This window comes from Dactylosporangium sp. McL0621, assembly GCF_049995355.1.
GTDB lineage: Bacteria > Actinomycetota > Actinomycetes > Mycobacteriales > Micromonosporaceae > Dactylosporangium.
In genome coordinates this window covers 2960371-3073987 of the sequence record NZ_CP188259.1, presented here as the reverse complement: position 1 = coordinate 3073987, position 113617 = coordinate 2960371, and the positions used below count along the sequence as shown (strand labels likewise).

105 protein-coding genes (2 of these 105 running past the window's edge) are annotated in these 113617 nt (G+C 74.6%); 59 read left to right on the top strand and 46 right to left on the bottom strand.

Features of this window, described 5'->3' with window-relative positions; all coding sequences use genetic code 11:
- Nucleotides 1–230 carry the final stretch of a glycine hydroxymethyltransferase gene (locus ACPPVO_RS14360; protein WP_426511697.1) on the top strand. Its footprint begins 1186 nt before the window's first position, so 230 of the gene's 1416 nt are visible here — the last part of the coding sequence; its start codon lies off the left edge, out of view; it ends in the stop codon at nt 228–230.
- 15 nt (nt 231–245) lie between these two features.
- The gene (locus tag ACPPVO_RS14355; RefSeq protein ID WP_426511696.1) at nt 246–1343 is read left to right on the top strand and encodes a hypothetical protein; all 1098 of its coding nucleotides are present in this window, start codon (nt 246–248) and stop codon (nt 1341–1343) included.
- Nucleotides 1344–1410: 67 nt separating this feature from the next.
- Here ACPPVO_RS14355 and ACPPVO_RS14350 read toward each other — a convergent pair whose 3' ends face one another.
- Complete coding sequence (locus ACPPVO_RS14350) at nt 1411–5256, bottom strand: hypothetical protein (protein WP_426511695.1); 3846 nt, start codon at nt 5254–5256, stop codon at nt 1411–1413.
- Nucleotides 5253–5549, bottom strand: a complete 297-nt coding sequence (locus ACPPVO_RS14345; protein WP_426511694.1) for a hypothetical protein — start codon at nt 5547–5549, stop codon at nt 5253–5255. The genes ACPPVO_RS14350 and ACPPVO_RS14345 overlap by 4 nt, the downstream gene beginning before the upstream one ends.
- Nucleotides 5550–5683: 134 nt before the next feature.
- Here ACPPVO_RS14345 and ACPPVO_RS14340 point away from each other — a divergent pair, with 134 nt between their 5' ends.
- Both ACPPVO_RS14340 and ACPPVO_RS14335 read left to right on the top strand, forming a co-directional pair.
- Entirely contained in the window at nt 5684–6598 is a 915-nt protein-coding gene (locus ACPPVO_RS14340) for a hypothetical protein (RefSeq protein WP_426511693.1), read from the top strand.
- A gap of 83 nt (nt 6599–6681) precedes the next feature.
- Nucleotides 6682–8157, top strand: coding sequence for a hypothetical protein (locus ACPPVO_RS14335; protein WP_426511692.1), 1476 nt, complete (start codon nt 6682–6684; stop codon nt 8155–8157).
- Here ACPPVO_RS14335 and ACPPVO_RS14330 read toward each other — a convergent pair.
- Nucleotides 8133–8630, bottom strand: a complete 498-nt coding sequence (locus ACPPVO_RS14330) for a hypothetical protein (protein ID WP_426511690.1) — start codon at nt 8628–8630, stop codon at nt 8133–8135. The genes ACPPVO_RS14335 and ACPPVO_RS14330 overlap by 25 nt on opposite strands.
- 55 nt (nt 8631–8685) lie before the next feature.
- Here ACPPVO_RS14330 and ACPPVO_RS14325 point away from each other — a divergent pair, with 55 nt between their 5' ends.
- A complete protein-coding gene (locus ACPPVO_RS14325; RefSeq protein WP_426511689.1) occupies nt 8686–9480 on the top strand; it encodes a hypothetical protein in 795 nt (264 codons plus the stop codon).
- A 4-nt stretch (nt 9481–9484) separates the two neighbouring features.
- Here ACPPVO_RS14325 and ACPPVO_RS14320 read toward each other — a convergent pair whose 3' ends face one another.
- From ACPPVO_RS14320 to ACPPVO_RS14300, 5 genes are all read right to left on the bottom strand, one after another.
- Complete coding sequence (locus ACPPVO_RS14320) at nt 9485–11407, bottom strand: ABC transporter substrate-binding protein (protein ID WP_426511688.1); 1923 nt, start codon at nt 11405–11407, stop codon at nt 9485–9487.
- 52 nt (nt 11408–11459) lie between these two features.
- Nucleotides 11460–11987 carry an orotate phosphoribosyltransferase gene (gene pyrE, locus ACPPVO_RS14315; protein WP_426511687.1) on the bottom strand — a complete coding sequence of 176 codons (528 nt, stop codon included), beginning with the start codon at nt 11985–11987 and terminating at the stop codon, nt 11460–11462.
- A 45-nt stretch (nt 11988–12032) separates the two neighbouring features.
- The gene (locus ACPPVO_RS14310) at nt 12033–12842 is read right to left on the bottom strand and encodes a response regulator transcription factor (protein ID WP_426511686.1); all 810 of its coding nucleotides are present in this window, start codon (nt 12840–12842) and stop codon (nt 12033–12035) included.
- 247 nt (nt 12843–13089) lie between these two features.
- The gene (locus ACPPVO_RS14305; protein ID WP_426511685.1) at nt 13090–13332 is read right to left on the bottom strand and encodes a nickel-binding protein; all 243 of its coding nucleotides are present in this window, start codon (nt 13330–13332) and stop codon (nt 13090–13092) included.
- Nucleotides 13333–13337: 5 nt separating this feature from the next.
- Nucleotides 13338–13589: a DUF4242 domain-containing protein gene (locus ACPPVO_RS14300; RefSeq protein WP_360376503.1), complete on the bottom strand. Its 252-nt coding sequence runs from the start codon at nt 13587–13589 to the stop codon at nt 13338–13340.
- Nucleotides 13590–13748: 159 nt separating this feature from the next.
- Here ACPPVO_RS14300 and ACPPVO_RS14295 point away from each other — a divergent pair, with 159 nt between their 5' ends.
- Nucleotides 13749–14249 carry a permease-like cell division protein FtsX gene (locus tag ACPPVO_RS14295; protein ID WP_426514628.1) on the top strand — a complete coding sequence of 167 codons (501 nt, stop codon included), beginning with the start codon at nt 13749–13751 and terminating at the stop codon, nt 14247–14249.
- Nucleotides 14250–14255: 6 nt separating this feature from the next.
- On the opposite strand, the gene ACPPVO_RS14290 is transcribed toward ACPPVO_RS14295, so the two are convergent.
- Nucleotides 14256–16775 (bottom strand): LuxR C-terminal-related transcriptional regulator, encoded by a 2520-nt coding sequence (locus ACPPVO_RS14290; RefSeq protein ID WP_426511684.1) that lies wholly within the window; start codon nt 16773–16775, stop codon nt 14256–14258.
- 5 nt (nt 16776–16780) lie between these two features.
- Nucleotides 16781–17059, bottom strand: coding sequence for a DUF2277 domain-containing protein (locus ACPPVO_RS14285; protein WP_360376509.1), 279 nt, complete (start codon nt 17057–17059; stop codon nt 16781–16783).
- Between the two features lie 90 nt (nt 17060–17149).
- Between ACPPVO_RS14285 and ACPPVO_RS14280 the strand changes: the two genes are divergently transcribed.
- Genes ACPPVO_RS14280 through ACPPVO_RS14255 form a run of 6 tightly spaced genes read left to right on the top strand, consistent with a single transcriptional unit; the run spans nt 17150 to nt 29962 of the window.
- Complete coding sequence (locus ACPPVO_RS14280) at nt 17150–18025, top strand: DUF4132 domain-containing protein (RefSeq protein ID WP_426511683.1); 876 nt, start codon at nt 17150–17152, stop codon at nt 18023–18025.
- Entirely contained in the window at nt 18022–22827 is a 4806-nt protein-coding gene (locus ACPPVO_RS14275) for a hypothetical protein (protein ID WP_426511682.1), read from the top strand. Before ACPPVO_RS14280 ends, ACPPVO_RS14275 begins: the two co-directional genes overlap by 4 nt.
- Nucleotides 22824–23981: an ATP-binding protein gene (locus ACPPVO_RS14270; RefSeq protein ID WP_426511681.1), complete on the top strand. Its 1158-nt coding sequence runs from the start codon at nt 22824–22826 to the stop codon at nt 23979–23981. The genes ACPPVO_RS14275 and ACPPVO_RS14270 overlap by 4 nt, the downstream gene beginning before the upstream one ends.
- Entirely contained in the window at nt 23965–27456 is a 3492-nt protein-coding gene (locus tag ACPPVO_RS14265; RefSeq protein WP_426511680.1) for a DUF5682 family protein, read from the top strand. The genes ACPPVO_RS14270 and ACPPVO_RS14265 overlap by 17 nt, the downstream gene beginning before the upstream one ends.
- The gene (locus tag ACPPVO_RS14260) at nt 27453–29348 is read left to right on the top strand and encodes a hypothetical protein (RefSeq protein ID WP_426511679.1); all 1896 of its coding nucleotides are present in this window, start codon (nt 27453–27455) and stop codon (nt 29346–29348) included. The genes ACPPVO_RS14265 and ACPPVO_RS14260 overlap by 4 nt, the downstream gene beginning before the upstream one ends.
- Nucleotides 29349–29398: 50 nt before the next feature.
- Nucleotides 29399–29962, top strand: a complete 564-nt coding sequence (locus ACPPVO_RS14255) for a TetR/AcrR family transcriptional regulator (protein ID WP_426511678.1) — start codon at nt 29399–29401, stop codon at nt 29960–29962.
- Between the two features lie 2 nt (nt 29963–29964).
- Here the strand turns inward: ACPPVO_RS14255 and ACPPVO_RS14250 are convergent, their stop codons facing one another.
- From ACPPVO_RS14250 to ACPPVO_RS14230, 5 genes are read right to left on the bottom strand one after another with little or no spacing between them, the layout of a single operon-like run.
- Nucleotides 29965–30591 carry a DUF6928 family protein gene (locus ACPPVO_RS14250; protein WP_426511677.1) on the bottom strand — a complete coding sequence of 209 codons (627 nt, stop codon included), beginning with the start codon at nt 30589–30591 and terminating at the stop codon, nt 29965–29967.
- Nucleotides 30592–30604: 13 nt separating this feature from the next.
- Complete coding sequence (gene murD / locus ACPPVO_RS14245) at nt 30605–31945, bottom strand: UDP-N-acetylmuramoyl-L-alanine--D-glutamate ligase (protein WP_426511676.1); 1341 nt, start codon at nt 31943–31945, stop codon at nt 30605–30607.
- Nucleotides 31946–31956: 11 nt separating this feature from the next.
- Complete coding sequence (locus ACPPVO_RS14240) at nt 31957–32706, bottom strand: succinate dehydrogenase/fumarate reductase iron-sulfur subunit (RefSeq protein WP_426511675.1); 750 nt, start codon at nt 32704–32706, stop codon at nt 31957–31959.
- Nucleotides 32706–34649, bottom strand: a complete 1944-nt coding sequence (locus ACPPVO_RS14235; RefSeq protein WP_426511674.1) for a fumarate reductase/succinate dehydrogenase flavoprotein subunit — start codon at nt 34647–34649, stop codon at nt 32706–32708. Before ACPPVO_RS14235 ends, ACPPVO_RS14240 begins: the two co-directional genes overlap by 1 nt.
- A gap of 1 nt (nt 34650) precedes the next feature.
- Nucleotides 34651–35283 (bottom strand): succinate dehydrogenase cytochrome b subunit, encoded by a 633-nt coding sequence (locus ACPPVO_RS14230; protein WP_426511673.1) that lies wholly within the window; start codon nt 35281–35283, stop codon nt 34651–34653.
- 150 nt (nt 35284–35433) lie between these two features.
- On the opposite strand from ACPPVO_RS14230, the gene ACPPVO_RS14225 reads away from it, so the two are divergent.
- The 4 genes from ACPPVO_RS14225 to ACPPVO_RS14210 all read left to right on the top strand — a co-directional run bounded on the left by ACPPVO_RS14225 (nt 35434) and on the right by ACPPVO_RS14210 (nt 39572).
- Entirely contained in the window at nt 35434–36342 is a 909-nt protein-coding gene (locus ACPPVO_RS14225; protein WP_426514627.1) for a LysR family transcriptional regulator, read from the top strand.
- A gap of 83 nt (nt 36343–36425) precedes the next feature.
- Nucleotides 36426–37106 (top strand): hypothetical protein, encoded by a 681-nt coding sequence (locus ACPPVO_RS14220; protein ID WP_426511672.1) that lies wholly within the window; start codon nt 36426–36428, stop codon nt 37104–37106.
- A gap of 66 nt (nt 37107–37172) precedes the next feature.
- A complete protein-coding gene (locus ACPPVO_RS14215; RefSeq protein ID WP_426511671.1) occupies nt 37173–38009 on the top strand; it encodes an undecaprenyl-diphosphate phosphatase in 837 nt (278 codons plus the stop codon).
- Nucleotides 38010–38117: 108 nt separating this feature from the next.
- Nucleotides 38118–39572 (top strand): sulfatase family protein, encoded by a 1455-nt coding sequence (locus ACPPVO_RS14210; protein ID WP_426511670.1) that lies wholly within the window; start codon nt 38118–38120, stop codon nt 39570–39572.
- Here the strand turns inward: ACPPVO_RS14210 and ACPPVO_RS14205 are convergent.
- The 5 genes from ACPPVO_RS14205 to ACPPVO_RS14185 form a co-directional block, all read right to left on the bottom strand.
- Complete coding sequence (locus tag ACPPVO_RS14205) at nt 39560–39979, bottom strand: DUF2809 domain-containing protein (RefSeq protein ID WP_426511669.1); 420 nt, start codon at nt 39977–39979, stop codon at nt 39560–39562. The genes ACPPVO_RS14210 and ACPPVO_RS14205 overlap by 13 nt on opposite strands.
- 26 nt (nt 39980–40005) lie before the next feature.
- Entirely contained in the window at nt 40006–41244 is a 1239-nt protein-coding gene (locus ACPPVO_RS14200; protein ID WP_426511668.1) for a hypothetical protein, read from the bottom strand.
- A gap of 156 nt (nt 41245–41400) precedes the next feature.
- Nucleotides 41401–43377 carry an Hsp70 family protein gene (locus tag ACPPVO_RS14195; protein WP_426511667.1) on the bottom strand — a complete coding sequence of 659 codons (1977 nt, stop codon included), beginning with the start codon at nt 43375–43377 and terminating at the stop codon, nt 41401–41403.
- 22 nt (nt 43378–43399) lie between these two features.
- Complete coding sequence (locus tag ACPPVO_RS14190; RefSeq protein ID WP_426511666.1) at nt 43400–43888, bottom strand: hypothetical protein; 489 nt, start codon at nt 43886–43888, stop codon at nt 43400–43402.
- On the bottom strand, nt 43885–44550 hold the full coding sequence (locus tag ACPPVO_RS14185) for an HAD family hydrolase (protein WP_426511665.1): 666 nt from the start codon (nt 44548–44550) through the stop codon (nt 43885–43887). The genes ACPPVO_RS14190 and ACPPVO_RS14185 overlap by 4 nt, the downstream gene beginning before the upstream one ends.
- A gap of 121 nt (nt 44551–44671) precedes the next feature.
- Here ACPPVO_RS14185 and ACPPVO_RS14180 point away from each other — a divergent pair, with 121 nt between their 5' ends.
- Nucleotides 44672–46180 (top strand): hypothetical protein, encoded by a 1509-nt coding sequence (locus ACPPVO_RS14180; RefSeq protein ID WP_426511664.1) that lies wholly within the window; start codon nt 44672–44674, stop codon nt 46178–46180.
- Nucleotides 46181–46185: 5 nt separating this feature from the next.
- Here the strand turns inward: ACPPVO_RS14180 and tsaA are convergent, their stop codons facing one another.
- Nucleotides 46186–46602 carry a tRNA (N6-threonylcarbamoyladenosine(37)-N6)-methyltransferase TrmO gene (tsaA, locus tag ACPPVO_RS14175; RefSeq protein WP_426511663.1) on the bottom strand — a complete coding sequence of 139 codons (417 nt, stop codon included), beginning with the start codon at nt 46600–46602 and terminating at the stop codon, nt 46186–46188.
- A 20-nt stretch (nt 46603–46622) separates the two neighbouring features.
- Nucleotides 46623–47234 carry a disulfide bond formation protein DsbA gene (locus tag ACPPVO_RS14170; RefSeq protein ID WP_426511662.1) on the bottom strand — a complete coding sequence of 204 codons (612 nt, stop codon included), beginning with the start codon at nt 47232–47234 and terminating at the stop codon, nt 46623–46625.
- Nucleotides 47235–47318: 84 nt separating this feature from the next.
- Here ACPPVO_RS14170 and ACPPVO_RS14165 point away from each other — a divergent pair, with 84 nt between their 5' ends.
- Complete coding sequence (locus ACPPVO_RS14165; protein WP_426511661.1) at nt 47319–47861, top strand: hypothetical protein; 543 nt, start codon at nt 47319–47321, stop codon at nt 47859–47861.
- Nucleotide 47862: 1 nt separating this feature from the next.
- On the opposite strand, the gene ACPPVO_RS14160 is transcribed toward ACPPVO_RS14165, so the two are convergent.
- From ACPPVO_RS14160 to ACPPVO_RS14145, 4 genes are all read right to left on the bottom strand, one after another.
- Nucleotides 47863–50178 (bottom strand): Hsp70 family protein, encoded by a 2316-nt coding sequence (locus tag ACPPVO_RS14160; RefSeq protein ID WP_426511660.1) that lies wholly within the window; start codon nt 50176–50178, stop codon nt 47863–47865.
- A 23-nt stretch (nt 50179–50201) separates the two neighbouring features.
- Entirely contained in the window at nt 50202–51320 is a 1119-nt protein-coding gene (locus ACPPVO_RS14155) for a glycoside hydrolase family 26 protein (protein ID WP_426511659.1), read from the bottom strand.
- Nucleotides 51317–53266 (bottom strand): glycosyltransferase family 2 protein, encoded by a 1950-nt coding sequence (locus ACPPVO_RS14150; RefSeq protein ID WP_426511658.1) that lies wholly within the window; start codon nt 53264–53266, stop codon nt 51317–51319. Before ACPPVO_RS14150 ends, ACPPVO_RS14155 begins: the two co-directional genes overlap by 4 nt.
- Before the next feature lie 353 nt (nt 53267–53619).
- Nucleotides 53620–54813, bottom strand: a complete 1194-nt coding sequence (locus ACPPVO_RS14145) for an MFS transporter (protein WP_426511657.1) — start codon at nt 54811–54813, stop codon at nt 53620–53622.
- 51 nt (nt 54814–54864) lie between these two features.
- Between ACPPVO_RS14145 and ACPPVO_RS14140 the strand changes: the two genes are divergently transcribed.
- Complete coding sequence (locus ACPPVO_RS14140) at nt 54865–55611, top strand: alpha/beta hydrolase (RefSeq protein WP_426514626.1); 747 nt, start codon at nt 54865–54867, stop codon at nt 55609–55611.
- Nucleotides 55612–55716: 105 nt separating this feature from the next.
- Here the strand turns inward: ACPPVO_RS14140 and ACPPVO_RS14135 are convergent, their stop codons facing one another.
- Both ACPPVO_RS14135 and ACPPVO_RS14130 read right to left on the bottom strand, forming a co-directional pair.
- Nucleotides 55717–57072, bottom strand: coding sequence for a condensation domain-containing protein (locus ACPPVO_RS14135; RefSeq protein ID WP_426511656.1), 1356 nt, complete (start codon nt 57070–57072; stop codon nt 55717–55719).
- Nucleotides 57073–57167: 95 nt separating this feature from the next.
- Nucleotides 57168–57626: a diguanylate cyclase gene (locus ACPPVO_RS14130; RefSeq protein WP_426511655.1), complete on the bottom strand. Its 459-nt coding sequence runs from the start codon at nt 57624–57626 to the stop codon at nt 57168–57170.
- 478 nt (nt 57627–58104) lie between these two features.
- Between ACPPVO_RS14130 and ACPPVO_RS14125 the strand changes: the two genes are divergently transcribed.
- Both ACPPVO_RS14125 and ACPPVO_RS14120 read left to right on the top strand, forming a co-directional pair.
- Nucleotides 58105–58521, top strand: a complete 417-nt coding sequence (locus ACPPVO_RS14125) for a MarR family winged helix-turn-helix transcriptional regulator (RefSeq protein ID WP_426511654.1) — start codon at nt 58105–58107, stop codon at nt 58519–58521.
- Nucleotides 58518–58943 (top strand): hypothetical protein, encoded by a 426-nt coding sequence (locus tag ACPPVO_RS14120; RefSeq protein ID WP_426511653.1) that lies wholly within the window; start codon nt 58518–58520, stop codon nt 58941–58943. The genes ACPPVO_RS14125 and ACPPVO_RS14120 overlap by 4 nt, the downstream gene beginning before the upstream one ends.
- A 39-nt stretch (nt 58944–58982) precedes the next feature.
- On the opposite strand, the gene ACPPVO_RS14115 is transcribed toward ACPPVO_RS14120, so the two are convergent.
- The gene (locus ACPPVO_RS14115; protein ID WP_426511652.1) at nt 58983–59933 is read right to left on the bottom strand and encodes an Lrp/AsnC family transcriptional regulator; all 951 of its coding nucleotides are present in this window, start codon (nt 59931–59933) and stop codon (nt 58983–58985) included.
- Nucleotides 59934–60017: 84 nt separating this feature from the next.
- On the opposite strand from ACPPVO_RS14115, the gene ACPPVO_RS14110 reads away from it, so the two are divergent.
- Genes ACPPVO_RS14110 through ACPPVO_RS14100 form a run of 3 tightly spaced genes read left to right on the top strand, consistent with a single transcriptional unit; the run spans nt 60018 to nt 62808 of the window.
- Nucleotides 60018–61439: an MFS transporter gene (locus tag ACPPVO_RS14110; RefSeq protein WP_426511651.1), complete on the top strand. Its 1422-nt coding sequence runs from the start codon at nt 60018–60020 to the stop codon at nt 61437–61439.
- Between the two features lie 20 nt (nt 61440–61459).
- Nucleotides 61460–62206 carry an MBL fold metallo-hydrolase gene (locus ACPPVO_RS14105; protein ID WP_426511650.1) on the top strand — a complete coding sequence of 249 codons (747 nt, stop codon included), beginning with the start codon at nt 61460–61462 and terminating at the stop codon, nt 62204–62206.
- Entirely contained in the window at nt 62203–62808 is a 606-nt protein-coding gene (locus tag ACPPVO_RS14100) for a DedA family protein (protein WP_426511648.1), read from the top strand. Before ACPPVO_RS14105 ends, ACPPVO_RS14100 begins: the two co-directional genes overlap by 4 nt.
- Here the strand turns inward: ACPPVO_RS14100 and ACPPVO_RS14095 are convergent.
- Genes ACPPVO_RS14095 through ACPPVO_RS14085 form a run of 3 tightly spaced genes read right to left on the bottom strand, consistent with a single transcriptional unit; the run spans nt 62798 to nt 65849 of the window.
- A complete protein-coding gene (locus tag ACPPVO_RS14095; protein WP_426511647.1) occupies nt 62798–63577 on the bottom strand; it encodes a class I SAM-dependent methyltransferase in 780 nt (259 codons plus the stop codon). The two genes, ACPPVO_RS14100 and ACPPVO_RS14095, sit on opposite strands and share 11 nt — an antisense overlap.
- 8 nt (nt 63578–63585) lie before the next feature.
- Complete coding sequence (locus ACPPVO_RS14090) at nt 63586–65643, bottom strand: alkaline phosphatase family protein (protein WP_426511646.1); 2058 nt, start codon at nt 65641–65643, stop codon at nt 63586–63588.
- A 20-nt stretch (nt 65644–65663) separates the two neighbouring features.
- Complete coding sequence (locus ACPPVO_RS14085) at nt 65664–65849, bottom strand: hypothetical protein (protein ID WP_426511645.1); 186 nt, start codon at nt 65847–65849, stop codon at nt 65664–65666.
- A 60-nt stretch (nt 65850–65909) separates the two neighbouring features.
- Here ACPPVO_RS14085 and ACPPVO_RS14080 point away from each other — a divergent pair, with 60 nt between their 5' ends.
- The 9 genes from ACPPVO_RS14080 to ACPPVO_RS14040 all read left to right on the top strand — a co-directional run bounded on the left by ACPPVO_RS14080 (nt 65910) and on the right by ACPPVO_RS14040 (nt 75179).
- On the top strand, nt 65910–67382 hold the full coding sequence (locus ACPPVO_RS14080; protein WP_426511644.1) for a CHAD domain-containing protein: 1473 nt from the start codon (nt 65910–65912) through the stop codon (nt 67380–67382).
- Nucleotides 67383–67454: 72 nt separating this feature from the next.
- Nucleotides 67455–67811, top strand: a complete 357-nt coding sequence (locus tag ACPPVO_RS14075; RefSeq protein WP_360376613.1) for an effector-associated constant component EACC1 — start codon at nt 67455–67457, stop codon at nt 67809–67811.
- A gap of 13 nt (nt 67812–67824) precedes the next feature.
- Nucleotides 67825–69093, top strand: coding sequence for a YqgE/AlgH family protein (locus ACPPVO_RS14070; protein ID WP_426511643.1), 1269 nt, complete (start codon nt 67825–67827; stop codon nt 69091–69093).
- Nucleotides 69094–69110: 17 nt separating this feature from the next.
- Nucleotides 69111–71117, top strand: a complete 2007-nt coding sequence (locus tag ACPPVO_RS14065) for an SIR2 family protein (protein ID WP_426511642.1) — start codon at nt 69111–69113, stop codon at nt 71115–71117.
- 77 nt (nt 71118–71194) lie between these two features.
- Nucleotides 71195–71536 carry a hypothetical protein gene (locus ACPPVO_RS14060; RefSeq protein ID WP_426511641.1) on the top strand — a complete coding sequence of 114 codons (342 nt, stop codon included), beginning with the start codon at nt 71195–71197 and terminating at the stop codon, nt 71534–71536.
- Between the two features lie 134 nt (nt 71537–71670).
- Nucleotides 71671–72306 carry a hypothetical protein gene (locus ACPPVO_RS14055; RefSeq protein ID WP_426511640.1) on the top strand — a complete coding sequence of 212 codons (636 nt, stop codon included), beginning with the start codon at nt 71671–71673 and terminating at the stop codon, nt 72304–72306.
- A 20-nt stretch (nt 72307–72326) separates the two neighbouring features.
- Nucleotides 72327–72911 carry an HD domain-containing protein gene (locus tag ACPPVO_RS14050; protein ID WP_426511639.1) on the top strand — a complete coding sequence of 195 codons (585 nt, stop codon included), beginning with the start codon at nt 72327–72329 and terminating at the stop codon, nt 72909–72911.
- Between the two features lie 27 nt (nt 72912–72938).
- Nucleotides 72939–73724, top strand: coding sequence for an aldo/keto reductase (locus ACPPVO_RS14045; RefSeq protein WP_426511638.1), 786 nt, complete (start codon nt 72939–72941; stop codon nt 73722–73724).
- 63 nt (nt 73725–73787) lie between these two features.
- On the top strand, nt 73788–75179 hold the full coding sequence (locus tag ACPPVO_RS14040; protein WP_426511637.1) for an FAD-binding oxidoreductase: 1392 nt from the start codon (nt 73788–73790) through the stop codon (nt 75177–75179).
- Here ACPPVO_RS14040 and ACPPVO_RS14035 read toward each other — a convergent pair.
- The gene (locus ACPPVO_RS14035; RefSeq protein WP_426511636.1) at nt 75166–76458 is read right to left on the bottom strand and encodes a condensation domain-containing protein; all 1293 of its coding nucleotides are present in this window, start codon (nt 76456–76458) and stop codon (nt 75166–75168) included. The two genes, ACPPVO_RS14040 and ACPPVO_RS14035, sit on opposite strands and share 14 nt — an antisense overlap.
- Nucleotides 76459–77002: 544 nt before the next feature.
- On the opposite strand from ACPPVO_RS14035, the gene ACPPVO_RS14030 reads away from it, so the two are divergent.
- Entirely contained in the window at nt 77003–78259 is a 1257-nt protein-coding gene (locus ACPPVO_RS14030; protein WP_426511635.1) for a condensation domain-containing protein, read from the top strand.
- Here ACPPVO_RS14030 and ACPPVO_RS14025 read toward each other — a convergent pair.
- Genes ACPPVO_RS14025 through ACPPVO_RS14005 form a run of 5 tightly spaced genes read right to left on the bottom strand, consistent with a single transcriptional unit; the run spans nt 78228 to nt 82318 of the window.
- Nucleotides 78228–79181, bottom strand: a complete 954-nt coding sequence (locus ACPPVO_RS14025) for an ATP-binding cassette domain-containing protein (RefSeq protein ID WP_360376638.1) — start codon at nt 79179–79181, stop codon at nt 78228–78230. The two genes, ACPPVO_RS14030 and ACPPVO_RS14025, sit on opposite strands and share 32 nt — an antisense overlap.
- A 31-nt stretch (nt 79182–79212) precedes the next feature.
- Nucleotides 79213–79968 carry an ABC transporter permease gene (locus tag ACPPVO_RS14020; protein ID WP_360376641.1) on the bottom strand — a complete coding sequence of 252 codons (756 nt, stop codon included), beginning with the start codon at nt 79966–79968 and terminating at the stop codon, nt 79213–79215.
- Nucleotides 79965–81134 (bottom strand): glycosyltransferase, encoded by a 1170-nt coding sequence (locus ACPPVO_RS14015; RefSeq protein ID WP_426511634.1) that lies wholly within the window; start codon nt 81132–81134, stop codon nt 79965–79967. Before ACPPVO_RS14015 ends, ACPPVO_RS14020 begins: the two co-directional genes overlap by 4 nt.
- Nucleotides 81131–81409: a hypothetical protein gene (locus ACPPVO_RS14010; protein ID WP_426511633.1), complete on the bottom strand. Its 279-nt coding sequence runs from the start codon at nt 81407–81409 to the stop codon at nt 81131–81133. The genes ACPPVO_RS14015 and ACPPVO_RS14010 overlap by 4 nt, the downstream gene beginning before the upstream one ends.
- A gap of 3 nt (nt 81410–81412) precedes the next feature.
- Nucleotides 81413–82318 carry a methyltransferase domain-containing protein gene (locus ACPPVO_RS14005; protein ID WP_360376649.1) on the bottom strand — a complete coding sequence of 302 codons (906 nt, stop codon included), beginning with the start codon at nt 82316–82318 and terminating at the stop codon, nt 81413–81415.
- Between the two features lie 708 nt (nt 82319–83026).
- Between ACPPVO_RS14005 and ACPPVO_RS14000 the strand changes: the two genes are divergently transcribed.
- From ACPPVO_RS14000 to ACPPVO_RS13925, 16 genes are all read left to right on the top strand, one after another.
- A complete protein-coding gene (locus tag ACPPVO_RS14000; protein WP_426511632.1) occupies nt 83027–84445 on the top strand; it encodes a class I adenylate-forming enzyme family protein in 1419 nt (472 codons plus the stop codon).
- Complete coding sequence (locus tag ACPPVO_RS13995) at nt 84442–84717, top strand: acyl carrier protein (protein ID WP_360376651.1); 276 nt, start codon at nt 84442–84444, stop codon at nt 84715–84717. The genes ACPPVO_RS14000 and ACPPVO_RS13995 overlap by 4 nt, the downstream gene beginning before the upstream one ends.
- 67 nt (nt 84718–84784) lie before the next feature.
- Nucleotides 84785–84988: a hypothetical protein gene (locus tag ACPPVO_RS13990; RefSeq protein WP_426514625.1), complete on the top strand. Its 204-nt coding sequence runs from the start codon at nt 84785–84787 to the stop codon at nt 84986–84988.
- A 73-nt stretch (nt 84989–85061) separates the two neighbouring features.
- On the top strand, nt 85062–86129 hold the full coding sequence (locus tag ACPPVO_RS13985; RefSeq protein WP_426514624.1) for a beta-ketoacyl-[acyl-carrier-protein] synthase family protein: 1068 nt from the start codon (nt 85062–85064) through the stop codon (nt 86127–86129).
- Nucleotides 86126–86593: a beta-ketoacyl synthase chain length factor gene (locus tag ACPPVO_RS13980; RefSeq protein WP_426511631.1), complete on the top strand. Its 468-nt coding sequence runs from the start codon at nt 86126–86128 to the stop codon at nt 86591–86593. The genes ACPPVO_RS13985 and ACPPVO_RS13980 overlap by 4 nt, the downstream gene beginning before the upstream one ends.
- Nucleotides 86590–87837, top strand: coding sequence for a beta-ketoacyl-[acyl-carrier-protein] synthase family protein (locus ACPPVO_RS13975; RefSeq protein ID WP_426511630.1), 1248 nt, complete (start codon nt 86590–86592; stop codon nt 87835–87837). Before ACPPVO_RS13980 ends, ACPPVO_RS13975 begins: the two co-directional genes overlap by 4 nt.
- A 12-nt stretch (nt 87838–87849) precedes the next feature.
- A complete protein-coding gene (hppD, locus tag ACPPVO_RS13970; RefSeq protein ID WP_426511629.1) occupies nt 87850–88950 on the top strand; it encodes a 4-hydroxyphenylpyruvate dioxygenase in 1101 nt (366 codons plus the stop codon).
- The gene (locus ACPPVO_RS13965; protein WP_426511628.1) at nt 88947–89864 is read left to right on the top strand and encodes a phytanoyl-CoA dioxygenase family protein; all 918 of its coding nucleotides are present in this window, start codon (nt 88947–88949) and stop codon (nt 89862–89864) included. The genes hppD and ACPPVO_RS13965 overlap by 4 nt, the downstream gene beginning before the upstream one ends.
- 17 nt (nt 89865–89881) lie before the next feature.
- Entirely contained in the window at nt 89882–90706 is an 825-nt protein-coding gene (locus ACPPVO_RS13960) for a DUF3050 domain-containing protein (protein ID WP_426511627.1), read from the top strand.
- A gap of 12 nt (nt 90707–90718) precedes the next feature.
- Nucleotides 90719–91684 carry a thiamine pyrophosphate-dependent dehydrogenase E1 component subunit alpha gene (locus ACPPVO_RS13955; RefSeq protein ID WP_426511626.1) on the top strand — a complete coding sequence of 322 codons (966 nt, stop codon included), beginning with the start codon at nt 90719–90721 and terminating at the stop codon, nt 91682–91684.
- Nucleotides 91681–92658 (top strand): alpha-ketoacid dehydrogenase subunit beta, encoded by a 978-nt coding sequence (locus tag ACPPVO_RS13950; protein ID WP_360376666.1) that lies wholly within the window; start codon nt 91681–91683, stop codon nt 92656–92658. The genes ACPPVO_RS13955 and ACPPVO_RS13950 overlap by 4 nt, the downstream gene beginning before the upstream one ends.
- 10 nt (nt 92659–92668) lie before the next feature.
- Nucleotides 92669–94300, top strand: a complete 1632-nt coding sequence (locus ACPPVO_RS13945; protein WP_426511625.1) for a class I adenylate-forming enzyme family protein — start codon at nt 92669–92671, stop codon at nt 94298–94300.
- On the top strand, nt 94293–95603 hold the full coding sequence (locus tag ACPPVO_RS13940) for a condensation domain-containing protein (protein ID WP_426511624.1): 1311 nt from the start codon (nt 94293–94295) through the stop codon (nt 95601–95603). The genes ACPPVO_RS13945 and ACPPVO_RS13940 overlap by 8 nt, the downstream gene beginning before the upstream one ends.
- 85 nt (nt 95604–95688) lie before the next feature.
- The gene (locus ACPPVO_RS13935) at nt 95689–96612 is read left to right on the top strand and encodes a 3-oxoacyl-[acyl-carrier-protein] synthase III C-terminal domain-containing protein (RefSeq protein ID WP_426511623.1); all 924 of its coding nucleotides are present in this window, start codon (nt 95689–95691) and stop codon (nt 96610–96612) included.
- A gap of 19 nt (nt 96613–96631) precedes the next feature.
- Nucleotides 96632–96919 carry an acyl carrier protein gene (locus tag ACPPVO_RS13930; protein ID WP_360376677.1) on the top strand — a complete coding sequence of 96 codons (288 nt, stop codon included), beginning with the start codon at nt 96632–96634 and terminating at the stop codon, nt 96917–96919.
- A gap of 3 nt (nt 96920–96922) precedes the next feature.
- On the top strand, nt 96923–97663 hold the full coding sequence (locus tag ACPPVO_RS13925) for a 2-hydroxy-acid oxidase (protein WP_426511622.1): 741 nt from the start codon (nt 96923–96925) through the stop codon (nt 97661–97663).
- Here the strand turns inward: ACPPVO_RS13925 and ACPPVO_RS13920 are convergent.
- The 3 genes from ACPPVO_RS13920 to ACPPVO_RS13910 are packed head-to-tail and all read right to left on the bottom strand — an operon-like array spanning nt 97644 to nt 100569.
- Nucleotides 97644–98243: a 4'-phosphopantetheinyl transferase family protein gene (locus ACPPVO_RS13920; RefSeq protein WP_426511621.1), complete on the bottom strand. Its 600-nt coding sequence runs from the start codon at nt 98241–98243 to the stop codon at nt 97644–97646. The two genes, ACPPVO_RS13925 and ACPPVO_RS13920, sit on opposite strands and share 20 nt — an antisense overlap.
- Nucleotides 98240–99475: a PLP-dependent aminotransferase family protein gene (locus tag ACPPVO_RS13915; RefSeq protein ID WP_426511620.1), complete on the bottom strand. Its 1236-nt coding sequence runs from the start codon at nt 99473–99475 to the stop codon at nt 98240–98242. The genes ACPPVO_RS13920 and ACPPVO_RS13915 overlap by 4 nt, the downstream gene beginning before the upstream one ends.
- Nucleotides 99475–100569, bottom strand: coding sequence for an alpha-hydroxy acid oxidase (locus ACPPVO_RS13910; protein ID WP_426511619.1), 1095 nt, complete (start codon nt 100567–100569; stop codon nt 99475–99477). Before ACPPVO_RS13910 ends, ACPPVO_RS13915 begins: the two co-directional genes overlap by 1 nt.
- A gap of 59 nt (nt 100570–100628) precedes the next feature.
- Between ACPPVO_RS13910 and ACPPVO_RS13905 the strand changes: the two genes are divergently transcribed.
- From ACPPVO_RS13905 to ACPPVO_RS13895, 3 genes are read left to right on the top strand one after another with little or no spacing between them, the layout of a single operon-like run.
- The gene (locus ACPPVO_RS13905; RefSeq protein WP_426511618.1) at nt 100629–101300 is read left to right on the top strand and encodes a GDSL-type esterase/lipase family protein; all 672 of its coding nucleotides are present in this window, start codon (nt 100629–100631) and stop codon (nt 101298–101300) included.
- A complete protein-coding gene (locus ACPPVO_RS13900; RefSeq protein WP_426511617.1) occupies nt 101248–102177 on the top strand; it encodes an alpha/beta hydrolase in 930 nt (309 codons plus the stop codon). The genes ACPPVO_RS13905 and ACPPVO_RS13900 overlap by 53 nt, the downstream gene beginning before the upstream one ends.
- Nucleotides 102162–103928 (top strand): ABC transporter ATP-binding protein, encoded by a 1767-nt coding sequence (locus tag ACPPVO_RS13895; RefSeq protein ID WP_426511615.1) that lies wholly within the window; start codon nt 102162–102164, stop codon nt 103926–103928. The genes ACPPVO_RS13900 and ACPPVO_RS13895 overlap by 16 nt, the downstream gene beginning before the upstream one ends.
- On the opposite strand, the gene ACPPVO_RS13890 is transcribed toward ACPPVO_RS13895, so the two are convergent.
- Complete coding sequence (locus ACPPVO_RS13890; protein ID WP_360376699.1) at nt 103923–104159, bottom strand: hypothetical protein; 237 nt, start codon at nt 104157–104159, stop codon at nt 103923–103925. The two genes, ACPPVO_RS13895 and ACPPVO_RS13890, sit on opposite strands and share 6 nt — an antisense overlap.
- A 95-nt stretch (nt 104160–104254) precedes the next feature.
- On the opposite strand from ACPPVO_RS13890, the gene ACPPVO_RS13885 reads away from it, so the two are divergent.
- The 3 genes from ACPPVO_RS13885 (at nt 104255) to ACPPVO_RS13875 (ending at nt 107313) form a co-directional block, all read left to right on the top strand.
- Nucleotides 104255–104641 (top strand): cupin domain-containing protein, encoded by a 387-nt coding sequence (locus tag ACPPVO_RS13885; protein WP_426511614.1) that lies wholly within the window; start codon nt 104255–104257, stop codon nt 104639–104641.
- A gap of 192 nt (nt 104642–104833) precedes the next feature.
- Nucleotides 104834–106690 (top strand): glycosyltransferase, encoded by a 1857-nt coding sequence (locus ACPPVO_RS13880; protein WP_426511613.1) that lies wholly within the window; start codon nt 104834–104836, stop codon nt 106688–106690.
- Complete coding sequence (locus ACPPVO_RS13875) at nt 106687–107313, top strand: class I SAM-dependent methyltransferase (protein ID WP_426511612.1); 627 nt, start codon at nt 106687–106689, stop codon at nt 107311–107313. Before ACPPVO_RS13880 ends, ACPPVO_RS13875 begins: the two co-directional genes overlap by 4 nt.
- Before the next feature lie 172 nt (nt 107314–107485).
- Here ACPPVO_RS13875 and ACPPVO_RS13870 read toward each other — a convergent pair whose 3' ends face one another.
- The 4 genes from ACPPVO_RS13870 to ACPPVO_RS13855 all read right to left on the bottom strand — a co-directional run bounded on the left by ACPPVO_RS13870 (nt 107486) and on the right by ACPPVO_RS13855 (nt 110330).
- Nucleotides 107486–107821, bottom strand: coding sequence for a YciI family protein (locus ACPPVO_RS13870; RefSeq protein ID WP_426511611.1), 336 nt, complete (start codon nt 107819–107821; stop codon nt 107486–107488).
- A gap of 88 nt (nt 107822–107909) precedes the next feature.
- On the bottom strand, nt 107910–108716 hold the full coding sequence (locus ACPPVO_RS13865; RefSeq protein WP_426511610.1) for an AfsR/SARP family transcriptional regulator: 807 nt from the start codon (nt 108714–108716) through the stop codon (nt 107910–107912).
- Complete coding sequence (locus tag ACPPVO_RS13860; RefSeq protein ID WP_426511609.1) at nt 108703–109374, bottom strand: polysaccharide deacetylase family protein; 672 nt, start codon at nt 109372–109374, stop codon at nt 108703–108705. Before ACPPVO_RS13860 ends, ACPPVO_RS13865 begins: the two co-directional genes overlap by 14 nt.
- Nucleotides 109371–110330, bottom strand: coding sequence for a glycosyltransferase family 2 protein (locus tag ACPPVO_RS13855; protein ID WP_426511608.1), 960 nt, complete (start codon nt 110328–110330; stop codon nt 109371–109373). Before ACPPVO_RS13855 ends, ACPPVO_RS13860 begins: the two co-directional genes overlap by 4 nt.
- A gap of 275 nt (nt 110331–110605) precedes the next feature.
- On the opposite strand from ACPPVO_RS13855, the gene ACPPVO_RS13850 reads away from it, so the two are divergent.
- The 3 genes in view from ACPPVO_RS13850 to ACPPVO_RS13840 are tightly spaced (at most 13 nt apart) and all read left to right on the top strand, a layout consistent with a single transcriptional unit that may run on beyond the window.
- On the top strand, nt 110606–111916 hold the full coding sequence (locus ACPPVO_RS13850; protein WP_426514623.1) for an aspartate aminotransferase family protein: 1311 nt from the start codon (nt 110606–110608) through the stop codon (nt 111914–111916).
- On the top strand, nt 111910–112920 hold the full coding sequence (locus tag ACPPVO_RS13845; RefSeq protein ID WP_426511607.1) for an NAD-dependent epimerase/dehydratase family protein: 1011 nt from the start codon (nt 111910–111912) through the stop codon (nt 112918–112920). Before ACPPVO_RS13850 ends, ACPPVO_RS13845 begins: the two co-directional genes overlap by 7 nt.
- A gap of 13 nt (nt 112921–112933) precedes the next feature.
- Nucleotides 112934–113617 carry the 5' portion of a UbiA prenyltransferase family protein gene (locus tag ACPPVO_RS13840; RefSeq protein ID WP_426511606.1) on the top strand. The gene runs 252 nt beyond the window's last position, so 684 of the gene's 936 nt are visible here — the first part of the coding sequence; its start codon is at nt 112934–112936; its stop codon lies off the right edge, out of view.

Sequence of the window (113617 nt, the reverse complement as noted above, 5' to 3'; positions counted from 1 at the left end):
ACACCTCCGGCATCCGCATCGGCACGCCGGCGCTGACCAGCCGCGGGCTGGGCCCGGCCGAGATGGACCAGATCGCCGAGCTCATCCACACGGTGCTGACCGGCACGTCGCCCGCGGAGGGCTCGAAGGCGAAGTACCAGCTCGACCCGGCGCTGGCCGACCGGGTGAGCAAGCAGGCGACGGAGCTGCTGGCGCCGTTCCCGCTGTACCCGTCGGTCGACCTGGGCTGAGCCTAGAATCTGCGGATGGCCCGCCGCGCCGCCGCCGCGCCGGTGCCGACCCTGCTCCGGGACATGAGCGGTCGGCGCCGGCGGCGGGCCGTGGCCGCGGCGGCCGCCCTCGAGGCGCTCTGGGACGAGGACCCGGCGTCGCGGGCGCGGATCTGGCGCGACATCTGGTACCGCGACGACTACGACCCGGCCGCGGCGGCCGGGTTCCTGCTCGGCGGCGAGCCGGCCCGGCTGCTGGCCGGGCTGTCGCTCACCGAGCTGGTGGCGCTGGCCGAACGCCACCCCACCCTGCTGCAGGCGCTGCTGCACAGCGCCGGCCCGGGCCCGGCGGGACCGACCGAGCGGGTGCTGCTGCTCCTGCTCGCGGGCCGCGCGGACCGGTTGGCCGGCGAGGAGCCGTCACCCACCCTCGACACCCTGCTGCGCCCATGGCCACCGGTGCTCCGGGAGGCCTGCGACCGCGCCCTGGCGACGCTCCCGCCCGGCCCGCTGCGCGAGGAGCTCTGCCAGCGCTGCATGGACACCGACGCCGACCCGGCGGCCGTCGACGCGGTCATCCGCGGCGGTTTCCGCCCCGCCGACCCCGACGAGGCCGCGTTCTTCCTGGTGGCGACCCGGCAGTGGAGCCGGTTCACCGAGATCGACCCGCAAGGGCGGCAGTTGTACGCGTACAGCCTCGCGACCGGATTCGCCCGACCGGCCCGGGCCCGGCGCGCCGTCGACACCCTGCTGCGCCTGAACGGCCACGCCCCCGAGGCCGCGCGCACCGCCGCCGCGCGCGCCCTGCACGACGCGAAGGCCCAGGCGCGGGAGTACCTCTGCACCCTCGCCCTGCAGGGTGACCCGGACGCGACCCGGATCGTCGCGGCGGCCGGGCACACCCCGAAGCCCGGCCGCGCCCTGCCCGCGTTCCTCTTCCTGACCGGGCAGTGGGAGCGCTACGACGCCGCCGACCCGGACGGCTCCCGGCTGCGCCGGCACGCCGAAGGGCTCCCCGCCTGGGACCCCGGACGCGACCGCCTGTGCGCCGCCGCCGCGCGCGCCGGCCGCCCTTCCCCCTGCGCGCCGACGGCCCCGTGGCCCGAACCGGCGGAGCGCGTACAGCCGGCCTAGATCGGCCGTGCAACCGAATCACCGGCCGGGGCGCACAACACACCACGCTGACCGGGTGGAACTCGGGTCAGGGCGCCGGCCGTGACCCGAGTTCCCAGAGGATGATCGCGCTGTCGTGGCCGCTGGTGGCCAGGACGTGGGTGTCGTCGGCCTGGGGCACGGGCTCCAGCGCCCACACGAGGCTCGTGTGTCCCGTCAGCACGGCGGCCGCCTTGCCGGTTCCCGGGTTCCACAACCGCACCGTGTGATCGTCACCGGCCGATGCGAGCAGGCAGTCGCCGCCGGGGCGCGGGATGGTCCTCAACGCGAGAACCGCGCCTTCGTGGCCCGTCAGCTTGGCGATCATCCTGGCATCGGCCGGATCCCACAGCCGGACCGAGCCGTCGTCACCGGCCGAGGCCAGCACGTGCGTCCCGTCAGACATCGCAACGACCGCCAGCGCCGAGACGGCACCCTCGTGACCGACCAGCGCCGCGACGAACCGCCCGCTGTCAGGCTCCCACAACCGAACCGTGCGATCGTCACTGGCCGATGCGAGCAGGCAACCGCCTCCGGGTCGCGGAACCGCTGCGAGGGCCCAGACGTCCCTGGTATGACCGCGCAGCTGGGCGATCGACCGGCCCGTCCCGGGCTCCCACAACATCACGATGCGGTCGTTGCCGGCCGATGCCAGGCGATGCGTGCCGTCCGGCATCGGAACGACGGCCAACGCCAGCACCGCACCGGTATGACCGGCCAGCTCGGCGGTGTTCTCACCCGAGCCGGGGTCCCACAGGCGCGCCGTGTGATCGTTCGAGGCGGAGGCCAGACGGTGACTCCCGTCCGCCAGCCGAATCGCGGCCAATGCCCGCACCCAGCCCTTGTGACCCGTCAACTCGGCGACGAGCCGGCCGGTATCGGGATTCCACAACCGAACCGCTGTGTCGTCACCCGCCGAGGCAAGCAGCCAACGGTCGTCGGCGACCGCAACGGCGGTCAGCGAACGAACCCATCCCGTGTGGCCGGTCATCTCGGCGACGAGCCGGCCGCCCTCCGGGTCCCAGAGGCGCACGGCCCGGTCGGCGCCGCCGGAGGCAAGGAGCCTGCTCTTGGAGAGGTGCGGAACCACGGCCAGCGTCGTGACGGCACCGGCGTGGCCGCTCAAACCGGCCGTGAGCTGGCCGGCGTCCGGGCTCCAGAGACGCACGGTACCGTCGTCGCTCGCCGACGCGAGCAGCCGGCTGCCGTCCGGTTGCGCAATCGCGGCCATTGACCACACAGTCCGGCCGTGGCCGACCAGCGTGGCGGTGGAGCCTTCGGCCGTGTCCGGATTCCAGAGCCGGATCGTTCGATCTTCACTCGCCGAGGCGAGCACGGACGTGCCGTCGCGCTGCGGCACGACGGTCAGCGCGCGCACCCCACCGACATGGCCATGCAACTCGGCCACGAGCCCGCCCGAACCCCAGTTCCACAACCGCACCACACCGTCGTCCCCGGCTGAAGCAAGCAACGCGGCACCGTCGCGCCGCGGCACCACGGCCAGCGCGCGCACCCCACCGGCATGGCCGTCCAGCTCGGCCACGAGCCCGCCCGAACCCCAGTTCCACAACCGCACCACACCGTCGTCCCCGGCCGAAGCAAGCAACGCCGCACCGTCGCGCCGGGGCACGACAGCCAGCGCCCACACGCTGCGCGCCCGGCCGACCAGCGCCGTCACCGGCTGTCCCGTGGCGACGTCCCACACCCGGGCGGTGCGATCATCACCGCCCGAGACGAGCAGGTCGTCGCCGTCGTCGCGAGCGATCGGCACCATTGTCGACACGGCCGCGCGGTGCCCGGCCAGCTCGGCGACGAGCCGGAAGCTCTTCGGATCCCACAGTCTCACGACGGCGTCATTGCCGGCCGAGGCGAGCAGACGGGTGCCGTCGGCCCGGGAAACGACGACCAGGGAGCGGATCCAGCCGGCATGCCCCGCCAGCTCCGCAACCGGCCGGGCCGCGCGCGGATCCCACAACCGCACGACGCCGTCGTCGCCGGCTGACGCCAGGAGGTGCGTGCCGTCGTCCCGCGGCAGCACAGCGAGCGAACGGACCCACCCGGCGTGGCCGGCCAGCGCCGCGACGGGCTGCCCCGCCTGCGGATTCCAGAGCCGCACCGTGCCGTCCTCGCCGGCCGAGGCGACCAGGTGCGGTCCGTCCGGCTGGGCAATGCCGGCCAAGGTGAGCACCGTGCCGGTGTGCCCCGCGAGCTCGCGGTGGACGGTACCGGTCCAGAACACCGATCTGATCGTCGCCGACCGAAGGCCGAGCTCTTCGATCGCATCGACGATCGCCTTGCAGTGCATCTTGTGCGCCGAGACGTACAGCCACTCCAGCTCGTCACCGGCCGACCAGGAGTTGGCCGCCAGTTCGAGGGCGCCGAACGCGGTCCGCGCGGCGACGGTGGCCAGCCGGTGCCGGTTCGACAGCAGTTCACCGACCGACACACTGAGCAGAAATCGCGGCTCCAGGGCCAGTTCGTCGAGAACCCCGCCCGCGGCGGCATGTGCGGCGAGATGCAGCCGGGTGTACTCGTCGACGTCGCCGCGCCGATGCATCGTCGAGCCTCTCGGCGGTACGAGCGCCCGGCAGATCCGGTCGTGCGCCTTCCGGGTCAGTTCGGCGAGGTCGTGCATCAGCTCCGCGATGCGCGGCTCATCGGTCCGGGCCGGGAGATCACCCGCACAGAACTGGCGGAAGCTCTGATGACGCAGGCCGTACAGGTGGGGGTCGCCGCCCGGGCGGGTCAGCAGGAACGGGCGCAGAATCCCGCGCAGCCGCGTCCGCACGACGGCCGTCGGCAGGCCCGCCCATTCGGCGATGCGCTGCCCTGACTGCGGTTCGCGGGCCGCGGCGAGCGTTGCCAGCAGCGGCAGGCCTGTCTCGGCCCACTCGGCGGGGGCGGCGGCGCGCCAGCGATCGATGTTGTTGGTGTAATAGGCGGCCAGACCGACCGGGAGGTTCGTGACATCGGTAGCCGGCCGTCCGTCGCGTATCTGGTCCAGCACCATGACCGCATAGATCCAGACTCCGGCCGCCGCCTCCGACAGCCGTGCACAGAACGCCTCAGGAGTCATGTGTGCGCCCTCGACGGCGGACGCGATCTGCCGGTCGCGAGCGGTGATGTGCTGGAGGTACTTCTCCAGGTCTCCACGGTTGAGCTCGTTCTCCACCTCGATCCGCTCGGTCCGGCCGACCTGGACCGGCAACGCCAGACCCGGGCGGGTCGTGGCTATCACCGCGCATCCGGGCGGCAGCTGCAACGGCAGCCCCAGTGGCATCTCGCCCCCGGCGGCCGGCGGGGCCTCGTCGAGCCCGTCGACCAGCAGCACCACCGGCTGGCCGGGTTCGCTGCGGTCCCGTCGCGCGGCGGCATCACACATTCGCTGGTACAGCCACAGCGTCGTGTCGTGATCGGCCGGTAGCACCCCGCCCGGTGCGGCATCTTCGAGCTGCCATCGGGCGATGAGCTGCGCGGCCAGATTGACGCGCGCCGCGGCCGGCGACGCACCGCCCGGGAGCCGGGTGGCATGAGTGGGCCAGAACCTGGTGAAGGCCAGGTACGTGGCCAGGGCGGACTTCCCCATGCCGGCTTCGGCCTCTACGAACAGGTAGCCGCCGGCGCGCTGCCGAACGCAGCCGGCGACGAACGCATCGATCCGGTCGAGCAGCCAGTCCCGCCCTCGGAACAACCCCAGAAGGTCGTCCGGATCGTCCGGATCGATCAGACCGACGTCGGACGGGAGGAGACCCATCGGTATCACGGCATCGCGCAGCGACGCGTAGGGACCGATGAAGTACTGGTGGATCATCGTGCCGTAGTTGACGCCGACGGCCTGGCCACCCGGCGCTTCCACATGATCGACCCGCTGACGGTGCTCCCCGCCGCCGGTCACCGATCGCGCTCCTGCCGCATTTCGCCGTAGTTGACCCCCGCGGCCTGGCCACCGGGGGCCGAGACCTCGCCGATCTGGATCGACGCCGCCGAACCATCGTCGGCGGCGGCGGCGCGACGCTCCGCAACCGCACGAGATCCGACCCAGGCGGCCTCCACCGCCACGGCCACCGCGAACATCGCGCCGATCGGCCACCTCCAGCCGTCGGCAAACGCGTTGCCGAGCAGGCCGGCGGCCGCTCCGAGCACCACCGACACCCCGGCCGGCAGTCCATGGCGCCACAAACGCGTCACAGCGCACCCCCAGCGCGATGGCCCCGCATCCGACATTCACATCACATCACGTTCGGACAACGCCGGGCACCTCCGATCATCGGAGTCGCCGCTCCCCCGCCCCGACCGTCCGGCGTGAAGCGCTAGGGTGGTGTATGTCGATGCTCGAAACCCTGGGCGTCCTCGCGCACCGCGGTGGCCTGATCGCGCGGCACCCCGAGCTGACCGTCGGCGTGGTCGCCGCGTACGCCCGCCCGACCGGCCTGGAGCTCGAGCTCCTCGCCCGCCGCCCGCCGGACCCGCGCGGCGCCGAGCAGCGCCAGGCCGACATCCGGGCCGGGCGCACCGGTCCCCCGCCGGCCGAGCGCCGCCTGCTGCCGCCCTTCGACGAGGGCCTCGACCTGCGCGCCGGCTGGCTCGACGACACCGGGCGCGCGCACTGGGAGTTCGGCTCGCTCGAGTCGAGCGGCGACTACGCCGGGTTCCGCCTGCGCACCCGGCTGCTGTTTCCGCTGCGGTACCCGCACGTGTCCGTCGCCCTCGCGTGGCCGGAGATCGGCTTCCCGGAGACCGTCGTGGACCTCGCGCTCCCGGACCGCGCGACGGTCGAGCGCGGCACCGTGTCCATCTGGGACGCCCCGCATCACGCCTCGGACCCGCCCGCGGGCCTGCGGCACCGCGACGCGCACGAGATCCTCGACGAGCCGCACATCGAGACGGGCCGGATCGTGGCCGCGCCCCGGGTCCTGCACCGCGACCGCGGCGCCGCCGTGGTCCTGACCCGCGTGACCGCCGTCGGGGAGCTGCTGTCCCTGGAGGTCGTGAGCGTGGCAACCCGGGCCGTGCCGAGCGAGTGGGGCGCGTCGATCGCGGTGCTGCACGGCCGGGAGGCGATCGGGCTCGGCCCGAACGCGGCCTCCGCGGCGGGCGGCGCCCAGGCCTTCCGGTCGACGGCCGGGTTCACCGTGCGCAGACCGGACGACGACGTCCTCGGCCTGCTCGTCTCCTGGCCGGCGGCGGGCCTGCCGGAGGCGCTCGCGACGGTCCCGCTCAGCCGCCCGGGTCCGTGATCCGGGCCCAGCAGGTGGACGAACGGCGCCGGACCGGACGCGCTGGGCCGAGCGCGGGAGCGTCCGGGGGTTAGCATGCGGCCGTGACGATTGACGCGGCGATCGCCGAGCCGGACCTCGACGAACCGCCGCGGGCCGCGGCGGGGTCGTCACCCGACCGCCGGGTGCTGGCGGCGCTGCTCGCCGTCTGTGCCGTGCCGATGGTGATCTCGGCCCTGGTGCACCGGTACACCCGGATCCCCGACGGCGACGAGCCGCACTACCTGGTGATCAACGAGTCGCTCAAGCGGTACGGGTCGATCCACGTCAAGCGGGTCTACGACAACTGGGAGTTCAAGGCGTTCCACCCCGGGCCGCTCGACGCGCACCTGGCGGCGGCGCCGCACGGGACGCTGCCCTGGCACGGGATCGGCGGGCCGCTGCTGTGGCACGTGCCGTACCTGCTCGGCGGCCGCCTCGGCGTGCTGCTGTTCATGGTCGCGGTGTCGCTGCTGACCGTCGCGAACGCGTTCTGGCTCGTGCGCGGGCTCGGCCTCGAGCGGCGGTACGCCTTCGTCACCGGCCTCGGCATCGGCCTCGGCTCGACCGCGCTGACCTACTCCGCGAAGGCGTTCGTCGAACCGCTCGCGGCGCTGGCCGTGCTCTACGGCTTCCGGGTGCTCACCAAGCCGGCGCTGCGCATGCATGACCTCGTGCTCGTCTCGGCCGCGCTCGGCACGCTGCCGTGGGTGCACAGCCGGTTCCTGCCGCTGGAGGTGCCGCTGGTACTCCTGCTGGCGTGGCGGCTGTACCGGGAGCGCGCCGGGCGGTGGCGCTGGGCGGCGCTGCTCGGGCCCCTGGCCGTGATCACCGCGGGGCTGTTCACCTACCTGTGGACCGTGTGGCACAGCCTCAACCCGTCGATCAACCAGGCCGGCGACACGTCGCTGCTCTTCGGGGCCGACCCGGCCACGAACCTCGTCGGCGTGCTGCTGGACCAGGAGCACGGCGTGCTGTTCTCGTACCCGATCTTCCTGTTCGTGCTGCCGGGCCTGGTCCTGGCCGTCGCCGGTGAGCACCGCCGGCTGCACCTGCAGCTGCTCGCGGTCGTCGGGCCGTACTGCCTCATCCTGCTGACCTCGCCGGGCTGGTGGGGCGGCTGGGCCCCGCCGGCGCGGCTCTGGGCCGCGGTGCTGCCCGTGTTCGCCTTCCCGATCGGCTACGCCCTGCAGCGCGCGCACCACTGGACGCTCACGGCCTGGGCGGTGGCGTGCGTGGGCGTCAGCGTGGGCCTGGACACGCTGTGCCGCTTCAGCCCGAGCAACGGCTTCTCCGCCGACTTCGGGTACCTCGTGCCGCTGCGCGTGCTGGAGGAGTACACCGCCTGGCACTTCACCGGTTATCTGCCGGCCTGGCAGACCCGCGCCGCCGCGCCCTGGCCGTTCCTGTGGTGGGGCCTGGCCGTCGCCGTCTTCGCCGTGCTCGTGCTGCTCGCGGCCCGCCGCGCCGGCCGCCCGCCGTCGGGCCCCGGGCGCGACGGCGGGCGGGAATCTGCTCAGGCGGCGGTCGGGGCGAGGTAGGTCACGGGCTTGCCGCAGTAGCTGGGCGGCAGGGTGACGACGGGGTTGCGGCAGACCTGCACGACGACGCGGTCGATGCCCTTCTCGGCGGCGGCGCCGCCCAGGACGAACGAGAACGTCAGCGTGCCGTTGTCGGCGGTGCGGCTCTGCCGGGCCACCTCGGTGGTGCCGAGGTAGGCGACGAAGGAGACGGTGCTGGCGTAGCCGTCGTCGCGGCAGATCGGGCCCGGGTCGATCGGCAGCGGCCGGTCCGCCACCTTTCCGGAGACCCCGACGCCGGGCGTCGGGAACGGGGACACGGGACCCTGCGGCCAGCTCAGGGTGCCGCTGCTGGAGCCGTACCGGCAGCTGTCGCCGGAGTCGGCGGCGAACGCCTGGCTGATCACGGCGGCGTGCGCGGCGCTCGGGAAGACGAGTGCCGCGCCGGTGGTGGCGGCGGCCAGGGCCACCGCTCTTAACATCAGCTTGGACATAGCCGGAAGTCTATATCCGTTGCCGCGGCGGCACTGCCCCGTTTACCGTCCCGTCGTGTCGACGACGTTGTGGGAGTTCCGGCAGCTGTACTTCACGGTGCGCGACGACGCCCCGATCGAATGGGGCGGCGAGGTGCTGCGACCGTGGCTCGAGGCGCGCCCGCACGTGCTCGCGGAGCTGCGCGAGCTGGGCCGGCCCGACAGCCGGCGGGCCCGGTTCACGTCCGGCGGGCGGGAGTACACGCCGCTGGAGGGCCTGTACCCGCTGGGCCGGGTCGTCGACCTGCTCATCGCCCCGCACCAGCCGGTCGACTTCGCGGCCGGGGCGCCGCGGTGGGTGGACCCGCTGCCGTCCGCGGCGGCCTGGGCGGAGTTCCGCGCCGCGATCGGCGCGGTCACCGTCGACGAGCGGGCGTTCCACCCGTTCTTCCACGAGATCGTCGAGGTCGTCCCGGCCGAGGACCCCGCGGAGCCGCCGAGCCTCGTGCGGGAGTTCTGGCCGGGCGCGCTCGTCGGCGGGATGCTGCTGGCCCGGGCGGGCGTGGCCGTGCGCGCGGGCGCCCGGCACCTCGATCCCGAGGTCGCCGCCCGGTCCTGCCTGTACTGGGCCTGGTGGCGCCGCAACCGCCCGAGCGCCGACCTGTCCCACGGCTGGGGGCACAACTCCCAGTGGGGCACGGACTTCCGCCGCGACTACGTGGCCGACGGCGCCCTGCACTACAACGTCGACGTGGTCAAGCCGTACCGGCCCGTCGGCGCGGACCTGGTGCGGTACCGCTGCAGCACTTTGACCGATCTGGGCGACCAGGAGTGGCCGTACCACACCGGCCTGACCGAGCCGGCGCCGTGAACCGTCAGGCGATCGCGGCCTTGGCCGCGAAGTAGCCGTCCGAGCCGGACTGGTAGGCCCACACGTGCAGGCCCGGGACCGCCAGGCCGCCGTTCGTGCCGAACTTGATGTGCCGGCCCAGGCCGTCGTGGTCCCAGGCGTCGACGAAGCGCAGCATCGCCGGGCGGGTCGTCTGCCCCGCGCGCACGCCCGCCAGCGCGATCTGGGCCGCGTCGTACGCCTCCGGCGCGTAGTACTCGGGCGTCTCGCCGAAGCGGGCCTTGAACTGGGAGCGGAACGCGTCCAGGCCCTGGGTGACCGGAACGCACGGGCAGGTGGCGTACGTCCCGTGGCCCGCGTCGCCGGCGGTCGTGCGGAAGGTCTCGGTGATGACCTTGTCCCCGGTCACCAGCGGGATCTGGGGCAGCACCGCGCGCAGGCGCTGCACGAACGGCGCCGTGTCGTCGGCCCAGCCGCCGAAGTACACCGCGTCGGCGCCGCTGCGGCGGACCTGGTCCACGACCGGGGACCAGTCGGCGGCGTCCTCGGTGACGGCGGCCTTCCCGGCCACGGCCCCGCCCAGCGACGTGGCCACGCGGGCCGACACGTCCGTGCCGAAGTGGGTGTCGTCGCCGATCACGAAGACGCGCCGGGCCTTCAGGGTGCCGGTGAGGTACCGCGCCGCCGCGTCGGCCTGGTCGTCGTCGCTCGGCAGGGTGCGGTGGAACACCGTCCAGCCCTTCGCCGTCAGGTCCGAGTCGCTCGCGGACGGGCTGATGACGGCGAGCCCGGCCGGTTCGAAGACCGGCACCGCGGACTCCGCCTCGTGCCCGTAGGTGGGCCCGACGACGGCCACGACGGACGGGTCCTCGACGATGAGCTTCGCCGACTCCACCACCTCGCCGGTGATCGCGGTGTCGTACTGCTGCACCCGCACCTGGCACTCGTGCGGGTGCGCGGCGTTGTCCTGCGCCGCCGCCAGCACGACGGCGTCGAACTCCCCGGGCCCGTCCCCGGCGGCGTCGCCGGTCAGCTCGCCCATGAACGCGAGCGTCTGTGCGCACTCGTCCGGCCCCCGAGTGCCGGAGGCCGCGGGGCTGCCGCCGCGCGGGATGAAGTCGGCGGCCAGACAGGTGCCGAGCACGACGACCACGGCGACGGCGACGAGGTCCCACCGGGCGCGGCCGGGCCGGGTCACCACGACCGCGGGGCGCTCCGGCTCCGCGGGCTTCGGCGGGGGCCGGTGCGGTACCGCCGCGGCTTTTCCGGGGGCGGCCGGGTCGAGGACGGCGTCGGACAGGCCGCGCGCCTCGGCCACGCCGGACCGCAGGCCCTCCAGGTCGCCGGTGAGCTCGGAGAGGCGCGCCTCGGTGTCGCCCGCCCCGGCCGTGTCGTGCATGACGATCAGCTCGGCGACGCGAACGCCGAGGCCCTCGAGGTCGAACACCGCCGCCTCGATGCGGGCCAGCAGGGTGCGCCGGGTGGTGTCGAGCCGGTCGGCCACCGCCAGCTGCTCCTCGAGCGCGTGCACCGACCGGTCGAGCTCGGCCTGCAGCGCCGCGTCGGCGGCCTCGGCGCGCCGCCGCCGGCTCGCGTCCAGGTCGCGCCGCAGCCGCTCGACCGCGATGTCGCGCTGGGAGCGCTCGACCGCCCGGGCCTGGTCGGCGAAGCGGCGCAGGTCGGCGAGGATCTCGGCGGCGTGGTCGTCGACGTCGCCGATCTGCTCGCGCAGCACCGGGTCGCGCGGCGCGGCGGTCTGCTCGCGCAGCCGCCCGACGGCGGCCTCGGCCCGCTTCACGAGCCGGTCCGCGGTGACGGCCTCGGTTTCGGGCGCCGCGGGCCGCGCCGTCGCGCGGCGGAAGCGGGCCGTGGCGACGAGGCGCCACAGCGCGTACCCACCGGCGATGACCAGGGCCAGGGCCAGGCCGATCCACCACGGACCGATCATGATCGCTCCAGAGACGTCTGTAGTGAAGGATGACGGTACCGCCACCGCGCCACTACCCGCCGGCGACCGCGGCCTCCAGGTCGCGGCGGGTCAGTGCCGGGCGCAGCTGCAGGCCCTCGGCCGCGAGGTTGGCGCCACCGCCCTGCTCGCGGTCGATCGCGCACACCACCGCCACGATCTCGGCGCCCTCGGCGCGCAGGGCCCGGCACGACGCCAGCAACGCGCCCCCCGTGGTCACCACGTCCTCGACCACCACGAGGCGGCGGCCGGCGACCGCGGCCCCCTCGGCCGCCCGCTGCGTGCCGTACGCCTTGGCCTCCTTGCGCACGAAGACCGTCGGCAGGCCGGTGAGCTGCGACATCACGGTTGCGAGGGGGATGCCGCCGAGCTCCATCCCGGCCAGGGCGTCGCACTCGGGCAGCAGCCCGGTCATCGCCGCGGCGACCTCGCGCAGCAGGGCGGGCTCGGCCTCGAACCGGTACTTGTCGAAGTACTCGTCGCTCACCTGGCCCGAGCGGAGGCGGAAGGAGCCGGTCAGGTGGCAGGTCTCGTACACGCGGCGCGCGAGCGGGCTGGTCATGCCCGCCACCCTCTCATCCGGCGCGGCCGGTCCTCACCGGAATCGTCAGCACAGATTGAGCTCGCGGGCCCAGAGCTGGGCGGCGGTGCGCTGGGGCAGGCTCGACGGGGCCTCCGGGTGCACGAGGTGGTACTTGCGCCGGATCGAGCGCAGGTGCGTGTTCGCGGTGTCGATCGAGACGTACAGGCGCCGGGCCGCGGCCGCCGTCGACAGGTGCTCGCAGCCGATCAGGCGCACCACCTCCAGCTCGCGCGGGGTCAGCCGGTGCTGGCGGCGCCGGGCCACGGCCGCGGCGAAGACGCGCGCCACGGCGGCCCGGGCCTGCTCGGCGGTCAGTCCGCAGCCACGCGCCGCGCGCTCCAGCGGTTCGCCCTGCCCGAGCGCGCGCAGCACCCGCTGGTCGGCCGCGGACAGCTCGGCCCCCGGCGGCAGCGGCCGGCGGCGGACGTCGGCGTGCAGCAGCGCGGCGAGCGCGGCCGACAGGTGCCGCCCGTCGGCGTCGACGACGCGGATCGCGGCGACGAGGCCGGCCGGGTCCTCGGACTTCTCGACGTACCCGCAGGCCCCGGCGGCGATCGCGGCCAGGGCCTGCTCCACGGGCGCGTACCCGGAGATGAGCAGCACCCGCCAGCCGTGCGCGACAAGCGCCGCGACCGCCCCGGCCCCCGACGGGCCCACCCCCGGCATCACGTCGCAGACGGCGATGCCGGGCGGCCCGGACTCCACGGCGGCCGCGACGCTCGCGGCCAGCGGCCGCACGGTGAAGCCGTGCTCGGCCAGCAGCGGCGTGAGCACGGTGACGAGCGGGCCGGCGAGCAGGCGGTGGTCGTCGACGACGACTACGGCCCCGGCCACCGCGGCACCACCCCGGTCCCCCGCCCCGGCGCCGCGCGCGCCCGCCGTGTCCACCCCATCGACGCCTATCGTCCCGCGCCGGGCCGCGGCCGGGCATCGGTGCGTCGGCGGATGCCATTCCGCCTCCGCGTCCGGCCGTGCCTCTCCGGAGCTGCCCGGGGCCGGTCCCGGAGTGGCACGGCCGGCGCGCCCCCGCCCCCTCGGCGTGCCCCCGGTGATGGCACAGGCGGAGATAGGTGCAACGTCGTTATCGCGGCAACTCGTACACCTCGGTCGCCGGATGGCCCGCCCGCTCGTGCACGCGCAGGATCGTCTCCCGGTCCGGCCCGTGGGCCAGGCGGAACATCAGGCCGGAGACGGGGTCGAGCCAGCCGCGGTCGAACCGAACCCCCTCGGCGGCCGCGTGCTCACGATCGGCGGCGAGCGCGGCGGCCAGCTCCTGCGGGGTGACGTCCGCGTAGCCGGCGTGCACGTCCATGAACGTCGCCATCCGACTCAGGAGCCTTCCTGCACCTGGTAGATCTCGTCGGCGACGAGGCCGTGGGCCTCGCGGTGGACGGCCTCGGCGGCCTCGGCCGACGGCGCCTCGGCGAGACAGAAGATCTTCCCGCGCGCCTCGTCGACCCAGTACCGCAGGTAGCTCACGTCGTACTTGGCCTGCGTCTGCAGGTCGGCCATGTGCGCCTTGACGACGTCGTCGACGGCGACGCCGCCGTCGATGCTGTGAATGTCCATGTAGAGCGGCATGTGCCAGCGCCTCCTCGATCCGATGCGGTGTCATGACCGTATGGAATCCGGGGGTACCGGCGGATCGGGAACGACTCCCCAGGTTTGCGCCGCGACTACCCGGTTTGTCACGGGGCACACGGCGGATGGGGAATCGGCTATACGTGATGCGTGACCGAGATGCCCCCGATCGCCGACGTCCCCGCCGAACCGATCGCCGTCGTTGCCCCGGACCCGCCGCGGCGGCGCCGGCCGCTGCTCGTCGCGGCCGCGGCGCTCGTCCTGCTGCTCGTCGCCGGCGCCGGGTTCGCCGGCGGGTTCCTCGCCGGCCGCCCGCCCGCGGAGCGCTACCTGGTCACGGTCTACATGAAGACCGACGCCGGCGACGCCGACAAGGCCGGCGTCCGCAAGGCGCTCGAGGGGCTGCACCCGGACGGCGCCGTCCGGTACGTCACCAAGGAACAGGCGGCCGCCAAGGCGCAGGAGACGTTCAAGGACAACGCCGAGGTCCTCAAGTACATGACCGCGGACAACCTGCCCGAGTCCTTCGAGGCGGACGTGGTGACCCGGACGATCACCTGCGCCGGGATCGCCCCGATCTGGAAGCTGACGGGCGTGGACAAGGTGACCGTCCTGCGCAAGTACCACGGCAAGGTTCCCGGCGCGCAGATCGGCTGCTGACGGGCGTCACCCCGCCTTGCGGGCGGCCTCGGCGCGGGTGGCCACGCCGAGCTTGCCCAGCACCGCCGACACGTGGTGGTCGACGGTCTTCACCGACAGCACCAGCCGCCCGGCGATCTCGGCGTTGGTCAGGCCCTCGGCGACGAGGTCGAGCACCTGCTGCTCGCGGCGGGTCAGCCCGTGCTGGTTCGCGCGGGTCGCGGTGCGCGGGCCGGCCGGGATCGAGCGGGCGCCCGCGTCGCGCAGGCGCTGCCGGGCCACCCGCACCGCCGCGGCCGCGCCGAGGTCGCCGAAGACGGCCAGGGCGTGGCGCAGGCTGTCCTCGTCGCCGGCGCCGAGGCGGGCCAGGGCGGCGTCGTACGGGCAGCCGAGCGCCTCCCAGGCCCGGGCCGCGCCCGCGAAGTCGCCGGCCACCTCCAGCGCGAACGGCTCGGCGAGCACCCCGCGCGCCGGGCGGTCCGAGCCGGTGCGGCCCAGCCAGGTCGCGACCCAGCCGCGCAGCCAGCCGTCGGCCCGCGCACAGGCGTCGTCGGCGAGCTCCGCCTCGGCCCGGGCGTCGGAGACCTTGCCCGCGAGCCAGAACGCCTCGGCCCGGCCCAGCCGCGCCTTGACGATCCACTGGGGCTCGCCGCAGCCGTCGGCCGACGCGGCGGCCTCGTCGAGGGCCTCCCACACGCCGTTCTCGTCGCGCCGGGCGCGGATCGTGGCGTTGACGTACAAGGGATAGATCCGGTTGATCGGGGACGCCTCCTCGACCCGGGTCAGCACCTGCCGGCACAGCACCAGGGCCTCGTCCCACCGGCCCATGCGGGCCAGCGACGCCGCCCGCTCGCCGCGCAGGCAGGTGCCGTAGGTGTCGACGTCGTGCTCGTCGCAGTACGCGATCGCCTCGTGGTAGACGGGCTCGGCCTCGCCGAAGCGGCGCGCCCGGCAGAGCAGGCCGTAGAGGTTGGTGTACGCCCGGCCGGCCTTCTCGTCGTGGCCGTGCGCGATCGCCACGTCCAGCGCCCGGCGCATGAGCGGCAGCCACTCCTCGCCCTGCATGAGCCGGGCCACCGACTCGGTGTTGAGGGTGTCGCTGAGCAGGTCGTGGCGGCCGAGCGGGGCGGCGATCGCCTGCGCGCGGCGGGCCAGGTCGGCCGCCTCGGCGTGGCGGTCGGCGAGCATGCGCTGCTTGGCCAGGTGGGCGTAGGCGCGCGCGAGCTCCTGGCCCGGGCCCAGCGGCTCCAGCACCGCGATGGCCGCCTCCGCGTCGGCCAGCGCCTCCTCGCCGCGGCACAGGCTGACCCACGCCGCCGAGCGCATCCGCAGCGCGTTGCCCTCGCGCCGGCCGTCGCCCGCCGCGTGCCACAGCACCCGGGCCCGCTCGGCCGCCTCCGCCACGCCCGTCCAGGCGTCGATCATCGACAGCTCGAAGGCGAGCGCGTCCAGCAGCCGCGGATCGTTGCCGTCGGCCCGGACCGCGCGGTGGTACTGCGCCGCCGCCTCCCGGTGCGAGCGGAGCCCGGCCGCGGCCTTCGCCGCGCGCACCGCGTGGTGCAGGGCGGCGGCGGTGTCCCCGGCGGCCTCGGCGTGGTGGGCCATGCCCGCGTCGTCGCCGGACCCGAGCCGCTGCAGGGCGGCGAGCACGGCGGCGTGCGCGGCCGCGACACGATGCGGTGGCAGCGCCTGCTCCACCGCCAGCCGCGCCAGCTCGTGGCGGAACCGCAGCCCGGTGGCATCCCCGGTCAGCAGCCCCGACGCTACGAGGGCGTCGAGGGCCTCGGGCGGGGCGCCGGTCGCCGCGGCCAGCAGCCGCGGGTCGACGCGGAGGCCGATCAGGGCGGCGGTGTCGAGCACGGCCCGCGACCGCGGCTCCAGGCGGGCGGCCCGGGCGAGCACGGCGTCGGCGGCGGAGGCGGGGATGCCGGCGGTACCGTCGCGGACGAGCTCCGTCACGAAGTACGGGTTGCCGCCGGTGAGCCGGTACAGCTCGGCCGGGTCGACGCCGCGCTCCTCGGCCAGGGTCCGCACGGCCGGCTCCGACAGCGGGGCGAGGCCGATGCGGCGGGTGCCGCGCTCCGTGCCGAGGTCGCCCAGCGCGACGCGGAGCGGGTCACCCGGGGCCAGGCCGTCGTCGCGGTACGTGAGCACGGCGACGGTCCCGCGCAGCCGCCGGCCCAGGTACCGCACGAGGTCGATCGTCGCCTCGTCGGCCCAGTGCAGGTCCTCGATGACGAGCACGTCGACGTCCTTGAGCGCGCGCAGGGTCGCGGCGAAGAGGTGGTCGCGGCCGACGGTGACGTCGAGGCCGATCTCGTCGGCGATGTCGAACAGCGGGCCGAGCGGGCGCGGCGTGAACAGGCCGTCGCACATGGCCCAGACGACCCGATCCTTCTCCCGGCCCCGGGTGAAGGACTCGACCAGCGCCGTCTTGCCGACGCCGGCCTCGCCGCCGACGAGCACGACGCGGCCCTCGCCGGCGCGCGCCTCGCGGGCGTACTCGGCGAGGGACGCCAGCGCGGAGTCCCGCTCCAGCAGTGTCATGGCGGCTACCGGTCGCGCGGGCCGTACCGCTGCTCGGCGCGCGCCCGGGCCCGGGCCGCCTCGACCTCGCGGTCGCGCGGCGGCGTGCGGGTCACCAGGCCGTCCAGCAGGGTCCGGGTGGCCTCGGTGACGGCCCGCACGGCGGCGTCGAACGCCTCCTGGTTGACCGCGGCGGGGTGGGTCATACCGGCGACCTTCCGCACGTACTGCAGCGCGGCGGCCTCGATCTCGTCCTCGGTCGCGGGTGGCTCGAAGTTGTTCAGCACGCGGATGTTCCTGCACATGACCCCTACGATGCCAGGCTCGCGAAAAAATGTCGCACCCTCTCGCTAGTGTGCCGGTCATCCGATAGACGAGGGAATGGAGCAACCCGCATGGCGTGGCTGGCGGCCGGCGGCGGCTATGAGGTGACCCTGGATGCAGGGCGCATAGCGTGCCGTAACCAGAAGGGCAAGGTGCTCAGGTCGATGCCCTCGTCGCTGCGCGACGACCCGGCGGTCGCCGGGCTGCGGCAGCTCTCGGAGTGGCTCGCCCGGCACGAGGCGGAGGTGCGCGAACAGGTCGACCTGTGGATGATCCGGTCCCTGCCCGTCCCGGCCGGGCTCCTCGCGCGGGTCTGGCCCGACGAGACGTGGCGGGCGGCGCTGACCGACCTCGTGGTCGCGGTCCTCGACGACGACGGCGCCTTCGACCCCGACGAGGCCGGGTTCCTCCGCGACGCCACCGCCGACGGGATCGGCATCGTGAACCTCGACGGCGAGACGGTGCGGCTGCCGGCGCAGCGGATCGCGGTGCCGCACCCGACGCGCCTGCCCGACCTGGAGGACCTGCGCGAGTTCGCCGCCGACCTCGGCGTCGAGCAGTCCGTCGACCAGCTCTTCCGCCAGACCTGGGCCCGCCCCGGCGAGCTGGAGCCGGGCGCGGTGAGCGTGCGCGACTACGCCGGCGGCCGCTTCGCCGAGCTGCGCCACCTGCTCGCGCGGGCCGGCTCGCTGGGCTACCCGGTCCGCGGCGGCTACGCGGTCTGCCGCGTGTTCGAGGACGGCCGCGGCCTGGAGGCCCGCAGCTGGGTCGGGGCCGACGACCCCTACTCGGAGGCGGAGACCGGCGACCTGGTGTTCGTCCACCCCGACGGCAAGTCGATCCCCCTCGCCGAGGTGGGGCCGGTCGCCTGGTCGGAAGGCATGCGCATGGCCGCGGCACTCTACGCGGGCCGGGTCGTCGAGGAGAGCAAGGAGGAGGACGCATGAGCGAGGCCCTGCTGGACGCGGGGGCGGTGCTGCCGCTCGGGTCCGACGTCGAGAAGGACACCATCGACACGCTCACGACCCGGGCCTATGTGCATCCGGTGCTCGGCGACCGCCGGGTCGTCCGGCTCGTGCCGGGCGCGCTCGGCCCGGCCGAGGACCTCACGATGGAGTTCCTGGGCTTCGCCGCGCCGGAGACCGTCGCCGAGGTCGGCGTGGTCCGGCAGCAGGCGCTGGGCTTCCCGGCCTGGGCGCTCGTGCACGACCCCGCCAACGGCCACCACGCGCTGGCCCTGGTCAAGGACATCGAGCGGCTCGTGCGGGTCGCGAAGTCCCGCATCGGCCCCGCCCGCGACGGCTTCAACGAGCTCGGCGAGCGCCTGGCCCGCTCGGTGCCGCACTTCCTGCCGACGTTCTACGAGGAGGCGGCCCGCGCGTTCCTGGCCGCCGACAGCCAGACCTACGCGGCGAGCATGTTCGGCAAGGCCCGCGAGGCCGAGCGCACCTACGCGCTGGCGATCGACGAGGAGCGGCAGCACACCGTCTTCCTCGAGTTCGCCCTGGCCGGCGCGCTGACCGCCAAGGCCCTCGCCCAGCACGCCCGCGACCTGGCCGGGCGGTGCCCGCCCGCGGTCGCCTACGAGCGGTTCCGCCGGCTGTGCCTGGAGCGGACGCTGGGCGGAATGCCGCCCTACGCCCAGATGCACGTCGACCTCGGGCGCCTGGCCAAGGCCGCGAAGCTCGGCCCGGAGGAGGACGAGGCGGTGCTGAGCGAGCTGCTCGCGGCGCCGTCGCTGCTGCGGGCGCCCGGCGGGTTCTGGAAGGCCTACCGGCCGGCCCTGCTGCGCATCGCCCGGCGCGACCCGAAGGTCCGCGGCCAGGTGCTGGGCATGTTCCCGCAGGACTGCCCGTTCGACGTGTGGCTGGAGATCCTGGAGGAGAGCGGGGCCACGGAGGCGCTCACCGGCGCCGCCGACCCGGTCGCCGCGGCGCCGGACGGGCCCGCGGGCTGGCTCGCCCGCGCCGACCGCAGCCGGGGCTGGCGCAAGGAGCGCAGCGCCCGGTTCCTGGCGCTGGCCGAGCGGATGGCGCCGCGGCTCATCGCCGACGGCACGCCGGTCGAGCTGGCGCCCGCGCACGGCCGCGTCGACCTCGACCTCGCCGACCTGATGCTCGGCCTGGGCGTGCCGATGGCCGAGGTCGACGAGCACGCCCGGTGCGACGTCGGCGTCTGGCTCGGCGACGAACGCGAGGGCCGCCGCGACCTGAGCGTCGCGGTCGCCCACGAGCACCTCCGGCCGCTGCTGGCCCAGAGCATCGAGGGTTTCCTCCATACGTGGTACCGGGCGGAGGACGCCAAGGTCGACGCGTCCAAGGTCGCCCAGGTGGTCGCGGTGCCCGGCCTGCGCACCGCGCTGCACTGGTGGCTCGACCGGCTCGCCGGCCGGGTCGAGGCGCAGGGCCTCACCACGGTCGGGGCCGAGCTGGACCGGCTCACCCTCGTCGCCTGCCCCGACGGGATCGCGGTCAACCCGGCCGCGATCGCCCGGATCACCGCGTTCGACCTCGGCCCGGTGCTCGGCCGGACGCTGCGGGCCGGGGTCGTCGACGAGCTCGGCTGGCCCGCGCTGGAGGCCGCGGCCGAGACGCTCGGGGCGCTGGACCGCAGCCGGCTGACCGACAACCTGGTCGTCACCACGCAGTGGCCGGCGCTGGTGCTGCGGCGCAACGACCGGGTGCTGGTCGTCGGCGACGAGGGCGTGGAGCTCGACCACACGCTGCGGGTCCCGGCCGAGGAGCTGCGCTACTCGTGGAACTTCGCGGTCCGCTACGTCGACGGGCAGCTGCTGGTGAGCTGGCACCGCGACGGGGAGCGGGCCGGCTACTGGAGCGGCGCCCCCGACGACGTGTTCACCGCCGCCGACGACGGGCTCACCGGGCACGGCGAGAACTCGCTGGCCCTGGAGGGCGGCGGGCGCACCGCGGGCGGGCGGCCGCTGCGCGCCGGGGACCGCCGGGCCCAGGAGCGCGGCTCGGTCGTCAGCGACGGGCGGCACCACTGGGTGCTGCTGGAGGAGCCGGACGGCTCGATGCGGTGGTACGAGTACGACACCGCGACCGGCGAGCGGGGACGCGCCTCGATGCCGGCCTTCTTCGAGGACGGCGCCGCGGACGGCCAGCAGCTCGAGACCGCGCGCTGCCGCATCCGGCCGGCCTCGCCGCGCATGGCGGGGAGCCCGCTCGGCCACCGCGACGGGCTCGTCGGCTGGCGGGTGCGGCGCACCGACGGCGGCCAGGCCGGCGAGGGCGTCGACGGGCGGGCGTTCGCGATGGCCGACCCGCAGGCGACCCGCTCCGGCAACCCGGGGGTGCTCAGCGGCGCGATCCGCTTCCCCGGCTCCGACACGCTGCACGGCCTCTACGTCGAGCGCGCCTGGCGGGACAGCAGCGTCCGGCTGTACACCACCGAGGGTCTCTGCTTCGCCAAGGTCGGCACCACCGGCGACGCAGGGCCGTTCGCCGAGGCCACCGCGCTGGTGCCGCACGTGGCGTTCTGGCACCAGCTGCGCCCCCGCGACGAGGCCGGCTCGCACGCGCTGCGGGCGATCGGCGACGACGCGGCCGGACGGCTGATGCAGGCCGTGGCCGCGCTGGCCGGCCCCGACGCCGACCGGGCCGAGATCCCCGACGACGCCGTGCGGGAGGCGGTCCGGGCGGCGCTGCCGGAGCTGAGCCACCCGGCGCTGGTCGCCGGCGTCGGCGGGGTCGTGCGGCACGCGGCCCGCGCGGCGCTGCGCCTGGCCCGGCTGACCGGCGTCACCGCCGAGATCCTGGCCGGCGGGGCCGCCGCGGCCGCGTTCGACGACCCCGACGCCCACCTGGCCGGCGACGAGGTGCTCAACGACGCGCTGTCCGGCCTCATCCCGGGCTGCTACAACCACGGCCGGGAGTGGGTGAAGCACTTCACCGACGGCGGCGCCGCGCTCACCGGCGGCGAGCCGCGGGGCCCGCTCGACGCCTGGATCCGCGGCGGCGACCTCGACTGGTGGGACACGCTGGGGGTGCTGCCCTCGGTGCTGCTGCGGGCGGCGTCGCCGGCCACGAGCCCCGAGCACCGCGCCGCGCTGCTCGACGCGCTCGAGGTGCTCGCCGCCTCCGGCCTGCTCGACGGCGACGGCCGCACCCGCCGGCTCACGCTCGAGCCCGACAGCGGGCGCCCGGAGATGGCGCCCGGCGAGCCCTACGCGTCCGGCCCGGGCAGGGTCGTCCTGCCGTTCCAGGTCTCGGCCGAGGGCGGGGTCACCGGCATCGAGCACGCCGCCGACGGCCGGTTCGGGCCCGTGCCCGGCCACGCGATCCGCTTCGAGCGCGGGTTCGACCGCCGCGGCATCGGCCGCGACGCCGTCGCCCGGTTCGTCGCCGCCGCCCGGGAACACGGCGGCTGCACGCTGCTGCTGGCCCCGGGCACCGTCCGGGCGCTGTCGGCCGCGGCCGGGGTCAGCCTCGCCGAGGCGACGATGCTGCTCTCCGGGGCCGTCGACGACCGGCAGTGGTCGGCGAGCAAGGCGGCCGGCTGGGAGCCCGCCGACCCCACGGTCACCGACTACGCGATCGACACGGCGATCGAGCACGTGCGGCGGGACAAGTCGCTGACCCCGAAGGGCGGCGCGCACGCGGCGCTGCTGCCCGCCGACCCGGCACAGCTGTGGAGCACCGGGCCCGACCCGGCCCGGTTCGGCGCCTGGCGGGCCGAGGCGGTCGGCGCCCGCACCCCGGTGAGCGACGAGCTCATCACGGACTGCCGCCGGGCCGGGGTCCCGTCGGACGTGAGCGCCTCCGAGTTCCTGCACGGCGTGGCCAACCCGGGCACCTGCGCGTGGCTGCAGGCCCCGGACCGGGGCGTCGACGGCGACGACCTGCTCGTCACCGTCGCCCGCGGCCTGCCGTGGCTGGTGCGCCGGCTCCCGGCCGGCGACCCGATCCGGGCCGCCCTGCCCGGCGTGCTCGAGTCGGTGCGCCGGATCACCCGCGACCCCGCCTTCGAGCTGTTCGTCGCCGGCGGCGAGGAGGCCGCCGTGGAGAAGGCGCTCGCCCAGCTGGGCCTCGACGTCCAGCGCGGCGAGGAGGAGCTCGACGCCGGGCTGTTCGTGGTCTCCGCCAAGGGCTACTGGCGCCAGGTCCGGGTCCGCCCGGCCCGCATGGACGGCCCCGACGACCCGCGGGTCGACGCGCTCATCGCCGCGCTCAGCGGGGTCCGGACGCCGATCGTGGCCCTGCGCGCGGTCCTCGGCGACGAGATCACGCGCTGGCTCGACGCGCGGGACGTCGAGGCGCCGCACGACCCGTCGCGCTCGGCGCCGCAGCTCGTCGCGCAGGTCGCCGGGCGGCACGGGCTCGGCCCCGACGCCGCCGCGCTCTACCTGCAGCTGCTGGCCCTGCCCGACCCGACGGACCGCAACGTGGCCGCGTGGACCGGGTGGAAGCCGGCCCGGCTCAAGGCGGCCCGGGCCGAGCTGCTCGGCACCGACCTCGTCGTGGAGGCCAAGCGGCCGCGCGCGGGCCGGTCGCTGTTCCTGCCCGGCGGGTGGCTGGCGTGGAAGGCACCGGTGCTGCCGCTGGAGCGGTGGAAGCTGCCGCTGCTCATCGGCGCCGGCGAGGACGGCACGGCGCTGGGCGCGGTCGTCCCGGCCGCCCCCGCCCCCGAGCTGTTCGGCCGGGCCTGGGAACGGATCGTCGCCGGGGACACGCCCCGCTTCGAGGAACTGCAGACCCGAGGCCGAGCCTCGCAGGGAGGACGTCGATGACCGCCACCGTGACCGCACCCCGGCAGGTCGACCCGGCCGAGCACGCGCACGCCACCGAGCTCGCGTTCCTGGCCGCGTTCGACGGCGGGGCGCGCCCGCCCGGCTGGCGGCTCACCCCGCGGGCCGTCGTCACGTTCATCGTCGGCAGCGACGGGGAGCTCGCCCTGCCCAAGGGCAAGCGGCCCGAGGGGGTGCCGGCGAAGCTGGAGATCGCTCGGAAGTTCGTCGGCGACCGGGCCCTGGTCGAGCGGTGCGTCGTCACCCTCGCCGGCGAGCGCGGGCTGCTGCTCGTCGGCGAGCCCGGCACCGCCAAGTCGATGCTGTCCGAGCTGCTCGCGGCGGCCGTGTGCGGCACCAGCGAGCTGGTCGTGCAGGGCACCGCGGGCACGACCGAGGACCAGCTGCGGTACGGCTGGAACTACGCCCTTCTGCTCGCCCACGGCCCCAGCCCGGAGGCCCTCGTGCCCTCGCCGGTGCTGGCCGCGATGCGGGCCGGGCAGGTGGCGCGGATCGAGGAGATCACCCGGTGCCTGCCCGAGGTGCAGGACGCGATGGTGTCGATCCTGTCCGACCGGCGCATCGCGGTGCCGGAGCTGTCGGGCACCGACGGCGCCACGGTCCACGCCGCGCCGGGCTTCACGCTCATCGCCACCGCCAACCTGCGCGACCGCGGGGTGTCGGAGATGTCGGCCGCCCTCAAGCGCCGCTTCAACTTCGAGACTGTCGGCCCGATCCCCGACCTGGCCCAGGAGACGGCGCTGGTCGGCCGGCAGGCGCGCGCGGCGCTGGAGCGGGTGCAGACGCCGTTCGAGGTCGACGAGGCGGTCCTCGAGGCGCTCGTGACCGCGTTCCGCGACCTGCGGGCCGGGCGGTCGGTCGAGGGCTGGGAGGTCGAGCGGCCCTCGACGGTGATGAGCACGGCCGAGGCGGTCGCGGTGGCCGCGTCGCTGGGGCTGGCCGCCGCCTACTTCCCCGGCGACCGCGACGTCCTGTCCCTGCTCCCGGCCCACCTGCAGGGCGTGGTGTGCAAGGACGACCCGGCCGACGGCGCGAAGCTGCTGGGCTACTGGGACGGTGCGGTCCGCCGCCGCGCCGAGGAGGGCGCCCGCCTGTGGCGCCGGCTGTGGGAACTGCGCGATGTCCTCCAGCCCTGAGCCGGTCCGGGCCGGCACCGACCCCGACGCCGCGCTCGCGGCGCTGGCGGGGGCCACGGTGCCGTACCTCATCGGGGTGCGGCACCACTCCCCCGCGCTGTCCGTGGTCATCGGGGAGCTGCTCGACCGGTTCCGGCCCGAGGTGCTGCTGCTGGAGCTGCCGGCGGAGTTCGCGTCGTGGCTGCCGTGGCTGGCCGACCCGGGCACGCGGGCGCCGGTCGCGCTCGCGGGCGTGCAGGGGGCCGACGGCGGCCCCGCGTTCTACCCGTTCGCGGACTTCTCGCCGGAGCTGGTGGCCGTGCGGTGGGCCGCGAAGCACGGCGTGGAGGTCGTCCCGTGCGATCTGCCGCTCGCGTCGCGGGGCTGGGACGAGGCCCGCGCGCCCGGCGCCGCGACCGCGCACGGCTCGTCGTTCGGCGACGCGCTGCGCCAGGCGGCGAGCGGGCGGCCGGACGAGGACATGTGGGACCGCGTGGTCGAGGCCCGCGCGCCCGGATCCGACCCGGAGGCGGTGCGGCGTGCGGCGCTGCTCGTGGGCTGGGCGATGCGCACCGACGCCGCGACCGGCGGCGGGGTGCCCGAGCTGGACCGGCGGCGCGAGGCGTGGATGCGCCGGTGCCTGGCCGCGGCCGGGGACCGGCGGGTGGCGGCCGTCGTCGGGTCGTTCCACGCGGCCGCGCTGCTGGCCGGGGCGCCCGCGCCCGACCCGGGCCCCGGCGGCGACGGGGACGTGGTGACGTCGCTGGTGCCGTACAGCTTCGCGCTGCTGGATGCGCGGTCCGGGTACCCGGCGGGGATCCGGGATCCGCGGTGGCAGCAGGCGGTCGTCGACGCCGCGGGGCGGCCCGAGGGCGTGGAGGCCGCGGCGCTCGCCTCCGTGGTCGAGGTCTGCTCGCGGGTGCGGGCCGGCGGGCACCCGGCCGGGCCGGCCGAGGCGCGCGAGGTCGTGCGGCTCGCGTCCGACCTCGCCCGGCTGCGGGGGCTGCCGGCGCCCGGGCGGGGCGAGATCGTCGAGGCCCTGCAGAGCGTGCTCGCGCACGGGGAGGTGCTCGGGCGCGGCCGGGTCGTGGCGGCCGCGATGGAGGCCGTGCTCGTCGGCGACGAGCGCGGGGCGCTGGCGGCGGGGGCGCCGCGGTCCGGTCTGCGGCCGGCGGTACAAACCCTGCTCGAACACCTGCGGCTGCCCGGGCCCGGGGCGGCCGCGAAGGATCTGCGGCTCGACCCGCTGCGCTCCGACCTCGACCGGCGGCGGGACGTGGCGATGCGGCAGCTCGCTGCGTGCCGCATCCCCTACGCCGAGCTCGCCGGGGTCGAGGGGACCGGGGGCGTCGACGCGCTGTCGACGCGGTGGAACGCGCAGTGGACGCCCGGCACCGAGGCGATGCTCGACGTCGCCGGGGTGCGCGGGGTCACGCTCGCGCAGGCGGCCGAGGGGGCGCTGCGGGAGCGGCGGCGTCGCGAGGAGAGCGCCGAGGGCGCGACCGCGGCCCAGATCATCGGCGGGCTGGCCGCGGCGGCCGAGTGCGGGCTGCCGGGGCTGGCCGCCGAACGCCTCGCCGAGGTCGCCGAGCACATCCCGGCCAGCGCCACGCTCGAGGAGCTGATGGCGGCGCTGGGCCTGCTCGACCGGCTGCGCAACGGGCACGTTCCCGGTCTGCCCGCCGCGGTCGCCGCGGACCTGGCCGACCTCGGGGCGCTGGGGGATGCGCTGGAGGCGGCGGCGGTACGCCAGGTCGACGGCCTCGCCGGCTCCGACGACCTCGCCGACGTCCACGCGCTCGTCGCCCTGGGCCGGCGCGCCGACGCCGCCGGGGTGGGGCTGCGCCTCGCCGACGCCCTGCGCCGCCTGGCCGCGAACGGCACGCCGACGATGGCGGCCGCGGCCGGCGCGGTCGAGGTGCTGCTCGGCCTCGCGGCGCCGGACGGGCTCGGCTCGCGGGTCGCGTCCTGGGTCGACGCGGCGGTCGACGACGACGCGCGCCGGCGGCTGCTGGGCCACCTGCGGGGCCTCCTGGCCGCCGCGGAGCCGCTGCTGCAGTCCGGGCCCGACGCCCTCGACGGGCTGCTCGACCGGGTCGCGACGCTGCCCGACGACGCGTTCCTGGCCCGGCTGCCGGCGCTGCGGGGCGGCTTCCAGGCGGTGAGCCCGGCGGGGCGGGACCGGCTGCTGGCGGTGGTGCGCGACCGTCTCGGCGACACCGATCCCGGCTCCGGCTTCGGGGCGGACCCGGCCTCGCTGCTGCCGCGGCTGCTGGCGGACGGGGCCGGACGGGCGGCGGTGGAGTCGCTGGGCCTGATGCCCGCTCCGCCTGCTTCGTCGTCGCCTTCTGCTTCGCCGCCGTCGGTTTCGGCTCCGGCCGTACCCGCTCCGGGGAACCTCGCCGTGGTCGACCGGTGGCGTCTGCTGCTCGGGCGGCAGGAGCAGCGGATGGATGCGGGCGCCCGGCGGTATGCCACGGCGCTCGACGAGCTGTACGGGAAGGGGCGCGGCGAGGGCTCCGCCGCCGAGGCGGCCGGGCGGGCCGGGCGGGAGGCGCCGTTCCCCACCGTGCGGGAGTGGGCCGAGGAGCTGTCCGCGCTGTTCGGGCCGGGCGTCCGCGAGGAGGTGCTCGCCCGCGCGGCCGAGGGCGGGCGCCGCGACGCCGTCATGCTGCTCGAACCCGACGCCGTCAACCCGTCCGTCGAGCTGCTGCAGACCGTGCTGTCGCTCGCCGGCGGCCTGCCCGAGGCATCGCTGGTCCGGCTGCGGCCGCTCGTGGCCCGGATCGTCGAGGAGCTCACGCGGCGCCTCGCGACCCGGCTGCGCCCGGCGCTGGCCGGTATCAGCACGCCCCGGCCGACGTACCGGCCGGGCGGCCCGCTCGACCTGCCGCGCACGCTGCGGGCGAACCTGGCCACCACCCGCCGCGGCGAGGACGGGCGGGTGCAGATCATCCCGGAGCGGCCGGTGTTCCGGACCCGGGCGCGCCGCGGGGTCGACTGGCGGCTCGTGCTCGTCGTGGACGTGTCCGGCTCGATGGAGGCGTCGATCATCTGGTCGGCGCTGACGGGGGCGATCCTGGCCGGGGTACCGGCGCTGACGACGCACTTCGTGGCCTTCTCGACCGAGATCGTGGACCTGACCGACCGGGTCTCGGACCCGCTCGGCCTGCTGCTCGAGGTGCAGGTCGGCGGGGGCACGCACATCGCGAAGGGTCTGCGGCACGCGCGGAGCCTGGTGACGGTACCGTCGCGGACGCTCGTCGTCGTGGTCAGCGACTTCGAGGAGGGGTACCCGCTGGGCGGGCTGCTCGCCGAGACGCGGGCGCTCGTCGAGTCGGGCGTGACCCTCCTGGGGTGCGCGAGCCTCGACGACGCGGGCCGGGCGCGGTATTCGGTGTCGATCGCGTCGCAGCTGGTCGCGGCCGGGATGCCGGTGGCCGCGCTGAGCCCGCTGGAGCTGGCCCGCTGGGTCGCGGAGAAGGTGAGATCGTGAACGCATCCCTGCCGCCGATCGAGGCGACGGTGCTCGTGGCCGCCGTCGAGGGGCTGCCCGCGCGGCTGCGCAAGAAGCTCGACGACGCCGGTCCCCGCTTCGCCGGGCTGGCGGTGGGGCGGGACGGGGAGCGGTACACCGTGGCGGTCGACGACGCCACGACCGTCACGCTGCTCGCGCCGGGCGGGGTGGTGCGCTCAGCCGGGGACGTGACGTGCACGTGCCTGCTCGCGCCGAACTGCCTGCACCGGGCCGGCATCCTGTCGAACGCGCCGGTGGCTTCCCCGGACGAGCCCGCCCCTGCTGAGGACGCGCCCGCGGCTGCTGAGGACACGCCTGCGGTCTCGGATGGCGCGGCTGTGGCTTCGGATGGCGCGGCGGTGGCTGCGGACGAGGTTCGCTCGTCCACTGTGGACGGTGCGTCGCCGGTCGAGGGGGGCGGCGGCGCGGACGAGCTCGGGGTCGTGCAGCGGGCGGCCGTCGAGCAGGTGTGGCGCGCGGCCGTGGCGGTGCTCGGGGGCGGGGTCGGCGGCTCCGGGACCGTGGCGCGGGCCGCGCTGCTGCGGGCCGCGCACGAGGCGCAGGCGACGAAGGTGTACCGGGCGGCGGCCGCGGCGCGCGTCGTGGCCACGCTGCTGCAGGCGGCCCGCGGCGGCGACGCGCACTACCGGCTGGCCGACCTCACCGAGGCGATGCGGGAGCTGCTGTACGTCGCGCACGCCCTGCGCACCGGGGCGAGCACCGAGCTCGGCACGGCGCGACGGCAGTACCACGTCGAGGGGAGCCTGCGCCTCTACGGCCTGTGCACCACCGCGGTCCTCGCGGGCACCGGGCACGCGGGCGTGGTCACGTACGCGGCCGATCGCCAGGGCCGGCTGTGGATGATCGCTGACGTGATGCCCGGCGACGCCAAGCGCGCGGCCCGCGGCGGCGACGCGACGATCGCCATGGGCGAGACCGCGCTCACGCACCGCGGCCTCACCCGGGCCGGGCTCGTCGTCACCGGCGCGACGGCGGCCGGGAGCCGGCAGCTCGGCGCCGGGCGCTCGGTGCGGGCCGTCACCGCCTCCGGCGCCGCGTGGCACGAGGAGCCGCTGGCCGGGCTGTGGGCGGAGCCGGTCGCGGAGCAGGTGCATCGCGCGTTCGCCGCGCTCGCGGTGCCGGTGACCGACCGCACGGCCGGCGCCGACCTGCTGTTCCTGCGGGTGACGGTTCGCGGTACCGACGGCGACGCGGTCCTCGCCGAGCACGCCGACGGCACCCCGCTGACCCTGCGGGTCGCCGCCGACCACGCCGCGCTGGGCTACCGCGAGAACCTGCGCGTGCTCGGCCGCGCGGAGGGCCTGCGCATGCTGATGGTCGCGCGGCCCGACCCCGGCCGCCCCGGCACCGTGCTGCCGCTGGCCGTGGCCCCGGACGACGGCGAGCCGTGGCGCGTCGAGGGCCACGCCGACCTGGCGTTCGACCGGCTGCACGCCAGCCAGCTGCCGCGGATGGAGCTGCGGGAGGAGGAGCCGGCCCCGGCCGCCGGCCCCGACCCCGAGACCGCCGCGGAGGAGGTGTGGCGCCCGGCGGTCCACGACCCGGCGCTGCAGCTGCTGGCCGCCCAGGTCGAACGCACGGTCAACGGCGGCCGCGTCATGCTGACCTTCCCGACCGGCCGCGCCCCGTCGACCGCGACCCGCCTGCGCCGAGCGCGCCTCGAGACGGGCGCGGCGCTGCTCGACCACCTCGTGGCCGCCGCGAACGACCGCCCGCGCAACGCCTTCGGCCGCTTGGCCGACGACGACGGCACCGCGTTCGCCCAGGCCTGGCTGGCCACGGCCACGTACGCGGACGCCGCGAGCCGCGCCCTGGCCGAGGCGAGCTGGCTCCCGGCCGGCCCGTCCTGACCCGGACGGACGCCCATGACACCAGGTGACGACGGCTATGCTTGGAGGCGATGTCCCGCTGGAAGCCTGACGCCGCCGGTCGCCTCGTCGCGGCGGCCCTCGAGCTGTTCGACGAGCAGGGGTACGACGCCACGACCGTGGCCGAGATCGCCGCGCGCGCCGGGCTGACCAAGCGCACCTTCTTCCGCCACTTCACCGACAAGCGCGAGGCGCTGTTCAAGGGCTCGGAAGAGCTGGAGCAGCTCTGGCTCGACGGCATCGCCGCCGCGCCCGCCGGGGCCGGGCCGCTCGCGACCGTCACGGCCGCGTTCGACCCGGTCGCCGCGATGTTCGCGCAGCGCCACCACTTCGCCCGCCTGCGCGCCGGCGTCATCGTCGCGAACCCGGAGCTCCAGGAGCGCGAGCTGATCAAGCTCCAGCGGCTGGCCGGCTCGATCAAGGCGGCCCTGGTCGAGCGCGGCGTGCCCGAGAACGCCGCGATCCTCGCCGCCCAGTCGGGCGTGACCGTCTTCCACGTGGCGTTCGCGCGCTGGGTGCGCCAGGACGACCCGGCGGCCTTCCGGGCGTTGCTTGACGAGTCGCTCGAGGAGCTGCGCGCGATCAGCCGCGCCTGAGGTCAGGCCGGCGGCACCACCCGGAAACCCTGCACGCGCACGGCCAGGGCGTCCAGATCGCCGTCCAGCTCCTGCACGCCGAAGCCGAACAGCATTCGCATCGCCCCGTCGCCCAGCTCGATCGGGTGGAAGGGCAGCGGGTAGTCGCCCTCGTCCGGGTCGGGCGGGACCGGGTGCTCGCCCGCCCAGAACGGCCCCTCGAAGTCGTATCGCTCGCCGATGTCCTCCAGGACCCCGTCGTCCGGCGAGAGGCTCAGGGCGCGCACGAGTACCCCGTCGTCCCAGACGGCGAAGCCCAGCCAGTCCACGACCGAGTGCAGGCCGAACAGGATCGTCCGCCGGCCGGCGCCGAGCTCCAGCAGGTGAGGGTCGAGCTGGGTCGGGTAGTCGAACGCCAGGCGGCGGTCCAGCAGCACCGAGGCCGCGGGCCGGACGGTCGCGTAGGTGACGTCCACCGGCGGGTACGTGTCGAGCAGGGAGCTGTCCTCGGTGGGGTCGCGCCGCACGTCGTACCCCGGGAACGCCCTCCGGACGAGCTCCTCCACCGGCGCGTCCGGCCCGGGATCGGCCCGCAGCGCCTCGGTCAGGTTGCCGTCGGAGAACGCGAGTATCGCCACCTTCGATCCCATGCGGCCATGTATATCAAGCGCCGCCCAGGGCCGAGGCCTCGATGGCCGCGACGAAGGCCTTCGCGCGGGCCTCGTAGTTGTCGTACCGGCCGTAGCTGGGCGCGGCCGGGGACAGCAGGACCACGCCGCCCGGCGGGATCAGCTCGCGGGCCCGGACCACGGCGGCGGGCAGGTCCTCGGCGACCTCGCGGCGGACCGCGGGCAGGTCGCCGACGACGTCGAGGATGTGCTCGCCGCTGTCCGGGATGGCGATGAGGGTGAGGGGCACCGCCTTGTCGCGCAGGTAGTCGCGCAGCGGGGTGTAGTCGATGCCGCGGTCCTGGCCGCCGACGAGGACGGCCAGGGGGCGGCCCGCGTACGCCTCGATGGCGTGGATCGTCGTCTGCGGCGCGGTCGAGAGCGAGTCGTCGACGAACTCGACGCCCGAGGGGTCGGCGATCGGCGTCAGGCGGTGCGGGAGCGGGGCGTAGGAGCGCAGCCCCGCCTCCAGCGCCGAACGCTCCGCGACCACGTCGACGCCGGCCGCCTCGAGGGCGGCGAGGGCCACGCAGAGATTGCCGGTGTTGTGCGTACCGCGCAGAGGGAAGGCATCGCGCGGGAAGAGCCGCTCGCCGTGGCGGACGATCCAGCCGTCCTCGTCCCAGTTGCGCACCGGAACCAGGGGCAGTCCCGGGCGCGCGGCCAGTTCGGCCGACAGGGTCGGGTCGGCCGCGTTGTAGACCACTGCCTCCGGGCCGTGCATGGCGATGTTGAGCTTGTGCGCGTAGTACTGCGACGGCAGCCCGTCGCGCGTCCAGTCGAGGTGCTCCTCGAACAGCGACGTGATCACCGAGACCCGCGGCGAGTCCTCGAGGTCGGCGCACTGGTACATCGAAAGCTCCAGCACGTACCGCTCGGCCGGCGGCAGCGACAGCACCGCGATGCCGATGTTGCCGCCCAGCTCGTTCGGGCGGCCGGTCGCGGTGAGCAGGTGCGAGATGAGGGTCGTCGTGGTGCTCTTGCCCTTGCTGCCGGTCACGCCGATCGTCTGCCGGGCGTGGTCGGCCATCCACAGGGCGGTACCCCCGGTGATGGAAACGCCCCGGCGCCGCAGCTCCTGGATCCACGGGTTCGACTCGCCCACCCCCGGCGAGCGCACGAGTACCTCGACGCCCTCCAGCGCCGGGCCCATCGCCTCGCCCTCGAAGAGCGGGACGGCCCCGTCCCAGGCGCGGGCGGCCAGGAACGTGGCCTTGTCCTGCACGGCGACGAGGGACGCGGGCCCGGCCGGGGCGATCGCCGCGAGCGCGGCCATGCCCTCCCGGCCGGTACCCCAGACCGCGACCCGCCGCCCGGCGAGCTCAGACAACTGCATGAGTCGGTACTTTATCCGCGCCGGCCGGTCGCCGCCTTGCGGTAGTCGCTGTTGAGCCGGCCGATCAGGGTGAGCGGGATGCCCTTGGGGCAGACCGTGGTGCACTCCCCCGCGTTGGTGCAGCCGCCGAAGCCGGCCTCGTCGTGCGCGGCGACCATGCCCAGCACGCGCGAGTCGCGCTCCGGCTGGCCCTGCGGCAGCAGGCCGAGGTGGCCGACCTTGGCCGCGGTGAACAGCATCGCGGAGCCGTTCGGGCACGCGGCCACGCAGGCGCCGCAGCCGATGCACGTGGCCGCCTCGAACGCGGCGTCGGCGTCGGCCTTGGGCACCGGCGTGGCGTGCGCGTCGGGGGCGGCGCCGGTCGGCGCGGTGATGTACCCGCCGGCCTGGATGATCGAGTCGAACGCGCCGCGGTCGACCACGAGGTCGCGCACGACCGGGAAGGCCGCGGAGCGCCAGGGCTCCACGTCGATCGTGTCGCCGTCGCGGAAGTGCCGCATGTGCAGCTGGCACGTCGTGGTCGCCTTCAGCGGGCCGTGGGCGACGCCGTTGATCATCATGCCGCACATGCCGCAGATGCCCTCGCGGCAGTCGTGGTCGAAGGCGATCGGCTCCTCGCCGTCGACGATGAGCCGCTCGTTGAGCACGTCGAGCATCTCCAGGAAGGAGGCGTCCGGCGAGATGTCCGTGACCCGGTACTCCTGCATCTTCCCGCGGGCCGAGGGTCCGGCCTGGCGCCACACGCGCAGCTTGATGTCCATTACTTGTAGCTCCGCTGGGTCGGGTGGACGTACTCGAACTCGAGCGCCTCCTTGTGCAGCACGGGCGGTTCACCGGTGCCGGCGAACTCCCAGGCGGCAACGTAGGAGAACTCCTCGTCGTGGCGCAGCGCCTCCCCGTCCGGGGTCTGGCTCTCGGCGCGGAAGTGCCCGCCGCACGACTCGGCGCGGTGCAGGGCGTCGATGCACATGAGCTCGGCGAGCTCGAAGAAGTCCGCGACCCGCCCGGCACGCTCGAGGTTCTGGTTGAGCTGCTCGCCGGTGCCGGGCACCTTGACCCGGGTCCAGAACTCCTCGCGCAGGGCCCGGATCAGCGACACCGCCTTGGTGAGGCCCGCCTCGGTGCGCTCCATGCCGCAGTACTCCCACATGATGTGGCCGAGCTCGCGGTGGAACGAGTCCACGGTGCGGTCCCCGTCCACGGCGAGGAGCTTCGCGATGCGCTCCTCGACGGCGGCGCGGGCGGCCCGCACCGGCGGGCTGTCGGGCGAGACCTTGGGGAAGGGCCCGGCGGCGAGGTAGTCGTTGATGGTGTTGGGCAGCACGAAGTACCCGTCGGCCAGCCCTTGCATCAGCGCGGACGCGCCGAGCCGGTTGGCGCCGTGGTCGGAGAAGTTGGCCTCGCCGACGACGAACAGGCCGGGGACGTTGGACTGCAGGTCGTAGTCGACCCAGAGCCCGCCCATCGTGTAGTGCACGGCCGGGTAGATGCGCATGGGGGTGACATAGGGGTCGTCGCCGGTGATGCGCTCGTACATCTCGAAGAGGTTGCCGTACTTGGCCTCGACCGCGGGCCGGCCCAGCCGGGCGATGGCGTCGGCGAAGTCGAGGTACACCCCGAGCCCGCCGGGACCGACGCCTCTTCCCTCGTCGCAGACGTTCTTGGCGGCCCGGGAGGCGATGTCCCGGGGCACCAGGTTGCCGAACGACGGGTAGATGCGCTCGAGGTAGTAGTCGCGCTCGTCCTCGGGGATGTCGGCCGGGGCGCGGTGGTCGCCGGCCCGGACCGGCACCCAGACGCGGCCGTCGTTGCGCAGCGACTCGCTCATCAGCGTGAGCTTGCTCTGGTGCGTGCCGGACTCGGGGATGCACGTCGGGTGGATCTGCGTGTAGCAGGGGTTGGCGAACAGCGCGCCCTGCCGGTGCGCGCGCCACGACGCGGTGACGTTGCAGCCCTTGGCGTTCGTGGAGAGGAAGAAGACGTTGCCGTACCCGCCCGAGGCGAGCACCACCGCGTCGGCGAGCTCGGTGGTGATCTCGCCGGTGACGAGGTCGCGCACGACGATGCCGCGGGCCCGGCCGTCGGCCACGACGAGCTCGAGCATCTCGTGGCGGGCGTGCATCTCCACGTTGCCGGCCGCGATCTGGCGCTCCAGGGCCTGGTACGCGCCGAGCAGCAGCTGCTGGCCGGTCTGGCCGCGGGCGTAGAAGGTGCGCGAGACCTGGGTGCCGCCGAACGAGCGGTTGTCGAGCAGGCCGCCGTACTCGCGGGCGAAGGGCACGCCCTGGGCCACGCACTGGTCGATGATGTTCACCGAGACCTGGGCGAGGCGGTACACGTTGGACTCCCGCGCCCGGAAGTCGCCGCCCTTGACCGTGTCGTAGAAGAGCCGGTACACGGAGTCGCCGTCGTTGCGGTAGTTCTTGGCCGCGTTGATCCCGCCCTGGGCCGCGATCGAGTGCGCGCGGCGGGGGCTGTCCTGGTAGCAGTACGACCGGACCTTGTACCCGGCCTCGGCCAGGGTCGCCGCCGCGGAGCCGCCGGCCAGCCCGGTGCCGACCACGATCACGGTGAGCTTGCGCTTGTTGGCCGGGTTGACGAGCCTGGCGCCGAACTGCCGCCGTTCCCAGCGGGTCTCGACGGGCCCGTCCGGCGCGGCCGTGTCGGCGATCGGGTCGCCCTCACTCCAATATGGAAGGTTCATGTCAGGACACCAGCCCGGTCAGAACGGCGAACGGTACGGAGAGGTAGCCCACGACCAGCACCAGCGACAGCACCAGGGCGACGGCCCGGGCGGTGCGCTCCCCGCGCGGGGACTGCTGGCCGAGGGTGCGCAGCGCGGAGAAGATCCCGTGGCGCAGGTGGAAGCCGATCGCGACGATGGCGAGCGCGTAGAACAGCGTCACGTACCAGCGGCCCGGCGCGAAGTCGGCGACGACGTTGGCGTACGGGTGCTGCCTGTCCCCGACCGGGTTCACCGTGCCGGTGGTCAGGTCGAGGATGTGGAACACGACGAACAGCAGGATGATCACGCCGCCCCAGCGCATCGTGCGGGCCGCGTAGCTGCCCTGCACCCTGGGCCGGTGGGCGTAGCGGACGGGCCGCGCGGCGCGGGCCCGGCGGGCCAACACGACGGCGGCGAAGATGTGCGCGAGCACGGCGGCGGTGAGCCCGCCGCGCTGGAGCCACAGGTACCAGGTGTGCGGCAGCAGCGGGGTGCCGAGGTCGCGCAGCCAGTGCGCGTAGTGGTCGAACGCCTCGGCCCCGACGAAGATCTTGAGGTTGCCGGCCATGTGGGCGAACAGGAACAACACCAGCAGGATGCCCGTACCCGCCATGAGGATCTTCAGGGCAATCGAGGACCGTTTTTTCCGGACTTTTAACGGCCTGGTCCGTTCTGCCGCCATTACCGCCACTCCGCCGACGGTAGGTTCCCGGCGCGCGATTCGTCCAATGCATGAATCCCGCAGCTACGATAGCCATAGGCTATTGAGATGCAGCTGCAACAGCTCCGATACTTCGTAACCGTCGCGGAAGTACGACATTTCACCCGCGCGGCGGAGCAGCTCGGTGTGAGTCAGCCGACACTGAGTAAACAAATTCACACCCTGGAGTCGGCCCTGGGCGCCCCGCTGTTCGACCGCTCCCGCGGCGGCGTGGCCCTCACGACGGCGGGCGAGACCCTGCTGCCCCGCGCGCGCCGGGTCGTCGCCGAGGCCGACGGCGCGCGCGACGCCGTCCAGGAGGTGGTCGGCCTGCGCCGCGGCCGGGTGCGGGTGGGCGCGACGCCGAGCCTCTGCACGTCACTGGTACCGCTGGTGCTGCGCGAGTTCCACGAGCGGTACCCGGACATCGAGCTGCACGTCGACGAGGGCGGCTCGCAGGACCTCGTCGCCGCGCTGGTCGCGCACGGCCTGGACCTGGCGTTGATCGTCGAGCCGGCGCGCGGCACCGACCCGGCCCTGGAGACCGTGCCGGTGCTGCGGGAGAGCCTCGTCGTGGCCTCGGTCGCGCCCCTGCCGGCGCGCATCGCGCTGGCGTCGCTGCGGGACACGCCGCTGGTCATGTTCCGCACGGGCTACGACCTGCGGGACACGACCCTGGAGGCCTGCCGGCGGGCGGGGTTCACGCCGCGGTACGCGGTCGAGGGCGGCGAGATGGACGCGGTGCTGGCCTTCGTGGAGGCGGGGCTGGGGGTGGCCCTGGTGCCGAGCATGGCCCTGGTGAACCGCCCGCTGCTGCACGCGGCGCCGCTGGTCGCGCCGGGGGTGCACCGCACGATCGCGCTGGCCCAGCGCCGCGAGTCGGTCCTGCCGCACGCGGCCCAGGCCCTGCGCGCAACCCTCCTGACCCACGTGGCGAAGGGCCCCCTCCCCCTCGGCGTCCAGCCCCTCTAGTCACGGCGATCTTGTGGGGCGCAGGTCACGCTCCGGATGCGGGGTCGCGCGCGGAAGCCGAAGACCGGCGATACTTGTCGATCGTGGAGACTGCACGCAGCGATCGGACGCGAGCCTGGCTCGCCGCGCACGAGCTGGACACGGACGGTGACCCCGATGACGCCGCTCGCGATCTCATGCCCGAGATCCGTGGCGACCAGGAGCTCTCGCCCGCCGACAAGCTGGAGATCGGCCTCGGCCTGCTGGAGATCCTCGACGCCTACTGGGTGACCGTCGAGCTGCGCTGGTTCGTCAACGCCGCCGACGACGAGGAGCTCTGGGCCACGCACTGGGAGGCGATCCGCGCGCACCTGGAGCAGCCGCGGCCCAGCGAGGCGGTGCTGTACTCCCTGTGGGTCGACTGGTTCGAGGACATCGCCACCGTCGAGCGCGCGTTCACCGCCGTCCTGGCCCGCGACGCGGACCGGCTCGGCGAGCAGGACGAGGCGCTGCAGCGGCGCGCGGCGGCGGTACTGAAGGTCAGCGGGCCCGTGCCGTGGAAGCTCAAGTATCCGGTCTACACCGCGGCCGCCGAGCACGAGCGGCTGCGCCGGGCCGTGTTCAGCGGGGTGCTGTACAGCTTCCACGACGTGTACGGCTCGCTGGAGATCGGGCCCGCGCTCGAGCTGCTCGACCGCCTCGGGCTGCCGGAGGAGACCGAGCACCTCACCGAGCTGCGCGAGGAGCTCGCCGCCGGCCACGCCAACCAGCACCACCGCGACTGAGAACGTCCTCAGCCGCGTCCGGTAAGTTGCTCTGCGGCTAGTCGGGCGCGGCGAGGAGGAACGGCGTTGCAGATCTGGGAAGCGATCGTGCTGGGCGTCGTGGAGGGCGTGACCGAGTTCCTTCCGGTGTCCTCGACCGGGCATCTGACCATCACCGAGAAGCTGATGGGCATCCCGATCGACGACAAGGGCGTCACGGCGTTCACCGCGGTGATCCAGGTCGGCGCGATCCTCGCGGCGGTCATCTACTTCCGCAAGGACATCATCCGGTTCGTCGTCGCGCTGTTCAAAGGCGCGTTCAAGGCCGACCAGCGGCACGGCGAGGACTGGCGGATGGCGATCAACGTCATCGTCGGCTCGATCCCGATCATCATCGTCGGCCTGCTGTTCAAGGACTACATCGAGGGCGTACTGCGCAGCATGTGGTTCGTGGCCGCGGGCCTCGTGCTGTGGAGCATCGTCATGACGCTCGCCGACCACCTGGGCAAGCAGGAGCGCGGCGAGGCCACGGTGACCTGGAAGGACTCGCTGATCATCGGCCTCGCGCAGTGCATCGCGGTCATCCCGGGCGTGTCGCGCTCCGGCGCCACGATCAGCATGTCGCTGTTCCGCGGCCTCGACCGGGTCACCGCGACCCGGCTCTCGTTCTTCCTGGGCATCCCGGCGCTCACCGCGGGCGGGCTGCTCGAGGCGGTCACCCGGGCCAAGGAGATCGGCGACACCGTGGGCTGGGCGGCGACCGGCGTGGCCACCCTGATCAGCTTCGGCGTCGCCTACGTCAGCATCGCCTGGCTGCTCAAGTACGTCGCCGGGCACACCTTCGCGGCGTTCGTGTACTACCGCGTCGCCGTCGGCGGGATCATCGTCGGCCTCCTGTGGAGCGGCGCGATCACCGCGACCTGAGCCGGCGTTTTCTGCCGCGTCTCCCCGGCGAAATAGGGCGCCGCGGAGTTTACGCAATCCGAACCGCGCGCTTACCCATTGACGGACGTCAGTGGGTACCGATGAATGATGCGCAGACTGCCCACCCTGATCGCCGCCGTGACCGCCGCCGCGCTCGCCGCGGCCGCGCTCACCGGATCGGCCGCTCCGGCCGCGGCGCCCGCCCCGCCCAACGTCGTCTTCGTGCTCGTGGACGACCTCGCCTGGAACCTGGTGCAGTACATGCCCCAGGTCCAGCGCCTGCAGCGCGACGGTACGACGTTCACGAACTACACCGTCACCGACTCGCTGTGCTGCCCGTCCCGCTCCTCGATCTTCACCGGCAAGTTCCCGCACGACACGGGCGTGTTCACCAACGAGAACCCGGACGGCGGGTTCGGCGTGTTCCGCGACCGCGGCAACGAGCAGCACACGTTCGCGACGGCGCTGCAGGGCCGGGGCTATGCCACCGCGATGATGGGCAAGTACCTCAACGGGTACCTGCCCAAGGACCTCTACCAGCCGCCCGGCTGGAGCGAGTGGGACGTGGCCGGCAACGGCTACGGGGAGTACAACTACAACCTCGACGAGAACGGCAAGCTCGTCCCCTACGGCAACGCCGACTCGGACTACCTCACCGACGTCGTCAGCGCCAAGGGCCAGGCCTTCATCCGGCGCTCGGCCGCGGCCGGGCAGCCGTTCCTGCTCGAGATCGCCACGTTCGCGCCGCACGGCCCGTTCACCCCGGCCCGCCAGGACCTCGACAAGTTCCCGGGCCTGACCGCGCCGCGCGGCCCCGCCTTCGACACCCTGCCGACGGACGCGCCCGCGTGGCTGGCCGGCAACGGCCCGCTCACCGCGGCCGAGCTGCAGAAGATCGACACCGACTTCCGCAAGCGCGCCCAGGCCGTGCAGGCCGTCGACCGGATGATCGCCGGGCTGCGCCAGACCCTCGCCGACGCCGGGGTCGCCGGCAAGACGTACGTCGTGTTCAGCTCCGACAACGGCTTCCACATGGGCCAGCACCGGCTCGTGGAGGGCAAGCAGACCGCGTTCGACCACGACGTGCGGGTGCCGCTGGTCGTCGCCGGCCCGAGCGTGACCGCCGGCATCGAGCGGCCGCAGGTGGTACAGAACATCGACCTCGCCCCGACGTTCGAGCGCATCGGCGGGGCCCCGGTCGCCGCCGACGTCGACGGCCGTCAGCTCGTCACGCTGCTGACGGGCGGCACCACCGCCGAGTGGCGCACCGCGTCACTTGTCGAGCACCACGGGCCGGGCACCAACGCCGACGACCCCGACGTGCAGGACGCGCGCAACGGCATGCCGACGACGTACTCGGCGATGCGCACGGCGACGTACACCTACGTCGAGTACACCGACGGCGAGCGGGAGTACTACGACCGCGGTTCGGACCCGAACGAGCTTCACAACGTCGCCGGCACGCTCCCGGCGGCGCGGCTGGCGGCGCTGCACGACGCCCTGACGGCGCTGGTGAGCTGCCACACCGGGGCGGCGTGCTGGAGCGCCGGTCACGTCGCCTGACGCCGGCTCCCCCTGGTCCTCGCCACGAGCTCGGCGAGGACCAGGGGCACGATCCCCGCGGGATACCACGCCATATCGATCCAGTCGAAGGCGTCGCCCAGGGTCAGACGCAAGAGGATGTTGTACCGGCTGAGCTCGTGCGGAACGCCGGTGAGCTGGAACAGCTCCACGGCCCAGCAGAAGGCCAGCGCGTACGCGCCGGCGGTCAGCGGGCGGCACCTCGGGGCGATGAACACGACGGCGGCGTAGACGGCCGACGCGTACAGGGCGGTGCCGCTGTCCTGCTGCAGCGCGCCGTTGCTGTAGAGCGTGCCGCCCGCGAGCGCCCGGATGCCGAAGGCGAGGGCGAGCGCGGCGGCGGCGGTCACGACGGCGGCGATGCGTACGGCACGGGTGGTCTCCAGCACCCGCGGATGCTACCCGGTCGCGCCCGTCAGCAGGGGCGGCTGCTCGCGCTGGTGCTGCCCCAGATGCGGTACTCGCCGCCGGGCTGGGTCAGCGAGTACGTGACGTCCCAGCGCGTGCACGTCTCCGACTCGCGGCCCTTGGGCCCCTTGCCGGCCTGCTGCTGGCTGCGGAACGTGACCCGGGCCTGCAGGCTGCCGTGCCCGGTCGGGTCGGAGCCGAGCGCGAGCAGCAGGATGTCGTCGTCGGTGCTCGTGGAGATGCCGTCGCTGAAGCGCTTGACGGCGTTCGTGTCGCTCTGGTTGATGGAGCCGCCCGGGTCCATGACGTTGAGCGCGGCGCCGGCGTCGCGGGCGTTGACGGCGGCGTAGTACTTGTCGAAGACCGCGGCCACGGCGGGGGCCCGCGCGGGGTCGAGGCTCGGGTCGAGGCGCACGGCACCGACGCTCGCCGGCAGCGTGGGCGCGGCGGCGGTGGTGGGCGCGGCCGTGGTCGGCGCCGCGGTGGTGGGCGCGGGGGCCGTGTCCGTGTGCGTCGGCACGATCGGGTTGCCGGTGTTGGCCGGCCCCGCGGTCGGGCTCGCGTCGCCGCCGCCGGACATCCAGCGGTCGCGCAGCACGAACGCGACGGTGCCGCCGGCCAGCAGCAGTACCACCGCCACGATCGCCGGGAAGATCCAGACCGGCCGGCGCCGCGGAACGGGCGTCCCCCACGGCGGCTGCTCGTTGGTGATCCACGGGACGGGCGCCGGGCCGACGGCCGGGGCGGCCCCGGGCCAGTTCTGCGCCGCGAGGTCATCCGGGTTGCCGGGCGCGCCGGACGTGGGCCAGTTCTGCGCGGCGGCCTGGGCCGGGTCGACCGGCGGCCCCGACGAAGGCCAGTTCGGCGCGGGCGGCCCCGACGCGGGCCAGTTCGGCGCCGGCTGGTTCGGCGCCGGCTGGTTCGGCGCGTTCTGGTTCCAGGCGCTCTGGTCGAGCGCGGACGGGTTCGGCGCCGGCTGGTTCGGCGCGTTCTGGTTCCAGGCGCTCTGGTCGAGCGCGGACGGGTTCGGCGCGGGCTGGTTCGCGGCCGGGAGAGCCGGGGTGGTCGCGGCGGCCTGGGTGGCCGGGGCGCCGGAGGGCGACCACGACCCGAACGCGTCGGCCGGGGCGGAGGCGGGCCAGGAGACGGGCGGGTCGGCGGGCAGCGTGCCGGGCGGCGGCCACCCGCCGGGCCCCCCGGCCGCCGGTCCGGACGCCGGGCGACCCGCGCCGCAGGAGGCGCACACCGCAACGTCGTCACCGTTGCCGGTGCCGCAAACCGCACACTGCCACATGTAGTCAGACCGAACCGTACGTCGCGTGCGGATGCCATCGGCACATCGCCCGGCATCGTCCGCCGTTCGTGCCGGGCTCGATCGACAGTAGCGCCCCCGCGCCAGGGTTCAGGCCGTGACGCGGAAGGAGGCGGTGGCGGACCTCCGGCTCGTCCGGCCCACGAGCTGGACGACGACCGCGCCCGCCTTCGTGCCGGCCGGGGCCACCGTCACGCTCGCCTCGGCCGCGCCCCCGTCGTCGGCGGTCAGGGTCGTGAGCAGCTTGGTCCCCGCCCGGGCGTCGACCTTCTCCCCCGCCGCGAAGCCGTGCGCGGTCAGCTTCACCGCCGCGCCGGCCTTGCCCGCGTTCGGCTGCAGCTGCACCGTCGCCGGCACGGCGGCGGAGGCCGGCGACGACGACGGCGGCGGCGGCGACGGTCCGGCCGCGGCCGACGCGCTCGGGGTCGCCTCCGGGCCGAAGAGCGCCGCCCGGCCGTCCTGCAGCAGGCCGCGGCCCCACGGGGTCAGCACCATGATCAGTACCCACGGCAGCAAGGGCAGCGCCGCGAACCGCAGGCGCCGCAGCACCCGGCGGCGCGGCTTCGGCGGCGCCAGGACCGGCTCGTCGTCGGCGGAGTCGGAGGCGGAGGCGGAGGCGGAGGCGGAGTCGGAGGCGGAGGCGGAGTCGGAGGCGGAGGCGGAGGCGGAGGCGGAGGCGGAGTCGGAGGCGGAGGCGGAGGCGGAGGCGGAGGCGGAGGCGGAGGCGGAGGCGGAGGCGGCGTCGTCGCGGGGCATGAGCGACTCGTCGCCGTACACCGCCACATTGCCCTGAATCGTCACGCCCGGCCCGATGATCACCGAGGGGCGGCGGGCCGGCGGCGGAGGGGAAGCAGGAGGAGGACTGACCGGCGCGACGGGAAACGCGCTGATCGGAGCCGCCGGAAACGCGCCGGTCGAAGGGGCCGGTACCGGGTGGACGGTGCCGCTCGCGGTGTGCTCCGACGGGGCCGGGGGCGCCACCGGCCGCGCGGGCGAGCCGTTGGCCAGCAGGAGCGCGCCGAACGCCACGGGAAGTTCGGGCTGTTCGGGTACCACCGGAGCCAACCCGAACCGCGCGTGCAGCCGGCTCGCCACCAGCGGCAGGCGGCTCGAGCCGCCCACGAGCACGATCGCGTCCAGCCGGGCCGGCGGGATGCCCGAGCGCTCGAGGACCCGCCGGGTCTCGTCGACGGCGCGGTCGACCAGCGGCCCGGCGACGCGGTCGAGCTCCTCGCGCGTGAGGTGGGTGGCGCGGTCGAGGCCCGGCACGTGCAGCGGGGCGGACGCGGCGCGGGATAGCATCTCCTTGGCCTGGCGCACCTCGGACCAGAACGTGCGCCGGTCGCGCAGCTCCCCGGGCGTGCGCGGCGCGGCGAGGCGGCGCCACCGCTCCGGGTCGGCCGCGGCGACCAGGTGCCCGACGTGCCCGACCAGGGCGTCGTCGACGTCGGTACCGCCGAGGTCGGCCAGCCCGCCCGTGGCCAGCACGCGCAGCGCGGGGGCGGCGCCCGTGGCCTCCACGACGGTGACGTCGAGGGTGCCGCCGCCGAAGTCGAACACCACCGCGCAGCGCCCGGGGGCCAGGCGGCCGCCGAGCGCGCGGACGCAGTACGTCGCGGCCGACACCGGCTCGTCCACCAGCGTCACGCGGCCGAGCCCGGCGCGCGCGGCCGCGTCGAGCAGCACCGACCGGCGCGTGTTGCCCCAGTCGACGGGGCAGGTCAGCACGGTCGCGCCGGCCACCGGCACCCCGGTCTGGGCGGCCTCGGTGGCCGCCCGGCGCAGCACCGCGGCGAGCAGCTCGGCGACGGGCAGCTCGCGGTCGCCGAGCAGGATGACGCCCTCGTCGACGCGGCCCTTCGGGTTGGGCTCGAACCGCGCGGCGTCGGTCATCAGGTGCCGCTCGGCGTCGCGGCCCACGAGCAGCGCCCCGGACGCGTCGGCGAAGACCGCCGAGGGCAGCACCGGGCTGCCGTCGAACAGCAACGGCCGGGGCGTGCCGTCGCCGCGGTCGACCACCGCGACGGTGTTGGAGGTGCCGAGGTCCACCGCGAACCGGAAAGGCATCGCGGCATCCTATGGCAGCCGCTCAGCCTCCGGTCGAGTCCCACCACCGCGGGCCGCCCGGGCCCGGAAAATAGAACGGCACGCCGAGCGCCGCGCGGAGCCCGGCCCCGAGCGCGGCGGCGTCGTCCGGCATTGCCGCCAGCGGTACCTCGTCGAAAGCCGCATGCCGCGCCCCCGGCCGCCGCACGACGGCGACGACACGCACGTAGGGCCCGTCCGCCCCGTCGATCCACAGCGCCTCGACCGCGGCGAGCGGCGCGGCCAGCAGTCGCGCCCGGGCCAGCGCCGCGTCCAGGCCGGCGGCCGCGGCGGGCGGGAGGAGCCCCTCGGCCTGCAGATGCAACCGCCGCAGTTGTACCGTCTCCCGGCACTCCACGAGCCCGGGCGGCCCGTCCTCGAGCTCACACCCCTCGCGCACGAGCTGGATCGGCCGGACGGCCGCCCCGCCCGCGAGCTCTTCGTCGACCCGCGCGCGCACCTCGGGCGCCAGCAGCGACCACAGCCGGTTCATCGCGGCAGCCGAGCGAGCACGTCGTCCAGCGCCACCCCCGCGGCCGTGCTCAGCACCAGGCCGGCGGCGGTGAAGCGGGCCGGGTCGGCGTACGCGTTCGGGACCGCCACGCAGCGCAGGCCCGCCGCCCGCGCCGCCGCCGCGCCGTGCGGGGTGTCCTCGAACGCGACCGCCCGCGCCGCCGCGACGCCGAGCCGCTCCAGGGCGAGCCGGTAGACGGCGGGGTCGGGCTTGTGGGCGGCGACCTCGTCGCCGAACGCGCCGGCCTTGAAGCGGCCGAGGTCGCCGGTGCGGCCCAGGTGCTCCTCGACCCACGAGCGCGGCGAGCTGCTGGCCACCGCCATCGGCAGGCCCAGCTCCTCGGCCCGGTCGAGCCACGCGCCGAGGCCCGGGGCCAGGCCGAGCGCCGCGTGCATGGCGTCGCGGTGGGCGGTGCGGCGCGCGTGGCTGGCGGCGCGGTCGAAGCCGGGCCCGACGGCCGCCCCGAGCTGCGCGTACCTGGCCTCGCTGAGGTCGCCGCCGTGGTCGGCGAAGAACCCGGCCTCGTCCAGCGCCAGGCCGTGGCGGCGCCACTCCGCGCGCCAGCTCTCCAGCAGCGTGCTCTCGGTGTCCATGAGCAGGCCGTCGAAGTCGAACACCAGTGCCTCGATGCCGGGGAGCATGCCGCGACGGTACGGCCGCCGCTTCCCCGGTCCTATGATCGCGGTCACGGTTCGTGATCGGCCGCGAGCGTGGCCGGTCCGCCGATGTCGCCGGAGGCTCGCATCCAGTACGGTGCCCTGCGTGGAAGACGGGGACCAGACGGAGCCGGCCGCACCGGCGGTGACGGCCGAGCCCGCGGTGGCGAAGATCCCGCAGCAGCGCGGCCCGGACATGCTCCAGCCGCCGCGCCCGGACGAGCCCACCGCGCCGACGCCGACGCTCCCGGACGCGCCGCCGCCGCTCCCGGACGCGCTGCCGACGCTCCCGGACGCGCCGCCGCATCCCCTGGACGCGCCCATCGCGCCGCCCATGGCCTGGCCGACGCCGAGCACCGATCCCGCGCCGTTGCCGCCGGCCGCGGCGCGGCGCCGCTGGCCGCTGGTCTCGGGCCTGGTCGTCGCGGCCGGGCTGGTGCTGGCGCTCATCGTGTGGATCGCCGCGCAGGGCCCGAGCGGGCAGACCGTCGCGCTGCCCGGCCGCGGGCTCCCCGTCCGCTCCGGCGCGCCCGCCGCGGCCGCGCCCCAGACCACCGCCGGCGAGCCCACGGTCGCCGACAAGATCCGCGGTCAGCTCGCCAAGCAGGCCAAGGCGCTGCTGGCCGGGGACCGCGACGGCTACCTCGCCGGGGTGGCGGCCAACCTGCGGGACGGGTACATCAAGCGGTTCGGCTCGCTGCGGGCCATGGGCGTGGGCGGGTGGACGCCGAACCTCGTCGACAAGCCCAGCCAGGGCGCCGACGGCAGCTGGGACGTGATCGTCGAGTACGACTACTGCCTCGGCCAGGGCTGCACCCCGCAGTCCTCCCAGGTCGTGCAGACCTCGTGGAGCATCGCGGGCGACCAGGTGACGGTCACGAAGTACACGGCGGGCACCGACCCGTGGGACGCCTCCGCGCTGCAGGCGCTCACCGGCCGCCGGGCCATCGTGGCCGGCTCCGGGGCCACCGCGAGCAAGCTCCAGCGGGTGCTGACCGCCGCCGACGCCGCGGCCGACATCGCCGACCGCTACTCGCACTGGGGCCCGGCGCCGAAGTGGTACATCGTGTACGTCGCCGCCCCCAGCGAGTGGAACAGCTGGTGGGACAACACCGACCTCGGCCCGTTCTACGACGGCTACTCCAAGGGCGCGCAGGGCGTGGTCATCCAGTCCGACGACGCCGGCGGCAGCTACCTGAAGAACCTGCTCACCCACGAGCTCGGCCACGTCGTGACGATCGGCGACACCTACGGCAGCGCCGATCAGTGGTGGCTCACCGAGGGCATCGCCGACTACATCTCCGACCGCGACGGCCAGACCACGCGGGGCCGCCTGCCGTCCGTGCGCCAGTTCGTCAAGCAGGGCTGGAACGGCTCGATCGCGCTGGGCCCGCCGCCGGCGAGCGCCAAGGGCCAGGAGATCGACGCGCGGTACGGCATCGCGCTGCTCGCCGTCACCTGCCTGGCCAAGAAGTACGGCGAGGGCAAGATGCTGGACTTCTTCGGCGGCGTGGTGCGCAACAAGGAGTCGCTCGAGTCGGCCTCGACCGCCTACCTGGGCACCGCCTGGCCGGGCGTCGCGTCGGCGTGCGCGAACGAGATCCGCAACGCCTGAGCGCCTCAGCGCTCGTCGACGCCCCCGAGCACCGGCTTCACGTCCAGCACCGGGGTGCCGTCGATCGCCTCCAGGCCCGAGACCCGCACGCGCAGCCCCTCGACGGCCAGGATCACGGCGCCGTGCAGGCCGATCGGGTTGGGGCGGTCCGGCGCGCGGGTGCTGAACACGCCGGTCTCCGGCCGCCCGAGGTCGCCGCGCGGGCGCACGGCCAGCACGTCCCGGTCGGCGCGGTGCAGCCAGGTGAGCAGCAGCACCCGGTCGCCCGGGCGCAGGTCGGCCAGGGCCGGCCCGACCCGCTCCGCGAAGACCACCCACGCCTCGGGCGCGCCCTCGTCGCCCTGCCGCGGCGCGCCCGCCCGGTCGGTGAGCGGCGACTCGACGCGGCCGACCGGCCGGACAACGAACCCGTCATGCTCCATACCGCGGACCCTACCGAACCTCAGCCGACGGTGGGTGACACCCGGTTGCCCCGTTTGAGCTCGTAGAACCCGGGCGTCGTCACCATCAGCAGCATGCCGTCGAAGAGCCGCCCGGCCGCCTCGCCGCGCGGCACCGGGGTCACCACCGGCCCGAAGAACGCCGAGCCCTCGATGTGCAGCGCCGGCGTGCCGAGGTCCTCGCCGACCGGGTCCAGGCCCGCGCGGTGGCTGGCCAGCAGCTCCTCGTCGTGCTCGGCGGAGTCCGCGGCCGCGGCGAGGCCCGGGTCGAGGTCCAGCGCGGTCAGGGCACCCCGGAAGAGGTCCGCGCCGATGGGCTCCTTGCCGTGGTGGATGCGGGTGCCGAGCTCGGTGTACAGGTCCCGCAGGACCGGGGGGCCGTAGCGCCGCCCGGCCGCGACCAGCACGCGGACGGGGCCCAGGGTGTCGGCGAGCCAGGTGCGGTACCAGTCCTCGAGCCCTTCCCGTTCCCGGTTGAGCAGCCACAGGCTCATCACGTGGAAGCGGGCCTCGACGGGCCGGACCCGCTCCACCTCGAGCAGCCAGCGCGAGGTGTTCCACGCCCAGGGGCACTTCGGGTCGAACCACATGTCCACGATCGTCACGCCCACCATTCAAGCCGAGCCCATTGGCCCACGGAAGTTCCAATTCGCCGACACGCTGACTGGGCCAAGTGCCAACTTCGGTACGATCCGTCGGTGGGCGACTACTTTCAGGTAATCGCGGACGTCGACGCCGGCGAGGACGAGGCGCCGCGACTCGCCGCCGGGCTGCTGACGTGGCTGGTCGCCGCGGGGATCGTGGGCGCCGAACGGACCGACTGCGTGCTCGGCGCGCCGCTGGGCAACCCGCCCGGGCCGCGGTACGAGAGCGCCGTGACCGCCCCCGACGAGCGCCTGCGCACCAGGTGGACCAACGGCGTCGAGGTGTTCGCGGGCGCCACCGTCGTCGACGCCGGCCAGGGCGCGGACGATGGTCCCCGCTGCCCGCACTGCGAGACCGGCGACCCGCAGTGGGACGCCGTGCAGGCCGCCATCGCACCCTGGCCCGCGGGCCGGCCGGGCGACGTCACGTGTGTCGGATGTGGACGGACGACGCCCGTCGGGGACTGGGTGCCGTGGGCCTTCGCGCGCGTCGGCGTCCGGTTCTGGAACTGGCCGCCGCTGCGCGCGGAGTTCGTGCACGAGACGGCCCGCCGCCTCGGCGGCCACCGCGTGCGGGTCGTCGACGGGAAGCTGTGACTCAGCCGGTGTACCGGAAGGCCTCCGCGGTGAAGGTGCCGTTGAGGTTCTGCTCCCCGTTGTAGCCGCCGACGGCGTAGACGACGCCGTCGGAGACCGCGACCGCCTGCCCGGCCCGCGGGATGTCCTGCTTGGGCAGCGTCGCCGCCGCGCCGCTCTTCTCGCACCACCAGCCGAACGCCTTGGCGCCGTTGTTGCCCCCGAGCACGCACAGGCCGACGTTGGTGATGGACATCGCCGCCGCGCCCTCGCGCGGCGCGTCCATCTTCAGGTGGTCGCCGGTCATCTTGCGGTCCTGCATGATGTCGATCGAGTCGAACGTGACGGTCTTCTCCCCGTCCTGCCGCCGGCCGCCGATGAACCAGATCCGGCCCGCCCGGTCGGTGGTCGAGGTCAGCTTCTCGCGCTTCTCCGACAGCTGCCCGATCGTCTTCCAGCCGGTCGCGCCCAGGGCCCAGACGGTGTCGGTGGCGGCCCCGCCGGCGTCGGTGCCGCCGGCGTAGACGATGCCGTTGCTGTCGTAGACGGCCGTGCCGGAGTTGCGCCCGGCCGGCAGCTTCGGCCCCTCCTCCCACTTCGTGGCGCCGTCCTTGAGCTGCCACACCTCGTCGGTCGCGCCGCCTTTCGCCAGCCCGCCGAGCACCCAGATGCTGCCCGCGCCGTCGAGGACCACCGACATGTGGCTCAGCGGCCGCGGCAGGCTCGGGCCCGACGTCCAGCTGCCGCTGCTGAGAACGTAGATCGAGACCGTGTCGGTCTGGTGCCGCGGCTCCTCGGCGGTGAGGCCGCCGATCACGTACAGCCTCCGGTTGGCGACCGCCGCGCCCGCGCCCTCGATGGCCGTGTCGCTGGGCAGGTTGGGCAGCTTGTCCCACTTGCCGACGACGTGCTGGTCGGTCTTGTCGTCCGTCTTGTCGTCCGTCGTGTAGGTCTTCAGGGCGAAGAAGCCGCCCACCGCCAGCAGCAGCACCGCCACCACCCAGGCGATGAGCGCCAGCCGCTTCCGGCCTCCCGGCGGCGGGGGCGGCGGGGGCGGCGCTGAGTCCACTGTGGACGGAAGCGCCGGGTACACGGCGGGCGAGACCGGGGCCGAGGGCATGGGCGAGCCCGAGACCGGCACGGCCGAGACCGGGGCCGGCATCGCCGAGACCGGGTACGGCATCGACTCCGTGCCGCCGTAGACCGTTCCCGACGGCGGGGCGCTCACCGGGACCGACGCGGTGCCCGTGGCCACCGGCACGCGGCCGTCCGCGGTCAGCTCCGACGGGTGCACGACCGCGCCCTCGGCGACCGGCAGCTCCGGCTGCTCCAGCACGGTCGGCACGACGCCGAGCTCACGGTGCAGCATGCGGGCCACGAGCGGGACGCGGGACGAGCCGCCGACGAGCAGGATGCCGGCGAGCCGGCCGGGCTCCAGGCCGCAGTCGCGCACGACCCGGGCGGTCTCGGCGACGGTACGCGCGATCATCGGCCCGATCTTCTGCTCGAGCTCGTCGCGGGTCAGGTGCAGGGCCGCCTCGACGCCGGGAACGCTGACGGGCGCGACGGTGGTGCGCGAGAGCATCTCCTTGGCCCCGCGGATGTCCTCCCAGAAGAGGCGGCGGTCCCGGCGGTCCTGGGCGGTGCGCGGGTCCTGCAGCCGGCGCCACACGTCGGGCTGCGACTCCTGCAGCACCTCGCCGAGGCGCTCGACGAGCGCGGCGTCGAGGTCGAGGCCGCCGACGTCCTCGAGGCCGCCGGAGCCGATGACGGTGAAGCCCTGCGGGTCGTTGCGCACCACGGCGATGTCGATGGTGCCGCCGCCGAAGTCGTAGACGACGAGGGCCTCGCCGCGGGGCAGCGGGTGGTTGAGGGCGCTGATGAAGTACCGTGCCGCCGCCACCGGCTCGGGGAGCATGCTGACGTCGGTGAACCCCGCGGCGAGCGCGGCGTCGTGCAGCGCCCTGCGCCGGGTCGAGCCCCAGGACGCGGGGTAGGTGAGCACGATCGGCGGCGCGTAGCGGGTCACCTCGGCGACGCCGACCGCGACCGCGCGCAGCACCGCGGCGAGCAGGTGCACGGTCGGGATCTCGGCGCTGCCGAGCAGCACCGACGGCTCGTCGATGCGCCGCTTCGGGTTCGGCTCGTAGCGGCCCGGGTCGAGCTGGGCGAGGCGCTGGGCGTCGCGGCCGACGGCGAGCTGCCCGTCGTCGGTCATGAACACCGACGACGGCATGAGCGGGGCACCGTCGAACAACACGGGCCGGCGCCGCCCATCGGGCGAGCGGATCACGGCGACCGTGTTGGACGTGCCGAGGTCGATGCCGACGACGTACACGACGCTTGCTCCTCTGTTCGTGTTCAGTTCCGCACCGGGATGAGCCGGCGCGGGGTCATGTCGGGGTCCCACTTCGCACCGAAGTAGGGCTGGGCGACTCCCTTGGCGAACGCGGCCGACGCGGCCGGCGACGCGGCGATGCGCCAGTCCGTCTCCTTGACCGACTCGTACCAGAGGAAGCCGATGATCTCCGGGTGCTGCGGCAGCGTCTGCAGCAGGTCGGTGATCCAGTCCGCCTTGCGCCCCTGGGCGTCGGTGGCGGCCGTCTCGGTGACCACGACCGGGCGCTTGCTGAGCTGCTTGATCTCGGTCAGGGTGGGCCGGTAGATCTGGTCGAAGGTCTGGTACGTCTCCATGCCCGCGGTGCCGTAGTAGCCGGACAGGCCGACCCAGTCCACGTAGTCGTCGCCCGGGTACAGCTGCGACAGCGGGGTGGAGTTCTCGTAGACGACGTTGGGGCTCCAGACCCAGACCACGTTCGTGGCGCCGAGCCGCGCGAAGAGATCGTGCACGTGCCGCCAGGCGGCCACGTAGTCGCCCCGCTGATTGCCGTTGGCGGACTCGCCCCACGGGTACCAGTAGCCGTTCATCTCGTGCGCGAAGCGGATCGCCACCGGGTAGCCCAGCGCCTTGATGCCCTGCGCCCACTCGGAGATGTACCCGTCGTAGTCCCCGCCGCTGATCTTCGCCAGGCGGTACTGCGGCTGGGTCCCCCGGTCGTGGTCCCGCTTGGACTCGGCGCGGTAGTCCCACGGCTCCCAGCCGAGCATCGGCAGCATGCCGCGGTTGACGATCCGGTCGAAGGGCTGGCGGTCGAAGTGCTTCTCCGCGCCCCAGCCCGACGCGAACATCATCACCTGCGGGCTCTTGCCGGCCGCCCGCACGAAGCCGTCGTAGTCGGTGAGGTCGCCCGGGCCCTTCTCGGTGAAGACGCCGAAGAACGCGGTGCCCGCCTGCGGGAAGACCTGCGGGCGCCGGCCGGGCGCGCTCGGCGTCGGCGAGAAGCTCGGCACCGGCTCGGCGAGCTGCGCCTGCCAGCTCGCGGTGGTGCTCGTCCCGGCCTCGACGCGCGGGGCGACGACGAAGACGTACCCGCCGATGAGCACGAGCGCGGCGAGCATGAGGCGGGGCAGCGTGATCACGCGGCGCTCCCCTGCGGCACGTGGTGGGCCTCGAGGTTCTTGTTCGGCAGCGGGTACCCGGCGTGCGGCACGGCCGGGAAGCCCCGCACGGTCGGCAGGTCGTCGATCGCGGCCGCGCTCGCGGCGGTCGCGCGGACGGTGACGACGAGGCCGGCGGTCACCGGGTCCTCCACCGGCTCCACGACGCCGCGGTCGCGCAGGTAGGCCGCCCACGCGATAAGGGGCGGGACGATCCCGACGACGACACTGACCGAGGCCCAGAAGCGAAGGGCGATGGAGTCGTACCCCATGATCCCGCTCGTCGTCAGCAGCGCCGCGCCGACCAGGGCCCACACCGCGTGGGTCCGGAACGTCCGGGGCCCGTCGACGCTGCGCAGCCGCCCCTTCGCCGTCACCGCGTAGGCCAGCGGCCGCCGGGCGAGCGCGGCGAGGCCGGCCGCGGCGTAGACGGGCACCGCGAAGAGCGCGAGCAGCATGCCGTGCACGCCGATCTCCCGGCGCTCGTGCCGCGCCAGGTTGAACCGGCGCAGCCACAGCCACAGCACCGCCCAGCTGCCCATGCTGGCCGACCACAGCCCGAGCCACCACTGCCACTCGATCGTCGCCGCGTTGATGCCCAGCCCGAGGTACGTGCCGGTGGCCACGATGCCGGAGACCGCCGACAGCGCGACGCTCGGGTAGTAGGACTGCACCAGCCAGTAGCACAGCCGCTGGCCGCCCCGCAGGTGCCTGAGGTGCGGCCGGGAGCGGCGCAGGAGGATCTCCCACACGCCGTACGCCCACCGCTTCTGCTGGTTGAGGTAGTCGGTCCAGCTCGTCGGGCCCTCGCCGACCGCGACGACGTCGGGGGTGTACACACCCTTCCACCGCCGGTCGGTGAGCGGGTTCTTGGCGCCCATCACGACCATGCTCGTCAGGTGGTCCTCGATGATCGAGTCCTGGTACCCGTCGATCAGCCCCCACGCCAGCGGCCGGTAGAGGTGGTTCGTGCCGATGAGCAGCGGGGCGTCGAGCCCGTTGCCGCCGCGCTCGATCAGGCCGGAGAAGAGGTACTGCTGGACGGACGCGCCGTGCACGACCCAGTTGTCGTACATGTTGCCGTACACCTGCGGCGCCACGACGAACGCGACGTCGGGGTCGCGGAAGTAGCCCAGCGTGCGCTCCAGGAAGCTGGGCAGCGGCACGTGGTCGGGGTCCATCTGCGCGACGACGTCGTAGACGTGCTCGTGCGTGGCCCGCCAGGCGTTGTGGTTGCCGGACTTCGTCTTGGCCCGGAACGCGCCGTGCTCCTGGTTGAACTCGGGCCGCCCCTTGCGGCTGAAGTGGTGTACGCCGAGCCGCCGGCACATCGCCTTCACGCGGGGGTCGTCGCCCTCGTCGAGGATCCAGACGTCGACCTGCCCGTCGTAGCGCACCTGCTGCATGGCCCGCAGCGACCGCTCGACCACGTCGATGGGCTCCTTGGCCGGCACGATCGTGGTCAGCATCGCGATGCGCAGCCCGCGCTCGGGCACCATCGGCACCGGGTCGCGCGCCTTCCAGGCGAACACCCACACGGCGAAGTTCTGCAGCATCCGCACGGCCTCGACGAGCACCACGAAGCAGAACGCGACGCGCGCGACGATGATGCTCGGCCGTGTGTCGTCGCCGGCCGTGCCCGGGATGTGCTCGGGCAGCAGCAGCCAGCCGACGAACACCAGGCCGGTCAGGAAGTTGAGCCCGATCAGCAGCGACAGCATGACCCGCCGCCAGGCCCCGCCGACGTGCCGGAACACCACGGGGTGCTGCGCCTTGCGCGGCATCGTCAACGGCCCGGTCAGCTCGTTGCAGTCCTCATAGGCCCGGTGGGTCTCGGCGAGCTTCGCCTGGGACCGAACCCGGCGGCGCTCGGCCCGGCCGGGTTTGACGGGCTTGATCCCGGCTCCGGGCGTTGCCGATGGGGGCACGACGGTGTCCAGCAACGACCCGGCCTCCGATCTTCACGTGGCGTTCCGGTGGAAACGTAGCCGGGGCCGCCTGAGCTGCTTCGGCAATGCCGATGGTAGGCACAGAATGCGATCACGAGGACCACCCGAACGGGCCGTCATCAATCGCGCCGCATGATCGTTTCCGCAGGTGAAAGCCCTTGCAGCGCCTTCCCGCGGCACCCCGGAGCCCCCCGGATGTAACGGATCCGACAGCCTCTTTCCGGGTCACTTTCTTGAACCGATCCATTGCCGCCGGAAATACCCCGGATTCTGTCGAAAAGCCGACATCGAGCAACAGTTGTGGGGCGTATCAAACCCGGCCGGGCCGCATCTTATGTTGAATACCCGCCGACGAGCGCCTCGGCCGGCCGGCGGCGGGTCCGGGTCAGGCGCGGCTCGGCGAGGAGCAGCGCCACGGCCACGGCGGTGATGATCGCACCCGCCAGGGCGACGCTGCGGACGCCCGCGTGGTCGATGATCAGGCCGCCGAGGAGCGAGCCGGCGGCGATGCCCACGTTGAACGCCGAGCTCCCGCCGGCGGAGGCGAGGTCGGTGCTGCCCGGGGCGACCAGGAGGATGCGGTTCTGCACGGCCGCGGCCATGGCGCTGTAGGCGAAGCCGTTGAGGGCCAGCGCCACGATCGCGGCGGCCTTCAGCGTGCCGAGGCTGTAGAGCAGGAGCAGCGCCAGGGCGATGAGGGCCATCGGGGCGACGAGGGCCGGCCAGGGGTACCGATCGAGAAACCGCCCCACGGCGATGGTGCCCAGGAACCCGGCGGCGCCGGTCACCAGCAGCAGCGGCCCGAGCGTCGCGGCGGCGAACCCCGTGACGTCGAGCAGATAGGGCGTGACGTAGGTCTGTGCGGTCAGCGCGCCGGTCACCACGATCGCCGTGGACAGCACCAGCAGGACGTAGCGCCGCCGCGAGGGCGCCGCCCCGCGCGATGCGGCGTCGGCCTCGGGCGGGGCCGCCGGCACGAGCGCCACCACCACGGCGCAGGTCGCGACGCCGACGACGGCCATGACCAGGAACGCGAAGCGCCAGCCGGCCTGCTGCCCGAGCCACGTGCCCAGCGGCACGCCGAGCACCGGGGCCAGGGCCGCCCCGATCGACATGCGGGCCACGGTGCGGCCGCGCTGCGACGGCGGGAAGAGGCCGGTCGCGGTCGAGGCGACGATCGACCAGAACAGCGCCTGGGTGAGCCCGACGACGAGCCGCGCGCCGAGCAGCACCTCGTAGCCGGGCGCGACCGCGCTGACCAGCGTCGCGGCGGAGAACACGCCGAGGGTGACGCCGAGCAGGAGCCGTTTCGGCACGCGCCGCGTCAGGTGGGCGAGCGGCAGGGACATGAGCACGACCACCGCCGCGTAGCCGGTCATCAGCAGGCCGACCTGCGACTCCGAGCGGTGCAGGTCGTCGGCCATGAGCGTCAGCAGGCCGACGGGCAGGATCTCGGTGGTGACGAACGTGAAGGTCGAGATGGACAGCGCGGCCAGGGCGAGGTTCGCACGTCGCTGTTCGAGCATCGGCGCTCCCCCGTCCCGATGATTCCGGTCAAATACCATGCAATCATGACGATGGCTCGGCTGCGCTGCGATTTCTCCTCCGACGTGCTCGGGGTCGGCACCTCGATGACCGTGCTGCTGCCCCAGCCGGAGCCCGGCGGCCGGGGCGAGCTCGCCACGCTCTACCTGCTCCACGGCCTCAGCGACGACAGCACGGGCTGGACCAGGTACACCGCCCTGGAGCGCTATGCCGACGAGCGGCGGCTCGCCATCGTCATGCCCCAGGTCGAGCGCAGCTTCTACGCCGACGAGGCCTGGGGCCGCCCGTACTGGACCTTCGTCGCCGACGAGCTGCCGCGGATGGCCCGTGGCCTGTTCCGCCTCTCCGACGACCCCGCGAAGACGTTCGTGGCCGGCCTGTCCATGGGCGGCTACGGCGCGTTCAAGCTCGCCCTCCGCCACCCCGACCGCTTCGGCGCCGCGGCCAGCCTCTCCGGCGTCCTCGACCTGGCCACCCGGGCCCGCGAGCTGCACAAGCCGGAGGACCCGCGCATGTGGGAGCGCATCTACGGCGACCCGCCCACCATCGCCGGCACCGACAACGACCTGCTGCACCTGCTCGACAGCGTCGAGAACCCGCCGCCGCTGTTCATCGCCTGCGGCACCGAGGACGTCCTGTACGGGTCGAACGTGCACTTCCGCGACGCCTGCGCCGCGCGCGGCATCCCGCTGAGGGCCGAGTTCTCCCCCGGCGCGCACGAATGGTCCTTCTGGGACGCGAAGATCCGCGACGTACTGGCCTGGCTGCCGTCGACGTGATCCCCACTCCGAGGTCGGCGCGTGTCGGCCGCGACGCTCGCCACGGCCGGCCACCTGGCCGAGGCGCACGTGGTGCGACTGCGAGCGGCGGCCGGCTTCGGCGGGTCAGCGGGCGGCGCCGGTGGGAAGGTCGGGCAGTGCCGGGGCGGCCGGGTTCAGGGCGGCCGCCACCGTGAAGTGCTCCATCTCCTCCAGCAGGCGGTGGACGGACTCGGCCCGCAGGTAGGCCGTGTCCACCTCCGTGGTGATCTGGATCGTGCCGGGGACGTCGTCGATGTTGAGCATCAGCTTCTCGTTGAAGTACGGCAGCGGGGATTCGCGCAGGCAGGTCGTCTGCGGGCGCAGCGCCAGGATCGCCGGCCCGTCCGGGGTGGACTGCGGCGCGCGCAGGGCCAGGCGGCGCTCGTTGTAGAAGACCTGCAGGTCGATCGGCTCGCCGCGGTCCTTGGCCACCCGGCCGATCAGGGCCTGGCGCGTCGCGGGGTCGTAGTAGGCGTACTTCGACGCGCTCAGCGAGGACCGGCGGGCGCGCAGGACGGCCTCCTCCGCCGTGATGCCGCGCGGGTCCAGGACCACCAGGCCGTTCTGGGAGAACGGCGAGACCACGTCGGCCAGGCCCGGGCGGAAGCGGTTGCCGACGATGACCTGGGTCGCGAAGGGGGCGGCGCCGACCACCCGGGTGAAGGCGACGGCGTACGCGGCCAGCAGAACGGGGGCGGTGTCGATCGACAGGAGCGCGGCCAGGCGTTCGCTCGCGGCGTGCAGGGCGGGCGAGGTCCACACGAGCTGGCGGAAGCGGGGGGCCCGCGGCTCGCGGTAGCCGTCCGGGAAGCGCTGCGGGGGGATCGTGCGCAGCTGGGACTCCCAGTGGCGCATGGCGTTGTCGGTCTGGCGGGTCGCGGTGCGCTGCTGGGCGACGACCTCCAAGGGGCCGGTGGCCGGCGCCGGGCCGAGCTCGTGGCGCCGGGGCAGCTCGCGGATCATCGTGGCCAGGCCGGTCGCGTCGGTGGCGATGTGGCAGACCTCGACCAGGACGTGGGTCACCGGGCCGTCGGCGCCGGAGCGGACCACGGCCATGCGGATCGGCCACTCCGTGGTGTAGTCGAAGGTCCGGGCCTTCCAGGCGGCGAACACCTCGGCCGCCAGCGCCGCCGCCGCGGGCGGATCGGTCCCGGCGGTGTGGACCTCCAGGCCGGCCTCGCCGCTCGCGAAGACCTCCTGGGTGGTCGTGCCGTCCGGGGCGAAGCGGAGCAGGGTGCGCATCGACGGGTAGCGCCTCATGAAGAAGCGGAGCTCGCCGGCGAAGTCCGCGACCGTGCGGCCGTCCTGTACCGGGACCACGCCGCCCATGCTCATGGAGCTGCCCATCTCCCGCATGGCCTGGAAGACCTGCTGCTGGCCCCACGTCAGGCGGCCGCGGCCCGCGCCGCCGGCCTCGAAGGTCACTGTGATGCGTTCCATGTCTGGCGATCGTTCGCCCAGACATTGATGTAGGCAAGAAGACTAATGGATGGACGCGCGGGGCTGACCGACCGAGTTCGAGGTTGGATAAAGCCTCAGCCAGATCGTCGGGGGTGGTGCACGGCCAGGGCGGCGAACGCGGGGACGGCCGTCGTCGCGCGCTCGGCCAGGTCCTGCGGCGACAGGGGGCGGGAGTACAGGCAGCCCTGGCCGAAGGCGTAGCCGAGGTGGCGCAGCATCCGGGCCTGGGGCCCGGTCTCGATGCCCTCCGCCACCGTGTCCAGGTCCAGGGCCTGGGCCATGCGGATCACGGCCGTCGCCACCGCCTCGCCGGCCGGGCGGTCCGGGTCCGCGGTGGCGACGCCCACGCTCGCGCGCACCAGCAGCTCGTGGCCCGCCGCCCGCACCGAGGTCGTCAGCGCGTCCTGGATGCGCTCGGCGACGCCGACCGCGTCCGCGCGCGGCACGTCGCCGAGCATGGCCGCGAACTCGTCGCCGCCCAGGCGGGCCACCACGTCCTCGTGCCGGACGGCCCCGCGCAGGCGCTCGGCCACGGTCGTGAGCGGCGTACGAGGCGTCCGGGCTGAGCCGGGCCGGGGTCATGATCGCGGTGCCGAAGGTGACCAGGGCGGTGGCGAGCGCGACGCGGCGCCAGAAGCGGGTGGCGCTGCCGGCGATCCCGGGCGCGGCCCCGGCCAGCCAGGACACGCCCACGGCGAGCGCGAGGCCGAGGGGGGCCAGGACCCAGAGGATCTGCTCGGGCACCGGCACGCCCGAGGCGTAGAGCGCGGCCCACGACGCCGTGGTCAGCAGGCATCCGGCGACCGCGGCCACGAGCCGCCGCATCAGTACCCCTGCCACGGTCTTCCATCGGCAGGCGGCGGCAGAACGTCAGCAGGGTGCACCCGGATGCCGATGAGCGAATCGTGAAGCTCCAGGCCCTTGCCGGGGGGGGCGGCGCAGCGGGCGGCGCGTGGGCGTGCCGCTGATCGACCTCGCGGCATGAACTACGATATCGTATAATCCGATCTCGTGGTATTCCTTCTGCTCGACCTGCAGCGCGCCACCCACGCCACCCTGCAGCGGCTCACGACCGACCTCGCCGACCTGCGGCTCGCCCCGTCCGAGCTCAACGCCCTGGCCAACCTGGCCCGCCACCCGGGCGGCGCGAGCACGGTGTCGGAGCTCGGCGCCGCGGCCGGCACCCGCCCCACCACCCTCACCGGCATCCTCGACCGCCTGGAGCAGCGCGGCCTGCTGGCCCGCGGCCCGCACGAGCACGACCGGCGCACCGTCGTCGTGCGGCTCACCCCGGACGGGTCGGCGACGGCCGCCCGGGTGCTCGCCGCGATGGCCGACCTGGAGCGCCGGGCCCTGGCGAGCCTGCCGCCCGGCGCCGCGGACGATGTCGCGGCGGTACTGCAGGCGCTCACCGAGGCCGCGCGATGACCTCCTTCGAGGAGCTGTTCGCGATCGTCACCGCCGGGCCGGGGCGCTTCGGGCACCGCGAACATGTGCACCTGACCTGGCTCGCGATCCGCCGGGTGGGCCCGGACGCGGCGGTCGCGCTGGTCAGCGACGGCATCCGGCGCACGGCCCGGTACGCGGGGCAGCCCCGCAAGTACCACGTCACGATGAGCCGCGGCTGGGTCGAGCTGATCGCGGCCCGCATGACGCCCGGCGACCCCGACTTCGACACCTTCGCGGCGCGGCGCCCGGAGGTGCTCGGCAAGCGGCTCCTGAGCGAGCACTACCGGCCGGGCACGCTCGCGACGGAGGCGGCCCGGACCGGCTGGGTGCCGCCCGACGCGAAGCCCTTCGAGCTCAAGTCACCGCCTCCGCAAGCTCCGGCGGCGCCGCGACAACCCTGAGCCCACGGTGAGCGGCCCCTCCGCTGCGCTCCGGACCGCTCACACCGCCGCCACCTGCTTGACGTGGCGCAGGGCCGGCACCGACTCGAGGCGCTCCACGCCCCGCAACGGGCCGATCCGGTGCGTGATGTACGTGTACAGCTGCGCCATGTCCTGGCAGATCACGGTGGCCAGGAGGTTGGTCTCGCCCGTCGTCGCGGCCACGAACACCGCCTCCTCGTGCCGGGCCATCTCCTGCCCCACCGCGGCCAGGTGGGCCGGCGCGACCGTCAGCCACAGCAGGAAGCGCGCCGGGTACCCCAGCAGTACCGGGTCCATCTCCACGTCGAAGAAGACGGCCCCGGTCGCGCGCAGGTGCTCCAGGCGCCGCCGCACCGTCGACTCCGACCAGCCCGTCTCCGCGGCCAGCTGCGGGTAGCCGAGGCGGCCGTCGCGGTTGAGCGCGGCCAGCAGCGGCCGGTCCTCCTCGGCCAGGACGGCGGGGGTGCCCGGTGGCGGGCCGGGCGGGCGCAGGCGCCGCACCTGGTCCGGGGTGAGGGTGATGGTGCGGGCCTCGCCGCCGACCGGGCCGCCGGCGAAGTGGTGCATGAGGCAGTGGGCCCGGACCGAGACGATGCGCGGGGTGCGCGGCAGCTTCTGCAGCAGCAGGGTCTCGCGGTCGGCGGTGCCCGGGTTCTGTACGACGCAGGTGACCTCGGTGCCGCCCGAGCCGAGCGTCACCCAGGTGGTGTCGGGGCGGCGGGCCAGGGCGTCGGCGATCGCGCCCGCGCTGTCCGGCGTGGTCTGCAGGCGGATCATCCACATGTCGTAGCCGAGGCGCACGCCGTCGGGCAGGGCCGCGACGCGCAGGCCGGCGTCGCGCATCCGGCGGTACCGCCGCGCCACCGTCTGGTCGGAGACGCCCAGGACCTCGGCGAGCACGCTGAACGAGACGCGCCCGTCGAGCCGCAGCGCGTCGACGATCCCGTGGTCCAGGGTGTCGACTTCCACCACCTCACGGTAGCTCAGGTCGGAATCCGCCGCGAAGGGCCGGAAACCTACCGGCAAAGCGGCGCGCACCGCACATTCGTCGGCATGCACAAGTGGTCTGCTCTCACCGCCGTCTCCATCGGCACGTTCATGCTGCTCGTCGACGTCACGATCGTGACCGTCGCGCTGCCCGCCGTGGCCCGCGACCTCGGGGCCACGCTCGGCGGGCTCCAGTGGGTGCTCGACGGGTACGCCCTCGCGCTCGCCGCCGTCCTGCTCGCCTCGGGCGCGCTGGCCGACCGGCACGGGCGCCGGAAGGTGTACCTCGGCGGCACCGTCCTGTTCGCGGCCGCCTCGCTGCTGTGCGCGGTCGCCCCCAACGCGGGCCTGCTGATCGCGGCCCGGTTCCTGCAGGGCCTCGGCGGCGCCGCGATGTTCGCCACCACCGTCGCCATCCTCAGCGTCGCCTACTCCGGCAAGGACCGCGGCGTGGCCTTCGGGGTCTGGGGCGCGGTCAACGGCGCCGCCGCCGCGGCCGGGCCGATCGCCGGCGGGCTGCTCACCGAGCACCTGGGCTGGCGCTGGATCTTCCTCGTCAACCTCCCGGTCAGCCTGGTCGCGATCTGGTTCACCCTGCGCGGCGTCACCGAGTCCCACGGGCGCGCGAGCACCGGCAACAAGCTGGACCTCGCCGGCACCGTCACCTTCACGCTCAGCGCCGCGGCCGTCACGTTCGCCCTGATCCGCGGCGGCGACGCCGGCTGGGCCGCGCCGAGCACCCTGGCCGCCTTCGCCCTCGCCGCCCTGGCCCTGGTCGCGTTCATCGTGGTCGAGCGGCGCACCGACCACCCGATGCTGGACCTGCGCCTGTTCGGCCGGCCGTCCTTCAGCGCCCTGATGGTGGCGGCGGTACTCGCCCAGGCCTCCGCCTTCGCGTACCTGCCGTTCACCACGGTCTGGCTGCAGCAGTTCCTCGGCAAGGGCCCGGTCGACGCCGGCCTGCTCGGCGCCCTGCCGATGAGCGCGGCCGCGTTCGTCGCCGCGGCGTTCGGCGGCCGGTTCCTGCAGCGGGTACCCCCGCGCTGGAGCATCGGCACCGGCCTGCTGCTGATCGGCGCGGGCGCCCTGCTGCAGGCCCGGCTCACGCCGGCCTCGACCGGGGCCGCGCTCATCCCCGGCCTGATCGTGGTCGGGCTCGGCGTGGCCGCGGTGCTGCCGACGATGGCCTCGGCCGCCCTGGCCGCGGTGCCGAACGAGCGCAGCGGCATGGCCGGCGGCGCGGTGAACACGTTCCGCCAGCTCGGCTTCGCCCTGGGCGTGGCCGTGTTCGGCTCGATCTTCGCCCACCGGCTCGCGGGCCGGCACGCCCCGACCGACGCCGTGAACCACGTGGTCGCCGTGGCCGGCTTCGTGGCCCTGGCCGCCGCGGTCCTCGTGCTCCTCGTGGTGCGCACGGGCCGCCCGGCCTGGGAGGCCCCGGCCGCCCCGAAGGCCGCGGAGAACCCGGTCGTCGGTGAATCGGTGTAGATCGCGCCCATAATGGCGGGATGGACGTCACCTGGTGGGGGCACGCGACCGTGGCCATCCGCGAGCGCGGAGTCACGATCCTGACCGATCCGGTGCTGCGCGACCGCCTGGCGCACCTGCACCGCCGGCGGGGGCCCCGGCCGCGGCTGGACCGGGCCCCCGACGCGGTCGTCGTGTCCCACCTGCACTCCGACCACTGCGACCTGCCGTCCCTGCGGCCGCTGCCGCCGTCCACGCGGCTGATCGTGCCGCACGGGGCGGCGGCGTTCCTGCGCTCCCGGCTCGGCGAGCGCGACTTCGTCGAGCTGCGGGCCGGGCAGGAGACCAAGGTCGGCGACGTGACCGTGCGGGCGGTGCCGGCCGCGCACGACGGCGGCCGGACGCCGAAGTCGCGCATCCGGGCGGTGGCCCTGGGCTACGTGGTCAGCGGCGACCGCTCGGCCTGGTTCGGCGGCGACACCGGGCTCTTCGACGAGATGAAGGAGCTCGGCCCGGTGGATCTGGCGCTGGTACCGGTCTGGGGCTGGGGCTGGACCCTCGGCCCCGGCCACCTCGACCCGGGCCGCGCCGCCGAGGCGATGCGGCTGGTCGAGCCCGGCCAGGCGGTGCCGATCCACTGGGGCACGCTGTGGCCGATCGGCTGCGGGCGGGTGCGGCCCGACCGTTTCCACCGCCCCGGCGACGAGTTCGCGGAGGCCACCCGGGGCACCGCCCCGCGCACCGACGTGCGCGTGCTCGCGCCCGGCGAGAGCCTGACCGTTTCGTGATCACGCTCGGGGGCCTGGCCGCCGCGGTGGCGATCATGTTCGGAATCGTGGCGGCCGGGTCGATCCTCCCGGTCCTGCCGACCGGGGCCGCGGTGAGCGCGACGGCGGTGCTGGGCGCGCACTACAGCCCCCTCGCCGTGCCGGTCGTGATCGCGGCCGGCGGCCTGGGGGCCTACCTCGGCGACGCCGTCACCTTCGCCATCTGCCGCGCCGGCGGGGAGGCGCTCACCCGGCGGCTGCGGCTGCTGCGCCAGCCGTGGAAGCTCGCCGGGACGGTGCGGGAGCGGCTGCGCCGGCGGCCGGTGACCGCGCTGCTCGTGTCGCGGCTGGTGCCCGGCGGCCGGATCCCGGTGCTGCTCACGGCCGCGATCGTCGGGCTGTCGTGGCGTACCTTCATCGTCTCCAACGTCGCCGCGTGCCTGCTGTGGTCGGCCACCTACTCGGCGATCGGCCTGCTCAGCCGCAACGTCTTCCCGCAGCCGTGGCAGGGCGTGGTCTGCGCGATCGTCGTCGTGCTCGTCGCCGGGCAGGTCGCGGGCCGGGTGGAGAAGCGCCGTCAGGCCCGCGCCGGCAAGGACTCCGGGGCGCAGGTCACGCCGTAGCCTCCACGTAGATCGTCTCGTCGTTGCGCAGCACCTGGTCGAGGTCGGCCACGTCCGGGCGGGCGCCCTCGCGGTAGGCGCGCACCGCGATCGCGTCCTCGCCGAAGCCGGCCGCCGTCAGCGCGTAGCGCAGCTCCTCGAGGTCGTAGAGCCAGCGGTGGCCGTACACGTAGAACAGCTGGTTGAACATGAACGCCCCGCGCGCGGGCATGGCGGGCGCGACCCCGGTCAGGGCCCGGTTCATGCGCCGGCGGTGCTTGCCGAAGAAGCCGTCGTGGCTGACGTAGCTCTCGGCGTACACCTTCAGGTCGGGCGTGGTGATCCGCAGCAGGCCGCCGGGGCGCAGGATCCGCCGGACCTCGCTCAGCCAGGCGATCCCGGCCCGCAGGGTCACGTGCTCGATCAGGTGCTCGGCGTAGACCCAGTCCACGGTGTCGTCGGCGACCGGCAGCGGGCCGGTGATGTCCATCTCGGCGAAGTACGCGCTGCCGTCCACGCGGTACACCTGGCCGGGCCCGGTCTTCGTGCCGTCGGCCGCGGTGAGCGAGACGAGGTCGGTGCCCAGCCCCTGCGGGTGGCTCGTCTTGAACGCGGCGAACTCGATGCCGGTCAGGCCCAGCCGGTCGAGGTGCGAGCGGTCGAGCACCTCGGCCTCGAGCTCGGGGGCGAGCTTCTCGACGCGGGCCAGGTCGTCGGTGAACGAGTCGACCGTGGCGGCCAGCTCCTGCGGGTCTTCCCAGTTCCAGGGGCGTAACGCGGCCTCAGACATGCGTCGATCTAAACACCTCGAACTCTTGCGGACAAGGGAAGATCCTTGTCCCGCAACGGGGTTTCGGGCGGCGGCGCGCGCAGCCCGAGCTCGTCGAGCCAGGCCACCAGCCGCTCGTGCACCGCGACCGGGCCGCGCAGCTCGGCCGCGGGCATCGGCCACTCGGCCGGGTGCACCAGGATCGCCTCGGTCTGCCAGCCGCCGATGCCGCCGTGCGAGCCGACCAGCTCCTCGAACGCGGCGACCTCCTCGGTGCCCGCGTCGACCCGGCTCACCACCACCAGGTCGCCGACGTGGGCCATGCCCTGGTGCTCGAGCAGGTCCGCGGCCGCGGCCGGGCCGTAGGGCAGCAGCGGGTCGTCGCCCTCGACGCGCCCGTCGCGCAGGTGGTGCCGGCCGGCCGGGCCGATCGCCACCGGGCCGTCCGCGGCCGCGGCGACGACGAGCCCGATGCCCGGGTGCTTGGCCAGCCCGTCGACCAGGCCGGGGCGCAGCGCCTCGACCGCGTCCAGGTCGGCGCGGCCGGGGACGCCGGTGAGGTACAGCATGGCCAGGTTCCCGGACGCGATCGTGATCACCTCGCCGCGCGGGCCGACGGTCACCGGGCCGCACGAGCGGGTCTGGTGCGACACGCCGGCGAGCAGGGCGTTGGCCCGGCCCCAGTCCTCGTCGTCGGGGCCGCCGCTCATCGGCTCGGAGCCGTTGCCCGCGAGGTCGCCGACGAGCTGCTCGAGCGTCACGCCGTACCGCTGGCTGAAGGTGGCCCCCTGGCTCTGCCCGTGGTCGGAGAGTACGACGATGCGGTAGTCGCGGGCCGCGACCCGGGCGAGCTTGTGCAGCGTGCCCAGCACCCGGTCGAGCCCCTCCAGCGTCTGCAGGGCCTCCGGGCGCAGCGGCCCGGCGTGGTGGGCGACCTCGTCGTAGTCGACGAAGTCGCAGTAGACGACCGGGGCGCCCCGGCTCATCTGCTCGGCGATGAGCGAGACGTTCAGGTCGCGCAGCAGCACGTTGGTGACCGCGCGCAGCGCGACGTACGCGGCCGTGCGCGGCACCCGCGGGTACACGTTGCGGAACCGCTGCCGGCGCGCCTGCTGGATCTCCTTGAGCATCTCGCCGACGGAGAGCACGAGCGCCCGCGCGAAGCCGTAGGGGCTGGCGACGAAGGCGAGGTAGCCGCGCGCCGACCGGCCGGGCAGCGCGGCGTTGCTGAAGGTGAGCAGGCTCGTCGGCGCGTCGCCGGAGAAGACGTTGCTGATGCTGACCCCGTCGTCGGCGAGCAGGCCGCGGCCGGTGGAGATGCGGGCCTCGACGTCGGCGGCGTCGCGGGGGCGGTTGGTCACCACGAGCCGGGCGCCGTCCTTCTCGTACCACCGGAACGCCGGGATCTGCCCGAAGTCGCCGTGCATGATGCCCGCCTGGCTGGCCGGGGTGGTGGCCGGCATGCCGGTGTGCCAGGCGCGCATCGCGTGGGTGCCGGTGCGCAGCCACTTGCCGAGGTTGGGCAGGTTGCCGGCCTTCACCGCCCACGACAGCAGCGGCGCGGAGAGCCCGTCGAGCTGCACGATGAGCACCCCCGGCTCGGCCGCCGGCGGGCCCCGGTGCCGGCGGGCCATCTGCCGCAGCGCCTGGCCGAGGAAGACGTCCTCGCTGCCGGCGTCGGCCAGCCAGTTGACGAGCGCGGTCAGCACGGCCGCCAGCCAGCTGGCGATCCAGGCGTCGGCGAACGAGTCGACGCTCACCCCCTTGGCGAGGTGCAGCGCGGTGAACATGACCACGGCCTGGATGATCACGCCGACGGCGAGCACCCCGACGCCGCCGACGAGCACGGCCACGCCCAGCAGCGCCAGGCGCATGAGGGTGCCGATGGCGGCGAGCAGCACGGTGAGCTCGACCAGGGCCGCCGGGCCGCCGCTGGCGCGCACGCCGGGCAGCGCCCAGAAGGTGACGGCGAGGACGACGAAGCTCGTCACGCCGGAGCGCAGCAGCGACTTGCCCCACGCGACGGTCAGGCGCCAGTCGCGCAGCAGCCGCAGTGCGAAGCGAACACGCTGAGCGACGACCCCCACGGCGCCAAGATTACGGGCTTCTACACCGGCGCGGGATCCATCAGCTCGGTGACCGCCTGCACATACCGGCCGGCGCTGCGGGTGCTCTCCCGGGCCGCCGCCCAGCGCTCGCCGGGGTGCACCGGGCGCGGCGCGGCGAGGACGTGACGCAGGGCGGTGAGCTCGGCCAGGTGCGCGTCGAGGAGCGCCAGCAAGTCGGGGTGCACCTCCTGTTTATCCCACGTTCATCTTCGCGAGGTGGGCCGTTCACTGCGACAATGGGACGCATGGCCGGAAAGCTTGAAGTTGAACGCAAGTACGAGCTGCCGGACGGTTTCGCCCTGCCGGATCTCACCGGGGTCGGCGGCGTCACCTCCGTCGGCGAACCCGACGACCAGCAGCTGGACGCCGTCTACTACGACACCGAGGGGCTGCACCTGGCGCGGGGCCGGGTCACGCTGCGCCGGCGCACCGGCGGCAACGACGCCGGGTGGCACCTCAAGCGCCCCGCCGGCGGCGAGCGCAGCGAGCTGCAGCTGCCCGCCAACAACCGCCAGCGCACCCCACCCAGCGCCGTGGCCGACCAGGTCCGTGCGCTCACCCGCGGCGCCGAGCTCGCCCCCGTCGCGCGCATCCGCACCCACCGCGTCGAGCGCGCGCTGCGGGGCGCCGACGGCAACACCGTCGCACTGCTCGCCGACGACCGCGTGAGCACCGAGTCCCTGCGCAACGGCGGCAGCGCCCGCCGCTGGCACGAGCTGGAGATCGAGCTCGTCGACGGCGACCCCGAGGCCCTCGAGCGCCTCGACGCGGCGCTGCGCAAGGCCGGCGCCCGCCCGGCCAAGAGCCCCTCGAAGCTCGCCCAGGCCCTCGGCCCCGACTACCCGCAGCCGATCGGCGCTCGGCTGCGCGGCCCCAAGGCCCGCCGGGCCCTGGCCGCCTACCTCGCCGCCCAGCGCGACGCCCTGATCGAGCAGGACCCCCACGTGCGCGAGGGCGACGCCGAGGCCGTGCACAAGATGCGGGTGGCGACCCGCCGCCTGCGCTCCACCCTGCGCTCGTTCGCCCCGCTGCTCGACGGCGACCTCGACCGCCTGCACGGCGAGGTCAAGTGGGTCACCGGGCTGCTCGGCGAGGTCCGCGACTGCGACGTGATGAGCGAGCGCCTGGCCGGCCTCGTGCACGCCGAGCCGGTCGAGCTCGTCCTCGGCCCGGTCGCGGCCCGCATCACCTCGCTGCTCGCCGCGCGGGCCGCCGAGGGCCGCCGGGCGCTCACCGCGGGGCTGGACAGCCGGCGGTACACCGACCTGCTCAACGAGATCGACTCGCTGGTCCTGCGCACGGCCCGGCCGGAGCGCATCTCCCGCCGGCGCCTCATGCGCCGCGCGCGCAAGGCCCTGCAGCGCGCCGACGCCCGCCTGGCCGGGGCCGAGACCGACGAGCGGATGCACGAGGCGCGCAAGTCCTACAAGCGGGCCCGGTACGCCGCCGAGCTGGTCGCGCCCCTGGGCGGCAGCGCCGCCACGCGCCTGGCCGAGCGGGTCACCGACCTGCAGGACGCGCTCGGCAACCACCAGGACGCGCTGGTGACCGGCGAGCTGCTGCGGCAGTACGGCATCGCCGCGTACGGCGCCGGCGAGAACGCGTTCACCTACGGGCTGCTGCACGCCCGCGCCGACGAGCACGGCCGGCGCTCGCTGCAGGACGTGCCCAAGGCCCGCCGCAAGGTCCGGAAGGCGGCGCGGGCCCTGTACGGGTGAGCACCGGGTGACACGGGGTGCGTGGGTTCGATAAGGTTCGAAGTCCGCATCCCTCTCACCCCGGGTTGACCAGTGCAGCTGCAGATCCACCTCGAGCCCTTCGGGGACGGTCCCACGCCCGACGTCGACGAGCTGCTCAACCTCCAGCGGTGGCTGGTCGGCGAGCCCGGCATCGTGCAGTCCGAGATCGGGCTGTCGACCGCGACGGTCCCCGGCGAGCTCTCCGCCGCCGTGGAGATCATCAGCCTGGTGCTCGGCACCGGGCTGTCGGTCGGGCAGTTGCTGCTCGCGGTGTCGAACTGGCGGCGGACCCGGCCCGTGGCCCCGGCGATCGTGCTGACCCGCATCGACCCCGACGGGCGGTCGGTGCGCATCGAGTCCTCCGACCCGGCGGCCGTCGCCGCCGCGGCGCGGGCGCTCGACGGCTGAGCCGGGCCGGACGGTGGCGGAACTGGCTGACCCGCGCGTCTCGCGGGCCGTGCTCGTCGGCGGGGCGCGGTACGCGGCGCTGCCCGAGGTGGCGGCGATCACGAGGAACCTCAACGGGCTCGCCGGGGTGCTCCAGGACCCCGACCTGTGGGGGCTGGCCCCCGAGCACTGCACGGTGCTGCACGACCCCGACGACGCCCGCGAGGTGTCCCGGGTGCTGCGCCGGGCCGCCGAGGACACCGCCCCCGAGGGGATGCTGTTCGTCTACTTCGCCGGCCACGGGCTGGTCGACCCCATCGACGGCAGTCTGGTGCTGGGGCTCCGGGACACGGACCCGGCGGTACCGTACGAGGCCGGTCTTCCCTTCGAGCTGATCCGCCGCGCGGTCGCCGGCAGCCGGGCCCGCCGCCGCCTGGTGATCCTCGACTGCTGCTACGCCGGGCGCGCCGTGGGCCACCTCGCGGGCGGGGAGTCGGGCAGCCAGGCGGTCGCGGACCAGGCCGGCACCGACGACACCTGCCTGCTGGTCTCCGCGCCCCGCAACCGCACCGCCCAGGCCCCGCCCGGCGAGCCGTACACCGCCTTCACCGGCGAGCTGCTGCGGGTGCTGCGCGGCGGGCTGCCCGACCGCCCGGCCGTGCTCGACGTGCGCACCGTGTGGCGGGAGGTGACGCTGCGGCTGCGCGAGCGCGGCTTCGAGCTGCCGGAGCTCCGCTCGGCCGGGGACGAGCTGCCCTTCGTGATGAACGGCGCCCGCCACCACCGCGACCTCGTCGGGCGGATCGTGGTCGCCACCGCCGCCGTCGAGGACCGCGACCTGCGCCAGGCCGCGGTGCTGATCCTGCGCCACGACCGGTCCCGGGGCGCCGTCGGCGTGCGGATCAACCGGCCCACCACCGACCCGCTGCCGGTCGACATCCCGCAGGGCTGGCGGCGGCTGCTGACCACGCCGGCGGTGCTCTTCGACGCCGGGCCGCTGAGCCGGTACGAGGGCTTCATCGCCGTCGCCCGGCTGCGCCCCGACGTCGAGCCGCCGCTGCGGTGGCGCCCCATCCGCGACCGCCTCGGCGTGATCGCCCTGTCCGCCGACCCGCAGCCGCTGGCGCCGGTGATCGCCGGGCTGCGGCTGTTCTCCGGCTACCTCGGCTGGGGCCCCGACCAGCTGGAGGCCGACATCGACGGGGGCCTGCTGCTGCTCAGCGACGCCGACGTGCGCGAGGCGCTGTCGAGCCGGCCGCGGGACCTGTGGACGACCCTGCACGCCCGGGCCGCGGGCGAGTAGAGCCCAGGAAGGTGAGCATGGAGCTGAGGCTCATCGACGAGGTCGTGTCGGCGATCCGCCACGGCGGGACGGTGACGCTCATCCTCGGCGCCGGGATGACGATGCCGGCCGTGCCGGGCCTGGAGGAGCTCGTCGAGCTCGCGGACCGCTACGCGGCCGGCCTGGGCGACGACGGCGAGCTCACCCAGGCGCTGCGGCAGGCGCGGGAGGGGCTCGACCCGCACGCGCTGCCGATCGACGTCTACCTCGCGTACCGCCGCGTCTTCACCGCCCGCCGCTCCTCCGGCGAGTTCGACGTCGTGGCCCAGCAGGCGGTGCTTGCCGGCTACCGGGCGCCCGACCTCAACTCCTCGCCGCTGGCCACGCACGGCATCTGGCAGCGCGTCGACCTGCGCCTCGGCGAGCGGGTCGAGAACAGCCTGGACTGGTGGGAGCTGCCGGCCGGGGTCCGCGCGGTCGGGCGGCTGCTGGCCGGGCGCCCCGACGAGTTCGGCAACAGCGTGCTCACCACGAACTTCGACCCGCTCTTCGAGGTGGCGGTCCGCCAGACCGGCCGGCAGGCGGTCAGCGTGCCGGTCGCGCCCGACGGCCGCCCGGACCGCCGCCCCGAGGGCGAGGGTGCGGTGCAGGTGTTCCACCTCCACGGGTTCTGGCGCCCGGTCAGCGAGGAGGTGCGCTCGCCGCTGCTGCACGACCCGGCGCCCGACGCCACCGCGTCCGAGGCCCACTCGCGGGCCCTCGCGGAGCTGGTCACCGGGGATCTCGTGCTCGTGGTGGGGTACAGCGGCTGGGACGACGTCGTCACCGGCGCCCTGCGGGCCGTCGCCGCGTCGCGGCCGGTCCGGGTGCTGTGGGCGCTGCACGACGCGGCCCCGCTGCTGCTGCCCGACCGCCTGGCCGGGCTTGTCGAGTTCTTCACCGACATCCACGGCGACGACCTGTTCACCGGCCTCGCCGATCGGCTCGAGGTGCCGCCCGCCGGCCCCCGCGTCGACCCCCGGCGCCGGGTCCGCCACCTGGAGTGGGAGCGCGAGCTGTTCTCCCAGCCCGGCAACACCGCCCCGGAAGGTGTACTCCCCCTGCTGCGCCAGCTCGAACGGCGCTACGGCTGGGGCGTGGACTGGGCCGCCGACCCGCAGCGCCCGCGGCTGCTCTTCTGGCCGGTCCGGCTGCGCGCCCGGGCGTCGCTCATCAACGCCGTGCAGTCCCTGACCGCCGCGGCGCTGAGCGCGCGCGGCGTGCGCGTGGTCGTGTGCCTCGACGACTTCGGCATCACGGGGCGCGAGGAGCTCAGCGCCGCGTTCGCGGCCGACCTGACGCGCTGGATGCGCCGCGTGGACCCGGCCGCCGAGCCGCAGGTGGTCTCGCTGCAGGACTACGTGGCCACGGCGTCGGCGTCCCTGGAGCGCCCGACGGACCCGTGGTCGGTGGCGCGCGTCTTCTACGGCGAGCGCAACCCGTCGCTGTACAGCGTGCTGGCCGCGATCAAGGTCGTACCGCACCTGGCCCTGCACGACCTGGAGCGCAACGCGGGCGCGATCGTGCAGACGCTGCTGAGCAAGGACGCCAACCGCCTGCTGACCCCGCTGACCACCTGGTCCTACCTGCACCACCTGCTGGAGAACGAGCCGGCGGCGGGGGTGATGGCCTACGCGGGCAGCGACGAGCGGCTGCTGTGGGAGCAGTTCCGGGAGCACTTCGGCCTGGGCGGGACGCTGCTGTACAACCCGTACATCAAGCACCTCACGAACGAGTCGCGCATGGTGCGGTGGACCTCGCCGGAGGAGCTGCGGGCCTACCTGTCCTCCACGCGCGGGCTGCCGGGGTGGGGCTCGGAGGGCGGCTACGTGCACTGGCTCGTGCAGAACGCGTTCCTCCTGCCGCGGTACCTGACGGGCTCCTCGTTCCCGGAGGCGGGCGGCTACAACCTGGACTCCTGGTCGGCGTTCGCGGCGGCCCTCTCGGCGGGCGTGCCGGTGCTGGACCTGCTCGCCGAGGACGTCTCGTCCTTCTATCTCGGCTAGTCATCCGATATGCCGGTTATGTCAGGGGGCCCTTCGTAGGGTCGCTGACCTGGCGTTGTGCAGGTAGCGTTTGGGGCATGACGGTGGGGGTCCTGTCGGCGAGCGGGATTGATCGCTGCGTTTCGTTACTCGGCGAAGAACTGACGGCGTACATTGCGGGCGCCGCCACGGTGAACGAGTTCCACCGGTGGCGGGACGACCGGGGCCGCTGGGCGGAGTTCGGCGCCCGCATCCAGGGCGCGGTCGAGGTGGCCGACGCCTTCGCGCGGGCGAACCGGCTCGGCGCGGCGGCCGGCTGGCTGCGCGAGGTGGGGGCCGCGGGCATCGCGGGCCGCTCCCCGGCGCGCCTGCTGCGCGAGGCGACCGGCGACACCCTGAAGCGCGTGATCGACGCCGCCGAACGCTTCACGAGGCGCTGACGCCCCGGCGTCCGGGCGGCGCGGATGACGCTGTATACCTGATCTCGGAGTGGGTCTCGTTCGTTCCCGCATCCGAAATTTCCGCTTTGTGCCAGGCTGCAGGTATCAGCTTCACCGCGACCTAAGGACGCGCCGTGGGTAACACGTTGCTCCTCCAGCGCCTCGACGTCGGCGAGTTACTCGAGCGGCTGACCGCCGAGGTCCGCGCCGGACGCGAACCGGCCGGCCGGCCGTACCGCCACGTCAACGGCTTCACGAAGATCGTTGCCGCCGAGTACGCCGACGGCAGCCGCCTCACCCTGCACTACTGGGCCGCCGACCGGGCCGAGCGCGAGCACGTCTCCCGCCCGCACGACCACCGCTTCCCCTTCAGCTCGATCCTCCTGGGCGGCCGCCAGCGCTTCATCGAGCTCGCCGAGCTCGAGGCCGCCCCCGCCTGGCGCCGCTTCGCCTACCGCCCGTACGCCGGCGGCCGCATCGCGTACGTCTCCTTCACCGGAAATGTCGGCCTCCAGCCCTTTCGCACCGTGGAGCGGGCGCCGCTGCGGGGCCACTACGAGACGACGTCGGCCATCGTCCACCAGGCGGTGACCGACCGCACCCAGCCGTGCGCGACGCTGGTGCTGCGCGGCCCCCGGGAGAAGCGCCGGTCCCAGGTGTACTACCGCCCGGACGAGCCGCCCCCGCGCGGCGGCGTGCAGCTGGGCCGGCGCCTGGACCGGGCCGAGGTGGTACGCCAGCTGGAGAGCATCGCCGAGATGATCGCGTAGTCCTGCCGAAGGAGCGCCGGGTGCTGTCGCCACGGTTCGAGGAGGCGCTGGCGTACGCCGCCCGCCGCCACGGCGGCCAGGTGCGCCACAACACCGGCACGCCGTACGTCTCGCACCTGCTGGCCACGTGCGCGATCGTGCTGGAGGAGGGCGGCGGCGAGACCGCGGCGATCGGCGCCCTGCTGCACGACGTGCTCGAGGACCAGCCCACCGGCCGCGGCGCGCTGCGGGCGGAGTTCGGCGACGAGGTGTACCGCATCGTCCACGACTGCACCGACGCCGACGCCACCGAGCGGCGGAGCCTGACGTGGTGGGAGCGCAAGCGCGAGCACCTGGGCCGCATGAGCTCGGAGGCCGGCCTCGAGTCGCTGCTCGTCATCGCGGCCGACAAGGTGTGCAGCCTGCAGTCCCTTGTGGACGATCTGCACCGCTTCGGCCCGTCGCTGTTCGACCACAGCGCCCGCACCGCCGGCGAGCTGCTGTGGAACTACCGCGAGGTGCTGGGCGTCCTGGAGCGTAAGCTCGGCGACCGGCCGGTGGTGTCCCGCCTGCGCCGCCTGGTCGCCGAGTTCGACACCGCGGCGGGCAGTCCCGAGCCGCCGTGAGGGGTTCTGGAACCGCTGCGGGACCAGGTGAGGATCGCCACCAAGTTCGGGTTCGCCTTCGCCGAGAACGGGGCGGAGCCGGGCGGGCTCTGCAGCCGCCCGGACAGCATCCGGCGGGCGGTGGAGCACTCCCTGCGCCGGCTCCGCACCGACCACATCGACCTGCACTACCAGCACCGGGTCGATCCCGAGGTGCCGATCGAGGACGTCGCCGGCACCGTCGGGGAACTGGTGGAGGCCGGAAAGGTGCTGCACTTCGGCCTGTCGGAGGCCGCCGCCGCCACGGTCCGCCGGGCGCACGCGGTGCTGCCGGTCGCGGCGGTGCAGAGCGGGTACTCGATGTGGTGGCGTGACCGCGAGCAGGACACGATTCCCGTCCTGGCCGAGCTGGGCATCGGCCTGGTGCCGTACAGCCCGCTGGGCAAGGGCTTCCTGACCGGCACGATCGATGCCACGACCACGTTCGCCGACGGCGACTTCCGCGGCCGGACGCCACGCTTCCAGGGTGAGGCCCTGGCCGCCAACCTCGCCCTGGTCGACGCCCTCAACCGGCTCGCCGCCGAGGCCGGCGCCACCCCGGCCCAGCTGGCGCTGGCCTGGCTGCTGAACCAGCACCCCTGGATCGTGCCCATCCCCGGCACCAAGAGCCGGCCCCGGCTGGAGGAGAACACGGCCGCCGCATCGGTGGAGCTCACCGCCGGCCGGCTGGCCGAACTGCGGGCCGCGGCCGATCAGATCAGCATCGTCGGAGCCCCTTACCCCGAGGCTCAGGAGGCCATGACGAACCGGGACGCGCCCCTGGCGACCACATAGCCGACCGCGCCCCGGCCCGTCCGGCGGTTGCCGTCGATCCGGGCCGATGACAAGATCTCCCCCGTGCGCTTGGACCTAACGCCCCTGGCGGGCTTTCACGGCGAGCTCCTCACGCCCTACGACCCCGCGTACGAAGGGGCCCGGGTGCTGTTCAACACCCGCATCCGGACCCGGCCCGCGCTCATCGCCCGCTGCGCCGACGCCGCCGACGTCGCCGCCGCCGTCCGGTTCGCGCGGGACAACGGCCTGCCGATCGCCGTGCGCGGCGGCGGCCACCACGCCGGCGGGCTGTCCCTTGTGGAGGGTGGCGTCGTCGTCGACGTCGGGGGGATGGGCGCGATCGACTTCGACCCCGAGGGCCGGACGGTCACGGTCGGGCCCGGCGTCGGATGGCGCGAGATCGACCGGGTCACCTACGCGGGGCACAGCGAGACCGGCGCCGACGGGCTCGAGTACGGGCTCGCCGGGCCCGGCGGCGAGTGCCCCACGGTGAGCAACGCCGGGTACAGCCTCGGCGGCGGGTACGGGCCGCTCGGGCGCACGTACGGGCTCGGCTGCGACCATCTCGTGGAGGTCGAGCTCGTCGATGCGGACGGGGAGACGCTGAAGGGCACCGAGCACCCCGACCTGTTCTGGGCGCTCCGCGGCGCCGGCGGGGCCGGGTTCGGGGTCGTGACGAGCCTGACGTACCGGCTCAACCCGCTGCCCAAGACCGTCGTCGGCGGCGTCATCGCGTGGCCGCTGGCCCGGGCCCGCGAGGTCTTCGCCGCCTACCGCGACCTCTACCGGGACCGCGCCGACGAGAAGCTCGCGCTCTGCCTGCTGCTGACGACCGAGCCGTACCCGGACGGCGAGCCCGTCATCGCGATGTACGGCATGTACGTCGGCCCGCCCGCCGAGGCCGAGGCCGCCTTCGCCCCCGTGCACGCGCTCGGCGAGCCGCTCTTCAGCTCCATCGGCGAGACGGACTACCTCGACCTGATGACCGGCATGGGCGAGGAGATCGTGTACGGGCTGCAGTCGAAGTGGCTCGGCGGGTACTTCGGCGACGAGGGGTTCGACGAGGCCGCCTTCGAGGTGCTGACCGAGGGCTTCCGCAGCGCGCCGTCCGGGTTCTCCATGGTGCGCTTCGACCTGCTCGCGGGCGGGGCCGTCGCGCGGGTGCCGGCCGATGCCACCGCGTTCGTGCATCGCCGGGCGCTGCACTACGTCTCGGTGATCGCGCAGTGGCCGGGCGACGAGGAGACGGCCGCGAACGTCGCGTGGATCGACGGGTTCGCCCGGGCGTTGCGGCCCCACCTGACCGGGGAGGTGTACCAGAACTACGCCGACCGCGACCTGGAGGACTGGCCCGCGGCCTACTACGGCGCCAACTACCCGCGCCTGCAGTCGGTCAAGGCCGCGTACGACCCGCGGGACGTCTTCCACCACCCGCAGTCGATCAGACTGCCGTGACGGCCGCGTCCTGCAGGGCCAGGCTGAAGCGCTCGACGTCGGCCGGCGCGATGGCGTGGGTGTCGGCCCAGATGCCCAGCTGGACCGCGTCACCCTCGGTGTCGGCCTGCACGTAGAGGGAGCCGTCGTAGGCCGGCAGCTCGCGCTCCCACCGCCCGGTCGTCCGCGGCAGCAGGGACCGGACCGCGGCGGCGCCCGGGACCGCGCCCGGCCGCGGGGCGGGGGCCCGGCGGTCGTTGACGAAGCAGGAGAGGTCGACCGGGCCGCCGAGCGAGGCCAGCATCTCGGCGTGGCCGGACGGGTCGTAGTAGCCGTGCAGGTACGCCGCCGTGGCCGACCTCCACACGCGCGCCACGAGGTCGTCGAAGGGCGGCGACGGGTCGATGACGACGAGGCCGGGCTGGGTCAGGTGGCACACGGCGTCGGCACAGCCGGGGCGGAACCGGTTGCTCACCAGCACCTGCACGACGACGGGGCGCAGGCCGGTCACGCGCTCGAGGGCGACGGCATAGGCGGCCAGCAGCACGTGCCCGGTCTCGGCCCGGGTGCGCGCGGCGACCGCGCCGAGCGCCAGATGCAAGGCCGGGGACCGGAAGGTGTACTCCCGGAAGCGCGGCGTCCGCGGATCGTCCGAGCCGGCCAGGCGCGCGACCGGCACCCCGGCGAGCAGACCCTTCCAGTGCCGCAGCGCCTTCGCGCTCTGCCGCTGCCCGGCCGGCGAGCCCTGCTGCGCCGCGAGTTCCAGCGGCCGCAGCCCCGACACCGGCGGCGGGTCGGCGGCGTCCCGGTGGACCAGGTCCCGCACGATCGCGTCGATGCCGAACCCGTCCACGGCCAGGTGGCTGTACTGCACGACGAGGTGCGACGGCCGTCCGGCGCGCGCGACCACGCCCATCCGCACCGGGTACTCCCGCGCGAGGTCGAACGGCGTGAACTCGTAGTGCCGGCGCAGCGCCTCGGCGTCGGCGTCCGTGTGCCCCTCGGCGACGTCGAGGTGCACGGTGCCGGCCGCGTCGACGACCTGGCGCACCGGGTCGCCCGCGGCGTCGAGCGCGAACCGGGTGCGCAGGGCCTCGTGGCGGCTCACGACGTACGACAGCAGGCTCTCGTACTGCTCCACCGTCGCCGTCGCCGTCGCCGGCACCGGGATCGTCCCGCCGACGTTCAGGGTGCGACCGGTGCGCCGCATCGTCTGCCAGATCTCGCGCTGACCCCATGTCAGCGGGCCCTCACCGCCGCCGGCCCCGCGGAAGGGCACCGCCACCCGCTCGCTGTCCACAATGGACCTCCAGGTCGAGAGTTAACTGAAAAAGCCGAGGTTGACACCCTTGCCGGGGCGGGACGATGCTCAACCCGAACGGCCCGGCAGCCGGGCGCGCAAGGCCCCGGCCGAGCGCGGTTCGGACCGGCCGCCGGCCGGAAAGCCGTAACTGCAACGCATCCCCGCGCTCCCTCGAGCGGCGGACGAACGGGCGGTCCCAGCGCGGGCCGCCCGTTTCGCATTCCCGCGTAGCCCAATATCCATTGGCATCCGTCTACGCAAATGAGGGTTGGAAAAAGGGTTGTCCGTTTGGACCCGAATGAACCGTTCTTTGCCCTGGGAAAAATACCCGCAACGAGTCGAACCACCACGAATGAACAGCATTGACATGGCGCTTGAGCTGCGATGATGCTGTCCTGGTCATCCGCGAACGACAATGCGAGGAGGTGCCACCATGGCGAACGTGTCGGGCCGCAAGAACGTTTCCGGCCGGAGCATCTCGGGCTGATCCGGCGGGCGGCCCGAATATTCGGGCCGCCCATCTATTCTGGAAGGACACGGCGTGGAGACGTATCCGGCGACCGTCGGGCAGCTGTCGGTCTGGCACGACCTCGTGCGCATCCCGGCCGAGCGCCGGTGGGAGGCCAACCTGCAGTTCACCTGGGACCTCCCGGACGGCGCGGCCGAGCAACCGGTGTGGGACGCCCTGGCCCGGCTGGCCCGCCGGCACGGCTCGCTGCGCACCCGGTACGTCGTCGACGAGAACGGGCTCCCCCGGCAGTGGCCGAGCGAGGACACCGCGGCGGTGCACGAGCAGGTGCGGCAGGGCACCGCGGACGCGGCCGAGCGGGCCGAGGCCGAGCGGCGCGAGCTGCACACCGCCATCGACGTGCGCACCGAGCTGCCCTGGCGGGCGCTGCTGCTGCTCGACGCCGGGCGCCCGGCGGCGCTCGTGGTCACCCTGCACCACATGGCCGCCGACGGGGTCGCGGGCCTCATCATGCGCGACGACTTCCTGCGGCTGCTCGCCGGCGAGGAGCTGCCGGCCGCCCCGGGCCCGCGGGAGCTGGCCCTGGCCCAGCAGGGCGCGGACGGCGGGCGGCTGCGCACCGCGGAGCGCCACTGGCGCCGGACCCTGGCCGCCGCGCCCCGGGTGAGGAGCGCCGAGGGTGCGGGCGGCAACGAGCGCATCGGCGCCACCCTGCGCACCGGCATCCCGATGCCCCAGGCGCACGCCATGGCCGCCACGACCGGGGTGAGCCTGTCCAGCGTGCTGCTCGCCGTCTACCACCGGGCGCTCTGCGCGGCCGGCGACGAGACCGTGCACCTGATGTTCTCGATGTCGAACAACCGGTACGACGACACCCAGGCGGCCATGGTGACCAGCCTGAACCAGTGGGTGCCGCTGCTGCTGGACGCCGGGACGTCCAAGCCCGCGGAGCCGCTGGCGACGGTCGCGGAGCGGGTGCACTGGAAGCATTTCGGGGCCCTCAAGCACGGCGTGTACTCCCCCGCCGCCGCCGCGGCGGCCCGCGCCGAGCAGCCGGACGTCGACCTCGGTTACCACTACAACCCGATGCTCACGCCGCCCGGCTTCCCGTCGGCCGACCGGGCGGCGCCCCCCGCCGTGGAGTACTACGAGCCCGCCCGGGCCACCGGCCCCGGCTTCTACGTCATCGCCCGGGGCCTGACGTCGCTGGAGCTCGACCTGCGGGTGGGCCGCCCCGGCTGGGACGGCCCCCGCGTCCGGACCTTCGTGGACCGGGTGACCGCGGAGCTGCACGCGCTCAGTCCCGCAGCGAGCGGCCCGTCTTGGTGAGGAACACGTCGTCGAGGGTCGGGCGGTGCAGCTCGATCGTCGTCAGCGAGAGCCCGGCCGCCTCGAGGGTCCGCATGATCTGCGGGATCGCGGTGTCGCCGGACTCGACGGTCAGGCGCAGCTCGCCGTCGTCGCGGACCTCCACGTCCCGGGCGAACGGCTGGCCCTTGAGGACGCCGGCCGCGTCCTCGGCCGAGGCGAAGCCGCCGACGGTCACCACGTCGCCGGAGATCTCGCGCTTGAGCGCGTCCGGCGTACCCTCCGCCACGATCTCGCCGTGGTCGATGATGGCGATGCGGTCGCAGAGCGCGTCGGCCTCGTCGAGGTAGTGGGTCGTGATGAAGACCGTCATGCCCTCGGCGCGCAGGCGGCGCACCTCGTCCCACATGTGGGCGCGGCTCTGCGGGTCCAGGCCCGTGGTCGGCTCGTCGAGGAAGAGCACCTGCGGGCGGTGGATGACGCCGAGCGCGATGTCGAGACGGCGCCGCTGCCCGCCGGAGTAGGTCTTGCACTTGCGGTCGGCGAAGTCGCTCAGCTCGAACGACTCGATGACCTCGGCGGCGCGCGTGGTGGCCTCGGCGCGGCCCATGCCGTACATCCGCGCCTGCAGGATCAGCTCCTCCCGCGCGGTCACGTCGTCGGCGGTGCTGCCGCCCTGCGCGACGAAGCCGATCGCGCGGCGGACCGCGCCCTGCTCGGAGCGCAGGTTCGCGCCGGCGATGGTGGCCTCGCCGTCGTCGGGCGGGATCAGCGTGGCGAGCATCCGCAGGGTCGTGGTCTTCCCGGCGCCGTTGGGGCCGAGGAAGCCGAAGATCTCGCCCTCGGCGACGTCGAGGTCGATGCCCTTGACCGCCTCCACCTCGGTGACCTGCCGCTTCGCCTTGGTCTTGTAGGACTTCTTGAGGCCCTTGGTCTTGATCATCGCAGTCTCCCTACTCCTACTTGACCGGGCGCTACTTGACCGAGCGCGCGAAGAGGCTGGCCGACCACGCGACCGCGGCGACGACGAGCGCGCCGCAGAAGACGAGGGAGCCCCAGACGTGGGTGTCACCGGGGTGCCCGGCGTAGAGGGCGCGCATGCCGGTCACGGCCCAGTTGAACGGGTTGTAGTCGGCGACCGTGCGCAGCCACAGCGGCGCGAGGGCGAGCGGCAGCAGCGTGCCGGACAGCAGCATCAGCGGCTGGGCCACGTTGTTGATGACCTGGCCGAGCACGTTGGGGTTGTTCACCTTGATGGCGATGCCGTAGGAGATCGCGGCGGCCGCGAGGCTGATCAGCGCCAGGATGCCGTAGCCGAGCAGGATGTTGCCCAGGTTGAGGATCAGCCCGAACGGCAGCGACAGCAGCGTGATGATGAGCGACTGCACGAGCACCGTGACGACGTCGCGCAGCGCCCGGCCGAGCAGCAGCGCGACCCGGCTGATGCTTGTCACCCGGGACCGCTCGATGGTGCCGTTGGCGAGGTCGCCGAGCAGGCCGAAGCCGACGTACAGGCCGCCGCCGATGGCCAGCGCGACGAGCATGCCGGGCACGTACACGCGGTAGGCGTCGAGCATCGTGGAGGCGCCCAGGGCCGGCTTGAGCAGCGGGGCGAACAGGATGAGGTACACCACCGGCTGCGCGATGCCGAGGAAGACCCACAGCGGCGAGCGGACCATGAGCAGCATGTGGCGCTGGAAGATGAGCCAGGTGTCGCGCAGTACTTTCACGGGGAAACCGCCTCAATCGTTGGATGTGCCGCGAGGATGTCGGCCGCGGCCCCGGCGCCTCCGCCGGCCAGCAGCCGGTCGCCCTCCGCCCGCGCGGCCGCGGCGAAGGCCGGCTCGTCGAGCAGGCGCAGCAGGTGTTCGCGCAGCGCCTCGGGCCGGACGTGGTCGAAGGAGACCCGCACGCCGGCGCCGGCCGAGCGGACCGCCTCGGCGTTGAGCGCCTGATCGCCCTTGATCGGCGCGACGACGAGCGGTACGCCGTGCACGAGCGCCTCGGACACCGTGTTGAGCCCGCCGTGCGAGACGACGGCGTGCAGGCGCGGCAGCAGGTCGAGCACGGGCACGCGGCGGCGGACGAGCACGTGGCCGGCGGTCGTCCCGAGCGAGCCGTCGGGCGCCACCACGATCGCCTGGAGCCGGTCGCCCAGTGGGGCCAGGGCCTCGGCGACGCGGCGGTAGAAGTCCTTGGCCAGGTCCATCGACAGGGTGCCCACGGTGACCAGCACGTGCCGGCGGCCGGGGTCGAGCCAGTCGTCCGGGAAGTCCGGGTCCGGCGCCCGAGCGGCCAGGGCCGGCCCGACGAGCTCCACATCGGACGGCCGGTGGGCCGGGTCGCCGGCGAGGGCGCCCGCCGTGAACGCGATCGTGCCGTGCGGGGAGAAGCGCAGGTCGTGCGGCGGCTCCCCGGGCCGCCCGGCGGCGGTCCAGGCCGCGGCGATCTGCCCGAGGATCCAGTCCTCGACGCGGGGCAGGCCGCGGCGGAACGGGCGGGTGAGCTCCATGGTGGTCGGCGCGACGGACACCCAGGGCAGCCCGTGCGCGTGGGCGGCGATGGCGCCCGCGATCGCGTGCTGGTCGACGACGAGCACGTCGGGCCGGAACGCCGCGATCGCCGCCTCGACGCCCTTCCGGGTGACCTTCGCGTGCGGGACGATGTAGCCCTCCCACCGCGAGCGGGTCGCGTCGAGGCCGCGCTCGGCCTGGCCGCGGTGCGCGCGCAGCGGGATCGGGTGGATGCGGGCGTCCGCGCCGGCCAGCGGGCGCAGGAACGACTCCGAACCGGCCCACAGCACCTCGTGGCCGCGCCGGGTCAGGGCGGCCGCGACCGCCGCCATCGGGTGGACGTGCCCGAACAACGGCAGGGACAAGAACAGGAAACGCTTCATGTCGTACCGCGGGTGCTGTCCACATAGGACACGACGTCGGCCACGCTCAGGGTGAGCAGCGCCTCCAGCTCCAGCCCGGCGACGTACCCGGCCAGATCGACGGCGGCCCCGTAGGCGGCGGTCAGCCGCCCGGCGAGCGCGGCCAGCTCGAGACTGTCCAGGAACAGGTCGCCGTCGAGCCGGGTCGCGGGGCCGATCGCGGCCGCCCACGCCTCGTCCTCCCCGGTGACCTCGCGCAGCAACCGCGTGACCGCGAGCTGCGTCGGCGTCGGCACGGCTCAGTCCCCGGCCGGCTTCGTCGCGCGGACGGCCCCGTAGGTCACGGCGCCGGTGCTGAAGCCCTTGAGCATCAGCGGCCCGGCGTAGAAGAAGCCGAGCACGTCGACGCCCCGGTCGCGGGCCAGGTCGCGCATCAGGGCGCGGCCGTTGTCCAGCTCCCGCACCTGCGCGAAGGTCGGCTCCCACGAGTTAGCGACGTTCGCGCTCCAGTCCACCGAGGACACCTCGGCGAAGCCGGCCGCGCGGGCCAGGCGCTCGTGCTCCTCCAGCGAGGAGAAGCTCGGCATCACCTGGTGGCGCAGGATCTGGTCGACGACGCGGTGCTCCTCGGGGCTCAGCTCTCCGTCGCGCACCGACCAGGTGGCGATGGCCAGGATGCCGCCCGGGCGCAGCAGCCGCATCGCCTCGGCGAAGAAGGCCGCGCGGTCCGCGATGTGCATGAGGCTCTCCACGGCCCACAGCGCGTCGAAGGACGCGTCGGGGTAGCCGTTGTCGAGCGCGTCGCGCTGGTGGAAGCGGGCCCGCTCCCCCAGCCCGGCCGCGGCCGCCTTCTCGTTGGCCCGGGCCGCCTGCGCGGCGCTGAGCGTGACGCCCTCGACGGCGCAGCCGTGCGGGCCGGCCAGGTGCAGCGCCGGGCCGCCGATGCCGCAGCCGACGTCGAGCACCCGCGCGCCGGCCGGGATGCCGGCGAACGCGACGAGCTCGCGGACCAGGCGGTCGGTGGCGGCGTGGCGCTCGTCGTCGCTGCCGGGGCGCTCGCCCGCGTCCCAGAAACCGTGGTGGACATGCTCGCCCCACAGGTCCTCGTACAGGTCGAGGGTGGTGTCGTAATAGCGCTCGACCGCGGCGTTGAGCCCGGGTCCGGCGGGGGCGGACGGGTATGCGGATCCGATTTCGGCTTTCACAGTCGCAAATCTCCGAAACAACTGTACCGGGAAAGAGAGCCCGAAACCCAAAGCGGCGCGAGCCCGGCCATTGTATGAACGTGACGATGTCGCTTGTCAATGACCGTGTAACTTCCACCAGCCGTTGTACTCGGCCCGGGCGAATACCTGTACAGGCCATATATCCGTGAATGCCCCCGCGGCCGGCGCCACAATTGCTGGCGAAACACCTCGGCTCGACCCGAAGCGGGTGAACATGCGGGCTAATGTCCGATTGAGCACGGGTCGCATGAGGCCGCCACCGATCCTGACCAGCGGAGCTGCCGAAATGGCGTTCGTATCGATCCAAACGAGTTTTCCCGGGATCGGGTGTGACAGAACGGACATCCCGTCACATGCTCAGGCTGCGCACTCTTGTAAAACGACTTCGATTGCGTAAGGTCTATCCGTAAGTCGGGGTGCCCAATTCCTTGCGCAATGCGGCGGGCACTTGAGTCCGGACAACGGTGACGGACGTCAGGCGCCACTTGCCCCCGACCTTCTCGCAGTGTGTTCATCCGGGGGTGTGCACGCTGGCCGGCGGCCAATGCGGTCCGGCCCGGTCAGCCGCTTCACCCTGCGCGCGGAGTGCCTCAGCGGCCCCGGCGCGCCGCCCGCCCGTTCGCGGCGAATCGCGGCGCCTCCGGCCGCCGGATCGCCGTGCCGAAATGACGAAGAAGGTGGTGTGCGGTGACCGCACCGGCCCTCGACCCGGGCTGGGTCGACGACGTGCTGCTGGCCGGGCCCTCGCGCCCCGGGGCCGCGCCGGCGCTGGTCCTCGATGCCCCGGTGACCCGCGCCGCGCTGCGCGAGCTCGTCGAGCAGCGGCAGGCGGTGCTGGCCGCGGCCGGCATCGGCGCGCACGGTCCCGGCGACTCGGTCGCCATCTGCCTGGCCCCGTCGCTCGCCTTCGTCGCGAACCTGCTGGCCTGCTGGCGCCTCGGCGCGCGGGCGGCCCTGCTCGACCACCGGCTCACCCCGTTCGAGGTCGACGCCGCCCTGCAGCGGCTGGCCCCGCAGGCGGTCGTGTCCGCCAAGCACGCCACCGGCGGCCCGCTGCGCGGCTTCCAGGACGTCCAGGAGCGCGTCGCCACCTACCCCGGCCGCCGCGCCGACACCCCGCACGCGCTCGTCCAGCTCAGCTCCGGCTCGACCGGGCCGTCGAAGGTCATCGCCCGGACCGCGGCGAACCTCGTCGAGGAGCTGGAGCGGTACGTGGCCATCGGCCCCGGCGTGCCCCAGCCCGGCGAGCGCATCGTCTGCCTGGCTTCGATGGTGCACGTGCTCGGCCTCGTCGGCGGCCTCCTGTACGGCCTGCACGCCGGGGCCCAGGTGATCGTTCCGGCCCGAATGACCGCGGACGGCATCCTGGCCGCGGTCGCCGCCGGGCCCGAGCCCACCACGATCCTCGGCGTGCCGTTCCACATCGAGCTGCTCGCCTCCGGGCCGACGCCGCCGCGGCTGCCCCAGCTGGCCGGGATGACCACCGGTGGCGAGCTCGTCCGCGCCGCCGTGTACGAGACGTTCACGGACCGCTTCGGCGTGCGCCTGGGCAACATGTACGGCATGACCGAGGTCGGCGTCATCGCCACCGACCTCTTCGGCGAGCACCGCCCGGCCCTGACCCCCGCGCCCGGCCTGCGGGTGCGGGAGGAGGGGGGCGAGCTGCTCGTGTCGCTGGCCCAGTCGCCGTACCTGGGCCTGTCCGACCCGACCCGCTGGGCCGGCGGCTGGCTGCACACCCGCGACGCGGGCACCGTCGACCCCGGCACCGGCCGGCTGCGCATCCACGGCCGCAACGACTCCCAGGTCTCCGTCGGCGGGCTGAAGGTCGACCTCACCGAGGTCGAGCACACCCTGGCCGCGCTGCCCGGCGTCGCCGCCGCCGTCGTGACGTTCGACAAAGCCGTCGAGGCGTACGTGATGCTGCGCGAGGACGCCACCGCGGAGCAGGTGCAGGCCGAGCTCGCCCGGCGGCTGGCCGCCTTCAAGCGCCCCCGCGTGCTGCGGGTCGTCGAGCAGCTGCCCCGCACGGCCACCGGCAAGCTCGTCCGCGACCGCGCCCTGCTGGTCGCGGCGTCCGTGAAGGAAGGAAACACCGAGGCATGAGCGACGAGACGAACCAGATCCGCCAGTTCTTCCTGGACTCGCTGACCGAGATGAACTACAGCACCGACGACATCGACGACGACACCGCGCTCGGCCCGGCCGGCGCCGACCTCGAGTCGCTGTCGCTCGCCGAGCTCGCGGTCCGCGTGGAGGACCGCTTCGGGGTGCGCTTCGACGACGACGAGGCCGAGAAGCTCGCCGGCATGACGGTCGGCGAGTTCGTCGCCGCCGTCGCCGAGCGCCGGGCCGCCGCGGCGACCGCGGGCAGCTGACGTGGCACCTTCGGCACCGAGCGGCGCCACCGATCCGCAGCCACCCACCCGGACGCAGGTCGTCGCGATGCTGGCCACCTACGGCGACCGGCGCGACGAGGACGTCGCCGAGGGGATCGACTCCCTCGAGCTGGCGTGGCTGATCCACCAGCTCGAGCAGCACTACGGCACCGTGCTGGACCTCTCCGACGAGGAGCTGGCCAGCATGTCCACCGTGGACGGTGCCGTCGCGGTCCTGGCCGGGCTGAGTGCGCAGACGGGCGCCCGGTGACGCCGTGAACAGCAAGGGCAGGACCGACGTGCTGATCACCGGCGTGGCCGTGCTCAGCGCGTTCGGCCGGGGCATGGGCGCGCTCGCCGCCGGCCTGGACGCCGGCCGGCCGGCGTTCGCGCCCGTCACCCGCTTCGACGTGGCCGGCCGCCGGGTCGGCGTCGCCGCGACGCTGCCGGGCGAGCCGGACCTCGACGACGAGCTGTGGTGGCTGGTCGACGAGGCCTGCGACGAGGCCAAGCTCGGCCCGGCCGAGCGGGCCGCCGCGCCGCTGTTCCTGGCGGTGCACGGCGACCCGCGGCTGGCCCGCTCGGCCCCGGCGGACCGGCCCCGCCACGGCGGCCACGCCTTCGCGGCCGCCCTCGCCCGCAACACCGGCCTCGGCCCGTCCCGCGCCTACACCTCCGCCTGCGTCGCGGCGAGCACCGCGATCGCCGACGCCGCCGGGATCATCGCCCGCGGCGAGGCCGAGCGGATCGTGGTCGCGGGCGGCTACCTCGTCGAGGCCGACCAGTACGCCCTCTTCGACGCCGGCCGCGCCCTCGCCGCCGACGGGCAGGTCCGCCCGTTCAGCGCGGACCGGCACGGCCTGCTGCTCGGCGACGGCGCCGGGGCCGTGGTGCTGGAGTCCGCGGCCGCGGCCGAGGCCCGCGCCGCCGACCCGCTCGCCCGCCTGGCCGGCTGGGGCCGCGCCGGGGACGCCCACCACCCGTGCCGGCCGCACCCGCAGGGCCGCGGCCTGGCCCGGGCCGTCGCCGGCGCCCTGCGCCGGGCCGGGATCGGGCCCGGCGACGTCGGGTACGTCAACGCCCACGGCTCCGGCACCGCCCCGAGCGACGCCGCCGAGACCCTCGCCCTGCACGCCGCCCTGGGCGAGCACGCGGCCGTGGTGCCGGTGTCGTCGACCAAGGCCCTGCACGGCCAGGCCCTCGAGGCCTCCGGCGTGCTCGAGCTCGCCGTGACCCTGCACGCGCTGCGGGGCGGGCGGCTGCCGGTCAACGCCGGGTACCTCGGCCCCGACGAGGAGTGCGGGCTCGACCTGGTGCTCGAGCCCCGCGCGGCCGCCCCCGCCTACGCGCTGAGCCTCAACGCCGCGTTCGGCGGGGCCAACACCGCGCTGCTGCTGGGCGCCGCGCCGTGAACGGCTTAGCGACCCCCGGACTGCGCGTGCTGGCCACGGCCGAGTGGCCGGCGGACGCCGCACCGCCGCGCCTGGCCGGGTTCGTGCACTCCGAGTTCAACCCGCTCGTGGCCGCCGTCGCCGGCCGCTGCCTGGAGGCGGCGCCCGGCCCGGAGCCCGACACCGCGCTGGTGCTCGTCAGCGACGTCGGCGACATCGACAGCGCCGCCCACGTCGCCCGGGCGGTGGACCAGGGCGCGCGGGTCGGCCCGCTGTTCTTCTTCCAGTCGGTGCCCAACGCGGTGCTCGGCCACATCGCCGCCAAATGGGGGCTGACCGGGCCGGTCAGCTGCCTGTGCGACTCCGCCGCGGGCCTGGACGCCGCGCGCGGCCTGGTCGCCGACGGGGACGCGCTGCGGGTCCTGCTCATCGACGTCAGCGGCGGCACCGCCACCGCGGTGCTCCTATCGGGAGGTACAGCATGAACGCGCACGCGGCCGTCACCGGCATCGGGCTCGTCACGCCCGTCGGGGGTACCGCCGCCGAGGTCTTCGACGCGATGTGCGAGGGCCGTTCGGGGCTGTCCGGCCCGCCGCCGGACCATCCGCTGGCCGGGTCCGTGGAGGTGGCCGCGTTCGGGCCGCCGATCGACCCGCTCTCGGTGCTGCCCGGCCCCGACGCGCGGCTCGTCGACCGGTACATCGTGATGGCCCTCGCCGCCGCCGAGGCCGCGCTCGCCGACGCCGGGATCGTCGCCGGGCGCGACGTCGACCCCTACCGCGTCGCCGTCATCGTCTCCGGCACCGGCGGCCTCGCCACCCTCGACGCGCAGGCGGTCCAGCGCGACAAGCGCGGCCGGGCCGGGGTCAGCCCGTACCTGCTGCCGGGGATGCTGCCGAACATGGGCGCGGCCCGGGTGGCGATGAAGTACGGCCTGCAGGGCTTCAGCTCCTCGGTCGGCACGGCGTGCGCCGCCGGCGCCCAGTCCATCGGCGAGGGCCTGCGGCTGCTGCGCTGCGGCGAGGCCGACGTGGTCGTGTGCGGCTGCAGCGAGGCCCCGCTGTTCCCGACCCTGGCCGACACCTTCGGCAACGCCCGCGCCCTGGCCCGCGGCTGGGCCGACCCGACCCAGGCGAGCCGCCCGTTCGATCGGCGCCGCAACGGCCTCGTGCTCGGCGAGGGCGCCGGGGTGGTCGTCCTGGAGCGCCCCGAGCACGCCGACGCCCGCCGCGCCGCCCGCCACGCCGACCTGCTCGGCTGGGGCGCGACGAACGACGCGCACCATCCGACGACGCCGCGCCCCGACGGCTCCGCCGCCGCCGAGTGCATGCGCCGCGCCGTCGCGGACGCCGGGCTCACGCCCGCCGACATCGGGTACGTCAACGCGCACGGCACCTCGACGAAGCTCGGCGACGTCGCCGAGTCCCTCGCGATCCGCGCCGTGTTCGGCCCGTACACCCCGCCGGTCAGCTCCACCAAGGGCGTCACCGGGCACATGCTCGGCGCCTCGGGGGTGGCCGAGGCGGCGGTGACGGTGGAGGCCCTGCGCCGCGGCGTGCTGCCGCCGACGCACAACCTCGACGAGCCCGACCCGGCCTGCGACCTGGACCACCTGCGCACGCCCCGCACCGCGCCGGTGACCCACGCGCTGTCCAACTCCTTCGGCTTCGGCGGCCACAACGTGAGTCTCGTGTTCGGGCCGCCGGGCTCGCAGTGGTCGAAAGCCTGAAAGGGACCGCACATGGAAATCCTCGATACCGACCACGTCGAACTGTACGTCGGCGACGCCCGCGCCGCGGCGGCCCAGCTCTGCGCGCAGTACGGCTTCCACGTGTACGGGCACGGCGGCCCGGAGACCGGCCTCGCCGGCCAGCGCAGCGTGCTGCTCGGCCAGCGCGACATCCGGATCCTGCTCACGTCCGGCCTCAGCGGCGGGCACCGGGCGAGCCGGTACGTGGCCCAGCACGGCGACGGCGTCGCGATCGTCGCGTTCGGGTGCACCGACGCCCGGGCGGCGTTCGCGGAGGCGGTGGCGACCGGCGCGACCCCCGTGTCGGCGCCGCAGGCGGTGACACGGGGCGGCTCGACCGTGGTGGTCGCGGAGGTGTCCGGCTTCGGCGACGTGACGCACCGGCTCGTCCAGCGCGACCGCGCCGACCCGCAGTTCCTGCCGGGCCTGGTCGACATGTCGGCGGCCCCGGCCGGGCCGGGCGAGGGCGACCTGCTGCACGCCGTCGACCACGCCGCGGTGTGCCTGCCGGCCGGCGAGCTCGAGAGCACCGTCGCCTACTACGAGCGCGTGTTCGGCTTCGGGATGATCTTCCAGGAGTACATCGAGGTCGGCGAGCAGGGCATGCACTCCAAGGTGGTGCAGAGCCCGTCCGGCGGGGTGACGTTCACGCTCATCCAGCCCGACATCAGCCGCCGCGCGGGGCAGATCGACGACTTCCTGGCCTGGCACGAGGGCGCCGGTGTGCAGCACCTCGCGCTGAGCACGCACGACATCGTCACCGCGGTGCGCACGCTGGGCGAGCGGGGCGTCGAGTTCGCGCAGACGCCGGGCAGCTACTACGACATGCTCTCCGCCCGCCTCGGCGAGACCGACGTGCCCGTGGCCGACCTGCGGCCGCTGGGCATCCTCGTCGACCGTGACCACTGGGGCCAGATGTACCAGATCTTCGCGAAGTCGACGCACATCCGGCGCACGTACTTCAACGAGCTCATCGACCGCCACGGCGCCCGGACGTTCGGCACGAGCAACATCCCCGCGCTGTACGCGGCGAAGGAGCGCGAGCTCGCGGCGGTCCGCGACACCACACTCTCGGAAGGGACCGTCCTGTGACCGTTTCCGTCTCACGCGACTCTGCGCTGCCGGAGGAGGACCTCGCGCTGCTGCCGAGCGACGAGGAGGTCGCGGCGTACGCGCGCAACGGGTGGTACCTCACCCGCAAGCTCTTCACCGACGAGGAGGTCGACGAGCTCGTCGCGGCGAGCGAGCGGTTCTACGCCGGGGAGCGCTCGCGCGTCTTACCCTCGCGCCCGCCGCGGCTGGCCTACTGGCGGCCCGAGGACGGGCCGGTGCAGCGGCACAACGACTACATCCACTACGAGAGCGCCGACATCGCGCGCATCCTGCGCAAGCCGATCGTCGGCGCGGTCGCGGCGCGGCTGGCCCGGGCCGCGGAGATCCGCGTGTTCCAGTCGACGCTCATCTACAAGCCGCCGATCGCCGGGGAGCCCTCCAACCTCGTGCCGTGGCACTTCGACCGGCACTACTGGCAGTCGTGCACGTCCGACGACATGCTCACCGCGTTCATCCCGTTCCACGACTGCGGCGTGGAGATGGGCACCATCACGATGGTCGAGGGCAGCCACCGCTGGGAGGAGATCGGCGCGAACGACTCGACCGCGCGGCACTTCGCCGACCGCGACAACGAAGACCTGGAGCGGATGCTCGAGCGCAACGCCGAGCACAACCGCGCCGTGGTCCGCAAGGTGCCGATGGTCATCCCCAAGGGGCACATGAGCTTCCACCACTGCCGCACCTACCACGGCAGCGGCGCGAACGTGAGCGCCCGCCCGCGCCGCGCGATCTCGTTCCACCTGCAGCCGGGCGCGAACGAGTACCGCCCGTTCCGCCTCTCCAACGGCGACCTCGTGCAGTACAACCACGACGTCCTGGTCCGCCGCACCGCGGACGGCCGGCCCGACTACGCGGACCCGGAGTTCTGCCCGGTCCTGTGGCGCAACGCCTGAACCCCGAAGGAGCGAACATGTCCCGTTACGACTGGGGCCGTCGGCACCCCGGCATCGACCGGCTCGAGGAGCTCATCGCGAGCGCCCGCACCGACGTCGTCACCCACCCGATCTACGCCCGCCTGACCGGCCTGCCGGCCGTGCGCACGTTCCTGGAGCACCACGTCTTCGCCGTGTGGGACTTCATGTCGCTGCTCAAGTCGCTGCAGCGCAACCTCACGTGCGTCGAGGTGCCGTGGATCCCGACCGGGCCGACGGGCAGCCGCCGGCTCATCAACGACATCGTGCTGGTCGAGGAGAGCGACGAGCTGCGCGGCGGGTTCATCAGCCATTTCGAGCTGTACCTCGAGGGCATGACCGAGGCCGGCGCCGACCGCACCGCCATCGACGGCTTCATCGGCCTGCTCCGCGCGGGGACCCCGGTGCCGGCCGCGATGGAGCGGGCCGCGGTGCCGGCGCCGGCGGCCGAGTTCGTCGCGCTCACCTGGCACCTCATCGACACCGCGCCGGTGCACTGCCAGGCGGCCGCGTTCGCCTTCGGCCGCGAGGACCTGATCCCCGACATGTTCCAGCAGGTCGTGAAGGTCAACGAGCAGGTCGGGCGGCTCGACACGTTCGTGGACTACCTGGCTCGGCACATCGAGGTCGACGGCGAGCAGCACACGCCGATGGCGATGCAGATGGTCACCGACCTGTGCGGCGACGACGAGACCAGGTGGAGCGAGTGCGCCGAGACGGTCAACCTCGCGCTCGCCGCGCGGACGAGGCTGTGGAGCGGCATCCTCGCGCAGATCGAGGCCCTGGCGCCGGACGCCGCCGCGGCCGAGACCGTCGCGGCGTAAGGGGACGCCGACGTGACCGACGACGCCGGGCTGTACCGGACCGTCCGCCTGATCCGCCGGTTCGAGGAGCGGGCCATCGAGCTCGTCCGCGACGGCACGATCGTCGGCGGGATCCACCCGTACCTCGGGCAGGAGGCCATCGCGGCCGGCACGTGCGCCGCGCTGCGGCCCGGCGACGTCATCACCAGCACCCACCGCGGCCACGGGCACGTGCTGGCCAAGGGCGCGGACCCGGCACGGATGATGGCCGAGCTGGCCGGCCGGGCCACGGGGCTCAACCGCGGCCGCGGCGGGTCCATGCACGCGGCCGACTTCTCGCTGGGCATCCTCGGCGCCAACGCGATCGTCGGCGCCGCCGTGCCGATCGCCACCGGGGCCGCCTGGGCCGCCCGCCGCGCCGGGCTGGACCGCGTCGCGCTCACCTACTTCGGCGACGGCGCGGTGAGCCAGGGCGTGGTGCTGGAGACGTTCAACCTCGCCGCGCTGTGGAAGCTGCCGGTCGTGCTGGTCTGCGAGAACAACGGCTTCGCCACCACCACCCGCGTCGCCGACGCGGTGGCCGGCACCGTCGCCGGGCGCGCGGCGGCCTTCGGCATCCCGGCGTCGACGGTGGACGGCACCGATCCCCGGGTCGTCCTGGCCGCGACCGCCGCGGCCGTCGAGCGCGCCCGGGCCGGGGAGGGGCCGTCGCTTGTCGAGTGCGTCGCGTACCGGTTCGACGCGCACCACACCTGGGAGCACGCGGCCCGGCCCCGCTACCGCACCGACGCCGAGGTCGCCGCGGGCACGGCCCGCGACCCGGTGGAGATCCAGGGCGCGCGGCTGGACCCGGCCGGACGTGCGCGCATCGACGCCGAGGTCGAGGACGTGCTGGAGGCGGCCGTGCGCTTCGCCCGGCAGAGCCCGCCGCCGGACCCGGCCGGGGCGCTCGAGCACCTCTACGCCGACGGCCTGCGGGTGCGGGCGGGTGCGGCGTGACGATCCTGTCGTACCTCAAGGCGCTCAACCGGGCGATCGCCGCCGAGATGGAGCGCGACCCGGCGGTGTGCGTGTTCGGCGAGGACGTGCGCGTCGCGGTCAGCAACGTGACCACCGGGCTGCACAGGAAGTTCGGCTCCGACCGGGTCGTGGACATGCCCATCTCCGAGCAGGCGTTCACGAGCTTCGCCACCGGCGCGGCCCTGGCCGGGCAGCGGCCGCTGATCGAGTTCCAGATCCCGGCGCTGCTGTTCCTGGCCTTCGAGCAGATCGCCAACCAGGCGCACAAGTTCTCGCTCATGACCGGCGGGCAGACGCGGGTGCCGGTGACGTACCTGCTGCCCAGCTCCGGCTCGCGGGGCGGCTGGGCGGGGCAGCACTCGGACCACCCGTACAGCCTCTTCGCCCACGTCGGCGTGAAGACCGTGGTGCCCGCGACCCCCGCCGACGCCTACGGGCTGCTGGTGAGCGCGATCCGCGACGACGACCCGGTGGTGGTCTTCGCCCCCGCGGGCGCGATCGGTGTACGGGCCGACGTCGACCCGGCCGCGCTGGAGCCGATCCCGCTCGGCGTCGGCCGCGTCCACCGCGCCGGCGACGACGTGACGGTGGTCGCCGTCGGCCACCTCGTCCACGACGCCCTCGCGGTCGCCGACGAGCTCGCCGGTACCGTCTCCGTCGAGGTCTTCGACCCCCGCACGCTGCACCCCTTCGACTGGGCCGGCCTGGCCGCGTCGCTGGAGCGCACCGGGCGGCTCGTGGTCGCCGACGACTCCAACCGCTCCTGCGGCATCGCCGGGGAGATCCTCGCCTCGGCGGCGGAGGGGATGCGCCTCGTCGCGCCGCCGCGCCGTGTGACCCGCCCGGACGGGGCGGTACTGCCGTTCGCCCGCGAGCTCGACCTGGCGCTGCAACCCAGCCGGGCGCAGCTGCGCGCCGCGGTCGAGGACGTCGCGAAACTTGGACAGAGATGAGGAGAGCTCCATGGCGTCTGTGAACATCCGGGCCGCGCTCGCCGCCGACCCGAGCGTCGGGGCGGGCAACGTGCTGCACAAGCTCATCGAGCACGGCGCACCGCTGGACGGGCCCGGCATGGCGTTCGACACGCCGGTCGACGGGTTCCCGGCGTGGCATGGGCTGACCCTCGGCGAGCTGTACACCCGCGCCGCCGCCCGCGCCGCCTGGCTGCACGCGGCCGGCATCCGCCGCCGCGACCCGGTCGCGATCTACGTGAGCGGCGCCGCCGACTGCTTCCTGAACTGGATGGGCCTGACCTGGCTCGGCGCCGTTCCGGCGCTGATGAACCCGAACATCCCCGGGGAGATCGCGGCCGAGTACATCCGCAAGCTGCGGGGCGTGGCGCTGCTGGCCGACGAGGCCCACCGCGACCGGCTCGCGGGCGAGGATCTCGGCGGCATCGCCGTGCACGATGTCGCGGAGACCGGCACCGGCGACCCCGCGGACGCGCCGGTGGCGTTCCGCCACCACGACGACGACCCGATCGCGATCACGCACTCCTCCGGTACCACCCGGATGCCGACCGCGGTCGTGCACTCGCACGCGAGCCTGTTCCACGCCACGCGCCGCATCCGGCTCAACGGCCCCCGGGCGCAGGGCACCGAGCGCATCCTCAGCGCCCTGCCGGCCCCGCACGCGGCCGGCATCATGACCATCAACCACGCCCTGAGCAACCGCTCGGAGCTGCTGTTCCTGTCGCGGCAGGACGACGGCGCGCAGGTGCTGGCGGCGATCGAGCGGTGGCGGCCGACCGGCGTGTTCGGCTTCGCCGTGACCTGGGCCGAGCTGGCCCGCTACGACCTGGACGCGCACGAGGTCGGCTCGGTGTCGCTGTGGTTCAACACCGGCGACTGCGCGCACGAGCCGCACATCCGCCACCTCGTCGCCGCCGGCAGCCGCAACGTCGTCACCCGCGAGGGCGTGCGGCGGGTCAAGGGCTCCAGCTTCGTCGACGGCCTCGGCTCGACCGAGATGGGCCACTCCGCCTTCCACATCACGCACCGCACCGACACCGAGCGGTACGGCCGCTGCGTCGGCGTCCCGCACGTGTTCGCCGACGTCGCGCTGCTGGACACCGCGACGGGCGCCGAGGTGCCGGTCGGGACGGTCGGGCACTTCGGGCTCAAGGCGCCGACGCTCGCCCCCGGCTACTGGAACGACCACGTCAACACCTACCGCAACCGCCTCGCCGGCTACTACCTGACCGGCGACCTCATGTACCGCGACGAAGAGGGCTACTACTACCACGTCGACCGGGCCGTGGACTCCGTCGACCTCGGCGGCGGCGAGTGGCTCTACACGGCCATGTCGGAGGAGCGGATCCTGCGCGCCGTGCCCGAGGTGCGCGACTGCACCGTGGTCTCGGCCCGCACGCCCGCGGGCCCGGTCGTCACCGACGTGCTGCTGTCCCTGCACGCCGGGGCCGACCCGGCGGCCGACCACACCGCGGCGGTCCGCGCGGCGCTGACCCCGGCGGCGGCCGCGACGCTGCGCAAGGTCGTCGTGTTCCCCGACGACGACCTCGTCCTCGGCCCGACCGGCAAGGTGCGCAAGTTCCTCATGCGCCAGCGCCACCTGGCCGCGATGACCCATGCCTGACCTGGCCACCCCGGCCCGGCCGCTGGTGCCGGCCCGGCGGGTCCCGGTGCGGTTCGCCGGCGACGGGGCCGGGCTCGGCGAGCTGTCCTGGGGCCAGCGCGAGATCTGGCTGACCATGCGCCGGCAGCGCTCCTGGCTGCCGATCGGCGGCTGGTCGCGGCTGGCCCCGGGCACCACCCTCGGCGACGTCGAGGCCGAACTGCGCTGGATCATGCGGCGGTACCAGCCGATGCGCACCCGGCTGCGCAACGCCGGCGGCCGCCCGCTGCAGAGCGTCGCCGACCGCGGCACCGTCGGGCTGGACGTGTACGACTGCCCGGACGGCGACGATCCCGAGGCGTTCGTGGCCGCCCTCGACGCCCGCGACCGCGCCCGCCCCTTCGACCTCGTCGAGGAGTGGCCGATCCGCATGGGCGTGGTCCGCCACCGCGGCGCCCCCTCGCACCTGTCCACCGTCATGCCGCACCTGGTCACCGACGGGCTGGGCGGGCGCATCTTCCTGGCCGAGGTCGCCGCCCGCGCGGACGCCCCGGCGGAGACCGGCACCCCGCCGCTGGAACAGGCGCGGTGGCAGGCGAGCGAGGCCGGGCGGCGGCAGAACGCGTCCGCGCTGCGGCACTGGGAGCGCACCATCGCCCGCCTGCCGCGCGCGGCCGCGGTGGACTCCGGGCCGCACCTGCGCGGCGAGTTCCGCAGCACCGCGCTGCCCCTCGCCGTGCACGCGCTGGCGGAGCGGGCCGACGCCGACTCCTCGCAGGTCCTCATGACGCTGCTCGCCCAGGCGCTGCCCGGCGACGGGCCGGCCGTGCTGCGGCCGATGGTGAGCAACCGGTTCCGGCGCGGCTTCGAGCGGGTCGTGGCGATGGTGGCCCAGCGCGGCCTGTGCGCGGTCGACGTCCGGGTGCCGTTCGCGGAGGCGCTGCGCCGGGTCGGGGGCGCCGCGATGTCCGCCTACAAGTACGCGTACCTCGACCCGGACGCCGTCGCCGCCGCCTTCGCCCGGGCCGGCGCCGATCCGGACGCGGGCCTGTGGTGCAACGACCGCCGGGTCGCCAGCCGCCAGGGCTTCGCCGGGCCGGTGCCGTCCGCGGAGACGGTGCGCGCCGCGCCGCCCGGCTCGTTCCGCTGGACGGTCGCCCAGGACGACCCGTTCGACCCGCTCAGCGTCGACATCGACGACGAGGGCGACGGGCTGCTGCTGACCGTGTTCACCGACGCCGCCCGGCTGCCCGCGGCCGCGGCCGAGGCCCTGGTGCGCCGCGTCGAGACCCTGGCCGTGCGGGCCCTGGAGGAGCAGCCATGACCGGTCCGGAGCGGAGCGGAGGGGCCGGGCATCAGATAGCTCAGTTCGACGGTCAGGCCGCCGACGAGCGAAGCGAGGAGGCGGCATGACCACCCTCGCGGCGGTGGGCACGTTCGTGCCGGAACAACGGGTCACCATCGAGTCGTACGCCGAGGCGTTCGACCTCACGCCGATGCAGGTGCGGGTGTTCCGCCGCTACCACAAGCTCGGCGCCGCGGCCCGCTCCGGCGAGCCGCTGACCGCGCTGCTGGGGCTGGCCCTGGCCGACCTGGCGCTCACGGCGCAGCAGCGGGCCCGGGTCCGCTACGTGCTCTACGCGCGCACGTTCCCGGTCGTCGTGCCGTACCCCCGCAACCCGCTGCACGACGCGCTCGCCGCCGCGGGCCTCGGCCACGCGCAGGCGTTCGCGGTCGGCCAGCAGGCGTGCGCGTCGGGCCTGCTCGCGATCGACCTCGCCGGGCGCCTGCTCGCGGCCGACGGCGACGACGGGCTCGCCGTGGTGCTGGCCGGGGAGAAGGCGTTCACCGGGGAGGCCCGGTTCGTGCCGGAGACCTCGATGTTCGGCGAGGGCGCGGCGGCCTGCCTGATCGCGGCGGGCGGCGGGCGCGACCGGCTGCTGTCCTACGTGGCCCGGCTGCGCGGGGAGTTCGACGGCGACCTCGAGGAGGTGGCCGGGGAGTTCCAGCGCATCTACCACGACGCGCTCGGCGAGGCGGTCACCGCGGCCGTCGGCAAGGCCGGGCTCGCGCTCACCGACATCGCGGTGATCCTGCCCCACAACGTGAACCAGGTCGCCTGGCAGCGCACCTGCAAGCGGATCGGCTTCCCGCTCGACCGGGTCCTGCTCGAGCACGTCGCCGACTACGGGCACGTGTTCTGCGCCGACGCGTTCATCAACCACCGGACCGCGGTCGAGCGCGGCCTGCTGCGGCCCGGGGACCGCTACGTGATCGCCGCCGCCGGGGCCGGGCGGGGCGCCACGTTCTCCGCCATGGTCTTCGAGCACTGACCCGTCGAGAGGAACTACCGTGTCCGACACCGCGACAATCGACCCGGCGCTGCGCGAGCACGTCGTGGAGACGATCTGCGCCCTGCTGCCCCGCGTGCTCAAGCGGGAGGTGCCCGACGCGTCGGAGGGCACCACGCTCATGGACGACCTGGGGATGAGCTCGACCACCGGCCTGGAGCTGGTGCTGGAGCTGGAGGACCGCCTGGAGCGCGAGATCAGCGTCGAGGACCTGGGCCGCGACGACTTCGAGACGGTCGGCACCCTCGCCAGCTACGTCGCCGGCAACCTGCTCGACGAGGAGGAGTAGGCGTTGCCGTGGGGTCTGCACCGCGCGGTGGCACGGCGGTTCCCGGAGCCGGCGCGGCGGGCGGCCGACCCGGCCCACGCGGCGCGCCTGGCCACCTACCTCGGCGACCTGCTGGAGCCCTACGAGCTGGGCGCACCGCGCGGCATGGCGGGCGGGCACTCGTACGGCGAGATGGCCGCGGCGCTGCTGCCCGACGAGCCGGTGGACACGCTGGTGCTCGCCTACGACATCCCGGACATCGAGCCGGGCCGGGCCACGGCGACGTACCTGAGCCACCTCTGCCCCGGCGGCCCGACGGCGTTCGCGGTGTCGGACCAGGGCCGCGCGGGCGCGCACACGGCGCTGCGGCTGCTGCGCGACCTCGCCGCGCCGGCGCTGCTCGTGGTCGCCGAGCAGTCGGTGCTGCCGTACGACCCGGGCGTGCCCGCCGAGGTGCCGGCCGCCCACTGCGCGGTCGCACTGCACCTGGGGCCGTCCGCGATGCCGGCGCGGGCGCCCCGGATCGTGCGCGGCGCCGAGCCGCACGACGTCGTGGAGCTGCTGGGCGAGGTGGACGGGGCGACGGTGGTCCTGGGCGGGCACCTGGCGGGCGTCGGGGTGAAGGCCGACCGGGTCGTGCTCGCCGATCCCGCGCAGCCGATGACGGGCGTCTGGGAGGCCCTCGCGGCGGTGGACGGGCCCGCGATGGTCGCCGACTTCGACCCGGCGCTGGGGTACCTGTGCGTCAGTGCGTTCGGATGCTGAACGGCTCCGGGCCGGCCAGCGCGACCGCGGCCCGGTACCCCTCCGGCGCGGCCAGGTCGGCGAGCGCGTAGCGGACGCCGGCGTGGGTGACGGGCGGCGGCGGGTCCCCGGCCACCGGCAGCAGCAGGCCGCGGGTCAGCCGATCGCCGGCCGCCTTCACCACCGCCTCCTTGCGCGCCCACAGCAGCGCGAAGACCTCGGCCCCGTGCGCGGCCACGAGGTCGGCCTCGGCGGGCGGGAAGAACCGGCGGGCCAGCGCCGCGGGGTCGAGGCCGGCCACCGCGTCCTGCAGGTCCACCCCCACGGGCCGGGTGTCCGTGACCGCGATGGCCGCCCACTCCCCCGCGTGGGACAGGTTCACCTGCAGCGGCTCGCCCAGCAGGTGCGGCTTGCCGTTGGCGCCCCGGACGAAGCGCGCGTCCGGCGTCAGGACCCGGCGCAGGGCCGAGTGGGCGGCGTCGAAGCGGCGGCGGTCGTCCGGCGAGCGCAGCGCGTCCCGGCGCCGCCGCTCCTCAGCGTCCAGTGTGGACACGAACGGCGCCCGGGTGTCGACCAGCCAGACGTCGACGACCGCACTCACCGCAGCAGCGCGGCCAGGCGGCGGACGCCCTCCTCGATGCGGTCCGGCTCCAGGGCGCTGCACGACAGGCGCAGCGCGTGCGTGCCGCCGGCGCCGACGTAGAAGAAGCGCATCGGGGTCCACAGCACGCCGTACTCGCGCGCCGAGACCTCCAGCAGCTCCTCGGACGCGTCGACCGGCACGTCGCACACGACGAAGAAGCCGCCGCCGGGGCTGTTCCAGCGCACCGCGGTACCGCTGAAATGGCGCTTCAGGGCGGCCAGCAGGGTGGCCAGGTTGTGCCGGTAGAAGGCGATCTTGGCCTGGTTCACGGCCCGCAGGCTGAACCCGGCGTCGATGAGCATGCCGCCGACGACCGCCTGGGACAGCGCCGACGTGTTCACCGTCAGCATGCTCTTGACCGTCGACAGCTCCTCGGCCAGCAGCGTGCGCCGCCCGGACGCGTCCACGACGGGCTGGTCGGCGACGAGGTAGCCGAGGCGGGCGCCGGGGAAGTACGACTTGGCGAACGAGCCGAGGTAGATGACGCGCTGGTCGTTGTCGAGGCTCTTGAGCGTGGGCCGCGGCTCGTCGTCGAGGCCGAAGAGGCCGTACGGGTCGTCCTCGAGGATCAGCAGGTCCTCGTCGGCGGCCGCGGTGAGCAGGGCCCGGCGCACGGGCACCGGCAGCGAGACGCCGGAGGGGTTGGCGAAGTTCGGCACGAGGTACAGCGCCCGGGGGGTCTTGCCGCGGGCCCGGGTGGCGGCCGCGACCGCGCGGACGGTCTCGGGGCGCAGGCCGTCGGCGGACTCCGGCACGCCGACGACCTCGACGCCGAGGATGCGGGCGGCGCCGGTCAGCCCGACGTAGCAGGGCTCGGCCGCGAGCACGACGTCGTCCGGGCCCGCGCAGAGCCCGCGCAGCGCGATGACCATCGCCTCCTGGCAGCCGGTGGTGACCATCACCGCCGCGGCCGGGACCTGGATGTTCTCGTCGACCTCGAGCGTCCGGGCGATGAGGTCGCCGATGTGGCCGTTGGTGCGCCCGTACTGCATGAGCACCGGCCGGTTGGCCCGGAACGCCTGCAGGTGCTTGTCGATGACCGACGCCGTGTGGAACTCGTCGAACGGGCGCCCGGCGGCGAGGGAGATCGCCTCCGGATACCGGCCGGCGATCTCGTTGAGGAAGTTCATCGACGCGGACACCGGGTCGATGACGGACGTGTGCAGCTGCTCGCGGGACAACGCCACCATCAGGCATCAGCTCCAGACAACGACGACGGGCGGACGGCGCTGCGGTCGAGTGCGGCCAGCGCCGGCCGCCCGGCCAGCACCATGGCGTGGGCGAGCTCGCCGGTCGCGGCGCGCAGCACGCCGGCGACCCCGTCGGCGCCCCCGGTCGCGAGGCCCCACAGCGGCGGGCGGCCCAGCAGCACCATCCGGGCCCCGAGGGCGATCGCGGCGAGGGCGTCGGCGCCGCGGCGCACGCCCCCGTCGAAGAGCACGGGGAGCCGGTCGCCGACGGCCTCGACGACCTCGGCGAGCGCGTCGAGGCTCGCGACGGCGCCGTCGAGCTGGCGGCCGCCGTGGTTGGACACCACGATCGCGTCGGCGCCGTGCGCGGCGGCCAGGGCCGCGTCCTCGGCGGTGAGGATGCCCTTGAGCACCAGCGGCAGCCGGGTGCACGAGCGCAGCCAGGCCAGGTCGGCCCAGGCCAGCGTCGGGTCGAACGTGTCGGCGGTGTGCCGCGCGATCGCCGAGCGGCCCTCGTCGCGCTCGTGCGCGGAGGCCATCACGGCCGGGTCGATGTTGACCGCGGCGACCCCGCCGCCGATCGTGAACCCGTTGCGCATGTCGCGCCAGCGCCGCCCCATGCGGGGCACGTCGACGGTGAGCATGATGGCGCCGTACCCGGCCCGCTCGGCCCGCTCGGCCAGGGTGCGCATGACGTCGCGGCGCCGGAGCCAGTACAGCTGCAGCCACAGCCCGGACGTGGCCGCCGCGGCGACGTCCTCGATGGTGCGGCTGGCGAACATGCCCACGACGAAGAGCGCCCCGGCCGCGCCCGCCCCGCGCGCGGTGGCGACCTCGCCCTCGGCGTCCACGAGCCGGTGGTAGGCGGTGGGCGCGACGCCGATCGGGGTCGCGTAGCCGGTCCCGAACAGCGAGACGGTGGTGTCGGCATCCGAGACCCCGGCGAGCACGCGGGGGCGCAGGCGGACCCGGTCGAAGGCGCGCAGGTTGGCCGCCAGGGTGCGCTCGTCCTCGGCGCCGCCCTCGATGAAGTCCCACACGTCCGGTTCGACGAGCCGCTGGGCGCTGTGCCGGTAGTCCGATGCGGTGAGCATTGTCGTCACCGGCGGGCCCTCATAGGCGCTAGCCTATCCGTACCGTGTCCGCTCCATCTATGAGCCGAAAGGCCTACATGGCACCGGAATATGCGCTCCCGCCGCCGTGGCGGCGCTACTGCGCGGTCGGTGACAGCGTGGTTCAGGAGCCCGGGGGGTTCGCCGAGCTGGTCCGGGACGCGCTGGCCCCGGACGCGTTCGTCAACCTGGGCGTGCGCAACCTGCGCGCGGCCGAGGTCCGCGACACGCAGCTCGCGGCCGCGCTGGCGTTCCGGCCCGACCTCGCGATGGTGGTGTGCGGGGCGAACGACGCGATGCGGCCCGGGTACGAGTCGCGCGCGAACGCCGTCGACGCGGCGCTCACCGACATCATCGCCGCCTTGCTGGGCGCGGGCGCGACGGTGGTGACGGTCTCGGTGTTCGTCATGCGCGAATATCCGCAGATGCCGCCCTGGCTGGGCGCCGGCTTCGCGCGCCGGATGGGGCTGCTGGCCGCGCGCACCAACGCGCTGGCGGCCCGGCTCGGCACCGTGCACGCGGACCTGTCGCGGCACCCTTCGATCGCCGCCGGAGAGGTGCTCACGGGCCCGGACGGGCTGCACGGAAACGCGCTGAGTCATAGGATCGCGGCGGCGGCCGTGCTCGACCGCCTGGGCTCTCAGTGGGGGGATTCCGTCGATGCCGCTCGACCCGCAGGTGCAGGCCATGCGCGACGCCAAGGAGCGCGATGAGGTCGCCCCGCTCTACACGATGACCCTCGACGCCGCCCGCGCCGCGGACCTCGCCTCGATCCGGGCCGCCGGCGGCAGCCCCGAGAAGGTGCACGAGGTGACCGAGCACTGGCTGGACGACCCCCGGATCCCGATCCGGGTCTACCGCCCGAACGCCGCCCCCAACCTGCCGGTGCTCATGTACTTCTTCGGCGGCGGCTGGGTCCTCGGCACCATCGACACCGCCGACGCCATCGCGCGCAGCCTCGCCAACGCGGCCGGCTGCCTCGTCGCGGTGCCCGGCTACCGGCTCGCCCCCGAGCACCCGTTCCCGGCCGCGATCGAGGACTGCTGGGCCGCCACCGAGTGGGTGATCGCCAACGCGGCCGCCCTCGGCGCCGACCCGTCCCGCGTGGCCGTCGGCGGCGACAGCGCGGGCGGCAACCTCGCCGCGGGTATCACCCTCATGGCCCAGGAGGCGGGCGGCCCGGCGCTGACGGGACAGCTGCTCGTGTACCCGAACACCGACCAGACCGCCGACGACGAGTCGATGCGCACGATCGACGACCCGTACCTGTTCAACCACCACTCGGTGGCCTGGTACCGCTCGCACTACCTGCCCGACCTCGACGACGCGTACAACCCCCTCGCCTCGCCGCTGCAGGCCGAGAGCCTCGCCGGCCTGCCGCCCGCGCTGGTCATCACCGCCGAGTACGACCCGCTGCGCGACCAGGGCGAGCGCTACGCGGCACGGCTGTCCCAGGAGGGCGTGCCGGTCGCGGTGACCCGCTACGAGGGCATGATCCACGGGTTCTTCGCCATGGCCGGCTCGCTCGAGGCCGGCAAGGTCGCCCAGGCCCAGGCCGCGAAGCAGCTGCGGGTGTGGTTCGACGGGTGACCCCGGCCCCCGGCACGCTGCCCGAGGCGGTCCGGCTCTGCCGCCGGGCCGCACCCCGGCTGACGTCGGCCGCGGTGGCGGTCCCGCTGGCGCAGTCCGCCCTGGTCGGCGCCCAGCTGCTGGTGCTGCAGCGCCTCGCCGGTGCGCTCCTCGCGGCGCCGCTGCGGCTCACCGCCGTCGCCGGGCCCGCGCTGCTCCTCGTGGCCACGCTCGCGGTCCTGGCCGTGCTCGACAACGTGTCGACGATCGTCCGGGAGCTGCTGACCGAGCGGGTCCGGCAGGACGCCGCGCGGCGCATCCACGCCGCGATCGGCGCGCTCGACCTCGTCGAGTTCGACCGGCCGGAGACCCACGACCGCGTGCTGCGCGCCTCGAGCACCGACTTCCGCCCGGCCCAGGTCGTGCGGGCCCTGACGACGCTGGCCACGATGACGCTGCGCGGGCTCGTGCTGGCCGGGTTCGTCGTCTCGCTCGTGCCGCTGCTGGTGCCGCTGCTGCTGGTGCCGGCCGTCCCGGTGCTGCTGGTGGCCCGGGCCCTGGCCGGCGAGCGCTACTCGATGGCCAACCGGCTGACCCCGCTGGAGCGGCGCCGGGTGTACTACCACCGCCTGCTCACCGCCCGCGAGCCCGCCGCCGAGGTGCGTTCGTTCGGCCTCGGCGCACACCTCGCGGCGCGGTACGACGAGCTGTCCCGCGCCCGGGAGACGGAGCTGCGCACGCTGCTGCGGCGGCAGTTCCGGCGGATGCTGCTCGGCCAGACCGCGTTCGCGGTCGCGGTGCTCGCCGTGCTCGGCCTGCTGGGGTGGCTGTTCGCGTCGGGCCGGGCCCCGGCGGCGGCCCTGATCGCGGCGGCGATCGGGGTGGCCCAGATCGCCGCCCTGCTCGGCGGCCTCGGGTACCCGGTGGGCGAGCTGGCCGAGGCGGCCCTGTTCCTGGGCGACCAGCGGGCGCTCGTCGCTCCCCCGCCGCCCCCGGGCTCCGGACCGGTCACGGCCCTGTCCAGCCTGGCCTTCGACGCGGTGTCGTTCTCGTACCCGACCGGGTCGCGGCCCGCCGTCGACGGGGTGAGCCTGACCGTCGGGCGCGGGCGGATCGTGGCGTTCGTCGGGGCCAACGGCTCGGGCAAGACGACCCTGGCCAAGCTGGCGGCGGCGCTGTTCGACCCGTCCTCGGGGGCCGTGCGGTGGAACGGGACGGACGTGCGGGAGCTGGACCGCGACGCCCTGCGGGCCCGGATCGGGGTGGTGTTCCAGGACTTCCAGACGTACAGCGACACCATCGCCGGCAACGTCGCGCCGCTGCCCGGGGCGGACCCGGCGCGGGTCGGCGCGGCCCTGCGCGCCGCCGGCTTCCGGCCCGGCGAGGTGGACCCCGGGGCGCTGATCGGCCCGGAGCACGAGGGCGGCACGGCGCTGTCCGGCGGGCAGGAGCAGCGGGTGGCGATCGCGCGGGCGCTGTACCGCGCGCCGGACCTGCTGATCCTCGACGAGCCGGCGTCGTCGCTGGACGCGCGGGCCGAGCACGGCCTCCTGGCCCACCTGCGCGCGGCCGGCGGCACGACGATCCTCATCTCGCACCGCCTGGCCAACGTCGCCGAGGCCGACCACATCTACGTCCTGGACGGCGGCCGCGTCATCGAGCACGGCCGCCACCCGGAGCTGATGGCGGCCGGCGGGGTGTACCACGAGCTGTTCACCCTGCAGGCCGCCCTCTACACCGACGGCGGCTTCTCGTTCGGCCCTACGTCATAGACCGGTGATGGCCGGCGCCGCGAAGACCAGGACGGCCACGGCGACGGCGATCTGGAGCACGCCGACGTCCGATCGCCGCCGGAACGCCCCGGCGAGGGCGATCGCCGCCATCACCAGACCCCAGCCGGCGAGGACGGCCAATTGTGTGTGAATCCGTGTTATCGCGAGGAACAGCGCCCCGGCCAGCAGTGCGTCGGCGAGGAGCACCACCCCGATGGCTCGTGCGTGCATACCCGTGACGGTAGGGGCCGGGCGGCCGGGTGCCATCCGTACACATACTCAGTTCGGCGTGTGTACTTGACGCAGCGCCGGGTAGCGGGCCGCTCATGACGATCACCACGCTCCAGGAAGTCGAGCCCCCGCGCATCCCCGACGGCGCGCACGTGATGACCATCGTCGTCGAGCACCCGCCGGGCTCACCCGGCACGCCCCCGCACCGCCATTCGGGCCCCGCCTTCGGCTACGTCCTGCAGGGCGAGATGGTCTTCGAGCTCGAGGGCGAGCCACCGCGCGTCCTGCACGAGGGCGAGGCCTTCTGGGAACCGGGCGGCGACGTGATCCACTACCAGGACGGCAACCACCGCACCGACATGCCGGTCCGCTTCACCGTGACGATGCTGTGCGAGCCCGGCCGGCCCATGCTCACCCTGGTCGACGAGGAGGAGCTGGCCCAGCGCGCGTACCGCCGCGGGCAGGTGCCGTCCCGGCCCTGAACCGGTCGACCGGCCGCGACGGCGTCCCCTATCGTCGGCGCTGTGCCGCTCCCACCGCTGCCGGACGTGCTGCCCGGCTGTCCGTGCCGGGGTGGGGCGCGCCCGTCACCGCGGGCGCGGCGAGCCGGGAACACCGTCCGTAGTTGTGGTCGCGTCGAGGTCCGGTCGATGTCGCGCCGATAGCGTCGGGCCGTGCGCGTCTCAGTGATCATTCCGAACTTCGACAAGGGCCGCTCGCTCGCGGCCTGTCTCGACGCGGTGTTCGCGCAGGCGCCGGCGCCGGACGAGGTGATCGTCGTCGACGACGCCAGCACCGACGGGTCGGCCGGGCTTGCCTCACGGTACGACATCCGGCTTCTGCGCAATGCGGTGAACCGCGGCGTCTCGCACGCGCGCAACCGGGGCGCCGCCGCGGCGACCGGGGACGTGCTCGTGTTCGTCGACTCCGACGTCGCCCTGGCCCCCGGTGCGCTGGCGAACGCGGTCGCAGAGCTCGAGCGGTACCCCTCCTGCGGGGTTGTGCAGGGCATCTACGCGGACCGGCCGATGTTCCCCGGGGGCGGGGCCGTCGCGGCCTACAAGACGCGCGCCGAGCACCACTGGCGGAGCCGGCGCGCGGGGGTCGTCGACGCGACGCTGTTCGCGCTGACCGCGGTGCGGCGCGAGGCGTGGGAGGCCGTCGGCGGCTTCGACGAGACGCTGCGCGACGCCGAGGACGTCGAGTGGGGCACCCGGCTGCCCGACGCGTGGGAGATCCGGATGAGCGCGGACGTGCTCGGCCACCACGACGACACCGATCGGCTGCGGCCGTACCTGCGCGAGGTGTTCCGGCGCGCCCGCACGTACGCCACGACCCTGACGGCCCGCCCGATCCGCCGGCGCCGCGGGATCGACGTCGCCGCGGTCGCCACGATGACCTCGGCCGCGGCCGTGCTGCCCGGGGTGGCGCTGGCCGTGTGGCGGCCGTGGCTCGCGTTCGTGCCGGTCCTCGCGCTGCTGGGCTTCCTGGTGCTGGACCGTGCCGTGCTGCGCTACGGGCCGTCGTTCGTCGCCATCCGGTACCTCACCCACGTCGTCGAGTTCGCCGGCATGGCCCTCGGCTCGCGCCGCCTCCAGCAGGCCTTCGCGGCGCTGTTCGCGGTCGCGCTCGCGGCCGGGCTGGTGCTGTTCCTCGGCGCGCAGGACTGGACCCCGGTCCGCGACCTGGCCGCGCACCTGGGCTCCGGGCGCGTCGCGGGCATCCTCGGCCTGGCCGCGCTGATCAACGCGGCCGGCCTGGTGCTCGGCCTGATCTCCTGGCGCGCGCTCTTCGCCGACCTGGGGGCCCGGGTCAGCGGCTGGACCTCGAGCCGCCTGTTCTTCGTGGGCTTCCTGACCAAGTTCCTGCCGGGCCGGTTCATCGCCCTGCCGGTGCTGCTGCGCATGGGCCGCGAGGTCGACGTCGGCCCGGTGCGGCTGGCCGGCCTGTTCGCCCTGAGCTGGGGCGTGGTCGCGCTGACCGGCCTGACCGTGGGCATCGCCGCGGGGCCGGGCCTGGCCGGGGCGCGCTTCGGCTGGCTGCTGCTGGCGGCGCTGCCGGTGGTGGCCCTGCTGATCCGCCCGGCCCTGTTCAACTCGGCGCTGGCGCTCGCCCTGCGGGTGCTGCGCCGCCCGCCGCCCGCGGTGTCGGCGTCGGACCGCGGCATGCGGGGCGCCCTGGCCGCGCAGACGCTCTCCTGGGTCGTGTCGGGCCACCACCTGTGGCTGCTGGCCGTGGTCGCGGGCGCGCCGCCGGTCGCGTCGTACGCGGTGTGCATCGGCGGGTTCGCCGCCGGCGCGGTCGCGGGGGTGGTCGTGCTGGTGGCCCCCGACGGCCTCGGGGTGCGCGAGGCCGTGGTGATGGTCGGCCTGGTGACGGTGCTGCCGTTCTCGGTGGCCACGTCCGTGGTCCTGGCCAGCCGCCTGGTCTGCTCCCTGAGCGAGATGGCGGTCGGCGCCGGCGGGCTGCTGACCGCGGAACTGATGCACCGCCGCCGCCCCGCTCCCGTCGCGCTCGGAGGTCCCCGATGATGAACGCCCTGCTCGCCCGCCTGTCCCGCGTCCTGCGCGCCCCGGTCGAGCGCTACGTGCGCCCCAACCCGCGGCTCAACTCGATCGTGTGGGACCTGCAGTACAAGCTCGGCTTCTGGCGGTACCTGGACCGCCTCAGCGACGGCGAGATGCCCCTGGCGCTGGTGGAGACGTGGGCCCCGCGGCCGGCGATCCTCGACCTCGGCTGCGGCAGCAGCGCGAACATGCCGCTGCCGGCCGGCCGCTACCGCCACTACCACGGCGTCGACGTGAGCCGGGCGGCGATCGCGCAGGCCCGCCGCCTGGGCCGCCCGCACACGTCGTTCGAGGTCGCCGACATCCGCACGTTCACGACCGCCGAGCGCTACGACGCGATCCTGCTGCGCGAGGTGCTCTACTACCTGACCCCGGGCGAGGCCCGCGACCTGCTCCTGCGCCTGCCGGGCCTGCTCAGTCCGCGCGGCCGGATCGTGGTGCAGATCCACTCGGTCGAGCAGGCCCGCGACGTGGTCGAGCTCGTGCGCGGCTGCGGCGTGCCGATCGACCGCGAGGTCCCGGCCCGCCTCGGCGACGGCCCGTCGGGCGCGTTCCTGGTGCTGCGGGCCCCCGCGGTCGCGGCCTGACGGGCGGCTAGGGGCTGTATCGAAGTGGGTGGCCGGGCTGCGGCGGACTCAGACGCCGCCGGGAACCGTAGCGGTCACACCCCGATACAACCCCGGTATCGGGGCGCGCCCGGCGCGGCCCCAGCCGACGCCTGGGCCTCGCCTCGCTCCGACCCCCACTTCGACACAGCCCCTAGGCCGGGGCCTGGAGGAAGGGCCGCACCTCGATCTTGCGGTTGCAGGCCTTCGACCCCTCGGCGGCGAGCTTCAGCGCCACGTCGAGGTCGGGGGCCTCGATGATCCAGAAGCCGGCGAGGTACTCCTTCGACTCCACGAAGGGCCCGTCGGTGAAGATCGGCTCCCCGCCCCGGCTGTCGACGACGGTGGCGGGGTCCGGCGCGCCGAGGCCGCCGGCGAACACCCAGTGGCCCTCCGCCTTGAGCCGCTCGTTGAACACGTCGATCGCCGCCGCCTCGTCGTCGGTGGCGAGGCCGGCCGTTTCGTCGATCACGGACACCAGGTACTGCATATCGGATCATCTCCCGTGGTTCGGACCGCCCCGGGCGGGCGGCCGCTCGCCCCGGCTACGAACGCGGCGCCCCGGATCCGACACCACCCTACGCGGGAATTCGGCTGTTCCACCACGGACGCACGCCCACCGGCTCGCTGCGCAGCAGGCGGCGGTGCAGGTCCTGCAGCTGGTGGCCGGGCTCCACGCCGAGCCGGTCGGCCAGCGTCACGCGCGCGTCCTGGAAGGCGGTGAGCGCCTCCGCGCGCCGCGACGACTGGCCCAGCGCCACCAGCAGCAGCTCCCACAGCCGCTCCCGCATCGGCTGCTCGGCCAGCATCCAGCGCAGCTCCGACACCAGGTTCTCGTCGTCGCCCAGCAGCAGGCGGACGCCGGCGATCTCCTCGAGCACGTCCTGGTGCAGCTCCACCAGCCGGGTCCGCTCGGCCTCGGCCAGCGGGCCCGTGGCCTCGTGCAGGGGCGGACCGATCCAGCGCGCCGCCGCGGCCTGGAACAGGGCGAGGGCGTCGGGCAGGCGGCCGACCGCGCGGGCCGCGCGGGCGCGGCGGATGCCCTGCTCGAAGAGGTTCACGTCGACGGCGGTGGGCGGCAGCACGAGGGTGTACCCGGGCCGCGTCGAGCACAGCACCGTGGCCCGCGACGGCTTCTCCCGCACCGGCTCCAGGGCCCGGCGCAGGCGCCCGATGTACGTGTGGACCATGTTCTCCACGGACGTGGGCCGCCGCGGGCCCCAGACGGCGTCGACGATCTGCGCCACCGACAGCACCAGGCCGGAGCGCAGGGCCAGCACGGCCAGCACCTCCCGCTGCCGCGGCGTGCCCAGGTAGAGCGCGGCCGGGCCGCGCCGGGCCCGGACCGGGCCTAACAAGCAGACCGAGAGTTCATGTTCGGACACGGGGCCTCACTTCCGGGGTCGCGAAGGTCAGCCCCCGGGCGAGCAGGCGCGGGAGCGCTTGGGCGAGCGCGGCGACGGTCTGGGACCGGTCCCCGCCCCCGTCGTGGCACAGCATGATGCGCCCCGGGCGGGTGCGGGACAGCACGCGCGCGATGTGCCCCGTGCCGGGGCGGCGCCAGTCGCTGGGGTTGACGGCCCAGTCGACGGGGGTGAGGCCGTGCCGGGCCGCGGCCCGCAGCACCGCCGGCGACCAGTTCCCCGAGGGTGCGCGGAACACCTCCGGCCGCACCCCCGTGGCCTCCTGGATCGCCTCCTGGGTGCCGCCGACCTCGGCCTCGAGGGCGGCGGTGCCGAGCGCGGCGAACGGGTGCGGGTGCGTCATCGAGTGGTTGCCGAGCAGGTGCCCCGCCCCGGCGATGCGGCGCGCGAGGTCGGGATGCTCCCGCACCCGGTCGCCGATGAGGAAGAACGTGGCCCGGATGTCGTGGCGGGCCAGGAGGTCCAGCAGCGGCGGGGTCCACTCGGGGTGGGGCCCGTCGTCGACGGTGAGCGCGACCGCACGCCCCTCGACGCCGAAGACCGGGCCGACGCGCGGCCGGAGGACCCCCAGGGCCCGCACCCCGAACCAGGCGTAGTGCAGCACCAGCGCCCGATTCATGCCGGCTCCGCGAACGGCGAGGGCCGCAGCGCTCCGGTCAGGGCCCCGGCCAGCACGGCCCAGGACACCAGCAGGTGTACCGCGAAGAAGAACACGGCGAACCCGGGCCCCCGGTGCCGCAGCACGAAGCGCAGCAGCCCCGGATCGGCCGCGGCGAACCCGAGGAACGCCACCGCCGGCGCCCACCACCAGAGCGCGGCCAGCGGCAGGGCCAGCGCGGTCAGGGCGGCGAAGCCCACCGTGGCCACCGAGTTCGCCCGGATGCCGGCCGGACCGCGCTCGTGCGCGGCCACCGGCAGGAGCAGCTGCGAGCGGCGGAACTGCTTGCGCAGCAGGGCGAAGAGGCGGCTGTCGTCGTCGTGGCGGCAGACCATCGCGGGGCTGAGCACGATCCCGAGCCGGGCCGGCATCCGGTCGCCGACCTCGACGTCCTCGGATGCGCGCAGCCGCTCGTCGAAGCCGCCGACCTCGTCGAAGACCGAGCGGCGGATCGCGCACACCGCGAACAGCGTCGTGCGGACCCGCCCGGCGTGCTTGCGCCGCCAGTAGTGCCCGTGCAGGAGCCGGTAGGCCTCGACCGGCCCGTCGTCGAAGAGCGGGCGCAGCGAGTAGATGCCGTGCACGCAGGCGACGTCGGGCTCGTCGCGCAGGATGCGCAGCGCGACGGCGAGCGCGTCGGGCTCGGGGGCGCAGTCGGCGTCGAGGAAGAACAGGATGTCGCCGCGGCTGGCCCGGATGCCGGCGTTGCGCGCGGCGGCCGGGCCGCGGTTCTCGGGCTGCTCGATGACGGTGGCGCCGAAGGCCCGGGCGATCTCGCGGGTGCCGTCGGTGCTGGCGTCGTCGACGACGATCACCTCGGCGACCGGCTCCCGCTGGGCGCGGACGGCGGCGAGGCAGGCCCCGAGTGTCTGCGCGCTGTCGAAGGCCGGCACGATGACCGACACGTCCGGTCGCATGATCGGAAGCTCCTTTTAAATTAATAGACATTCACGCTCGTGGCTTCGGTGCCGCAAGCAAAATATCGGCTCCGTCGCGGGCCGGGCAAGCGTTGCGGTGGGTAGTCCAGACCGTGTACAGGGTCGATTCAGGAACGATTCCGATCTCGTCGAGGTGCCGTCAGTACGTTCGCCGCATGTCCAACCTGATAGGTCTGCGGGAGTGCGAGCGGCTCACCGTCCGCGAGACGCACGAGCTCTACCGCCGCTACGTGAACGCCAGCCAGGTGAGCCTGATGACGTCGTTCGGGTTCGGCCGCGAATTGGTCGACCGGGCCGAGGGCGCATACCTCGAGCAGCGCAACGGCCGCCGCATCCTCGACCTCACCGGGGGCGTCGGCGTGCTCAACCACGGGCACAACCACCCGCGCATTCTCGCGGCCCGGCGGCACTTCGCCGAACAGCGGCGCATGGAGGTGCACAAGACGTACTTCTCGCCGTATCTGGCCGCGCTCGGGCACAACCTCGCCCAGCTCCTGCCCGGGGACCTGAACATGTCCTTTCTGCCGAACTCCGGGGCGGAGGCGGTGGAAGGCGCGGTGAAGCTGGCGTACAAATACCACGGCGGGCGGCGCGGCACCATCCTGCGCGCGGATCTCGGATTTCACGGAAAACTCCTCGGCTCCGGCGGGCTCACCGGGCAGCCGCACTTCGATTTTCCGACAATCCCGGGAATCGCGACATTCGCCTACGGCGACATCGATTCGGTCCGCGCCGCGGTTGCCGGGCACGCCGGCGACGTCTACGCGCTCATCGTCGAACCGTTCAGCGCCTCCACGGTGTCGTGGTGCGGCGAGGAGTTCCTGCGCGAGGTGCGCCGGTTGTGCACCGAGCACGATATCGTCCTGATCTTCGACGAGATCTATACCGGCTGGGGAAAAACCGGCGAACTGTTCTATTTCATGCGGTACGACGGACTGATCCCGGACGTGCTGACCACCTCGAAGGCGTTCGGCGGCGGCAAGTCCTCGATCTCCGCGTTCGTCGCCCGCGAGAAGGTGTTCCGGCGCGCCTACGACAACCTCGGCGACGCCCTGCTGCAGTCGACCAGCACGACGTACTACGGCTTCGGCGAGGAGTGCGCGACCGCGATCGAGGCGATAAGCATCGTGGTCGAGGACGACTACCCGGCCCGGGCCCGGGCGATCGAGCGGGTCCTGGAGCCCGCGCTGCAGCGGCTGGCCAAGCAGTACCCCGACGCGGTGAGCCACGTGGCCGGCGCCGGCGCGCTGTGGGGCGTGTTCATCGACGGCGGCCCGGCGCTGCTGGACCTCGTGGCCCGCCTCGCGCCCGGCGGCATGGGCAAGGACCCCCGGTTCAAGACCAAGCTCGTCACGTGCGCGGTGATCAACGCGCTGTACCGCGACCACGACATCTTCACGTACTACACCCTCAACGGCCGCAACCCGCTCGTCATCGGCCCGTCGCTGGTCACCGGCCTCGACGACGTCCAGCGCGGCGCCGACGCCCTCGGCGAGGTGCTCGGGCAGGGGCTGACCCGGCTGGTGACGCGGTTCCTCGCGCAGAAGGCCGGGAACCTGTGGTGATCACCGTCACCGGCGCCGCCGGCATGCTCGGGTCCCGGCTCGTGGAGCGCCTGCGCGCCGACGGGCACGACGTGCGCGGCGTCGACATCCGGCCCGCCCCGACCGTCACGCTCCTCGGCGACGTGCGCGACCCGGCCGCCATGGCCGCCGCGGCCGCCGGCGCCGGCGCGCTGGTGCACTGCGCCGCGGCCCTGCCCAGCTACCCGGCCGACGAGATCCGCTCGATCATCGTCGGCGGCACCACCACCGTGCTGGAGGCCGCCGCCGGGGCGGGCGTGCCGCGGGTCGTGCACGTCTCCTCGACCGCCGTCTACGGGCTGCCGGCGGTCGTGCCGACGCCGGAGGAGTACCCGCGCCGCCCCGTCGACACGTACAGCCGGGCCAAGGCCGCCGCCGAGGAGGTCGCCGAGCGCCACCGCGCCGGCGGGACGTGCCTCACGATCCTGCGCCCCAAGACGTTCCTCGGGCCGGGCCGCATGGGCCTGTTCGCGATGCTCTTCGAGTGGGCCGAGGAGGGGCGCAACTTCCCGGTCCTGGGCCGCGGCGACGTGCGCATCCAGATGTTCGCGGTCGAGGACCTCGTCGACGCCGTGGTGACCGTGCTCGGCGCCGGGGCGGACGTCGCGAACGACACGTACAACCTCGCCGCCGCCGAGTTCGGCACGCTGCGCGAGGACTTCCAGGCGGTGCTCGACGCGGCCGGGCACGGCAAGCGGGTCGTGTCCGTCCCGGCGCGGCCGGCGCTGCTCGCCCTGCGGGGGCTGGAGACCCTGAAACTCTCCCCGGTGTACGGTCGCCTGCTGCACAAGCTCAGGGCCGACTCGTACGTGAGCGTCGAGAAGGCCCGGCGGCGCCTCGGCTTCGCGCCCCGCCGGTCGAACCGCGACGCCATCCTCGCCACCTACGCCTGGTGGCGCGGCCGCACCCCGGAGACGGGCACGGGCCGGACGAGCCGCGAGCCGTGGCGGCAGGGCGCCCTGTCCGCCGCGAAGATCTTCTTCTAGGCCGGGGGCTGCGATGTCCGCGGAAAGCGTCGCCGAGCTCCCCGCCGCCCCGGCGCTCGCCTGGCAGCTGGTGCGGCTGGCCCGGCCGCGCCAATGGGCCAAGAACCTGCTGGCGGTACCGCTCGCCCTGCTCGACGCCGGCCCGACCTGGGCCGGAGCGGGCCGGGCCGGCTGGGCCGTCGCCGTGTTCACGTGCGCCGCCGTGCTCGTCTACGTCGGCAACGACATCAGCGACCGCCACGCCGACCGGCTGCACCCGGCCAAGCGGCACCGGCCGATCGCCGCCGGGCGGGTGTCGGTGCCGGTCGCGGCCGGGTTCGGGGCTCTGGTCGCGGTACTGCTGGCCGGTCTGCTGCTGCTCGGCCCGCCCGTGCCGCCGTGGCCGGTCGCGGCGTACCTGCTCGTCAACGTCGCCTACAGCCGCTGGCTCAAGCACACCGCGCCGCTGGACATCTGCGTGGTGGCCTCCGGGTTCGTCCTGCGGGTGTTGTACGGCTACGGCGCGGTCGCCGCCCCCGTGTCCCTGCCCCTGCTCAGCGCGGTGTTCACCGGCTGCCTGGTGCTCGTGCTCGGCAAGCGCCGCCACGAGCTCGGCACCGCCGGGCCCGCGCACCGCCCGGCCCTGGCCGGGTACACGCTGCCGCTCACCGACCAGCTGCTCGGGCTCAACCTCGCGCTCACCGCCGGCGCGTTCCTG

Bases quoted from the DNA above. Each gene is read 5' to 3' on its own strand.
- ACPPVO_RS14305 (WP_426511685.1), bottom strand. From the start codon at position 13,332: ATGGCGACGTTCATGGACGTGCACGCCGGCTACGCGGACGTCACCCCG.
- ACPPVO_RS14120 (WP_426511653.1), top strand. From the start codon at position 58,518: ATGACCTCCTTCGAGGAGCTGTTCGCGATCGTCACCGCCGGGCCGGGG.
- ACPPVO_RS14295 (WP_426514628.1), top strand. From the start codon at position 13,749: ATGCCCCCGATCGCCGACGTCCCCGCCGAACCGATCGCCGTCGTTGCC.
- ACPPVO_RS13960 (WP_426511627.1), top strand. From the start codon at position 89,882: ATGTCCCGTTACGACTGGGGCCGTCGGCACCCCGGCATCGACCGGCTC.
- ACPPVO_RS13985 (WP_426514624.1), top strand. From the start codon at position 85,062: ATGGGCGCGCTCGCCGCCGGCCTGGACGCCGGCCGGCCGGCGTTCGCG.
- ACPPVO_RS14170 (WP_426511662.1), bottom strand. From the start codon at position 47,234: ATGGTGGGCGTGACGATCGTGGACATGTGGTTCGACCCGAAGTGCCCC.
- ACPPVO_RS14230 (WP_426511673.1), bottom strand. From the start codon at position 35,283: ATGGCGGGTACGGGCATCCTGCTGGTGTTGTTCCTGTTCGCCCACATG.
- murD (WP_426511676.1), bottom strand. From the start codon at position 31,945: ATGCAGTTGTCTGAGCTCGCCGGGCGGCGGGTCGCGGTCTGGGGTACC.
- ACPPVO_RS14060 (WP_426511641.1), top strand. From the start codon at position 71,195: ATGACGGTGGGGGTCCTGTCGGCGAGCGGGATTGATCGCTGCGTTTCG.
- ACPPVO_RS14015 (WP_426511634.1), bottom strand. From the start codon at position 81,134: ATGAAGCGTTTCCTGTTCTTGTCCCTGCCGTTGTTCGGGCACGTCCAC.
- ACPPVO_RS14080 (WP_426511644.1), top strand. From the start codon at position 65,910: ATGGCCGGAAAGCTTGAAGTTGAACGCAAGTACGAGCTGCCGGACGGT.
- ACPPVO_RS13890 (WP_360376699.1), bottom strand. From the start codon at position 104,159: ATGCACGCACGAGCCATCGGGGTGGTGCTCCTCGCCGACGCACTGCTG.
- ACPPVO_RS14195 (WP_426511667.1), bottom strand. From the start codon at position 43,377: ATGCCTTTCCGGTTCGCGGTGGACCTCGGCACCTCCAACACCGTCGCG.
- ACPPVO_RS14105 (WP_426511650.1), top strand. From the start codon at position 61,460: ATGGACGTCACCTGGTGGGGGCACGCGACCGTGGCCATCCGCGAGCGC.
- hppD (WP_426511629.1), top strand. From the start codon at position 87,850: ATGGAAATCCTCGATACCGACCACGTCGAACTGTACGTCGGCGACGCC.
- ACPPVO_RS14280 (WP_426511683.1), top strand. From the start codon at position 17,150: ATGGCGTGGCTGGCGGCCGGCGGCGGCTATGAGGTGACCCTGGATGCA.
- ACPPVO_RS14140 (WP_426514626.1), top strand. From the start codon at position 54,865: ATGGCTCGGCTGCGCTGCGATTTCTCCTCCGACGTGCTCGGGGTCGGC.
- tsaA (WP_426511663.1), bottom strand. From the start codon at position 46,602: ATGGAGCATGACGGGTTCGTTGTCCGGCCGGTCGGCCGCGTCGAGTCG.
- ACPPVO_RS14250 (WP_426511677.1), bottom strand. From the start codon at position 30,591: ATGGGATCGAAGGTGGCGATACTCGCGTTCTCCGACGGCAACCTGACC.
- ACPPVO_RS13900 (WP_426511617.1), top strand. From the start codon at position 101,248: ATGCCGCTCGACCCGCAGGTGCAGGCCATGCGCGACGCCAAGGAGCGC.
- ACPPVO_RS13860 (WP_426511609.1), bottom strand. From the start codon at position 109,374: ATGAATCGGGCGCTGGTGCTGCACTACGCCTGGTTCGGGGTGCGGGCC.
- ACPPVO_RS13915 (WP_426511620.1), bottom strand. From the start codon at position 99,475: ATGGTGGCGTTGTCCCGCGAGCAGCTGCACACGTCCGTCATCGACCCG.
- ACPPVO_RS14330 (WP_426511690.1), bottom strand. From the start codon at position 8,630: ATGTCCAAGCTGATGTTAAGAGCGGTGGCCCTGGCCGCCGCCACCACC.
- ACPPVO_RS13870 (WP_426511611.1), bottom strand. From the start codon at position 107,821: ATGCAGTACCTGGTGTCCGTGATCGACGAAACGGCCGGCCTCGCCACC.
- ACPPVO_RS13850 (WP_426514623.1), top strand. From the start codon at position 110,606: ATGACGTCGTTCGGGTTCGGCCGCGAATTGGTCGACCGGGCCGAGGGC.
- ACPPVO_RS14190 (WP_426511666.1), bottom strand. From the start codon at position 43,888: ATGAACCGGCTGTGGTCGCTGCTGGCGCCCGAGGTGCGCGCGCGGGTC.
- pyrE (WP_426511687.1), bottom strand. From the start codon at position 11,987: ATGACCAGCCCGCTCGCGCGCCGCGTGTACGAGACCTGCCACCTGACC.
- ACPPVO_RS14025 (WP_360376638.1), bottom strand. From the start codon at position 79,181: ATGATCAAGACCAAGGGCCTCAAGAAGTCCTACAAGACCAAGGCGAAG.
- ACPPVO_RS14065 (WP_426511642.1), top strand. From the start codon at position 69,111: ATGGAGCTGAGGCTCATCGACGAGGTCGTGTCGGCGATCCGCCACGGC.
- ACPPVO_RS13935 (WP_426511623.1), top strand. From the start codon at position 95,689: ATGACCACCCTCGCGGCGGTGGGCACGTTCGTGCCGGAACAACGGGTC.
- ACPPVO_RS14135 (WP_426511656.1), bottom strand. From the start codon at position 57,072: ATGGAACGCATCACAGTGACCTTCGAGGCCGGCGGCGCGGGCCGCGGC.
- ACPPVO_RS14235 (WP_426511674.1), bottom strand. From the start codon at position 34,649: ATGAACCTTCCATATTGGAGTGAGGGCGACCCGATCGCCGACACGGCC.
- ACPPVO_RS13940 (WP_426511624.1), top strand. From the start codon at position 94,293: ATGCCTGACCTGGCCACCCCGGCCCGGCCGCTGGTGCCGGCCCGGCGG.
- ACPPVO_RS13975 (WP_426511630.1), top strand. From the start codon at position 86,590: ATGAACGCGCACGCGGCCGTCACCGGCATCGGGCTCGTCACGCCCGTC.
- ACPPVO_RS14210 (WP_426511670.1), top strand. From the start codon at position 38,118: ATGCGCAGACTGCCCACCCTGATCGCCGCCGTGACCGCCGCCGCGCTC.
- ACPPVO_RS14265 (WP_426511680.1), top strand. From the start codon at position 23,965: ATGTCCTCCAGCCCTGAGCCGGTCCGGGCCGGCACCGACCCCGACGCC.
- ACPPVO_RS14275 (WP_426511682.1), top strand. From the start codon at position 18,022: ATGAGCGAGGCCCTGCTGGACGCGGGGGCGGTGCTGCCGCTCGGGTCC.
- ACPPVO_RS13855 (WP_426511608.1), bottom strand. From the start codon at position 110,330: ATGCGACCGGACGTGTCGGTCATCGTGCCGGCCTTCGACAGCGCGCAG.
- ACPPVO_RS14110 (WP_426511651.1), top strand. From the start codon at position 60,018: ATGCACAAGTGGTCTGCTCTCACCGCCGTCTCCATCGGCACGTTCATG.
- ACPPVO_RS14270 (WP_426511681.1), top strand. From the start codon at position 22,824: ATGACCGCCACCGTGACCGCACCCCGGCAGGTCGACCCGGCCGAGCAC.
- ACPPVO_RS13995 (WP_360376651.1), top strand. From the start codon at position 84,442: ATGAGCGACGAGACGAACCAGATCCGCCAGTTCTTCCTGGACTCGCTG.
- ACPPVO_RS14185 (WP_426511665.1), bottom strand. From the start codon at position 44,550: ATGCTCCCCGGCATCGAGGCACTGGTGTTCGACTTCGACGGCCTGCTC.
- ACPPVO_RS13905 (WP_426511618.1), top strand. From the start codon at position 100,629: ATGAGCCGAAAGGCCTACATGGCACCGGAATATGCGCTCCCGCCGCCG.
- ACPPVO_RS14320 (WP_426511688.1), bottom strand. From the start codon at position 11,407: ATGATCGGTCCGTGGTGGATCGGCCTGGCCCTGGCCCTGGTCATCGCC.
- ACPPVO_RS13910 (WP_426511619.1), bottom strand. From the start codon at position 100,569: ATGCTCACCGCATCGGACTACCGGCACAGCGCCCAGCGGCTCGTCGAA.
- ACPPVO_RS14255 (WP_426511678.1), top strand. From the start codon at position 29,399: ATGTCCCGCTGGAAGCCTGACGCCGCCGGTCGCCTCGTCGCGGCGGCC.
- ACPPVO_RS13875 (WP_426511612.1), top strand. From the start codon at position 106,687: ATGATGAACGCCCTGCTCGCCCGCCTGTCCCGCGTCCTGCGCGCCCCG.
- ACPPVO_RS14300 (WP_360376503.1), bottom strand. From the start codon at position 13,589: ATGCCGCTCTACATGGACATTCACAGCATCGACGGCGGCGTCGCCGTC.
- ACPPVO_RS13990 (WP_426514625.1), top strand. From the start codon at position 84,785: ATGCTGGCCACCTACGGCGACCGGCGCGACGAGGACGTCGCCGAGGGG.
- ACPPVO_RS14145 (WP_426511657.1), bottom strand. From the start codon at position 54,813: ATGCTCGAACAGCGACGTGCGAACCTCGCCCTGGCCGCGCTGTCCATC.
- ACPPVO_RS14240 (WP_426511675.1), bottom strand. From the start codon at position 32,706: ATGGACATCAAGCTGCGCGTGTGGCGCCAGGCCGGACCCTCGGCCCGC.
- ACPPVO_RS13885 (WP_426511614.1), top strand. From the start codon at position 104,255: ATGACGATCACCACGCTCCAGGAAGTCGAGCCCCCGCGCATCCCCGAC.
- ACPPVO_RS14095 (WP_426511647.1), bottom strand. From the start codon at position 63,577: ATGTCTGAGGCCGCGTTACGCCCCTGGAACTGGGAAGACCCGCAGGAG.
- ACPPVO_RS14285 (WP_360376509.1), bottom strand. From the start codon at position 17,059: ATGTGCAGGAACATCCGCGTGCTGAACAACTTCGAGCCACCCGCGACC.
- ACPPVO_RS14290 (WP_426511684.1), bottom strand. From the start codon at position 16,775: ATGACACTGCTGGAGCGGGACTCCGCGCTGGCGTCCCTCGCCGAGTAC.
- ACPPVO_RS13945 (WP_426511625.1), top strand. From the start codon at position 92,669: ATGGCGTCTGTGAACATCCGGGCCGCGCTCGCCGCCGACCCGAGCGTC.
- ACPPVO_RS14340 (WP_426511693.1), top strand. From the start codon at position 5,684: ATGTCGATGCTCGAAACCCTGGGCGTCCTCGCGCACCGCGGTGGCCTG.
- ACPPVO_RS14355 (WP_426511696.1), top strand. From the start codon at position 246: ATGGCCCGCCGCGCCGCCGCCGCGCCGGTGCCGACCCTGCTCCGGGAC.